The sequence below is a fragment of the Leptospira ryugenii genome, assembly GCF_003114855.1.
Taxonomy (GTDB): domain Bacteria; phylum Spirochaetota; class Leptospiria; order Leptospirales; family Leptospiraceae; genus Leptospira_A; species Leptospira_A ryugenii.
Genome location: NZ_BFBB01000008.1, coordinates 288,358 through 403,700, shown reverse-complemented (window position 1 = coordinate 403,700; position 115,343 = coordinate 288,358). Strand labels below are relative to the sequence as shown.

Below are 115,343 nucleotides of genomic sequence, written 5' to 3'. Positions count from 1 at the left end.
CGGATCTAAAAGAACATGACCGTACTCTGCGTTCGGAAATGTTTAAACACTATTCCATGGTTTATGACATACCAATGTCTAACGAACTTTTATCCTGGTTAGCCGACCATTCCAGTGGTGACTCTCGCGCATTATTAGGAATTATGAACGATCTTGTTTTGTATAAGAAAGCTTATAATCTGTTTTTACTATCCGAAGAAACAATCAAAGAAATCGCGAATACTCGCCTTCAGCTTAATCGTAAACGAATTGGTTATGACCCAGACCAAGTCATTGAGCTGGTCTGTCAAAAAATGTCCATTGGGCGCTCTGATCTATTGGGCAAAAGTCGAAAGGCTGATTTTATCATTCCTAGACACCTTTGCATGCTCTTACTCTTTGAGGTCTTTTCCCTAAAAAAGGCCCACATTGGAAGAATCTTCAATGCGCAACATACAACCGTCATCCATGGGATTCAAAATATTTCAGAGAAACTAAAAACGGATGCTTCCCTGAATGAGGTTTACCAGGCATTGCGTTTGCAGATCGGTTTCCAATAAACTGTTCAAAACTACGTAAATAAACTGTTTATAAACTTTAAATAGGACATAAAACAGAAACTAATGTCGGAAAGTTTGAGAAAACTGCATAAAAGAGACATAAATATAAACAGGCAAAAAAGGTAAAAAATAAGACATAATCCAATAAAAATTGAAATCTTTAGGCTTTGTGAACATACTGACAGAAACAACAGAAACGACATAATATATATAATCTATATAAATATACATTAGGAGAGTCCCAGATGAAATTTACTGTCAATACCCATGAGTTTTTAAAAGCAATAACTGCAGTAGATGGAGTCATCACCGTTAGAGAAATCAAGTCCGCTCTATCTAACTTAAAAATTCAAGCGACTGACAATGCAGTCTATCTTTCGGCTACTGACTTAGAAATCGCTATTAAAACTTCTGTTAGTGCAGTGGTAGGTCAAAAAGGATCCGCTAGTCTTCCAGCAAAACAGTTATCCAATATTTTTAAGAATCTAAACTTTGATTCTACAAGTTTAGCAACGAACGACAACCAAGAGTCTTCCGAGACACTCATCACGGATGCTACTGGAAAAATGGATACTAAGTTTAAAGTCAACGGTATTGATTCAGATGATATAAAAACAATCCCTTCTGTTTCTGAATCCAGTGTCGTAGAATTTCCTTGCCAAACCATTCGTGAGATGTTCCGAAAAACGTCTTATGCCATGGCAATTGAAGAGACTCGTTTTGTATTCAACGGACTATTTTTAAAGCCGAATGATACGGACTTGATCGTTGTAGGAACTGACGGTAGGAGATTATCAAAAGTCGTAAGAAAATTTCCAAAACAGTTTCCTTTCAAAAATGGAGTCATTATTCCACATAAAGCCGTACGTGAAATGCTAAAAATGATGGAAGGAAAGGATACAGCAAAGATAGGGTTTATAGATGAGCAGATTTATGTATCAAGTGGAAATGTAGAATTGTTGTTCAAACTGATTGATGGAAACTTTCCTGATTATGAACAAGTCATTCCAAAACAAACATCGCAAAGTGTTAGATTTCAAAAAGCAGATTTTTTAACTTTTTTAAAACAAGCTCTTATATCGGCAGAAGAACCTTCAAAACAGATCCGATTGAGTTTTTCATCAGGAAATGTAAATATTAGCTCATCTAACCCCGGAACAATGATGTTTGATCATAATATGCCAACAGAGTATTCAGGAGATTCTATCACGATAGCATTTAAGGGAGACTATTTGAGTGATGTTGTAAAAGCTATTGATGATCCTGAAGTTATACTTGAATTTACTTCTTCTAGTGCGCCTGTTTTATTTAAGGATCCGTCTGATAGTGATTTTGTATCTGTCATTATGCCTATGAAGTTATAATGTTTCTTAGGCGTTTAACGCTCCAAAATTTCCGTAACCACACGGAAACTGATTTAACATTTAAATCAAAGTTAATCTTCTTTATAGGCAATAATGGAGAAGGAAAGACAAATATTCTAGAATCGATTTCTATACTCTCTTTGCTTAAGAGCTTTCGTGAGTCTGATGAAGACCAAGTATTGAAATGGGATAGCGATTTCACATTTCTTCGCGCAGAGTTCGAATCAAGAGGGGAAGATTTTTTATTCGAATATGGAATTCAAAAGCAAGGAATCAAAAGAAAACGAATAAAGATCAATGGTGAAGTGATCAAAAAAGTAGCTGATTCAATTGGATTTTTTAAATCTGTCATCCTCTGTCCACCTGACTTGGCTATCATCGAAGCAGGTAACCAGGAACGTCGAAAATTTATCGATTCATTTATTTCTTCACATAACCAAACTTACCTACAAAACATTATAGAATACCAAAGACTTTTAAAACAAAGAAACTCTGCTCTCAAAAAAGAAAATCCAAGCGTTCAAGAAATAGAAATATGGAATGAACCATTGGTGGAGCGGGATGCCCAAATAAGAAAGGAAAGGCAGAAGATAATTTCAGAGTTATCCATTTATTTTTCTAAAAATCTATCAACCTTAAGCAATGGAAAGGATAACTTCGATATATTCTATAAACCTAATGTATCCTCTGAACAAGAGCATCGCGAAAAATTAATTAAAAACCTAAAAAAAGACATGGCCATTGGTTACACGAGTTGTGGCTCTCATAGAGATGATATACCCATTGGAACTCAGGAGCGCGACTTATCACACTTTGGATCTCAGGGACAAAAACGAAGTGCTGTCATCGCAATGAAAACCGCAAGTTTCCAATGGACCAAAGAAAATACTGGTGAGGCGCCGGTTCTTTTGATAGATGACATCATCCGTGAACTGGATGTAAAAAGAAGAGAATATTTTGTAGAACTTATATCCGGTTGTGACCAAGCATTTTTTACCACAACAGACTTAGAGGGGATTAAGGATTACATAGGATCTCTTGATTTTGAAAGAGAAATCTATGAAATTGAATCTGGTTCTGTAAAGAGAAGGATAGAGCTTTGAAAAAAGTAGATTTAGGAGATTTTTTAAGCTCACTTGATAAATTGGGGATTAACCAACAATCTCTCTTAATAGACCAAGATTTAAACAAAATCAAAGTAGTCTGGAAAGACCTCGTGGGTGCAGTTCTGGGTGACCATTCTGAACCTGTAAAATTAACAGAGATTATATGTGTTATTCAATGTAATCATTCTTTAGTAAGCCAGGAATTGAAATTTTCAGAGCTAGAAATCTTAAAAAAAATCAACAAAATTATACACCCAAGAAGGGTTCAAAAATTGCAGTTCAAAGTTGGAAAGGTCTAGTTTATAGAGGTCCGCCTAGGCGAAGTCCACCCTGTTTTCACTTGCCGTAGTGAGCCTTTTTGGGGATACTTCCTTATAGGACATCTAAAAAACCATGACCAACGAGACTTCCTCCTCCACGTATTCAGCTTCCAAAATTAAGATTCTAGAGGGTTTAGAAGCCGTCCGAAAGCGTCCCGGGATGTACATAGGGACTCAGGACGAGACCGGTTTACACAAAATGGTCTATGAAGTCGTCGACAACTCAGTGGATGAGGCGATGGCCGGTCACTGTACAGAGATCGATGTAAAGATCCTTCCTGGAAATATCATTGAGGTTAAAGACAATGGTCGTGGAATCCCAACAGGCATCCATCCAGACAAAGGTAAGTCTACCATAGAGGTTGTTCTCACCATTCTCCACGCAGGTGGAAAGTTTGAAAATGATGCCTATAAGGTTTCAGGAGGATTGCATGGCGTTGGAGTATCCGTCGTTAATGCTCTCTCAACCTGGCTTGAAGTAGAAGTACACCAATCTGGCAAAGTCCATTACCAAAAATACCAAGCTGGAATTCCAATTGAAGATGTAAAGGTCATAGGCGATTCCGATCGGAATGGAACAACCGTACGATTCTTACCAGATAACTCCATATTTACCACCACGGAATTTGTTTTTGAAACTTTGAGTTCGAGGTTTCGTGAAATCGCATTCTTAAACAAGGGTCTCTTCATTCGCATTGAAGACCATAGAAAATCAGACATTGCTAAACATGAATTTAAATTTGATGGAGGAATCGTTTCCTTCGTTGAATACATCACCGAATCAAAGCATCCTTTGCATAAGGTTTTACACTTCCATGGAGAAAAAGAAAATGTCTGGGCAGAAATTGCGGTTCAATATTGTGATACTTATACAGAAAATATCTTTTGTTTTACAAACGCAATTAACAACAATTTAGGTGGGACTCATTTAGAAGGGTTCAGGGCTGCACTTACAAGAACACTAAACGACCAATTAAAAAAGGATCAAATTCTTTTTAAAAAACAACCTAACGGCTTAACTGGTGATGACGTCAAAGAAGGACTTTGTGCAGTTATATCGATCAAAATTCCTCAACCTCAATTCAATAGCCAAACCAAAGAGAAATTAGTAAATGCTGAAGTCAAAGGCTTGATGCAAACAATTTCAAGTGAAGGATTAAATCTATTCTTTGAAGAAAACCCAACCATCATTAAAAAAATATTAGAAAAGGCAATCTTAGCATCAAAAGCAAGAGAAGCCGCTCGTAAGGCAAGAGATCTTACCAGAAGAAAGACAGTACTAGAAGGTGGAGGTTTGCCAGGTAAACTTGCTGATTGCTCTGAAAGAGATCCTGAAAAATGTGAACTCTTTTTGGTCGAGGGTGATTCTGCTGGTGGATCAGCAAAACAAGGAAGAGATAGAAATATCCAAGCGATTCTGCCTTTGAAAGGAAAAATTTTAAACGTCGAAAAATCCAGACTGGATAAAGTGCTATCGAATGAAGAGATTCGTACCTTAATCTCCGCTATGGGTACAGGTATAGGTGATGATGAATTTAATATAGAAAAACTTCGCTACAGAAAGATCATTATCATGACCGACGCGGATGTAGACGGTTCGCACATTCGTACTCTTCTCTTAACATTCTTCTTTAGGCATATGAAAGCAATCATTGAAAACGGAAATTTATACGTTGCTCAACCACCTTTGTACCAATTGAAGTTCGGAAGAGAGGCACTTTATGTTTATAGTGATAGAGAGAAAGAAGAAATTCTAAAAGGCCGACCCAATGATAAAGTAGTGATACAACGATACAAAGGATTGGGAGAGATGAATCCAGAGCAACTTTGGGAAACTACAATGGATCCCAAAGCAAGGGTTATGCTCCAGGTAAAACTAAAAGACTTCGTGGAAGCAGAAGATACATTTAATATCCTTATGGGTGATGAAGTTTCACCCAGACGCCGTTTTATCGAAGAAAACTCTTACAAAGTAGCAAACCTAGATCTATAAAATTAAAATATGACTGAAATCAATAATCCAGAAAATGAATCTTCTAAAACTTTATCTCTAAATGTATCTGGTAGACCGGACATTGCAGGAGCCTTAAAATCCGGCGTGAGGGTCATACCTGTAGAGATTGAAGACCAAATGAAAGAGGCCTACCTCGATTATGCGATGAGCGTAATAGTTGGTAGGGCGCTTCCAGATGTTCGAGATGGTCTCAAGCCTGTTCATAGGCGTATTTTACATGCAATGAATGAACGGGCATGGAGAAGTGACCGTCCATATGTCAAATCGGCAAAGATTGTTGGAGAGGTGATAGGTAACTATCACCCACATGGTGATACGGCTGTCTATGATACGATGGTGCGTATGGTCCAAACATTTTCAATGAGGGAACCTCTCATTGATGGTCAGGGAAATTTTGGATCAGTAGATGGTGATTTTGCTGCTGCTTATCGATACACGGAAGCGAGGCTCACTAAATTAGCAGAAGAGCTTTTGAAAGACATTGAAAAAGATACTGTCTCCTTCTCGCCAAACTTTGATGATACGAGACAACAACCTGACGTTCTCCCTGCTAATTTTCCAAACATCTTAGTCAACGGATCATCAGGCATTGCTGTAGGTATGGCGACAAATATCCCGCCACATAATTTATCGGAAACGATAGAAGCTGTAGTGGCGTTGATACGCAATCCCGACATTACTCTTCGAGAGTTGATGAAAATCATTCCAGGGCCCGACTTTCCGACAGGTGGAACAATCATTGGTGGAGAAGGTCTTTACCAAGCATATTCCACAGGTAGGGGTTCCATTAGGATTCGCTCAAAGGTAGAGATCATTGAAAACCAAAAGGGACGAGAGATCATCGTTATCCATGAGATCCCTTATCAAGTAAATAAGAGAAATCTACTAGAGAAAATCGGAGATCTAGTTAATGAAAAAATTATCGAGGGGATAACAGAAATTTTAGATCTCTCAGATCGAAAAGGAATCCGAGTAGAAATTCATGTAAAAAAAGATTTTAATGCGCAGGTAATTTTAAATCAACTTTTTAAACTAACCCAATTGCAGGTGAGCTACGGTATCACAATGCTTGCAATTCTTGATAACAAACCTCAAATCTTTTCCTTAAAACAAATTTTGGAAGCCTATGCAAAACATAGGAACGAAGTTGTTGTCAAAAGAACAGAGTTTGATCTAGAGAAAGCCAAAAAGAGAGCTCATATCTTAGAAGGGCTCAAAATAGCATTAGATAACATCGATGAAGTCATACGCATCATTCGCTCTTCTAAAGATCCTAAAGAAGCTCAAGCAAAATTAATCAGCACATTCTCTCTGACGGAAGTACAAGCAGATGCAATTTTGGAGATGAGACTCCAGAGATTAACTTCATTAGAAGTTCAAAAAATCATAGAAGAATTGGAACAATTAAGATTACACATCCAAGATTTAGAAGATATCTTAGCGAAACCAGAAAGAGTCAAAAACATCATATGCGATGAGTTAAAGGGTGTATCAGAATCATTTGGTGGGAAGAGAACAACGGAAATTAGTTTAGAGTCAGTAGAATCTTCTTCATTCAACGCAGAAGATTTAATCGCAGATGAAGAAGTTGTTGTTCAAATTTCTGAAGATATGTTCATTAAACGTCTTCCTATGGATACCTTTAAACGCCAAAAACGAGGTGGTAAAGGTGTACAAGGTATTTCAACCAAACGGGAAGATTTTATTAAAAAACTTTGTGTCGCATTTACGCATGATAACTTAATGTTATTTTCCAACAAAGGAAGGGCATTCTTGATGAAAGTTTACGAACTTCCTATTGGAACAAAGGAAGCAAGAGGGAAATCTCTCAAAGCCATCATCAATCTAACAGAAGATGAAACGATAACATCTCTTTTTAACTTCCGAAATTTTGATAACTCGTATCTATTGATGGTCACAAAAGAAGGATTCGTCAAAAAGATCCAGTTAGATGAATTTTCCAACACGAAAAAATCAGGTATTATTGCGATAGGATTGCGTGAAGGAGATGAATTGATCGAGGTTCTATCGAATCCCGAAAATTTTGATGTCTTCATAGCCAGTCAGCAGGGACTCGCGATTCGTATGAATCTCAATGAATTGAGATCGCAAGGTAGAACCGCTTCAGGGGTGACTGCGATGCGACTTGAGGACGATGATCAAATTGTAGGTTTAACAAAAGTTGAACCCAATACATCTCTATTTTGTATCTCAGAAAATGGTATCGGAAAGAGAACAGATTTTGAAGAATTCTCTACAAAAGGACGAGCCGGAAAGGGAATGACCTACTTAAAAGTAGGAGAAAAAAACGGAAAGTCAGTCGGTATTTGCACAATTCGAGAAGAAGACGAACTTCTTGTCATTACTCAATCAGGAATGGCGATACGAGTCAGCGCAAAGGAAATTTCCTTACTTGGTCGCTCGGCAATGGGTGTAAAAGTCGTAGATATCAAAGATGATGACTTTGTGAAAGATTTTGCCATTGTGAAGGATACCGAATAACATGATTCAAATAGGTAACGTTTGCATCTACGGAAACGTTGCCTTGTCCCCTATGGCGGGCATATCAGATAGCCCCTATAGGCAGATCACTCGAAAATTAGGGTCTGCCTTTTCTTATTCTGAATTTGTTTCTACCGAACAGATCGTACAAGGAAACCAAAGATCCATCGACATGTTCCGTTTCAAAGAGATGGAACGTCCGATTTTCTTTCAAATTTTTGGTTCCGAAGCTGATACAGTCATTGAGGCTGCAAAAATCATAGAAACGCTGCAACCAGATGTGATAGATCTCAACATGGGTTGCTCTGTATCCAAAGTAGCTCACCACGGTTCAGGTGCTGGCTTGCTTAAAAATTTGAAGGTAGCTTCCCACATGATAGAAGGAATGCGGAAATCATTGTCTGTACCTGTCACGGCGAAAATCAGAATCGGTTGGGATGAAAATAATTTAAATTACAAAGAAACAGTTCATGTTTTACAAGAATCTGGTGTGCAGGCTATTTCTGTCCACGGTCGAACAAAGGCCATGGCCTATACTGGTAGAGCAAATTGGGATGTTATCGGTGAGATAAAATCATTGGCAAAGGTACCCATCTTTGGAAACGGAGATGTATCCACTTACCAAGAAGCATTATCGCTTCAGGATAGATATAAAGTTGATCTTGTATTGATTGGAAGAAAAGCCATCGGGAATCCTTGGGTATTTCATAATTTTTCAAAATCAAACCAGGACCGAAGGGAGATATTCCGAACTATGAAAGAACATCTCGAATCTATGTTAGATTTTTACAGATCTGAGGATGAGTATGCATTGATCTTATTTCGAAAGCACTTTGTTAAGTACTTGGATTCATTGTCATTTCCCACCGATCTCAAGACAAAAATGTTACAGATGACTTCTGTTAATGAGTTTTTGGAAAATTTATACTTTGGCTTGTTGCACCCAGACGAGAGACAAGGAGAATTAAAAACGGAAAGCCTATCTCTAAACTGCGAATCGTATGTATAAAAAAAAACCTCCGCTCAACGGAGGTTTTTTATCTTTAGAGTAAGGTTAACTTACTGAGATACGGATTGTGCTTTTGACTCGAGAGCTTTTTGGCCACCCGCATACTTCATATAACCAACGCATTGGCACTCTTCCCAAGTCTCAGGCTCACCTTCGTTTGCACAAATACCAGTTTCATTGTTAAGAGAACAGCAGTCATAGACTCCGATGCCTTTAATCAATCCTTTTGATTCAGAAACGATTACGGAACCTGTAGATTGACCGTCGGAAACACCAGAAGCTTGTTCTAAGTATTCACCTAAGATTTTCTTCAATCCATCACCAGCTACTTGCAATCTAGCAGCTTCGCGGCATGTAGATTGTTTCATGGCTACAGAGTTTTGCTTAATAGCTTTGTCTGATGCCCTAGCGGAAAATTTCATGTATAGATAATCAAATTCTTTTTCCTTTCCTTTACAGTATTCAGCCGGGCTTTCGCCTCTTTTGGCTGCTGCAGCGTCAGGGGCACATGCCCAACCTTCAAAAATCCAACCGTTTTTTCCAACAGTCGTTGCATCTCTTCGCGCATCCTTGGATCCACAGGAAACGACAAACGCGATCATGGAGATGCTAATGATAAGTGATTTCTTCATAAAGAATCTACTCCTTTCCGTAAGATTTGTATTCGAAGAAATCAGGTTGTCAATCCTTTCTCTGACATTTTATCGTGCTCGGAGATGGAGAAAATAGTCTCATTACAGAAGTTTTCTTTTTTGGTTTGCCTTGGCTCGGTGGGAAGTTCCAGATCTTTTTACACTCTACTCCTATCACTCGTGCTACTCAACCCTGTTTTGCTTTCGGCAAAGGAAGTGACTGTTCTCAACTCCTACATTTCTGGGGAAGTACCACAAATTTTGGGAACCAAAGAACTGGCATCCCAAGAGATCTCAAGGCTTAGCCGTCATTATCTAAGGAGAAATTTTTATACCGACATAACAGAAGGGGGTATTGTAGAAAAATTTTTAATAAAAGAAAACTTCACAATTCAATCTCGGTTAAGCCCTGATCAATTTGATCGATTTTGTTTAGAGTTTGAAAGTAATTTTGTCTCATATGATATCGTGGATTTCGGACAACCAACGTTAATCGAAACACAAATTTACAACTGCAGAACAAAGCAGTACAAATCGATCAATTCAAAATTGAATACAAATTTCCTTTTGTCTATAGAGAAACATGTTGAGAAATGTTTTCGGTTTCTTTCTCCGAAATACTACCAGACAAGAGGTAGTGAAACTGATAAAGTGAGTGAAATCCATTTTTTCTTTGATGTGAATGGTGCGTATGCCTATTACCGTAAGGATTTCACCAAACTGATCAATGTACTTTTGAATAATCAATCCATTCTATTAGGTGCTACCTTTGTCAGAAAAAATAAATCACTTACTATCACTGGCTCTACGGACCATGATGAATTAAAAAAAATATATGAAGAAGTGAATTGGAATGGATCGAACCAAGCGGATTCCGTCCTCCAAGCCATCCAGCAACTTCGATTAAAACTTACTTCAGGGAAAAAGAGCTCACGAAAAATTTTTCTACTCCTTTCCTCCTCTATAAAGAGTAAGATGTCAGAATTTAAACTAGCATTAAATGAATTAAAGCAGATGGATGTTCAGACGTACATCATTGTTCCAAATCATAGTGAATACGATTTTATTCGGGATCTACAAAAACTAGGAAGAATTACATCATCAAAACTATTGGGAATTACGGAATTCCAACGATTGGGTTTTGATGATGAGTACAAGTATATATATTTAAATCAATTTGATTTGTATTCAACAAATGAAGAATTTTCACCACCCTTCGATTTATCCAACCAAAGTTTTAAAAAATGGGATGCCTCCATCGTAAGAGCGGCTGTAGATGTAGTGACTAGCTATAATATGGCCGAAGCCTATGAAAAAATATCAGAGAAAAGGGTACTAGAAAAAAGTGAAGTAAAGACAGACATAGAAACTCTTGTTGGTGCACATTTATATGAAGAGATGAATCCTTCCTCAAATCATCAACTAGTCCTATTTAAGACTTACGGAGAAACGCTTTGGTTAAAAGTACCAATCGAAAAAAAATTGCAAGTTGGTAAAGAATATATCGTGTCTACCTCCGTTTATCTAGATTCACTTTCCACAAACGGGTTTTCAAATAGCGAAGCAGAAACAGATTTTTTAAGACCTAACATTTCTTATCCTAAAAGTCTCACGATTCTCCCATCGAAAGCAAAAAGATTTATGGAAGAAAACAAAATTAAACAATTTTCAGGGTATCTGCAAGGTATCGTCACAGATGTCAAAAAAAGGCAATGAATCTGACTGGATCGCTGAGGATTCACATTCTAAAATCGCAAAACTAAATCTAATAGAGCTCTCCAAATCTCAGGTTCCTATCGTGATGGTCGGAAGAAGTGGTTGTGGGAAATCGTATTGGATTGATAAGTCCTTAGAGCTCAAAGGTTTTCTTGCGAACAAAGCAAAATATATTTTTGATGGGAAAGAATCTTTTGATCTCTCTTTAAAAGAATTTAAAGAGATAAAACCAAAAAATCCATCCACCGTTATTTTTAGAAACTTTCACCTTGCGGATACATGGATTGCTGACTTTTGGATCCGTTGGTGGGAAGAAACAAAATATGATTTGCCAGAGAACTTTCATTTTTATTGGGAATTACCTGGAGAGCGAATTGAAAACCAAAATGAAAATTCCAAGGAGAAACAATTGTATTCACAATTGCAAGCCTTTCAAATTAAGATTCCAAGTCTATCGGAAAGGCCAGCAGACCTTCCTCTATTCCTAAATGTATTTTTGGAGGAAGCCAATAGAAAGTTAAAAAAATCAATTTTAGGATTCGATGAAGATTGTTTATATTTCTTTACATCCAATGCAAAGCATTTCAATCTCCATGACTTGAAGGAATTGGTTTATTCCCTCGTTGCATTTTGTACATCTAAACGGATTCAATTGCAAAAGTTTCCAATTCATCTATTCAAAAGAGAAAAACTTAAAGTACCTATTCAATCAGGTATCAAATTAGATCTCTATGAAAAGTTAATCATCCAAGAAAATCTAAAAGTGTTAAATGGTAATCGAGCAAAAGTGGCAGAGATACTCGGGATATCAGAAAGAAATTTGTATAGAAAGATAAAGGAATATCATTTAGAAGATGAATGAATCAATTGAAACATAGCTAAAGATTTTTGAATAAAGTATACTCTTCCTTCTTCGTCTCGTAATCCTGATTTAAATTTCATATTCATTTCAATTAATAAATCATACAGTTGGTTGATTGATTTATCGGTGAAATGTTTTGCCTCTGCGAGTAATTGTTTTCTCATAAAGCCCTTTCTTGCTTCAGAGAAAGATCCAGTTTTTAAGATTTCATCCATGATAGGGATAGGCACCTCGCCATTGTGTTTGGATTTGATGATACGTATTTTTCGGATTTCATCAAGTTTATATAAGCAACGTGTCAAGAATTGTAAAATTTCACTATTGTCATCATTGAATTTGGTAAACTCCTTGAAGTAGTCTGCTTTTTTACCTTGCAAGAGACTCTCTACCAAAGCAGTCGCATTCATTTCTTTTTGTGTGAACAAAGCAGAATGAATGTCTGCTAGAGTAAACTTTGTCTTTTTGAAGATAGCTTTTAGTTTTCTGATATTCTTTAAGTAAGCGCCTAAGTTAGCAGGGATTCTATGTAAAAATTCATGGAAGGCTTCTTCTTCCATTTGTACCTTTTCTTGGTCTAAAACTTCTCGAATTACTTTTGGCGCATCCTGCGGGTAAATCGGTTTTGGTTTATAATAAACGTATTCGCCTTTAAAAAGAGTCTGGAATGAGGAAGGTAAATCCTTTTGGTCATAATGAATCAATAAATGTACATTATCTCCCAATTGCGAGATATTCTTTTGGAAACCAACTATATAGTCTTTGAATTCTGAATTTGATTTGGTTTCGAGAAGAGGTTTAAAAAAAAGTGAACCATTCTTAAGAATAATGAGTTTGTCCGGATAGAACATGTCAGGGGTAAACAAGTCAGCAAAGAATTGTTCATATTCTCCCCCTTCGGCAACGATGACAATGATGTCTAATTGATTACCTAAAGATTCTAATTTTTCTTTGTAGTGGTCTACCGCAATCTCGTACTCGAAGGAATCCTCTCCTACATACACAAATACTGGAGGCAAATCGATTGCGGTCAGTTTGAGAAGTTCAAAAAGAGAGGGAAATTCTTTCGGATTTTTTTTTGTTTCCATTTTCTCTGATTTATGTAAACTTTTCCTTATTCAGGAGCGATAATCACAATATGGATATAGCGAGTGCAGTGGCAAGAGTTTCAGGTCTTGGTGAGCCCCTTACTTATGTCGCCCCCACATTTTCAAATCGTCCCGTCGAGAAGGTTGAGTCCATCCAAGCAAACGACTACAGACCCAAATATCCAGATTCTCAAACCAAACAAAAAGCGGATTCTATTCAATCTACATTGGACAATAGTGCAAACTATCGACCAGGAGATTTGGTGAATCTATACGCTTAGTCCTATAAATAGCCTTTCCATACATCGATTTGTGACAAAAATTTCCGCATAGGAAATCCAAGAATATTCAGATAAGAGCCTTCAAAAGACTTAACAGGGCCACCCACATCTTGGATCCCATAACTACCTGCCTTATCGAATGGTTTATACTCTTGTATGTAGCGTTCACATTCTTTCCGACCCCAATCATGGAACAAAACACGACTTTCCTCAAAATGAAAACTTGACCCAAAAGGACCCTCCATATAGCAGCTGGAAAAAACTGAGTGTTGGGTATTCGAAAGCATCATTAAAGTTTCTATCGCATCTATCTCATTTTTTGGTTTGTGGAGTATTTTATTTTCAAAAACAACAATTGTGTCACTAGCCAAACGTAGATCGTCGAAAGAAAATTGAGTCAGTGCTTGGATCTTACTTTTGGAAATGCGTTCCAGGTAAGTTAGATACTGTTCATTTTCAATTTCTGATTCGTCGATATCGGTGGGTCGAATTTCGAACGAAAGGTCTAATGATTTCAAAATTTCTCTTCTTCTTGGTGAACGACTACAAAGTATAAACAAGTTCTTGCCTTTGAAACTGAAAGTCCGAAACTATTACCATAATGTCCTGGCTTGTCCGATTCGTCTTTCTTCTTTCACTATTCAATTTAGTCTCTTGTAAAAACAAAGTGATCCAATTGAGTGAGTGCAATTCATTCGGAGATTTTATGAAAAATCGTGAAATTACCTACGGAAAATTTTTCATCCGTGTTAGTTGCCGAGAAAAGAATGATATCGACGAGTGTAACCCTATCGCTGATTATTATGAAAATGGATCTCATTATATTAGAAGAGATCTCGTGACAGATGACGGAAATTTAGATTATAAAAAACTTTTAGAGGAGACACAACCGGAAAATAGCAATTGTTATCCGGCCAATCACGAAATTAAATGAATCTATTCGATGTAAAAGGAAAAACAGTTTTAATTACCGGCGCAAGCAGGGGTATAGGCAAGTCACTTGCATTAGGTCTATTGGAAGCAGGCGCAATCGTTTATGGTACGGGATCAAGACCTGAGTCCATTACTTGGATGAGCCAATCTGGCATTTCGGGTGAAGTAATGGATGTTCGCTCTGAGACAGATGCATTTCGCATTATCGGAATGATTCGAGAAAAACACGGCAAACTAGATTGTTTGATAAACAATGCAGGCATTGCCACCAATACGCCGGCCTCAGGCTTTAAAGAGGTCGAGTTGCAGGATATTGTCCAAACAAATTATGTAGGAGTCTTTAGGACCTGCCAGGCCTATTACAAACACCATAAAAAAGATGGTGGCAATATTATCAATGTTTCATCAGTACTTGGGATGATAGGCTCAAAATTGGCTTCTGTATATTCGGGCGCGAAGGGCGGTGTGATAGCTTTATCAAAAGCATTGGCCATTGAATGGTGTAATTCAGGATACAGAGTGAACGTTATTTGCCCTGGTCTGATCGATACCGACATGACAGATATGATAAAAAGTAAGGATCACATTATATCTCAAGTATTGGCTGGGATTCCCATGGCAAGATTGGGCAAACCAGAGGAGCTTTTAGGAGCTACTTTATTTTTAGTATCCGATGCTTCATCCTATATGACAGGGCAAACTCTTGTGATAGATGGTGGGCTAAGTGCTCAATAGATGATCGATTATCTTCATCCTGTAAATCCTGAAATAAGGAAACTAAAACAGATCTCAGAAAATCTCAGGAAGGGAAGTGTTTACATATTTCCCACTGATACCGTTTACGCAATCATCGCTGATTCTAGATCTAAAGAGGGCGTCGAATCCCTCTATAGATTGCGAAAACTTCCCAAAGATAAACCTATGTCGCTGCTTTGTAAAGATATTTCAATGGCTTCACAAATGATTGAATATTTACCCAATCCAACATATCGATTGATGAAAAAAATCATACCTGGTCCCTATACGTTTATCTTAAAAGCAAACAAAAATTTACCCAAATACTCCGTTAACCATCACAAAGATAGACACATTGGCATACGGTTTCCTAAACATATCTATCTACAAACTTTGCTGGACATACACGAGGCTCCCTTAACCTCTACTTCTGCCATGACGGATGATGAGTTCATTATAGATATCGATGATTTAGAGAATATCTATGGAAAAGAGGTAGAAGCAATCATTGATGGTGGTATTGTTAAAATAGAACTTTCCACCATTCTAGACTGTACACTGGATACAATGTCCGTCGTAAGGGAAGGTTTAGGAATCGAAAAGATTTTGAATGAACTCTAAAGTCTATTTCTTTCCATAATTTGCTTCCACTTCTGATGGTATTGTTTCAGCTTTAGAACATTTTGCCGAGTCAAATCAATCGGTACTTTCCCATCTAAAAAATCATGAATAGGAATGATTTCATAAGACCCAGGCTTTACCCAAACAGGTATCAAATCTATAGATACAATTTTTTTTTGCTCGCCCGTAATTTCTATGGCTAAGTCTAGGATCACACCTCCATCTGTATAAGGATGATTTTGTGCTGAAAGAAAATTACCTAACGAATAGGCAATGAACTTATGATCTTGCCTCTCGAATCTTTGCACGACATGGGGATGTCCTCCCAATACGATATCCGCTCCATTTTCTAGCGCCAAAGTCACCCATCGTTTTTGTTCATCGTTTGGCTCCTCGGAATACTCCTTTCCAAAGTGGTACCAGACTATGATTAAATGAGATCTATCTTTTTTTGCTTCTGCAAGGTCACTTACAATAAGTTGCTCATCTAATAGACGAACTATTCTTCCTTTTGGAACCTTTATACCATTCGTTGAATAAGTGTAGTTGAAAATGGAAATTTGAAGGTCATTTTTATTGATTTTAACATGCCTACGTTTCGTATAATCGCTCTCCGAGGAAAAAGTGCCTAGAGGAATCATATTTAATTTAAAAATCGATTCTATTGTAAAATCGATACCGATCTCTCCTTTGTCCGCAGAATGATTATTAGCTGTAGACAATAAATGAAATCCTGCCTTCTGAACGGATTCTAAGAATCCAATCGGTGCTCCGAACCGAGGATATCCAGAATAATCGGCGGACTTTGGAACAATTGTGGTTTCTAAATTTCCTAAAAGTAAATCGAAAGATTGTAATCGTTCGGACACATATTTGAAACTTTGGTCGGCTGAAAAAGAATTTGTCTTTTTGTTATGATAAACATTTAGTTGAGAACTGTGGCACATAATATCTCCCACCACTCCTAATCGTATAAACCGAGAAGGATTTCGAAAGGAGAAAGTACCGCATTGTAGGAAAAGGATAAGTACACCTATGAGCCATAGTCGATTTTTATATTTCATAGTAATTTTCCTCACTATCAATCTACACTTAAACTGCCTGTGGGAGAGAGAATACAAAGAGGCAGCCAAGTATTCCATACAAAAAGATACAGATCTGATTTTAGTTCCCTTTCCAAATTACATTTTTGATAATCATAGTAGAGAATCCTTCCAAGTTTCCAATTATAATATTGATGATCTAAAAGATATGTTAATAGAGCATGAAATTTCCTTGGACGACCTAAAACAATCTTGGGGAATCAATGAGGATACCAAAGATTTTTCCAAAGAAGTCAATTATACTTCACATTATACACATTATCCTTATGATTATAAAATTCCAATCTGGATTTATGGACCGAATTGGGTGCGAAGGGGTGTGTATCCTGATGAAATCTACCAACAACATATCCCTGGAATCGCATCAAAATTCCTTGGTTTCAAATTCTCGAATTCCTTGGATCTCAAAAACTATGAAAAAATATTCATAAAAACAAATGAGAAACCACAAATCATTGTGACTATAGTGATTGACCAAGCCGGTACTCAACTTTATCGAACACATAAACATTCCTATCCATTTTTGAAAGAGCTTAGCCTGCAATCTGCCTATTTTCCAAATGCTAAAGTTATGCACTTAGAAGCACACACGGCAGTAGGACATGCCGCAATCGGTACTGGCAGCTTCCCTAAAGATATGGGCATTCATTCAAATGAAGTCTACTTTTTCCAAGAGGGACAAGTGAAGGCTCGCAAGGCTTATGAGGCCAATGAGGATCGTTTGAACTTATCTGACATGCGCGTGAATACTTTAGCTGATGAATGGGATGTGTTCCAAAACAATAAACCAGTTATCATTAGTCAATGTTATGCGGCTAGAGCAAGTATTGGTATGGCTGGTCATGGATCCTTAGCTGGCGGTTCCACTCAAGATGGCATCCAAAGGGATAAAGATATCGTTCTTTGGCAGGATGGAAAATCATTGCAGTGGGCTACTTTCCAAGATGCTTATCAGTTGCCAAAAGTGGTAGAATCCTTTCAACTCTATGAATACTACCTTAAAAATTCCAATCGTATCAACAGCCAATTTCGCGCAAAGAACAGATCTGAGTTTCAACAGAAACTCTCTTACTTTCAAGCATCCGAATACCAAGTAAAAATGGATGGGGAACTTTTTCGAGCAATGATCGAAACGGAAATCATTGATAAAAATTTAGCTAATGATGGTATCACCGATTTAGTTTATCTGACCTTGAAGGCGACGGATGCAGTTGGACATCGAAACGGCTGGGAATCTAAAGAAGCAAAAAAAATATTAGAAGAAACAGACCTAGAAGTCAGGCGCATTTTTGATTTTCTTCGTTCTCATTATGGTGATTCGTTCTTACTATTTGTTACGGCAGACCATGGAGCAGCTCCTATGCCAGAGGTTTCTGGAGCGAGCGTACTTACCCACAAAGAATTTTTCACTCATCTTTCCGATCTTTTACCCAAGGAAGAAAGAAACAGGAGCTCCGTAATAAAATGGGTAACCCATTCGCAAGTTAGCCTAAATAGGGATGTTTTATCAAAATTTAATCTTTCAGAGGGAGAAGTGATCCAAAAAATAAAGGAGATTAAAGTGAATGGAAAGCCTTTCTTTCGAAAGGTTTGGAAGATATCTGAGCTAGACTAGTTTCATTTTTTAAAGGACTTCAATTTTAAGAATACTTTCAATTCTTCATAATCAATTTTATCCAAGGAGACTTTGACTTCATCACCTATAAAAAATATTTTTGAATATTTCTTTGAATAAAAAGAAAAATCATTTTTGATCAATACTTCAAATTCGTCCGTAAATTCTGATTTATCTAAAACACCTTCTAAATTGGAATCAGAGAGTTCTATGAAAATTTGTGATGGTCTGATTCCTATGATATAGCCAGAAAATTCCTGTACGCCTGTTGATTCCAAATAACGAAAGGACTTAATCTTTAAAATATCTCTCTCTGCGTCTGCGGCTCTTCGCTCTTCATCGGAACAGTGTAGTCCCAAAGCATCTATCTCTGTAGGAGAGTAAGGAGGTTTCTCCTCTTTTAAAATTGCATCGAGTACACGATGCACGACTAGGTCCGGATAACGACGAATCGGTGAAGTAAAATGACAATAATCCTTAAAACCGAGACCCCAATGTCCTAAAGATTCACCCCCGTAGTAGGCCTGCATAAAACTTCTCAATAATAAATAATTAAATATTTTTGCTGTTTGACCTTCACCAATAGATTGTAAGGCTTTCATCAATTCTGGATAGGAAGTATCCTTAATTCGGAAATTAAAAGAATTCAATTGTAAAAACTGATTTAGCATTTCCAATTTCTCTTCATCCATTGCCTCATGAATCCTATGGAGTGTAGGGGCACTCTTTTTTCTGAGAAATTCGTCTACTTTAAAGTTTGCTGATAACATTAACTCTTCTATTAAAAGATGGCTTGTTAATCTTTCTCGAATTTCGATTCCCGTTGTTTTATTTTCTTTATTCCATGAAAGGGAAGCTTCTTTTAAATTTAAATCTATTCTACCGGATTGTTTCCTTTTCTCTCTCAATGCATTCGTAAATTTAGAAATTTGATACATCCAATTTTCTGGATTCGCTTCCAAAATTTCTTTTTCAGCCATCTCATACGTATAGCGTTGATTCACTTTAATAATTGATTTGTAAAATTTTGCATTGTAGATATCGCCTGCATGGCTAGCTTCCATTTCGACAGTAAAGGCACATCTATTTACCCCAGAGACTAAACTACAAAGATTTTCTGAGAGAATAGGTGGAAGCATAGGAACAACCCGATTTGCGAGATAGACGGATGTGGCTCGTTCAAATGCCTCCAAATCCAGAGAAGAATTCATTTTTACATAATGGGATACATCTGCTATGTGTACCCAAATTCTGACTTTATTCCCTTCATCAACGAAACTAATTGCATCATCAAAATCTTTCGCAGTTTCACCATCGATAGTCACTGTATATAGGTCTCGTAAATCTGTTCTATGATTCCAATCTTGAATTGTCTTTTCACTAACTTCTTCTTCGAAATGTAAAGGAATATCATCAGGGTATTGTATTTGGTAATCATATTTCATCAAGATTCGCATTAAATCTGGATCTTCTTTGGTGTCCGATTCGAATCGAACAAAAGAAACATCGTAAACATTGTTCTCTGAAGACGCACCATCCTTTAATTTCACAATCAGGACATCATCTAATTGAATAGAATCTATAATATCTTTAAGTAGTGATTTTGAATGAATCACACCTTCTTTAGCTTCACCTAACATATCGAGGAAATAACCGAAAATAAATTTACCAGTTTTTTCTTTCACTTTCAATCGATAGAGCTCTCGTCCTCTCTGGACGATCTGGGTGATTTCACCTTCAAATCGATCTTTTTTGCCTATTCCTAATGGTAAAATTTCAACTTTGTCTCCGCTGATCGCAGTATTGATGAATGGAGGTGGAATGAAGACTTCACTTTTTGATGCAAGACGTACGAATCCCTCGCCGCGTTTGGAAATAGAAATCCGACCAAAAAAACGAAACGGATTTTTCACTAGGATGGATTTTTTGTGCGATTCTAAGAGACCTTCTTTTTCCAAAGAGAAAATCAATTGATTAAAGATATCGGAGAGTTCTTGTCTTGAGGATTTTGGTTTTTCTTTTGTTTTCTTTTTCGAGGAAAGATTTTTTTTGTCTTTGGCTTTTCGTTCAACTAAATCCAAAAATTTATTTTTTAATTCCTGACGGCTTACTTCTTTTCCCGATTTAGATTCAAGATAGGCGATGATATTTTTTTGAAATTTATAAATGTCCATTTGTTTTATTGGTAATCACGTAGCTTGGTCGAATGTAATTTGCATTCAATGCTTTGTAATTATATGTTTCTATATTGGCGTTGGCCAAATCGTTTTTAATCTGTTCTAGCCAAGGTAGAAGATTCGGTAAATTTTCTTCGATTCGGATGGTCTTCTGTTTGAGGTCTGTAGGTATTTTTCCTGAATAATAGATTTCATGTATACCTGTATTCTTGTTTTGTGAGAGAACTTCTTTGATTTCTTCTATATTAATATCTAAAGTTGACGAAAATTGCGTTTCTGTCTTAGTCGAGAAATAATAGCGACTTTGTTTCCCATCGATGAGTATCGCAATGGGCGATTTTGATCTTGCGAAATAGAAACTAGCATAACATTCAAGGGAATTCACACCCATAACAGGAATCTCCCATAACTGGGAGAGATTCTTTCCTGTGCTAACGGTTATCCGAATTCCCGTAAAGGATCCTGGACCGATCGTACAAATCAAAAGGTCTGGTTTGGTTATTTTATTTTTTTGCAGGATAGTTTGGATTTCTAAAATGAGCCGGTGAGATGATTCCTTGGGACAATATTCTTGGAACGTATCTATCTCTTGTATCCTTACTTCTCCAGTCGATATTGTGTGGACTTGGTATAGGGAGACAAGTATCCATTCTTGGCATGCATCAAAACAAAGAACCTTCATAGCTTCTTCTCCCGAAAGATGTACTCTCGCACTTCTGGATGGTTCGAGTATATCAGTATCTCATAACAATGTTCTTTCGGAAGCAAATGGGATGCGCGATCCCACCATTCTATAAAAGAGATACCTTCCTTCCCCCAAAGCTCTTCAAATCCTAGTTGGAAGATTTCTTCCTCTTCATGGATACGATACAAATCGAAATGATGTATGATTGTGTTTTTAGCCTCGTAGGTCTGGTGTAAATTGAAGGTTGGAGAATTGACCTGGTCTTTGGAACCCATCGACTTTAAAATCTCTCGCACAAAAGTAGTTTTGCCTGCGCCCATGTGGCCACTCAATAAAAAACAAACAGTGTCGGTAACTTTCAAAATGTTATCAAGGTAATTTTGAAATGCAGAACTTACCTTTTGAAAATCAGCTTCGGATGCGAGAATATGAACCTCATTCATCTTGAAATAGATTGGATACATCCTCCGTATTAAATTGGTAAGCCTTCTTACAAAACTCGCATGTAATTTCGATTTCGCCCACATCCTCAATGATAGAATCTGCCTCTTTTCTTCCTAAGGATAAAATGATTTCGGAAACTTTAAACCGAGAACAATCGCAATGAAAACCTGGTTCTTCTGTCGATAGTACGACTAGTTCAGCGCTCAATTGTATGGAAATCTCTGATATCATTTCCTCTAAACTAAATTTCCAGAAATGTTCCTTCTTAAACAATTCATCCAATCTATTTTTGACAAAGGCGATATCTTCTTCACTAGCCTCTGGCAAAGATTCAAACATAACACCCAGCACTTGGTTCACTTTGTTAGAATTTGCTAGCCTATCAACTTCCATCCCAAAAACAAATTTGATTTGCTCTGATTCATTCAAATACTTAGCGAAATTATGTTCGAAAGTATCCTCTTCCAAGTTAGTGAAAGATTGGTAAAAGTCAGAATCAACCTGCCAACGGATAACTTTCATGATCCCTTTGCCCAGAATAAACTGATTCCGAATATCTCCTTCTTCAAATAGTTCGCCATAGGCAACCGCCTTGATGTGGCCGTAGCGATCGCTGTAGGCAAGAGCTGATTTATTGTATTCATCTTTCCATTGGATGCTAACTCTTTGTTGGTTTTTGGTCATCTCGGCGAGGAACAAAGCTCCTAAAATCGTCTTTGATAAAAATACAGACATCTCAGGATTTAATTGGTGTAAATTGATGATTTCCTGACAGGTATCGGTGAGGTTTGCTAGAGAAAATCTAAAATGTTTATGGGGTACTATTCCCAAAATCACTTGGTCGTTCATTATTTGATTGAAACAAAGGTTTTCATAAGCAATCTGACCTGGAAGTTCGATTAGGCAATCGTAAAAAGGAAATTTATGATCTTTGGTGTAGATTATTATCCAGAACAATGGACCGAAAAGGATTGGGACGAGGATTTGGATCTCATGCAAGAGATGGGTTTAAGTTCAGTGCGCCTTGCTGAATTTGCTTGGGCATTGATGGAACCCAAAGAAGGTAAATTTGATTTCCGGTTTTTTGATCGTATCATAAAAAAAATTGAAAGTCGGAAGATGACTTTTATATTAGGGACCCCCACCGCTACCTTCCCGCCTTGGTTGTTTGAGAAATACCCTGAAATTGTCCAAGTTTCCAAATCCGGGATTCGGAGGATTATTGGAACGAGACGCCAGGCATCTTTTTCTTCCCCCGCATACAGAAAGGCAAGTGAACGGATTGTGAGTGCCATGGCTAAACACTATGGAAAGCATCCTTCTCTTTTGGCCTGGCAGATCGACAATGAACCTGGTCATGAAGGATCAGACCAAGATTACTCTCTCCTTGCTGAAAAGAATTTCAGAATTTGGTTAAAACAAAAATATAAGACATTAGACTCGCTTAACAAGAGTTGGGGGTCCGTATTCTGGGGGATTATGTATTCCCATTGGAATCAAATCCCAATCCCTGGAAATCACCTAGCTAGCAATTTCAACCCGGCTATGATCCAAGACTATTTTAGATTCCAATCGGATGAATTGATCTCCTACATCCATATGCAAGCGGATATATTGAAACAATATTCAAAATCGCCCATCACTACCAATTTGTTTCCTTCTCCTTTTTTAGCCGTGACTGATATGCATAAATTATTCCAGAAATTGGATTTTGTGTCTTGGGACAATTATCCTGTTTGGGGAAACCAACTCGAACCTTACCCACACCCTTTGGTTACCTCGACACTCCAGTATGCGCGCGGTTTAAAAAACAAATCCTTTACTGTGATGGAACAGTTTTCAGGCGTTCAAGGCCATGATACTTTGGGCTACCTTCCACCACCAGGGCAGATTGGCTTATGGTTAACCCAAGCTGTGGTACAAGGAGCAGACCAGGTATATTTCTTTCGGTATCGGACAGCAAGGTTTGGACAAGAACAACTTTGTTACGGAATTCTTGACCATGGAAAACATAAGACAAAGAAATTTTTTGAATTAAAGAAAACGATACAAGAAATCAGAGAATTTGCAGAGGATGTGGCTGGAGTTCCCTTTCCTGCGCCTGTCGCGATTTTACACGACATCGAAAATGTTCGCAATTACAAACACCAACCTCTATCCGATGGATTAAAATTCGAACCCGTTCCCTTTGCAAAAGTAGGCTACGATATCGAATACGCAACTTGGTTTGCCGCATCCAATCTACTCAATGTAAACACTCATTCCTTGCCTATACGGACTGATGCAGATTTATCCCAATACAAAGTCATTAGCTTGCCGCTATATACGATGTTTGAAGAGGAGCAAGTAGAGAGAATAAAGGCCTATGTCCGAAACGGAGGCATCCTTGTTTTAGGTTACCGCGCTGGGATCAAAGACAAAGAACATTGGATGGTTGAGGAACCAGTTCCAGGAGTATTTCGTGAATTAGCTGGACTGGAGGTACATCAATTTGAGGCTATTGGCAATAACAAAGTTAAATTGAGAATGGGATTGTTTCCTATGAAAGGAAATAAATTTTGTGAATTGTTGGAGCCAAAGACAGCAAAGGTAATTGCAACATATTCCGATGCGAAAAAATTTTACAAAGGTACTCCAGCAATCTGTGCCAATCAATTTGGAAAGGGAAAGGTCTATTATATAGGAACTTCTCTAAGTCCGGAGAGTTTTATCTTGTTATACCGAAGAATTTTAAAAGATGCAAAAGTTCCCTTTTCATTTTTGGGTCGGTCTGTGGAAAGACAGACAAGGCAGGGAAAACGCTTTGATTACCAAATTACCATGAACCACTCGATGAAGAGAACTTGGTTTCCCTTTCCTGGTCTAAAACCTTTTGAATATAGGATCAAAAAAATAGAGAAACGATGATTCCGAAAGAATTTCTACAAATCAATAAAAAACTCTCTGACTTGGACGGTAAGAATAAGGATGGGGAAATTTATGTAGACAATTTACACTCACCTTACATTCAATTTACGGAGACATTTACAGTTCCTTCTTCGTCTTTGAATCGTCCGGAAATGTCCGCTGTACATCAGTTTATCGAAATTTTGAGCCATTATATCCCCGAGGCCATCGAAGGTACGAGTTTACTTCCAGAGCCAAGGCCAAAAAAGGAAACAGGAAAGTTATTTTTCGCAAGGCCAATTATGTTTGCGAACAAACAATTTATCTATATTTTCTCAACCGACATGCAATACTTAGGTGGAGCTTTACCTAATGAGATCAAAAAGCCTGCCCAACAAAACCAAGCGCCTAGTTTCGAGACTGACCGCATCTATTTTAATGCAAAGATTTTCCCCGTAGAGTCAATACTGATCAATAGTGATTATGTAGAAGATTTCAATTCTCATCGTTTTCGAGGTGGAGTCTTCCGAATGGAGGCTGATCGTTCTGCTGATTCAAAACCACAACGATTTGCGGAAATCTTTGATGAGTTGGATTTTAGCGATTTGGAGGCCAAAATTCGAGTAGAACTTGGAATCACTTCTGAAATTTGGCCAATGGGCCGTGTCTTTAGTCCGGTTGGCATTGACTACCTCGCGCTATCTTTGCGTTTTCTAAAGCCTTCTCTTTCAAAAATCATTCGCGAATTTCGTTCCTATTATTCAATCTTGGACCCGGGCCAAGAGGGAGTAGATGAAAAGGTAGTCAACGCCTTTCATAAATATCTATTTGCACATGAAACGACTAGGCTCTCTTCGCGTTCCGGAAATGTAAGATGGAAAATCCACTTTACCGATTTTGTATCTCTAACGGAATAAGGGAATCCATGAGTATCTCCTCACCGACAATCAATTTCCCTCTTGATGAAACTCTAAAACGGATAGAGTTTATTAAGGCGAATGCAACTGGTATTATTTTGGAAGCGAAACGTATCCAAAAGGAAATGTCAGGAATCCGATCCAAAACTGATGCGGATGAATTGGAGCGTATACACGCGGCTGACCGAGTTTTAGGTGATATCTTTATCAAGTTTTTACAAAAAGCATTTCCCAAGGATGGTATTATCTGTGAAGACAGGGAGAGCATCGATTCCCAAAACGACTTCCGTTGGGTATTGGATCCAGTCGATGGATCTATGAACTTTGTGAGAGGTCTACCTCTCTATGCAATCTCTTTCGGCCTTGAACATAGAGAGACCCCAGTAGGTGGGGTAGTATTGGTTCCTGCACAAGATTCTGTCTATTCAGCCGTTTTGGGAGAAGGTGCGCAGAAAAATGGTGAAACGATCTTTACCTCAAGTATCTCCGAATTGAATCGCGCTATCTTTAGCCCAAATTTGCCGACAAAACGTGCGCATATGATCCAAGAGATCATGGCAGACCTTTCAGGGTTCTTAACGTACGCTAGATCCTTTCGTAGGACTGGATCCTTTATCCTGGATGCTTGCTGGATAGCGGAAGGACTTATGGATGCGATTTGGGAGAAGAATGTGAAACATTGGGATGTTTCGGCCATTTCCATAATTTTATCAGAAGCTGGCGGTAAATTAACAGATCTTAGTGGTAAGCACTATTATGTAGGTTTACCTGAGCTTGTAGCCTCCAATGGAATCATACACAATGAAATTTTGAACCTTTTAAAAACTGTTCGGGCTAGTGTCAGTCGAAACTAAATTTTTTGTTTTTGATTTATCTTAGTCAAGCGACTGTCATTTTGGTCATGGAAGGCAGATTTTGAACCAAAATGACATTACCAAAGTTTAAAATTCCTAAAAAACCAACTTATACCAGTGTTCCTTTGCCTTCTTCTATAGAATTCTGGGAAATATTTCGCATTTTTGAATCAAAATTCTCTGTTTGTTTTTTACTAGAATCCGCCGGAGAGAACCAGTATGACTCTAGATATTCCGTAATCGGATTTGACCCGTCACATATCATACAAGGAACCAAAAATACTCTCATCATCGACGGAAAAGAATATTCCGTAAAGAATCCATATGAATCCCTAAGAGATATCCTAGATTATGATTCATTAAGCATAAGTTATGCGGGAGGATTGGTAGGTTATTTAGGCTATAACTCTATGGAGTTTTTTGAACCAAGCCTGAGCATTAAGAGCCATCCCGATTTTCCTGCCATGGAATTCGGACTTTATTTGGATGGTTTGATCTATGATAAATTCACAGATGAGCTCATTTATTTTACAAATGCAGATGATCGTTCTGGACTCATAGAAAATCTACTCAAAGAATCCCTCACAAATGTAAAACCACCAACAGTTTCCATATCTTTGAGTCATGCAGGTTTGGACTCCGAAACTCACAAATCGATGGTCAATGAAACATTAGAAGAAGTGAAGGCAGGCAATACTTTTCAATGCCAAATTGGATTTGAAGAACAATATACAGTATCTGGAAATCCATTGGCTATTTATGAAACACTACGAAAAATCAATCCATCTCCACATATGTTCTATGTAAAAAATGGAGAAAGAGTCATCCTAGGTGCGAGCCCAGAACTTTTATTCCGTCTCCGTCAGGGAGAAATGGAGTCCTTTCCTTTGGCAGGAACGATCCGAAGAGGCAAAGATGCAGATGAGGATACAAAATTAGCAAAACAATTACTCACCGATCCCAAAGAAATCGCTGAGCATAATATGCTAATCGACTTACATAGAAATGATATCGGTCGCGTGGCAAAATTTGGAACCGTTAAAGTTAGGCGAAGATTCGACATTAAACGTTTTAGCCACGTACAACATATTTCAAGTGAAGTCGTAGGTATTTTAAAATCCAAAGAGGATATGTTCTCTGGTTTGGCTGCGTCTTTTCCAGCGGGGACTCTTTCGGGAGCACCAAAAATCGAATCCATGAAAATCATTGAACGGATCGAAAAATCTCCTAGAGGTCCATATGGTGGAGCCGTTGGAACATTTGGTTTAAATGGAGATTGTACATTTGCCATTCCCATCAGAAGTTTTTTTGTAAATGGAAATCGGGGCTTTCTTCGAGCCTCGGGAGGCATAGTCTATGACTCTGTTGCCGAAAGTGAATATCAGGAAATTTTAAACAAGATGGCTTCCGTAAAAAAGGCACTCGAATTGCATAAAAAAGGTACTTAAATGATGAGAGTTTTATTGTTGGATAACTATGATTCTTTTACGTACAATTTGTATCAATATATGGGTGAAATATTAGAAGATTCTGAAATTTCTTTTCAACTCGATGTCGTTCGAAATGATGAACTTTCTTTTTCCGATATTGAAAAGCGAAACTATAATAGAATTGTAATTTCTCCTGGTCCAGGTCATCCAGCAGATCCTGCTTATTTTGGTGTATCCGATGCAATCTTAAAACAATTGGGTAACAAGACAAAAATTCTAGGTATTTGTTTGGGTATGCAAGGAATGGCAACTACTTTTGGCGGACAAGTTGTACGTGCAAAGATACCAATGCATGGAAAGTTGTCAAAAATTGAACATGATGGAAAAGGTGTATTTGCTAACCTAACACAAGGTATTGAAATCATGCGATATCACTCCTTAATTGCCGAGGAATCTTCATTGCCTTCAGAGCTAACAATAACGGCAAGAGTGATGGGAGAAGAGGGAAAAGGGGAAATTATGGGATTGAGGCACACTCGTCTTAACATTGAAGGTGTCCAATTTCATCCCGAGTCCTTCGGTTCAGAAGAAGGGAAAATTCTTTTACAAAACTTTCTTTTAGATCAATGACGATTCAAATCTAATAGAAGAGTATTTTCCCATTGTAGGAAAAAATCATTTTCTGGTCTTACCACTTTGTTTGTGTCAGCACCAAATAAAGAAAATTTGGAAAACATAATTTCAGTGTGAGAACTAATTTGATTCACCTGGAGATTCCCTTTTTTCTCATATACTGCAGATAGATGTGAACCTCCTTTCCCGGAGGACCCATATACAAGCAAATGTAAAGACTGACCTAAATACTCATCCAAATTGCCTGGTATGAAAAAATCAATAATCCCAGTTGGAATGAAATATAAAAAATTACCCTGTAATTTACGTTCTTTGTATTTAGTAAATTTTCCATACAACTGATCGATATTTTTATCTAGTTTCACTGATAATTCGTATTGAAGACCTTTGATGTCATATTGAACTCCATAAGCATTGATTTTGATATCAAATTCAAAGTGAATATGCTTTGGCTGTTTGAAATTTGCATCGGTATTTTTTGGAAAATGAAAGATGATAGATTTTGGTGAGTTAAAAATTTCCAAAGTATCATTTTGGTGTTTATCGATAGTGATTTTTAATTTAAATTTAGATTTTTCCAAACGATTTGCAAACCTTTGGTAAAAATCTGGAAATCTTGACTTTGTCTTTTCTGTGAATTGAAATTCCAATTCAGAGTAACCTTCATTTGTAGCAAAATAGCATTCAAAAGTTTGGCAGAGAAACTCAATACTCGGCGACAATGTATAAATATTTTCTATTTTTTCCTCCTTTTGAACAAGGCTTATAAAAGAATCTAACCATAGAAAAAAATCCTTTGGATAGAATCCATTCCAATTGGATTTTATATTTCTGTCGACTAGGAGTATTTGATTTCCTTTCCACTCTTTTTGTTCAAAGGTTTGTAAAAAAAGATAATCATGTTGCTTCGAAGTATCTGGATACCATTCTAAGTTCCATTGCCCTAACTTTCTATCACCTGCTAAAGAAAGAAAGGATACCGCAGTTTCATTCTTTTGTAATTTTGCAAAATCATCCTTTGCATAATTTCCCGATAAGACTTTGGAATAGGATAGATTGGAATCTAATTTCCTAATTTCCACTTGGAGATTATAATAATCTTTCCAAAAAGAATAGTGTGTCTTTTGAGGCTTAATGCAAGAGAGAGATAGAAAAAGGAGGAAAATTCCTGAGAAATTATTGAATATCACTCTTAAGAATTTTATAAATTGATTGTATGCTTTCATTTTCAATGGATTTGAAATGCTCTGCGTTTAATATATCTCCCTTTTTTCCAAATATGCGGAAAAAAACAAAATCCTTTTTTAGTCCCTCTTTGAGTTCACCTTTTCGATCGAAATAGATAGGTTCGAATTGTTTCTCACGCGATTCTAGGATATAACGTTCTATCATTGAATTGGAATCGGTTAGGTTCAGATAAGCAATAAAATGTACCCTTTGGCTGTCTTTCCAGAGTAAATTTTGTAATTTCCAATAGATCTTCCTTCCAATTTTCCTGCAAAGTTCTATATCTTCTTTTTCGCAGCCCATGAGAACAACGGTTTGGTTCTTTAGATTTTTGGATTGGATGGATTTTTGATATTGATCTTCCAAAGAAAAGTTTGGTAATCTTGATTGTGAGTAGAGAGAAACCTTTGGAAAGATTGTTAAGAAAAGGGCAGCGAATATCCAGGATTTATTCATTTCCGATCCAAATTACCTTCTTTGTAAGTATCGGCCTTTTTTCTGATTCCTGTACTACCGGAACTAGCTTTCAGAAAGACCAAACTTTAGTTGTTGCAGCATCCGATCTTGCAATCTTTACAATCAAAAAATCACAACTTGCAAACATTCTACCCACAAACATCCAAAAATCATTGGTCTCCTTAGATGAGTACCCGAACGTATATGATACACTTCCAATGATTCAAATCAAGAAGAGTATATTTTCATCAGATAATTGGGAGGCTCTGTTTTCCAATACTGTCATAAAAGAAATCGATTCTCTCTTGCGAGAAGCAAAGTTAGGGATTCCTTCTGAAGGTCTACTTGTTCTATACAAAAAGGAAGATCCGCTTTCGCCTTTAACTAAAATATTGCGAACAAGTTTGATCATCTTAAAAACTAATAATGGTTTTATCTTTGTTTTACCTGATATCAACCAGAATATTACTTTTCCATCTCAATACAATTTTGAAGATTGGACCCTTTATAAAATTCCGAAAGTGTTTCCAAGCAATAAAGAGTTACTTAAAATCAAAATCAACCAAATCCCAATGAGTTTCTATGTGGAACAAAAAGGAGATAAACTCTCTCAATACGATAGAATCATGATCATAAAGGATACAGAATTGATATCCAATCCGCCATTCTATCGATTTGTTGATGAAGATGAAACCAATACCATCCTTCCTAAAAAGGATATCCGAGATCGATTTCAATCATTAGAAAAATTGAAAGAGGACGGATTGATTACGCAGGAAGAATATGAAAAAAAGAGATTGGAACTACTTAAGGATCTTTAAATACCATCTCCGTGGATGAATTCTTGGATGATCCTTTCATCCTCTGGTTTTGTTTTGGGAGTGTCTGGGGCAGTGGATTGATTTTCCTCCCATTTTCTTTGTTTTTCAAAGAGTTGGTTGATCAAGTGTTGTTGCGTTTCGACTTTCTCTAGTAGCACAGAAAATACCTTTGCGATCGGGTCTGGCATTTGGTTATGGTCTAACATCTGTTCTTCCATCAGTGCTTGGTCGCTTGCTTTTACAACTTTCCCAGGTATGCCGACCACCGTGCATCCTTTTGGAACATTGCGCATTACCACGGAGCCAGCACCCACTCTTACGTGATCTTCAATCAGAATATTTCCTAATACCTTTGCTCCTGCGCCAATGACTACATTCTTGCCAATCGTAGGGTGCCTTTTGCCAGATTCTTTACCTGTACCGCCAAGTGTGACTCCTTGGAAAATAAGTGTGCCTGAACCGACAATGGAAGTTTCTCCGATCACTACGCCAGTTCCATGGTCTATAAACACTCCACTTTCTATTTGGGCTCCAGGATGAATATCTATGCCAGTGAGAAAACGGGTGAAATAATTGATCATTCTTGGTAGAATCGGTATCTTGCAAAGGTAGAGTATGTGAGAGACTTTATGCAACCAAAGCGCATGCAGTCCTGGGTAACACAAAATGATTTCAAGAATCGACTTGGCAGCAGGATCGTATTTCTTTATGATTTTGATGTTATCGAACATAGACTAAAACTCAACTTTGTCTGGTAAAAATTCTCGACTAATACAGATTAAAGAATCAATTTTTACAAAACTATCTGTGAAAATTGAATTGATTCCATGCTTATAATGTGGCATCGTAGGAATAGCAATTTTCTTTCAATTTGATTCCATTGAAAAAGCAATATTTCCTACACATATTTTTATTCCTTTTCACCTTTCTATCCCTTACCTACAGAGAGTACTTATTCATTGGAATCCTTTCATTAGACTGGAACTTACTTGCATCCGTTTTCTGGATAGAATGGCCTTATTCTGTCTCCTTGCTTCTGGTCCTACTCGCCCACGAGATGGGACACTATGTAATGGCAAGGATTCATCGAGTGGAAGCCAGTCTGCCTTATTTCATCCCCTTCCCATTGGGTCCGATAGGAACAATGGGGGCAGTCATTCAGATTAGAGAAAGGATACCGAATAAACGTGCTTTGTTCGATATCGGAATCGGCGGCCCTATTGCTAGTTTGATTCTCTCTATGATACTATGGATCATTGGAATCTCTCTTTCCGAATTAGTTCCTCTTAACCAACAAAGCAATTTAGAAAGTGTTACTTTTTTTGGAGAGAGCGCCTTTACTTACTTAAGCAATCAATTTTACTTTGGAGGATTTGATTCCAGCCAAATGGATGTAAATATCCACCCATTCGCAAGAGCTGCTTGGGTGGGATTGCTCATCACCGCTATCAATCTTCTTCCTTTTGGTCAACTCGATGGAGGCCACATCATTTATTCCATTTTTGGTGAAAGCTACCGAAAATGGATCTATTGGCTTTACATTGCTTTTTTGTTTTTAGCACTGGTGAATTTCACTTGGTTGATTTGGGGATTCATAATTTTTTATTTCATAAAAATTGAGCATCCTTACATACCTGACCACAAGGACGGCATAGGAAATATACGCAAATTCTTAGGTTTAGGCATTCTACTTTCTTTGTTGATCATTTTTGTGCCAAAGCCTATTATGATAGGCTCACAGTTAAACCAACCGAGCCTACTAGAATACATTTGGAACCAGATTCAATTCTTTTGAGGAAAACATGAGGATACTTCTTTTTACGTTTCTACTCGCTTTCAGTTCGCATCTCTATTCCCAAGAGACAAAGGATTATAAGTTAACTGACAAAGCTTATGGACTTGCCTGGGATGGCATCAATTTCTGGTTTATCGATACGAATCGACGAGCCCTCATAAAAATTAATGAGATTGGTGAGCAGGAAATTTATAACTTAGGATTAGCAAACCTCAGAGGGATCAGTTACGACCAAAGGGAAGGACGGCTTCTCGTTGTAGCACCAAAGATGATCATGAAAGTGGATCCCAACACGGGTGGGATTACCGACCGTATTAGCATTCCTGTTCAGAATGTAGCCGGAGTCGCGAGTGTAGGAAATTTTTATTACATATTAGATTTAGAAAATGCTAAGGTTCAAATTTTTGATAAAGTCAGCTCTATTATGGTGGGTGGCTTTTTTACAGATCGAACTCGACCGCGTGATATCTGTTATGGTCGTGATTCATTGTGGATATCTGATTCAGCGGACAATAGTATCTATAGATACGATACAAAATCAGGTAAGATTACAGGTTCAATCAAAACCAGTTTACGGTCAATCCGAGGGATTTTACTGAGTGGTTCGAAAATTTGGGTTGTGGACCGAGAAAGCCATGAAATAAAAAATATCCCATTCATAGAAACAGAACGATTCATCGCATCTGGTGATGAAGAGTATACATTGGAGGTAAGTTTAAAATTCAAAATTGATACGGTTTCGATTTCAAAAGCTCAGATTGCAATTGCCCATCCACCTTCCAATGAAGGCCAAAGAATTCGCTCGGTTAAATTCACAGACGCAACTTACAAACCAGCTTTTATTCAGAGAAATCGTGTACACCTAAAGAAAATGACAATTGAAGATTCACCAGGTGAACAAGTCGTAAAGTACAAGTTTACTTCGAGAAACCAATTTATCAAATACTACGTAGGCGATGAATACCTAAACAGAGAAGCATCATATCCACCAGACACTTCTTATTTTTTTGATAAAACGAAAGAAAATCCGAAATTGTTTCTGAGTGATTACTTAAATACAATCAAAAATGAAAGGACCACTTCTCAGTCTCTAGACCAATTCCGCGATAGGATGAATGAACTTGCTATTCCTTCTATTCCCTACAGAATGATACGATTTGAAAATAAAAAACCCAAATCGATAGAAGATGCTGTCATGCTATTTCTTCTCGGTTATGGATGGGTTCCTGTTGGAGACCTGTCAATTGCTGCTTCAGCCGACCATCGGTATTTTGAAAAAAAAGAAACTGATTTGATTTTGTACCAAAGTTTTTCCAAGACTCCTGCAGTTTCTCCAGTGTATTTCAAAAAAGATCCTAGCTCAGAATGGGAGAATTTACCGGCTGAAATTACTTATAAGATTAAGTAGTACCCTTTGTCTGGCAATTGCGTTGTTTGCGTGCTTACCAGAGCTAAAAAAGGAATGGAATCGTGTACAGGTTGAACCTGTTCCTTTAGGAGATGAAAATAGACTCAAGTTGATTTCCGAATCGATTTGGTTGGATTTCCCAAAATCAAAACATCAGTGTTCTCGGATTTCGATCGGAGCCTGGAATGATTTTGGTGTCCAAGGTCTCTTTTGTCATTTTCTTCAGTATTTACAACCAAAGAGTTTACGTGAACTTTTGCATGTGCCCATTTATGTAGATGGACCACACTCTGAAAATCTGCTAAATCTCACAAACAAAAAGGATTTTGGGCGGTATCATCCTGAATTTCCTAAGCGTTTACTTAAGTACTTCCTTCCAGCAAAGGAAAACACAAAATTTAGGCTCATTACACAGTTAAATTATGATACCTATCTACGAAGATTTGCGAGAACCTTTTATGTAGTTCACCGAAAGTTCCATTCTGATTTGAATTTTTTCGAAAAAGAAGTCAATCGATATGAAGAGTTATTAAGTGAAAATCGATTAGAGCCATTTTATCTAGAAAAATTTAGGTACTTTATGTACCCTGATTTCACGGACAGTGAAGATATAGAAGAGTCTGCTAAATTCTTTATAAAAAAGGGCGATGAGCTTTACGATAGTAAATTGGTTATGGAAAGTGTAGGGTTTTGGATTCGCCGAACTATCGACGGAACCGACCAAGGATTTTATCAATTTCTCTTAGAAATCCTCCAGACATATGACTCTGAGTTTCTAAGAGACTATCAATAAATGGTTTATTTGACCTGAAAAATGTCCAAGACAGCATCAATCACATCTTGCTCATCTTGTTTTGTCATTCCTGCAAATAGTGGTAAGGATAGAGTTCTTGCGTACATCGTGTTTGCGTTTGGAAATAAATTTCTATCAAATTGAAATTTCTTTTTGTAATATGGATGTTCGAAAATGGGAATGAAATGTAAGCTTGATCCGATATTTCTTTCTTTCAGCTCCTCTGCTAAGGTATCTCTACCAACAAATGCTTTTTCTGGATCGATTTCCACTCGATACAAATGCCAACTATGGATGCCTAACAGATCTTCATTTGGTAATTTGAGGCCTTTGATTTTGGAGAATGTTTCGTTGTAGCGCTTTGCAATTTGAGTACGTCTTTCCCAAAAGGCGTGTGATTCTTTAAGTTGCACGATACCAAGAGCGGCTTGGATATCGCTGAGATTGTACTTATAACCAGCCTCTACCACTTCATAGTACCATCCAGGTCGATTGAAAGCATCTCTGTTAATCCCATGCAGTCTCATCTTACGTATGTGATCCGCGCGACTCGAGTCTTTCATTGTTATCATCCCACCTTCGCCGGTAGTAATGCCTTTTGTCGCATAAAAACTAAATACTGTAAAATCACCCCAATTCCCTATCATTTTGTCTTTATGTACGGCTGGGAATGCATGCGCTGCGTCTTCAATCACATAGAGCCTATACTTTTTTGCAATGGTAAGGATTCTCTCCATGTCGCAAGTGTAGCCAGCTAAATGAACAGGCATGATAGCGCGAACCACTTTGCCTGATTTTTTGGTGATGAGTTCTGAGCCATTCCAGGTACATTCTCGTTCAATGGTTGCCAAGAGAGTTTCTGGAGTTAATAGGTGGTTGATGGGGTCAACATCAGTTAAAATCGGTTCTGCTTTAAAATAACAAATTACTTCTGTCGTTGCGGTAAACGTAACGGCACTCGTTATCACTGCATCTTTTTCAGTGAGTCCGATGGATTCCAGCGCAAGGTGTAGACCAGCTGTGGCCGAGTTTACGGCAATGGCAATAGGAGCACCCACAAAGTCTGCAAATTCCATTTCGAATTGTTTCACCTTAGGACCAGAGGTTACCCAACCAGAACGGAGTACATTTGCGACCTCTTCAATGGCATCCTCTGAAATGCTAGGTAGAGCGAATGGCAAAAAGGTTTTGCGAGTTGTGAGCATATTCATTTATACGACATAATTCGGAAAATTTTCCAGTCTTTTCCGCTCCTAAAGCTTCCATCGGCGGTATTTTTATTCACTGTAGGTTGAAAATGGCCATTTTGAAAAAATTTTCTTGTAGGTAAGGATCGAATTCTAAAAAATTTCCTGGAACATGGAAGTTCCTTTTTCCGAAATCCTCCAAAGGATCTCTGTCATCGACAGAGATATTTCCGAGTTAAACAGACTCAAGAGCCGTCTACCAGCGGATCGGCCTTATTCGCCTTCCATTCAGCTAACCTTTGATAAACAAATCAATACACTTTTGAACGAGCGGGTCTCTTTGATGGATTTGCCCATCTTACAGGCCCCCCATTGGCTCTTTCCAAAAGAGTCAGAAGGACGTCCCGATGAAGTGTCGCTTCTGGCCAGAGAAAGAAATGCACTCTTAGCGGGGGATCTATCATTAGCACATCCTAATGAGCAAGATGTCATCAATTTCATTCGCGAGATACCTAAGACCGAGATTCATCTTCACTTGGAAGCTTGCGTGAACCGAGAGACCCTAAAATATCTCTATAAGAAAAACGGTATTGAGGTCACAGACCAAGAATTCGAAGAGAAATATAACTTTAAGGATTTAAATGGATTTATCCAAGTATTCTTCTTTGTCCAAGGTGCTGTAAAGGAAGCCTCCGATTTAGGTTATTTTATCGATAGTCTGGCGGACTATCTTAGATCAAACAATATTGTATACTGCGAAGCCTTCTTTGCACCGTCCAAATTCATTCAAAATGGTTTAGATTTTGATGAGATGATCGAAGTCATGGTGAATCGTATTCGCCAAATTGAAGTTAAGGATAAAATCACGATACGATTATTGGTGGACGTATCAAGGTCATTTGGCCCTGCAAATGCAATGAACAACCTTAACCGTGTATTAAACTTAAAACAGAAAGAAGTGATTGGTATCGGCTTAGGTGGAGCTGAGCTTATGGGTCCAGCGAAGGATTATGCCGAAGTTTTCAAGAAAGCTAGAGAGGCAGGCTTGCGCTGTGTGGCTCACTCCGGTGAAGATGACGGTCCCTGGGCTATCTGGGATGCAGTTAGTCTTTGTAAGGCGGAGAGGATTGGCCATGGGACATCTGCAATCCAAGACCCTGAGTTGATGAAGTATATGAAGGAAAACAAAATTCCTATCGAGATCTGTGTTACTTCCAATGTCTTTACTGGTAAGTATGTTCGTAAAGAGCAAAACCACCCTGTGCGATATTACTATGACCAAGGTATGGCACTTTGTATCAACACGGATGATCCTGAAATTTTCAATGTTAACCTAACCTATGAATATTTCAAATTGTATCGATTTTTGGATTTTTCTTTAGAAGAATTGATAGATTTGGTGCGACAAGGCGTTTATTGCACCTTTCATCCCCAAAAGGATAGCTTGTGGAATGAAATGGAAGAAAAGATCAATCAGATCAAAATAAAATACAATCTGATACAAAACGCTGCGATAGCTGTTTAACAGATTGAACGATCCAGTGCGCATGCCGGTGATTTTCTTTGGACATGGAAGTCCAATGAATGCGATAGAAGAAAATGAGTTCGTAGATGGTTTTCGAATCATCTCTAAACAAATCCCCAAACCTAAGGCCATTCTCTGCGTCTCTGCTCATTGGCTTACCCGAGGAACATTTGTCACTGCGATGGAATATCCTCCGACGATTCATGATTTCGGCGGATTTCCGAAAGCCTTATTTGAAGTCCAATACCCAGCTCCAGGTGCACCTGAACTCGCTAAGGAAATTTGCGAAAGGGTTCAGTCTTTTCCGATTCATCTCGACTTTGACTGGGGTCTGGATCATGGAACGTGGAGTGTCTTAAAACATACATATCCAAATGCGGAAATACCAGTACTGCAAATGAGTATCGATGTCAATCTTAGCCCAGACGAGCATTTTCGTTTAGGCAAAGAATTAGCAAAATTTAGGGAAGAAGGCGTTCTCGTAATTGGGAGTGGCAATATCGTACATAATCTAGGTTTGGTGGATTGGTCTCGGCTACGTGATTCATTTGCTTTCGCTTGGGCCAAAGAAATGAATGACCAAGTTAAGGATTGGATCCAAAGTAATGATTTTTCTCCTCTAATCCACTTTTATGAACAGAGTGAAATCTTTCGAAAGGGCATTCCAACTCCAGAACATTTTTTACCATTGTTGTATATACTCGGTGCCAAGCTCGAGTCGGATCAGATTGTTTTTTTTAATGATGCCCCTGTGGGCGGTGCCTTGACGATGACCTCAGTTTTATTTACGACCCATTATGCCTAAGGCTCTATATCACAAAATCATACATCCTGAAAATTCCCATCCAAACAATCCAATGTTGGTTCTAATGCACGGCATTGGGAGCAACGAAGAAGATCTTTTGAGTCTGGCAAATGACATACCAAATGAATTTCGAATCATTTCGCTACGTGGACCGCTGTCATTTTCTCCAAGTCAATTTGCATGGTATGAGCTGAGACAAGAAATGGGAAAAACGATCATCAATGTGGAACAGCAAGAAAAGAGTTTAGACGCGATACATTCAAGTATTCTGAATTTCCAGAAAGAATATAATACGAGTGCAAAATATACGTTTGTTGGTGGCTTTAGCCAAGGTGCAGTAATGACCTATTCCTATACAATAGAACATCCGACTCACATAGGAGGTTTTTTGGCATTCTCAGGTCGTTTGTTAGATGAATCAAAAAAGAAATTCGAAACTCCAGACTCATTAAAAAAGATAAACGCCTTAATTTCACATGGAACAAAAGACAAAGTAATTTCCGTAGAAAATGCTAAGATGGCTAAGGCCTTTTTTGAAGATAAGCTTAAATCCTTGCTTTACAAAGAGTACCAGATTGACCATCGTATTAGTGAAGCGATGGCCAAAGATATGAATACCTGGCTTAAAAACCGGATTGAATCTTAAGTGATGCCTAGTCTTTCAAATATCAAAGGTATCCTCTCCAGATAAGGCTCGACGCGGAAAATTTCATTTAGGTCAGTTTCTTTCAAGATTGCAGAGCACCTGGGATCCACCTTCAATTTGTCTCTTAAGTTAGCTTTGGGATCAGCCCAAACTGCCATTGCATTTTCTTGGACGATGAGGTAGGCATCTTCTCTGGAAATCCCACCTTTCTCAATAAGCCAAAGTAGTACTTTTTGGGAAAAGATGAGTCCTCTAGTAACATTAAGAGTTCGATCGATTGCATCAGGATAAACATGCAAACCTTTTAAGACAAAATTCATTTTTTCTAATATGTAATCAAGTGCGATCGTTGAATCAGGTAAAACAATTCTCTCTGCGGAAGAATGGGAAATATCTCGCTCATGCCACAAAGCTACATTTTGAAGTCCGACATTTACATTGGCGCGTATTACGCGAGATATACCAGAGATCCTTTCACAAACGACAGGATTTCGTTTGTGTGGCATTGCAGAGGAGCCTTTCTGACCTTTTGCGAAGGGTTCTTCCACTTCTCTGCCTTCTGTTTTTTGTAGAAGACGTATTTCTGTTGCCATTCTATCCAAACTTGCTGCAACCACACCTAAGACTGAAAGATAATGTGCATGTCTATCTCTTGGAATAATTTGAGTTGCAATAGGATCTACTTTCAGGCCAAGCTTTTCCAAAACAAATGCTTCTACTTCTAGATCAATATTGGAATAGGTGCCGACAGCCCCAGATAATTTGCCAACGGCAATTTGTTCTTTGGCATCTTTCATCCTTTCAAGGTTTCTTTGCATTTCCGCGTAGAATAGAGCGAATTTCAATCCGAGAGTCATTGGCTCCGCGTGAATCCCATGAGAGCGCCCGATACAAGGAAGGTCTTTGTACTCTTTTGCTTTTTGTTTTGTCGTTTCCAAAAGAGTTTCTGTTCTTTGGATCAAAAGATCCATTGCCTGCACCATTTGTACACAGAGCGCTGTATCGCCCACATCAGATGATGTAAGACCAAAATGTACATGGCGACCAGCCGGTCCGATGTAGGAATTTAAATTGGTTAGGTAGGCGATCACATCATGGTGGACTTTGGATTCTATTTCGAGGATTTCTTCTACTTTGAATTTTGCCTTGGATTTAATGGTCTCAAAATCTTCTGCGGGAATTTCCCCTCGATTCTTTCGGATTTCACAGGCATAAATTTCGATATCTGTCCAAATCTTAAATTTGTTCTCTAATTCCCAAATTGCGGAAATTTCTGGATGGCTGTAGCGATCAATCATATAGACAGGGTTTCCTTCCAAAGCTCTGGTTCAATTTGAAATTTAAAGTTGCCGAACGGTGTTCTGTGCTCTTTCTTTGTCGCTAAGATCGAAAGAAAATAGAGGAAATTATGTCCAAAGAATTTGAAGGTAAAGTTGCACTTGTCACAGGTGCCGCATCCCCCATCGGACTGGGTCGTGCAATAGCCAACCGTATCGCTTCCCATGGAGCAAGTTTAGTATTGGTAGACCTAAACCAAGAAAAAATAGAAGAGGCAGCCAAGGAAGTTGAAGCTAAATTCGGTGTGAAGGCAATCGGTGTCGCTTGCAACGTAACCAAACCAGAGGATTGTGATGCTGCGATCAACAAAACAAAAGATGTTTATGGAAAATTGGATTTTTTAGTCAATAACGCAGGAGTATTAAAAGACAATTTGTTCATTCGAATGAGCGAACAAGAATTTGACTTTGTTATGGATGTAAATTGTAAGGGTGTTTTTCTTATGATAAAATCAGCCAGCAAACTATTGTTAAAGTCAACTTCAGGTAGAATTGTAAATATCTCTTCCGTTTCTGGACTCACAGGACAACCAGGACAGGCAAATTATTCCACTTCAAAAGCGGGAGTGATTGCACTCACAAAGGTAGCAGCTCGTGAATTTTCAGGACGAAATGTTTTAGTGAATGCTGTATGTCCAGGATATGTCCAAACAGAAATGACAGGCGGACTCTCTGAGGAAGTTCAAAAGAAACTCACGGATCCTGCTTTTATTCCATTAAAGAGACCTGGAAAACAAGAAGAGATAGCATCTGCTGTAAAATTCTTTTTAAGTGATGATGCATCGTATATCACAGGAACATTTCTAAGAGTAGACGGAGGAGCAGCTATCGGGATGTAGGTGGCGTGACTTTTGTCTGGGACCGAGTAGATTTCTTTTTTGAGACCTTCGGTCCCTTATTTTCTTTTTTCGGAGATTCTGTCTTTTGCGTCTTTTCACTTAGCTCTTTTGTCGTTTCTGTTTTGATTGGGATTTCGACAGCTTGCACAGGGGGACTTTCGATTTCATAATCATATCGCACAGTAGAACTCCAATTTCCAGCGAAGTCTCGAACACTTGCAAGGACAGTATGTTTGCCAGGAAGGTAAAGCGATTCCGGTTCAAAAATTTCAACTCGTCCATCCTTAGGAAAATACTCCGCCTTTCCTCTAATTCCATCCACAGTAATATCAAATCCCTCTGGCATAATTCCCGAACCAACATCCTTTGCCTTCAAAAGTAGTGCAAAGTCTTCTCTTGGATAAATTGTTTTTACCATAGATTCATGCAAATAAATGTTAGGAGGAGTTTGATCGGATAGAACTACAAACATCCCAGTTTTTCTTAACCTAACTTTAAAAAATTGCCCCCAAGAGCTGAATGAAGATCCTTTGATTTTTTTTACAGAGCCATCAGGAAGAACTTCATAAAGATCCGCAGAATTTATGTCTTGAGTTTTGGGTACCTTCACATACAAATCATAACCTAAATTAAAATCCTTATACTCTGGTCCAATTTCATAAACAGAGGAGAGTTGGTTTAATCCGTTCGTTTTGATCTTTATCTCTTCTTTTGCATGGATTTCAAAATAGGCCTTAGAATAAACCGCATTTACAGGAAAGAAGAGTTCAACTCTTGTATCTTTTGATTTGAATGTTGTATATCGATCATAGAAAACATTATAAATCCATTCCTTAGTAATGATGTGTTTATAATCTCCTTGGTCTTTTGCAATTTTGAAATACGCGAAGGCTTCTTGGTTACCCTGTCCTGTCGCTTTGATGGAAACTTCTTTTCCATCCTCAGATTTGAAACGTTCACTATCAATTAATCCTTGTTCTCTTTCGAGTCTTAAAAAACCTAAGAGATCATTTCCGTCCTTCGCATGTAAAAAATAAGAGAAAGGATTTCCATCGGGTCTACTCAATCGAGTATCGTATAGTAATACATTTTTACGGGAATGATCCTTCAATATCCTAGATAAATCAAACCCCTGTAAGGTTTGGTTATCGAAGCTGAGATTAAGTGACCTAATACCCAATCGACTATTATTCGATCTTTGGTGGATTGAAACTTGGATTCCAACTTTTCCCTGGATCAATATAGTTTGTGAATCATTCAGATAATATCGATTATTGCCGGAGTGAACAAATGGAATATCGAGGGGTTCATTCTTTCCATTGATAAAGGTGCGTGAAGTTTCTGGTGTCAGTCGCAGTGCTTCAAAGATAATTTCTTCGGCTTCGCGATATCCCAATCCGAAATGAACTGGGTTGTAATATACATTGTCTTTGAAGAGTTCGAGATGCAAGTGAGGAGGTCCGACTCCAGTATCACCAGATAAAGCAATCATTTCACTTTTTTTAACATCGATGGCTTCAGGCAGAACAATATCAAAATCAACCCTGTCTTTGAATCGTCTCGCTTGTTTAGATTTTAAAATTTGTTTGATAATTTTGGGTGCAAATTTATGTAAATGCCCATATCGGGATGTGATCCCATCATCGTGTTGAACAAAAACAGCATATCCAATCGAATTCCATTTTCTTTGCACTCGTGTCACTTTTCCATCGGCGACAGCTAGAATGGGTATTCCAATCCTTCCTCCCGTGGAAAAATCTTGACCCATGTGAAAATGGCCGGTTCGAAATTCACCAAAGGTACCGGTGATTTGAGAGTAGCCTTTGACTGGCCAAGCATAGGCTTCTCTTAGTACAAATCCTGGTGGGAGATCATTTCCGAAAAGTTGCGCACTTAGAAGAATTGTAAAAAGATATAGAAAAAAAACCAGTCCCCGCATCCGATCTCATGATTTTTATCCTGGGCTTACGCGCAAGACTATTCGTTTCTTATTTAAAAACAGGTCTTCGTTTTTCTTTCAATGCAGTCATTGCTTCTAATAAATTTTCTGTGACCCCTGGTTGTTTAAACGCATCAGTCGTTTCTTTTGCATAGGTATCAAGTTTTGCAATCAAAGCACCGTTTAACACGTTTTTTGTGCTTCGATAAGCAGTAGAAGGAATCTTGGATAATGTATCCAATTTTTTGAGAGATAATTTTCGAATCTCTTCTCTATTTGCAGCAATTTCATCAATCAAGCCGATCTGTTTTGCTTCTTGTCCTTTGTAAGTTTTTCCTTCGAGGCAAACTTCAGACCAATAGCTCCCGCTGACACACATTTTGATTTTGTCTATGAAACTTCCGGGTAGAGGCAATCCGACATTCACTTCTGTAAAACCGATTCTACCTTTTCCATCTAACATATATTTAAAATCGCAAGCTACTGTGATCACAGCACCACCACCCATGGCATGTCCTGTTACTTCTGCGATCAAAGGTTTGTCAAAAGAAACTAACTCCCCAAAAAGAATAACAATACCACCAACTTCATCTAATAATTTGTCTTTGGGGGTGTTTAATAGATTGTCTGCATCCAGTCCATTACAAAAGAATTTTTCATTTTCTGAAGAAATGATCACACCTTTTTTACTTGGGTCATTCTGTATCTCTCGAAGAATAGCTCCCAACTCTTTCATATTACTTCCAGTTAGGGAGTTTTGATCGTTCAACTGAAGGTTGATAATCTCTCCCTTTCCACCACTTAGGTCTATGATTTCTCGTTTATAGTTCATGTTTCTTGGTTCTCTTCTAATGCTTCTGCTGCTGGTTCAACTTCTTGGGAAGAAGGTTCTGTTGCCATTGCCTCGGAAGGAGGCGTTTCCTCGCCTGGCGCTGTGGTCGCAGCTACAGGAGCTTTTTCTTCAAACTTTTCTTTTTTCTCTTTTTTACGAGCATCTTCTTTTTTATGCTCTTCTACTTTTACATATTCATCAAATTCGTTCGGCGCCATGAACACAATGATTCTTTCGTCCTCTTGTGCATGTTCGACAAAAGCACCCATATGCCTTCCCGAGACAATAGAAATCTTGTCTTTACCGATAAAGATCTTTACGATTCGTTCAAATACTTCTACTTCTTCTTTTCCAACATCAGGAACAGCGCGTATATCAAAACAGATGTATTCTCCAACGATGGATTTGAGAAAATTAGGTGTAAAAATACGTTTGAACTCTGGGAAAACATAACGTTTGAGATTGGCCCTGCATTGGAAAAAAACTTTTCCATGGCTTCGATCAACAATTACAAAAGAAACATTATCTCTAGTCTTACTATTTTCACCAAATTTATACTCTTCTATCAAGTTATGGATTTTGTCGAGTAACGGCTGTTTGAATAATGGCTTCACCATAAAATCTGTAAAACCTAAAGGTTTCATATTTTGTTTGAACGTGTCATCATCCTTCGGAATCAAAGCTAAGATTGGAATGGACTGTGTGATCACATCTTTTCGCAACTCCAAGACAAACTCTAATTCCTTTTTATCCTTAAAAGAAAGGCCCATCAAAATAATATCGGGATTGGAAGACTTTACGTATTCTTTTACTGTTTGAGTGAATTTTGTGATGACTACCCGCTGTCTCAGCCCTTGAAAAATCAGTTCAAGCTCCGAAGAAGCAATCGGGTCATTTTCGATAGCCATTATGAAATGCATAATTTGTATAAGTTTAGATCAGTCCCGCTTCCAATGCAACGCGGAAAACATTTCCATGTTGTTTTTGTTTTTCTGATAAAATTTTGTCGTTTAGTACTTCTTTCACTACATCCTCAGGAATAGTTTGTAAAAGTTCAAAATCTCGTCTATAATCACTGACCGGCATTTTTCCAAAAAGTATATTTGCTTGGAACTGATAGATTTGGTGTTCCATTAAAAATCTCAAAGTGTCAAAATCCTCCACCGCCTCCGCGGTAATGACTGCTTCTCGGTTATCTGCAAGTCTTTTGCAATAATCAATAAATGCTAAATTATCTAAAAATTTGATCTGATCTTCTTCAATTTTAAATTTAAAACTGATCGGATCTAACTTAAATTCTTTAATCATTATACCTAAATCCAGAACGATTTGGTGGGATTGACTTTTGACTCCAAAGTCATCTGCTGCAAAACTCATTCCATGGTCATAAAATGCCTGGCACACATCTTTCAGCGAGTGTTGCGAATCATCATAGGGCTTTTCAACTAGTTCAAAACGTACGTTTTCAGTGAGGAGATTTTTGTTTCTGATTAATTTGTTTAGTTTGTCTACTTTCTCTTTGCTAGAGAATGTATCTATTAATGACTGAGGAGATATATTAAACTTTAAGAGACCAGGTGCTCCATCGCAAGCTATGATTAACTTTTCTAGGATCAACAATTCTATACGATTGATATCTTGGTCATTGGGTATATCATTGATTAAATCTTTATATCCAAAGTAAGCACCTCCACCAACAAAGACCTCGCCACCTTTTACCGAATAGATCTTTGTTTTTGGATTGTAAATGACAGTCGGTTGTATCATCGCCTCATGAACTGAGCCAGAGATATATGTATTTGCTTTGTTGTAGTAAGTCCAGCTCCAGCGGACTAGGTTATCATTTAAATTCTTTTCTGAGGATTTAAATAGTTCTTCAAAGATTTCGTCACTTGTTGATATAAAGTTGGATTGCGTGCGTGAGACACCAAAATGAAAGACAGCGATTTTTGTGCGGATGCACTCTTGTTGGAACTTACCAACTGAATTTTCTATGTTCGGAAACTTTTCAATGTTCCATTCAAAGAGGGGTGCAATGCCCATCAAAAGAATGCCTTTTTTTTCATAGTAATGAAAACCAAAAGAAATATCCTCCAAATCAAGACAGGAATAAAACTCACCTCTTAAAAGATCTAAAAATGGATTGATCTCGATATGGCTTATGTTTTCGAAACGGATTAGGAACAATGGTTTCCCACGATTTTCATCTATGAATGTTTTTTTAAATACATCCAAATCTTTCATACCGTAGTAATAGGGACCTGTGAAGATTTGATTTTTCAAAACTCGCCTTCAGAATTGATTTACTTCGCAATGCGACTTAGATATGATAGAGCACATTCAAGGAGAAAACAACTCGGATACCATGGATGTAAAAAGTTTTATTCTATTTTTATTGGTGGGTGCCATCGCTGGCTGGCTAACTGGAAAAATACTCAGAGGAAAAGGATTTGGTCTCATTGCAAATCTCGTCATCGGAGTGATTGGGTCTTTTTTGGGCGGTCTTTTGGCTCAATTTATAGGCTTAAGTGGCAGTGGGGTTATAGCCGATATCGCAATCGCCTTGGGAGGCTCTATCGTGCTAGTGTATCTACTCGGTCTGGTTAAGAAATAATGATTTTAGGCCGGCAAAGCACTGCCGGCTGTAATTTTATAATTCAATCCCTTCCCCGAGCTCAAAATTTGCACTCACACTCTGGACATCATCATTCGCTTCCAAATTCTCGATTAGCTTGATGATTTTCTCTGCAGTTTCCTTGTCATTGACTTCCACGGTTGTCATTGGAATGTATTTTATTTCAGATTCTTCCATTGTTAGACCTTTTGTGGTCAATGCGGATTGCACAGCTTCATACTCGTTTGGTGGCGTAAGAATGGTATAGATGCCATCACTTCCTTGGATATCTTCTGCTCCTGCTCCTAAAGCAAGGTCGAAGAGAGCCTCTTCGGAGATTTGTTCCACTTTCAGAGTGATTTGGCCTTTGCGTTCAAATAGGCGAGAAACGGCACCTGAGTTTGCCAAGGATCCACCCATTTTTGTGAGGATGCTCTTAATTTCTGGCGTTGTGCGAGATTTTTTATCGGTGAGAGCATCGACCATGAGAGCAACTCCACCAGGAGCGTAACATTCATAAAGGCATTCTTCATAAACCATGCCTTCCAAGCCGCCGGTTCCTTTTTTAATGGCTCGCTCGATATTGTCCTTTGGCATGTTGGCAGCTTTTGCCTTTGTGACCGCCAACCGGAGTCTTGGATTGCCTTCTACATCTCCTCCACCCTCTTTTGCTGCGACCGATATCTCCTTTGCAATCCGAGTGAAGATAGCTCCCCTCTTTGCATCAAGTGCGCCTTTTTTTCTGCGTATCGTAGCCCATTTCGAGTGTCCTGACATAAGTAAGCTCCCTTTGCACATTTTTTTGAAAGATAGGATTTTTCAACAGATTTACCAACAGATCGAGTTTCTTGACGTTAGGACAATTGAACGAAGTACTGTAAAAAAAACAAGTTAGGGCACCCCATGATCGAATTTTCCATTACCGATGAACAAAAAGCGCTCCGAGATTTAGCGAGAGATTTTGCAAAAAATGAAATGGCTCCCAAAGCAGAATATCATGATCACACGGGAGAATTCCCGAAAGAGATTTTGAAAAAAGCACATGCAGTTGGATTGATGAATATGCACATTCCGGTCGAATATGGTGGGTCCGGTTTGGGAGTTTTGGATGAACTCATAGCCTCGGAAGAGCTTTTCTATGCTTGTTCCGGAATGGCTACAGCTATTTTGGCAAACAATTTAGCCTTAGCACCGGTTCTTTTAGGCGCAAGTGATGAAATCATGAAAAAATTCATCCAGCCTATGAATGATACCTTTACTCTGGCAGCATATGCTGTGACTGAACCAGGTGCTGGATCAGATGTGGCTAGTATTAGAACGACGGCGAAACGTGTTGGTGATGACTATGTAATCAATGGATCCAAGATGTGGATTACTAACGCAGGTCATGCGGATTGGTTTTTTGTATTAGCAAAAACTGATCCGACAGCAGGTCATAAAGGTATGACTGGCTTTATCGTAGATGCAAAAACTCCAGGCATCATTCTTGGAAAAAAAGAAAAGAATATGGGCCAACGTTGTTCTGATACAAGGGGTTTAACCTTTGAGGATGTAAAGGTTCACAAATCTCAGCTTATAGGCAAAGAAGGTGATGGATTTAAGATTGCAATGGGTGCTTTTGACCAAACAAGACCTGCCGTGGCCATCGGTGCCGTTGGCGTTGCAAAGGCTGCCCTCGACCACTCGATTCGATATGCCAATACTAGAAATGCTTTCGGAAAACCCATTTCTGTAAACCAAGGTATTTCTTTCATGATTGCCGATATGGCAAGAGATATTGAAGCCGGTCGTTTGTTGTGCTGGCAAGCCGCATGGTTGATTGATAACAAAATGCGTAACACTTACCAAGCTTCGATTGCAAAAGTCTTTTGCGCTGATATGGCAATGAGAGTGGCTACGGATGCAGTGCAAATCTTTGGTGGGTATGGATTTAACGAGGAATATCCTGTTGAAAAACTAATGAGAGATGCAAAAATCTTCCAAATTTATGAAGGAACATCCCAAATCCAAAGGGTGATCATTTCTAAATTTTTAAATGATGGAGTAGGTATCGAAAGTCCAAATTTGTAATCAGGAAATAACCAATCAATTTGTGATTCTACTCATTGATAATTATGACTCATTCACTTATATACTTTATCAATATATAAGTGAATTTATCCAGGTTCAAGTCATCAAAAATGATGATCCTCTTCCTCCTCTCGAAACGGTCTCGGCAGTGGTACTCTCTCCGGGACCTGGATTGCCTAAAAGCTCTGGATTGTTGATGCAACACATACAGGCTTTGCTAGGCAAAAAACCATTATTGGGAGTATGTTTAGGCCACCAGGCGATTGCCGAAGCCTTTGGCGCACACCTTGAACAATCCAGGGAAATTTTTCATGGCCGAGTATCAAAAATACAACACGCAGGAAATGAAATCTTTAAAGGCATTCCGAATCCTATCCAGGTAAATCGTTACCATTCTTGGATTGTATCAAAAAATAATTTTCCAAAAGAGCTTAAAATAACTGCAGAGACAGAAGATGGATTTATAATGGGTTTTTCTTCGATGAATCTTGAAAATGTGTATGGTATTCAATTTCATCCCGAATCTATCTTAACAGAATACGGTAAAGAGATGATCGGTAACTTTTGTGAGTTGGTATCCAAATGAAGTATTTTTTGCGACTCATGTCATATTCATTGCATTATCGCAATCGATTCCTTCTTGGTTTGGTATTTGCTTTATTAACTGCTATTTTAAATGGTATTTCACTCACATCATTAGTACCTCTGTTTGACTCCTTGGGAGGAGATTCAACAAAAAGGTTACATTTTGAACTTACTAATCAGGAAAAAACTATCTTAGTAGAAGAAATCTATATGGGAGAAGAATTCCTTGATGGTCTTGATCGCATCAAAAGAGTGATTATCTCGATTAAACTACGATTGAACTTTCTTACCAAAGACATGAATCCACGTGAGATTGTTTGGGCTGTATGTATAGCGGTATTTCCATTATATCTGCTAAAGATGCTTACCTATCTAATTTCAGTTTTTTGTATAGCAACGGCAGGATATAGGGCGGTTAGAGATATTCGGCAAGAGCTGTTTGAAAAAGTCCAAAGATTACCATTAACATATTTTTACAAAGAAAAAACAGGCTTAATCATGAGCCGTGTAATCAATGATGCGGAAATCGTTGCAGCAGTAATTTCTAGTAACTTTCGCGATGCAACGATCAATTTCTTTTATGTCATAACCCATCTTCTAATACTAATTTACATGAATACCGAGCTACTAGTGCTAGCCTGCATTACAATACCTCTCGTTATACTCCCTGTTACTTTGTTCACTCGAAAAATTTCGACCTCAACAACTAGGTTACAAGAAAAGTTAGCTGATCTAAATGGACACATCCAAGAATTTATCTCTGGCATTAAAGTGATTCGCACATTCAGGCAAGAAGTATCTGAAATAAAAAAATTCACCCATATAAACGATAGAGTTTTTAAACGGAATTTTAAAGGACAGTTTTATCTACAATTAGCGCCGAGTTTAGTAGAGTTAACTTCCTCTATTGTAGTTCTTGGATATTTTGCACTTGGAGCAAAATTTATATATTCTGGAAAGTTTTCTCAAGGTGAGTTCATGACTTTCCTTTTAATTATACTCTTTCTATTGCGACCATTGACACAGTTGTCACAAATGGTTGGTAAGATTACACAAGCGAATGCGGCTGGAAAGAGAATTTTTGAATTGATAGATCGAGAGTCTGATATCGAAGAAGAAACAAATAAAATCGATCTTACAGAAATAAAACAAGGCATACTATTTGAGAATTTGCATTTTTCATACCCAGGCACTAACCAAGAAATTTTAAAAGGTATCAACTTAGATATAAAATTAGGAGATTCTTACGCCTTCGTAGGTACAAGTGGAAGTGGGAAGTCTACATTGATGGATATGATTCCTCGATTTTTTGATCCCTCTCAAGGAAAAATTGCAATCGATGGTAAGGATATCCGAGAGATATCTTTAAAATCATTGCGTTCCAAAATTGGAATCGTTACCCAAGAAATATTTTTATTCCATGGAACTGTAGCAGATAACATTGCCTATGGGACTAAAGCTTCTTCCAGAAAAGATATCATCAGAGCTGCAAGATTAGCAAATGCTCATGATTTCATTATGAAGTTAGAAAAAGGATATGATACTATGATTGGGGTTAGAGGTCTCGATCTAAGTGGCGGGCAAAGGCAAAGATTGGTAATTGCGAGAGCCCTGTTGCGAAACCCAGAAATCATGATCTTGGATGAAGCAACTAGTGCCCTCGATGCTGAATCCGAAAGATTGGTTACCCGTGCTTTGGAAAGATTGTTTAAAAATCGGACTACTTTTATCATCGCTCATAGACTATCAACTATTCGCCGGGTAAAAAATATCGTTGTCATAGAAGACGGTGAAGTGAAAGAAATGGGAGATCATGATTCTCTACTAGAAAAAAATGGTATATATAGAAAGTTATACGATAGCCAATTTTTGGATGCCGAGGTTCAAATTTGATGAGAGTTCTGATCGTTGATGATAACGATAAATATGCAAATAATTTAAAGCTCTTTTTTGATACTAAAGGTATACAATCTGTGAGAGCACGTGACGCTAGAGAAGGTTGGACCGTTTTTCAGTCAGATCCAAATTTTGATGTCGTGATCTCCGATGTAACGATGGAAACTCAAACCTCAGGATTATGGATGATGCGAAAAATTTATAAAAGCAAATTCCCTGGAGTTATGATCATAGCATCTACTGGCTTCGATGTGGCAGGAGTGATGTTCTTTTCAAAATTCATTTTACCCTTTTTTTGTGGTCTGCATTGGATGATCCCAAAGGTACCACTAAAAAAAGGGGAAGTTCAACTATTTCCGACGACATTAGCTAATAACCTAACAAAGCCTTTTTAGTTTTTGTTTTCGATCGGGTTGAATATATTTTGATGCTTTTTCTTTTTATTAAGATTGGTATACTTTGCTTCTTTATTTGCACCCAAACTTTTCACTTCAATGAGTTCGAGTTTAGATCCGAATATCCAACCATTCACATATTGTCCGCGAGTTCCGGGTGTTGAAGATTCCATTTTGAGTTGGTAGTATTTATCCGTAACAATTTCTTCATTGATCCGGATTGAATATTCTTTTGGAGATTCTTTCAATACGACCGCAATGTCCTTTTCTTTTACATATGAGATTGCTTTGGATCTCTCGTTTGGTTCCAAACGAAGATAATCATCAGAAATTGTAATAAAGGCATATTTTCCAAACGCCTTACGTTTTAAAAGTAACTCACCGATGTAGCCTGTTAACTTGGGATCTTCTGTACTTTCGTTTAATCGAATCAGAGCAAAAGTTGCTGAGAGACTTTTATTTTTTCCAATAGATTCGAGAATTCTTTCAGAAAAATTTGGCTGTTCTTTAAATTCCGTTTCTAATACTCTCAGTGCTTCTCTGCTACCATGGATTGCCAATGCATCAATGGCAGTTTCACGCAACTCATTCTCTTCAGCGGATTTGAGAAATCTTTCAAAGACTGGAATATCACTATTGAGTTGATGATACCCTAGTCCGCGAAGGGAACTGGCAACTACTACAACATATTCTGAAGAGATACCATTTGTTAACAGTAGTTCTCTACCACTTGGATCTTTTGTTTTGCCTAGTCCTTCGAAACTAGCTGCAATCACTTCAATGTCTTCAGCTCGAGTGCCCTCGAAAAAATATGAAATCGACCTTTTGTCACCTATCTCAGATAAGGCTTTGTAAGCAGAGGGACGAACTTGGTATCCATCTTTGTCTATAGCTTTCTGTAAGCTCAACCTACCTGTCTTTAATCGACCCAAAGCAAGTGCTGCAGCCGAACGTACCCTAGGGATGGGATGTGTTAATAGGATTTTTTCCAGATTTCGACCGTTCTTATAATATTCCCATTTAAACACTTCAACGAGGCCAGATCGAATCTTTTCAGTGTATTCATTCTCTCTTTTCTCTTCTTCTGATAATTCATCTTCTACTTGTTTTATTTCTTCTTTGAAGAGTTCTTTGGTGGTTCCAACTACTTTACCATTCTTCTTCAATTTGCTGATTCGAATCTTTGATTTGTTATCTGGTTTATCTTTCTTGTCTTCAGGTAACTTTTCCTCTTGTAGAACAACTGGCTGGTCAACTACTATAGGATCCTGTTTGGTACTTTGGATTTTATCATTTTTAGCTTCTGTTAGATCTCTGTTCTTTGTATAATTGGAACTATCTGATCTTAAATTCTTTAAAGATTGTACGATTCTATCTGATTTTTGTGAAAGCGATTTCAGTTTTGTTTCTATTTGTGTGAGTTCATTTGTAACAGCACCCAAACTAGGCCCTTCAAAATCATTCGGAGCTACCTTAATTAGTTCTCTGCATTTGGACAACAAATCAGGTAATTCTTCCACAGTTTGTGGTAACGATTCAGTAAGGTAACCTGCTGCCGTCATTTCGAGTTTTATATCTTCTCCGAATGACTTTTTGTTCTCGCCTTGTAGTGCTACATTTTCACCAAATTCTAGTTCGCTGATAGCCTTGTTCGCTTTTAGAATAAAGCTATCATACACTTGATTTTTTGACGTATATAGCTGTTGAAGTTTTCCTTGGTTTGGGTCTAGGTCAGTATTTTGAAATTCGGCATATTTTGGCGAAACATCTGATAGTTGAAAAGGTCGAGTACTAGTACAGTCGATGAGGAACAGAAAAAAAGGCACAAGACAAAGAGACCAAATTATGTCTTGACCAAGTTTCGTTTTATGAGATGCTACTTCCATACTCTTTATATCGGTAACGTACTATAAGTAAAATTAGCGGTAACCTGATTGGGCTCAAGCCGAATCAGATAAAAAAGTTAAAATCTCTCTCTGAAAGGCGTTTGCGCTCCGATTCTGTCATCACACACGATTTCGCTCGTGCCTGTGGAGAGGTATCTGTAGAAATTAAACGACAAATAGGCGTATTAATTGACAGATCAGGTTATGTCACCCATTTAATCGTTGGCAATGATCAGTCTATTGAAATCCCACATCTCGACCGAGTTCGGGTAGCACAGTCTCGTCTTCGTGGTCTTAGGCTATTTCACATCCACCTGAAAGAAGATCCCTTGAATCAGGAAGACCTTATGGATTTGGTCTTAAATCGATTTGATTCCATTACCGCTGCGATAGTCGATTCTTCTGGCATTCCGAAGTATTATTATACTGCTTTTATCAATCCAGACCCCGAGTCCGAGACACCTTGGTTATTAGGTGAAAAGGTCTTTCCTGGACAACTGAAAGAAGGCTATTCGGAAGAACTCTTTTCTTTGGAATCTGAATTCACGAAAAAAAATTCAAATTTTAAAAATGCACAATTAACTAACAGAGCATTTTTAGTGGGAGTTTACGAACCACGCAAGATGAAGCGTTCCCCCGAACATTCTATGTCAGAACTCAAAGAACTTTGTAAAACTGCAGGAATTCATGTAGTGGATACCTATATCCAGAAGAAATCAGCAGACCCAAGTACAGTGGTAGGAAAGGGAAAATTGCAAGAGATCATTTTAAAGTCAGTACATAAAGACATTGAACTTTTGATTTTTGATCTAGAGCTTGCACCTGCCCAAGCCAAAAAGATCTCTGATGCAAGTGATCTAAAGATAATTGATCGTACTCAGTTGATCCTAGATATTTTTTCCAAAAATGCAAAGTCTCGAGATGGAAAGCTTCAAGTAGAATTAGCTCAATTAAAATATTTGAAAAATCGACTTTCAGAACTAGATGACAACATGTCTCGACTAACGGGTGGTATAGGAGGAAGAGGCCCCGGAGAAACAAAATTAGAAATAGGTAAAAGGCGAGTGGAAGATAAAATCACCCGATTAGAGAATGAATTAGATGCATTGCGAAAAAGACGAGAGTTGAATCGTAAGGCCAGGGCCAAAAATGAAGTTCCAATCGTTGCTATCGTCGGGTATACAAATGCTGGTAAATCTACGCTATTAAATGCTTTAACCAATTCTACTGTAATTGCCGAAGACAAATTGTTTGCAACTCTTGATCCGACCACAAGAAGGATTCGGTTTCCGAAAGAAAGGGAAATTATTATTTCAGATACCGTTGGTTTTATACATGATTTGCCACCAGATCTATCTCTTGCCTTCAAAGCAACTTTAGAAGAGTTAGGCGATGCCGATCTGCTTCTCCATGTAGTAGACATTTCGAACCAAAACTATAAAGAGCAAATGGAAGCCGTAGATGGCATACTGAATAGTTTAAATCTTAATGAAATCCCAAGGCTCGTGATCTACAACAAAGTTGATTCGATATCCGAAGAATTCAAAGAATCACTCCGAGAGAATGAAGAAATTTTAGTTTCTGCTGCTACGAAAGAGGGTTTGCTAGAATTGCTCGAAATGATTGAACATGAAATTTGGCTAGAGAAAGGCAGTGAAATATTAAACCCAATTGGCTAAGGCTGCATCTCTAGAAGGATAAATTCGGATATGTTTTGGAAGTTCCATCAAACGAATGACATTATCCAAAAAGTGGTTAAGACCACCGATGTACATCTTTCCATTCTTTTGTTCGACCGTCTTGATCATTCCTAAAAGAGTTGCGACACCAATGCTGTTGATGTATTGGAGTTTTGAAAGATCTAAAATGATGTTATAAACACTTTCTTCAAATATCCCGCTAATTTTCCCGTTGATATCATAGGCGTTCATATTTGTGATTTGCCCATCGAAAGAAACAAGAAGTACTTTCTCCTTGGAAATTTCAGTGTTCTCTATATGTATTTTTAGCGAAGAAAATTCTACTGTTCTCATTCGATTTGCTTTGATTATAAATGTTCTAGTAGACGAATGGCTACCGTTTTTTCTTTGATCAGGCTTTTAAGATCATCAATTTCTTGGATAGATTTTTGAAAATCTCCTTCTTTAGCTTCATGAGTCACAACAATGACATTCACAGGCTCACTTTCTGATTCTTTTTGCTGAACAGATGCGATCGATATATTGTTTTTGCCTAAAATTCGAGCAATCTCTGATAACACCCCCGGTCTATCGATAGTCGAAAAACGAAGATAATAGCGCACACGATTGTTTTCAGGAGTTGGGACTTGGGCAGGAGGAAAAAAATTCCTTTCTATTTTGGTGGATCCTTCGCTGATTTTAGAGCCGTAGTAAATGATATCAGAGAGAACTGCGCTTGCTGTGGGAGTTCCGCCCGCTCCTTTGCCAGTCATCATACCTGCATCGGCTTCCTGAGATTTGTAAAACACAGCATTGGATTCATTCATCACATTAGCTAGAGGATGTTTTAAAGGAATCAGTGTCGGGTGGACTTTTGCAAGAATCCCATTCTCGTATTTTTTAGCGATTCCAAGAAGTTTGATTCTGTAGCCTAAAGATTTACAGGCTGTTATATCGATGTATTTTAATTTACTTATCCCTTCTACACTAAGTTGGCGGAAAGAAATTTTGTTTCTAAAAGCAAGGCTTGCCAAAAGGGAAATTTTATGTGCCGCGTCTATGCCTTCCACATCAAAGGTAGGATCGGCTTCGGCAAAGCCCAATTCTTGTGCTTTCTTTAATGCGATTTCATAATCCCAATTTTCTTCTTCCATTTTTGTGAGAATAAAATTGGTAGTTCCATTCAATATTCCGCAGACCACTTCGAAATCACAAGCAGCGAGTCCATTCCGCAATGACCGAATGATCGGTATGGAACCTGCGACTGCAGCTTCAAAGCCAATAAATTTTCCTTTCTCTTCTGCTAATTGGAAGATTTGATCACCGTAATCGGAGAGTAAGGCTTTATTTGCAGTGATCACTGATTTGCCATTTTTTAGTGCAGTTTGCACCACTTCCAGCGCTGAGGTTGTTCCACCCATTAGTTCAATGAGGATATCTACATTCGGATCGTTTGCAACGGCGAGTGGATCAGTGCCTATGCTTAGCTTGGTGAGGCCTGCAATTTTTGAGGGTGTTCTCGTAGCAATCGCATGCATCTGAAGCTGTATTTGGTGCAGACGTTCAATCTCTGCTTTTTTCTTGTCCAATAAATTGAGCAAGTTGGATCCTACGACCCCCGCTCCAACCAATCCAAGGCGAATTTGTTTCATCTCTGTGCTAATTTTCGAAGAGAAAGGCAGAGCACACATAAAAAAAAGAAAAAAAAAGTAAAATTGAGAAGAACTTCTTAAGCAATTTCTGGAAAATTGAGATAACTAATATATACATTGTTTCGGCAATAAGGATATTCTATATGGCAACTAAAAAATCATCTTCTGCCGCTAAGAAAAAGGCTGCTCCTAAAAAACAAGCAGCTAAGAAGAAAACAACGAACGCTCGTACATCCAATGCAAAGGAGAGCCAAGCATCTCTATTTGCTCATGATGAATCCGCTCAAGTTTCTTTGCAGGCGGCAACAACATCAGAAGCATCGACATCTGACAAAAGTAATGAATCGAGTGGTGGATTGTATCTATTTCTTGTATTAGCAGGAATTGCAGTACTCTTTTACGTAGGTTATGCGAAATACAAAAGCAAACCATCTGAAGCAAATGTAGCACCAGCCGCTCTGGAAACACCAGCTCCGAAGGTGGAAGAAACTAAACCTCCGGAAACCAATGTGGAAGGCACAACCCCTCCAGAAGAGGCAGCAAAAGCGAGTGATTCAAAATTCCTAACCGATAAAATCCAATCTGGTAAAAAATGGGATGAGGCTACTACCTATTGCCAATCGCTTGGAGCGAACCTTCCCTCAAAACTAGAGCTAGCAGATTTTTCGAAAAGTGCGGATAAGGAATTGAAGACCGATGATCAGTATTGGACAAAAAATTTCGCAAATGCAACTAAAGCATATGCCTTTAGTTTTAAGTCCGGGAAGTCAACTTCGGCTCTGAAAACGGCAAAACTGAAAGTACTCTGCAAAAATTAATCAAATCGTTTGCATAGGTGCTAAGATTTGTGCTCGTATCCTCTCTGCTAATGGGGAGGATGCGAACATCCCTCCTTGGACATTTGTGAGAAAGAAACTGTCTCTTGCCCTTCCCGTTTTCGGGTCTGTCTCAATCGTTGCTGATACAATATTGATTTGGTTCTCCATAAGGATTCTAGAAACGTAGTAAAGAAGTCCTCGTCCAGCACTCGTTTCTAAATAGAGGCAGGTTTGGTTTTTATCTAACAGGTCAGTAAAGATAAACTCCGGACTTTCGCGGAAAAAAGTACTCACTGCTGGTTCCTGGATTTGCAATTTTGATAGAATTTCCTCAAATTTCGCATTCTTTGAAAAGAGAGAATCCATCATCACTCCCAATTGGAAGGCCGCCTGGCCAAGGGCACCTTCATCTGCCTGCAAAAGGAATGAATCTACTGTATATTCATGGCCGTTTTCAATTAGGGTTTTAAGCTCTCCAGAAAGAATGTCTAATTTTAAAGCATAAATAATCGTCGCTATGCGGTGAAAGGTACCAAATTGAGTCGCATCAGTTTTTAGCGAAATTAAGATATTTTGTTTCTCTCTTTTGTACTCGAATTCTAACAATTTGATATCTTCCTTTCGGGAAAGATTCTACTAGGCTCCCAAAAAAATTCAATCAAAAGGTTTTTGAATAATGGACGATAATAAAGAAAGTGATGCTTAGAAAAACAGCGCTATTGCTATTTTTATTCTTTTTTTTGTTCGGGATTCTGTCCTCTCAGGAAACAGAAACCTTGGACGAGGAATCTCCATTTTCAAAGACAAAGAAAAAAGTGCAAAATTGGAAAGGGGAAATCACGGCTGTATACAAAAATCGACTTTGGATAAAAATCAAAATCATTCGAAACAAAAAACTTTCCCAGCTTAGTTTAGATGAGTGGAAGGAGCGATTGAAAGAGAAAAAGGAATACATCGTTTACCAAAAAGACACAAAGCTGCCCATTGGAACATTCGTTGTGAGAGACACCATCTTCCAGGAAACCTCAATCCCAAAAACGAAAGGCTATTTTGATGTCATTTTTGAAGGAGACTTTCGTTCTGATCCAAATTCAAAAATTAAAAGCATAACTACAGATTCCTATATAGAAGATACTCGAGAAGAAGATTTCTATGTGGAACCAGATCAGTTCTATAAAGGACGTTATACAAAACCTAGGGAATCCATTTTACATCCAAAAGACAAAAAAGAAATGGTCTTTGTTCCCAGAGGCTTGATGATATTTGGACAGGGTAACGATGCAAGCCAGGATAATTTTAATCCTTCCTTCCTTGGCCCTAAGGAATCCAATCTAAAAGAGATTCCTTCTTTCTATATCGATAAGTATGAAGTGACGAATTCCGAATATGAATATTTTCTCCTCCAGACAAATACGAAACCACCTAAACATTGGATTGGCGGCCGTTTCCCGGTCGGAGAAGAAGATCACCCAGTTATTCACCTAACGTATAGGGAAGTGGAAGCTTATGCCAAATGGGTGGGAAAAAGATTGCCTACTGAATTTGAATGGGAAAAAGCAGCGAGGGGAACCAGTTTAACGAAAGTTACAAGAAGAGATGAAACAATAGAGTTCAAAATTAATTTCACTCGTTATCCTTTCGGGGATGAATATGATTCACTTCTTTGCAATACTCGTGAGTCCAATATAAACAAAACTGTATCGGTATATGAACTTTCAAAAGAAGGTGCTAGTCCTTATGGTGTTCTAGGTATGTGCGGAAATGCAGCTGAATGGACCTCTAGCTGGTACGAAGTGTATCCCGGACATGAAATCAAAGGGTTCGCTTTTGGAAAACTGTATAAGGTCATCAGAGGAGGTTCTTATTCGGAATCTGCAAAGAGTGCAATGTCTCACCATAGGTCATATGGTGGCATTCCGAATTTGAGTGAGGATAGAAAAGCAGGCTTTCGCTTAGTTATGGACTACAGAGAGTAATTTATTCTTCTTTTTTCCCTAACTTTTTGCAAATTCTTCCCAAGGCCTCATGCTCTTCAGCACTCAATATAGAGAATTCGTTTGTGATACGCTTTACGTGGTCTGGAAAGATTTCCTCGATCAGTTTTTTGCCTGCATCTGTAAGATGGACAGTGATGAATCTACGATCCGCAGTGTCTCGAACCCGTTCGACAAGGCTTCGTTTCTCCAAATTATCTATCACCAAGGTGATGTTTCCCGTACTCTTCAATATCTTATCACCCAGGGACTTTTGGCAAAGTGGGCCCAAGTGGTAGAGTGACTCTAAAACTCCGAATTGGCTCTCCGAAATGTTTAGCTTATTGAATTCGGAGCTAACACGGGAAGAAATGGTCTCAGTTGCTCTCTTCAACTTTATAAAGGAGTCTAGAGCCTGGATTTCTCGCTTCGAACCTTTGAATTTTGTGCCCATTCGTTTAATATCAAACTAATTAAGTTAAAATTATTTGTCAAGCATTCTCTAATATTTCGTTTCAACCGTGTATTCTAAATTAACGGTTTCACCCGCTTTGATGGGGATGTCCACAAAGGCCTTAGTGGACGATTCTTTTTGGAATTTGTGATTTGACTTTGTGATATTCCATTCTCCATAGAAAGATGCATAGAATCTAATTTCGATATCTTCTTTTTTACGATTCCGGAATTGTGCTGCATAACTCGCCTTATAGCCTTCTGAAAATTTAAATGCTTCGTAAGAGGTCCTTTTGCCGTTTGCAACAACATCAAAAGCCTGGCCCGTTTTAATTTTTACATCTTCATTTTCGGGTGTATGGTCAATGGTATCTTCGCCTAATAATTGTTGTCTACCTTTCGAATCAGCTTTGAATACTCGGACAGTACCTGCAGGGAGAGGTCTACCCAATCGATTGGTTTTGGAATTTTTGAAGATATACCGAACAGTTGCATTATTGAAATTTTTCTCATTCCCTTCATACATAGGTAAGTTTTCAAATACGAAATATTTTTTAATTTCTAATCCTTCTGATTGGAATAGTTGAACTTGTTTTGTCTGGTTGTATCCTATCGTGGTCGGTTGGTCCAAAGTATATAGATAATATTCGGATAGATTTTCTTGGTTAAATTCAGGTGTTGCTACATCCGACATTGTTTCCACACCAGAATTCTTTCGATACACTTTCGGACTCGGTCTGTATTGGTTTTCATTGGATAACAATTGGATTTTTCCTGCTACTAGCTGTAATGTAGCGTTTGCGTATGCTGTTCCGGAATGATTGGTAAGTGTTACCCAAGAGTTTAAGTCACAAGATTTTTCGGATTGGTTTAGGATGAGTATATAGTCCGCAGACCAATTGATTCCTTGGGTTTGGTAGGAAACCTCAAGCTCTTGTTCCTTTTCCGTTTCGTTCTTTAATTTCCAAACAAGAGTCGGCTTCGAAAATAAATTATCTGGTATTGTGGGGATTGTAACTCTTCCAAAGTAACCAAGAGAGATTTCATTGCCAATTTTATAGACGGGGGAACCATTATTTGATACCAGTGTAGCTTTGGTACCTTGGTCCTTATCGTTGTTGTCTCGGTAGATGGTGACTTCTTTGCCTATGTATTTGTCCATCAACCTTTCGTGAGATATCAAATCAAATTCATAGTTCTGTTCAAACACTCTCAATAGGTCTGCATTTTCCGCTTTAACGCGAACGGTTTGAGGTATGATCTGAGAGGCAACATCTTCAAACCGCAAAGTCCGAATGCCTTTTTTCAAACTAATCTTTCGTGTTTCTCTGACTAAACCCATTCCACCATTGTATATTGTTATACTAATATTTTTTCGATCTTGTTCTGTTGATGTGCTATAGGAAGGATCTGCGAACAACTGCGCGGTAAAGAAAATAGGGATTAGGAGTAGGTGCTTGTTAAATTTTTTCATGGTAGATCACAACTTTGAATTTAGAAGTCTAGGCTAAATTGTAAAAAAACGAATGCAACTAAAAAGAGTTTTTTCATTCTGCAAATAGAGAGAGGATTGTATGGACAAAAGTGTTAAGATCGGAGTGATTGGAGGGACAGGACTTTATTCTTTGGACGGGATGGAAATCAAAGGAGAAGTAAATCCTGAAACACCATGGGGTAAACCTTCCGATCTGATTACGATTGGAGTTTACAAAGGGAAAGAAATCGCATTTTTACCCAGACACGGAAAAGGACACTTTCTTAATCCATCGGAGGTTCCCGCGAGAGCCAATATTGCCGCGCTCAAAGGTTTAGGAGTAGAAGAGATCATAGCATTTAGTTCTGTCGGAAGTTTAAGAGAAGAGATCCATCCACGTGATTTTGTTTTGCCTTCCCAAGTGATTGATAGAACCAAATCTAGACCAGCAACTTTTTTTGAAAACGGCGTCGTAGCCCATGCTCCTTTTGCAGATCCTTTCTCCCCAAGCCTTAGCCAAAAGACAATAGATGCTGCCAAAAAAATCGGACTCAAAATACATGAAAACAAAACACTCGTTTGTATGGAAGGCCCTCTATTTTCGACGAGAGCTGAATCGCATATGTACAGGTCTTGGGGTGCTGATGTAATTAACATGACTGTTTTACCAGAAGCAAAACTCGCAAGAGAGGCAGAAATTCTATACCAGATGATCTGTATGTCGACAGATTATGACTGCTGGAAAGAAGATGAAGAGCATGTCACACTTGAGATGGTATTGGGAAATTTGAGCCAAAATGCAGAGACAGCCAAACGTTTGCTATCCTCTTTGATTGATTTCATTGGTCTAGGTGATGACACTTCTCTAAAGGGAAGTACAAAGTTTTCTGTTGTGACATCAAACGAAAAGAGAAATCCAGAACAAGTAAAACGACTAAAGTATTTATTTCCTGAATATTTTTAGAAGCGACTAAAATGACTTTGCTGCATCTTCTACTGAATCAAAGATTTGCAGCAGATTTTTTAATTTTGTGAGTTCTAGAACATAACGCACTTTCTCTGACGGAGAAATCAAACGCAAGAATCCTTGTGTTTTTGAGAGTTTGGAATGCACTCCCAAAAATACACCAAGGCCGGAAGAATCAATATAGCGAACCTCTTCTAGAACCAGAAAAAAATGGACACGACCCTGGGATAACAATCTCTCCAAGGTTTCGCGAATTGCTTGGGAATTGTACAGATTAATTTCGCCTGTTATATTAAAAACGATCGCTGAGTTGGGCATAGTAGACATGTAGGATTCTATCACCTCCATCTTAAACTCTCCCGATTCAACTGTGTACTCATCCCATTGTTCACTCATTCGCTTAGATTTCCCTGACACCGTCTGATATTTTAAATTGATAAAAGTCTACAGGATACCCAAACTTTTGTATGTATTTTTTTTGAAATTCTTCCTGATTCTGAGAAAAATTTCCAATTTTATCCAATACCAGAATGCAACCTCCAAATCCTCCACCGATCATCCTTGCTCCTTCTACTCCCATTCGTTCCAATTCGGAAACTATAAAGTCTGTTTCCTCACAAGATACTTCGAATAGTTTTGAAAGTGACCAATGGGTTTCAAACAATGCCTTTCCGACTGATGTTAGATCTCCATTCTCAAGACCTCGGACCACGGCTTGTGTTCTGTTTTTTTCACCAATTACGTGTCTCACTCGTTTTTCTTCCGCAGTACTGAGGCCAGCAAGTTTGAGATCATCTTCTTTTGCCTCATATAGTTGGCTTATATTTAAGTTTGCACTTTTAATTTTTTTTAAAGCAGACTCACATTCTAATCTTCTCTGGTTATAATCACTATCCTTTAAACTATGTTTAACGTTTGAATTGATCAAAGAAAACTCATAGCCTTTCAGATCAAAAGTATGGTAAGAATATTCAAGTGTCTCGGTATTTAATGAGATGCAATGATCCTCTTTTCCGGTGGCGATGATAAATTGATCCATAATACCACATTTTGTTCCTACAAAATGATTTTCTGCCGCCTGTCCAAGTAAGGCGATTTTTTCCCTACTGAACTTAAAACCAAACAAGGAGGAAATAGCAAAACCTGTAACAACCTCTACGGAAGCCGATGAGGAAAGGCCTGCCCCTTGTGGAATGTTGCCAGTAAGGAAAGCATCAAATCCAGGAACATGAAAACCTTCCTTCTCTATCTCAACGATAACTCCAATCAGATAATCTGACCATATTTGAGAACTCTGAAATGGACGTTTGATTTTCACTAAACTGTCAAAATCGAGAGAATACAAATTGAATTGATCACTTTTGTTTGGAGAAATCCAAAGGTGAACTGAAAAATCAATGGCTGCGGGTAGAACGATGCCCCCAAGATAATCTACGTGCTCGCCAATGATGTTGATCCTACCGGGTGCGGAGAAATGGCGAAACTCTTCCATTGGTTTGCCGAATCGAAGCAAAAACTGTTTTGACTCAATGTTAAGATCAACCATAAGCAGACAAAATTCCTTTACATAAATTGGATCAGCAAAGCAAAATACGAATTCACACCAACGGAAGAGCTGGTATCCAAAATGAACCTAACTTTAAATGACCGATTTGTCAAAGACTTTGTTACCGCAAACGAGATGGAGAATTTTCTCAAGAAAGCAGAAGATGCCAAACAGACAGTTCTCAATCGAAATGGCAAAGGAAATGAGTTTCTAGGATGGTTGGATTTGCCTGAGACTATCTCAGCGGAATCTTTAAAAGAAATTCGAGACACCGCAGAACAAATCCAAAGCCTTGGCAGTTACCTCGTAGTCGTCGGAATTGGGGGTTCCTATCTAGGTGCACGTGCGGTCATCGAAGGACTTTCCTCACCATTTCATTTGCTAGAACCAAATCGTAAAGGTGTAACGATACTCTATGCGGGTCATCATTTGGACTCAGACTACCATAGCAAACTCTTGGCTTTCTTGGAGAATAAAGATTTTTGTGTAAATGTTATCTCAAAGTCAGGTACCACAACGGAGCCTGCGATCGCATTTAGGCTATTGCTTTCCTTACTCGAAAGAAAATACGGAAAGGACGGAGTTAAAAAAAGAGTCTTCTCTACCACTGATAAATCAAAAGGCGCCTTAAAGAAGTTATCTGATGAATCAGGATTTAAAACATTCGAAATTCCTGATGACGTAGGTGGACGTTATTCATTTTTAACACCAGTTGGATTGTTACCCATTGCATGTTCAGGATTCCAGATCCATCAACTAGTAGAGGGAGCTAAATCAATATCCAAAGAATTAAAGGAGAATAAAGATCCGAAATCCAATTTAGCTATACGTTATGCGGCGGCCAGAAATGCTTTATATTCAAAGAATAAGAAAATTGAGGTTTTGGTATCCTATCATCCAAATCTGTTTTATACTTTAGAATGGTGGAAACAATTATTCGGTGAAAGTGAGGGCAAAGAAGGAAAGGGAATTTTTCCTGCATCTGTTCAATTTACAACAGATCTACATTCTATGGGCCAATACTTGCAGGATGGAGAACGAAATTTATTTGAAACTGTTATCCAAATTGAATCTGCAAAATCGGATATTTATCTTACAGAAAAATCTGACAATGGTGATGGATTAAACTATTTAGCAGGAAAAACACTTACAGAGGTAAACCACCAAGCAACCCTTGGCACATTGATAGCTCACCATTCTGGAAATGTACCATGCTTAGAATTAAATCTAAAATCCTTATCCGAAAGCACGATGGGAGAACTTATGTACTTCTTTGAGTTTTCCTGTGCAATTTCTGGTTATATGTTAGGCGTAAATCCCTTTGACCAACCTGGAGTTGAGGATTATAAAAACAATATGTTCGCTTTGCTCGGGAAAAAGGGATTCGAGGAAAAAAGAAAGGAATTACTTTCAAAGCTTATCTAGTCAATTGCATAATCAGCGACAAATTGAGAAATTTTTTCTTTGCTATGTCCAAATACGTTTTGATTTAGATAACGATCGAATAACTCTTTCGTGCCAAGATCCAATGTAGAACCTTTGAATTGTTCGCCAGTCAATTGGCCTTTTTCTGAAAATTCTTTTATCATTGGAGACAAATCGAAATATTTTCCGAGTTCAAGGGACTGTAAGACACTTGGATCTAGCAATGCTAAACCAATATAAAAAAAATTACCTTCATCGATCTTTAAATAGCCAGTCTCACTGATTGAAAATGTAGTATAATTGCTGTTTTCTGGAGTGGGCATTAGGTACAAATGCATTTTGGAATTTTCTGGCAATGACGTTCGCAAAGTAAATTCATCTGTAGGGAAAAGAAGAGTATCGGGATTAAATAATACCAAATGCGAAGATAACGAAGTATTTCTCAATGCAAATCGTATACCACCTGCCGTACCTAATATTTCATCCTCCTCATTAGAAATCTCTAAAGGAAAATATCGAAATTTTTTTAAATGTTGCTCAATTTTATGACCAAGATAGTGTACATTGATCCAAGAATCTTTCGCACCCCATTGATTTGCTAGAAATAAAGAATAATCTAAAAAACTGATGCCATCGATTTTGAGTAATGGTTTGGGTGTATATTTTGTCAGATCACCCATACGCTTTCCGAATCCCGCCGCCAAAAAAAAGAAATGATGTTTCATTCTATATTCTTTTGAAATTTATCATTTTTGGTGATCTCATTTCTTAATCCTCTCACAAAAATATAGAGAGCATCTGAAAATAATCCTATTTGAATGATTTCTTCCAATTGTTCTAAACAAGATAATATGGAAGGTTTAAACTTATACTTTTTCTCGTCCACGACCATTCGAAAGTATGTTCCTAAAGCCTTAAAAGATCTTTGTAATGCTTGCAGATAAAATGTTTCTTTAAATCGATTTGAACCACCTATGGTCTTTTTTTGAAAATAAGTTAGCAATTCCTTTCTTATTTCAACTGAAAGTGGATAGTAAGCATCGTAAAGAATGCTTGCCAAATCATATTGAGGAACTCCCATACGTGCGTCTTGGAAATCGATCAACACCATTTCCTGCTTATCATTAATTAATATGTTGCGACTATGAAAATCTCTATGTGTAAATACATTTACCGGATGTTGATCCAAATATGCTATCGTGGATTGCAGAAAAGCTTTGCATTCAGTATTGAATTCAGTTTGTATACCGTAAATCTGCCTAAATACGTTGAATTTATCTTCAGTTAATTGAATTTCAAAACCAAGTTTATCAAGATCAAACCTTCGTGTTTTGACAAATGAGGGAGGATCAAGTTTTTGCAGTTTTAAAATCAAATCAATAACATGGGGAAGAGTCTTAATGTAGTCTTGGAGTGTGAATGTTCCCAAATCTCTTTCGCCTTCCCAAGATTGTATGATAAAATTTAAATCACCATTTGAATACAATACTCTTGGAACTCTGACATTGTTTAGGGAAAGAAATTCTGAAAGTTGTATAAAGTCATGATTTAAACTTTGGTCAGTACATAGGACTTGCCTATCGCCGTTCACAACGAAGGAATAGTATCGTCTTGTGGATGCTTCTTCTTGCAAAGGTATCAATTCTATCTTTGTTTGATACATTGCTTCTATAGATGATTGGATTTTTTCTATGATTAAAGTCATTAATTTGCCAATTTAAATCTCAATTCGAAAGTTGTTCCAACATTCTCTACGGAATCAATTTTAAAATCAATATTGTGTTCATCGATAATTTGTTTTACTACAAAAAGACCTAATCCTGTTCCTTTACCTAATTCTTTTGTGGTAAAGTACGGCTCAAAAATTTTTGCTTTTATCTCATCATTCATTCCTATTCCATCATCTTTGATCTGAAGCAAAACAAAATGAATTTGAGGTTCAACAAGAATTTGTATCGTTCCAGCGTTTTCAGTCGCGTCAGCAGCATTAAGCAAAAGATTTGTAAGTAAAACATTGAATTGATCAAAATTCATATGAATGTTCAACTCATCTGTTGGTTCTTGCCAAATAATCTGGCAATATTTCAATCTTGCTGTCTCTTTAAAAACATCTAAAATAGAAGTTATGGATTTATTTAAATTTATAAATTCACTTTCCTTTGAGGTGATAGATTTTGATTTTCCCAATAAAAGTAAATTTGCAGTTAGAGCCTGTAATTTTTGCATTTGGTTCATTGTAACCTGAAGAGCTCTATTTTTTAGTTGGATATCCGCATTCTCTTTAATGGCCATCTCGGTAAATCCTTGGATGGCAGTGAGCGAATTGTTAATTTCATGGCCGATACTTGCTGCAACAGTAGATAAAAAAGCTCTACGCTCAGAATCAATCAATTGTTGCACCATAATTTTCTTTTGTGTAACATCTCTTATAACTCCGGTGAAGTAAATATCTCCATCAATTTCGTAACTACAAATTGCGATGTCTGTGAGAAATGAATTGCCGTCCGATCTTATTAAACTCACATCTGTTAAATTAATTGTTTTCTTCTCTTTTTTTTCCTTTACCACAAGTTTTATTTGATGAAGATATTTTTCTCTCTTTTGCTCTGAAAATAACACTTCTACTTTTTGACCGATAATTGCATTGTAATCTGGATACTTAAATAACTCCAGGGTAGAATTGTTGATCGAAATGATTTCCAAATTAGAATTGATGGTGATTACAGAGTCGCTGGTCGCATTGATAATCGCTGCATTCTGGCGATTGAGATCTAGATTTTGGGATCTCAGAACCTTTTCCATGAGTTCTGATTGGTGGTACCTTTCAAATTCTACATCTTTCTTGATTTTAGAATCGATCGCACTTTTAACCACATTAATCAATTGGAGTCTATCTACAGGCTTTGAAAGATAATCAAATGCTTTGTAACGAACTGCAGATTCTGCTGAACTTAAATTAGGATTGCCAGTCATCAAAATAACCGGTAAATTTTGTTGCGATTCAGATATATGTTTGATCAAATCAATCCCACTTAAACCACTCATGAGAATATCAGAAATTACCAATGAAAAGTTATCTTCTTTATTGATTAAATTGAGACCTTCTTCCACATTGCTACAATGTTCTATCTCATAGCCTTCGCGTGAAAGGATTCGTTTCAAGGCAATGCGAATCTCTTCTTCATCATCAATGATCAGTATTTTACTCATAGGTATCTAGTTGAACTGGTAAATATATTTCGATTTTAGTTCCAAGACCATCTCTTGATTTGATGACGATATCTCCATCATGGTCATTGATTATTTTTTTGGATATGGAGAGTCCTAAACCAGTTCCTTGTTTTTCACGTCTGGTTGTAAACAATGGTAAGAATGCCTTATCTAAAACCTCTTCGCTCATGCCTGGACCATTGTCTTCGATGGAGAAGACTACCCAATCTTTTTTATTATTTTTAACAAGATCGATTCCGATTTCAATCTTAGGCGATTGCCTAGGTGGATTCATTTCTGAGAGTGCATTGATTGCATTTACAACGCAGTTAATGAGCACCTGCTCTATTTCTTGCCATCGAACGACAATGCCAGGAAGGTTTGGACCGGCATGTCTTTTGAATTCAATACCCTTTTTTTTGCAACTTACCTCCAAGAGCTCACTTGATCTCACGAGAATATAGTACGGGGATACCAAATCTCTAGTTCTACTTTCTACTCTCCCTAAATCTAATAGCGCGAGAACCAAATCGCGAATTCTTAAATTGGCTGCTTCGATTTTTTTTAGAATTTCCTTTTGTTCACTCGGATCCTCGATGCCGACAACTATTAATTCATCTAAATTGAGAAGTGCACTTTGTAAGGGATTGTTAATTTCGTGCGCAAGGCCTGCAGCTATCTCTCCTATACTTGCAAATTTCATTGATTCAACTAGTTGACGATCTAAACGATTAGCTTCCGTTTTGTCGGTATATATTAACATTATTAATTTTTGTAAGTTTTCGGATCGTCTGATGGGAATAAAGCGAATATCGAAATCATAATCATTCTCAAAAATCCGATATGTGAAATGTTTCGTTTTTACTTGCATATGAGAGAGGCATTCTTTCAAAGTATTTTTATATTCTGTGATTAAATCTTTATCCAAAAATTCAAAGATAAAGTCTCCTTTTTCAATCGGGATGAATTGAAACAGTAGAAATTTAAAGATCGGTGCTATGTCTTGAACGATTCCTTCTTCATTCACAATCACAATGCCATTGTTCATTGTTCCAATGATTCTTCGCAAAGATTCATTTTCTTTGGAGATAATCTTAACTTGGTCATCTGAATTGGTTAAGAATTGATCAGATATTTGGAAGAAGAGATACGATAAGTTATCTTCCGGATCAGATAGTTGGCTGAGCTTAAAATTAAATCTTATTAAGCTTCTGTCACTCCTAAGAAATTCCCAATCGCAAAGAATACTCTCATTGTTAAGAGCAAAATTTAATTCTGCAAGATACTCATCTTTTGGTTTTGGTAAGAGATCAAATATACTGATCGATTCTGATCTTGATCGCTCCAAATGCAGGATGGAGACTAGTTTTGGACTGATAAAATGCAAATGGAATGTTTTAGAATCGACGAGTAAGAAAGCATTATCAGATGATGAAAATAACTGTTCAAGAAATGCTTTTAACTTCGGTTTCATTTTTTACTAAAGACTGATTTTATTTATGAAAAGTTTTCTCTATCGTTTACTTTACAAAGTTTACCAATTCCAAAGATGTAAGGCAATGAAAAATATGGGCGCTGAACCTCATTTCATTGATTTGGATGGGATTTCTCTCTTTTATTGGAAATTTCCTGGCAACCCTAAAGATCCTTTGGTCTTTCTCCATGGTCTCTTGGACGAAGGGTTTAGTATGCGCCGCATCATAAAAGAAGTGTTAAGCGAAAAAAGAGAAATATACGTTTTTGATCTTCCTGGATATGGCAAAAGCCAACTTCCAAAAATTAAATATTTGTTTCAGATAGACGTTTGGGCTGATTTACTTTTAGAAGCAATTACAAAGTTGCATTTGACTCAAATAACTTTGGTTGGTCATTCCATGGGAGGGCTGATTTCACAACATATTGTACTCAAATCGGAAAGAGACTTAATTCGGAAATTAGTACTTTTGGCTCCTGGAGGCATTCCTCACCCAGATAGAGAAAGAATGCAAAGAATTCTCTTTCCAAAATCCGAACGAGATGTAACCGATTTGTTAAAATTTTTGTATGGTGCAGAGAGCCCAGAGCCTGGTTTGGTTCTGCGTAAGACACTAGTTAGTATCTGGAATGGCTGGGAAAATCTCTTTTTGCAGGAAAATACAATTAGGCGGGAGACTTCCATTTTCCATGGTGCAGCCATGAAAGGGATTCAGATTCCGACACTAATACTGGCTGGTGACCAAGACGAAATTACCCCACCGGACACAATGAAATTGATCCATCGTTATATTAAAAAAAGTAAGTTAATTTGGATTTTGGGAGCCAAACATGCGATACACCTTGAGCGACCGAAAGAAATTGCAAATGCTCTAATTAAATTTTAAGAAGAGAATATTTTACTTCTTTCAAAAGCGACCCTAAGAAAATACTGTCTGTATGCCGAAAATAAACGTCCTCGTAGTAGAAGACGAACCGTTTCTTGGTTTAAATATTAAGCAAAAAATAGAATCATTTGGTCATCATGTCATCGCTGTTGTTCCGTCAGGTGATGAGGCCTTTCAAATCGTTGCAGAAAAGGTACCTGATTTGATTTTGATGGATATAAATCTAGAAGGTTCTCTGGATGGTATGGAAACAGCGGATTCTTTGAAAGAACGATTCTCAGTCCCCATCCTTTTCCTGACTGGAAATTTAGATGAATCTCACCAAAAAAAAATAAAAGACGTTCCGTCTTATCGGTTTTTACCGAAACCTTTTACTACAGAGCAACTCAGAGATTCCATTTCTTTTTTTCTTACTAAGCCTTCCAGCACCATCTAAGCAAAAATTCTCGATTTCCGTCCATTCCCGTAATTGGTGATTCGCATAATCCCATAAATACGAAACCTGGGTTTGTCCATTTTACTTTCCGCCAAACATTCCGAACTGTCCTAAGTTGCATACGCCTATCTGTCAAAATACCAGATTCGAGATGATGTCCGGCCACTTCAAATTGAGGTTTAACCAAACTCACTCCCTGCCAATCGTCGGAATTTGATTCTCGGATGAGACGCTCAATTTGTGGGAATACTTGGGTGAGTGAAATAAAGCTCAGGTCCATCGTCACAAAATATCGCTTTGCGATTGGGTCTAGTGACTTCCATTGCAAGTCTTTGATATGAGTTCTATCCATTACTCTTACCTTTTCATCATTTGCCAATCGCTGAGCAAGTTGCCCATACCCTACATCAATCGCATAGACTAAAGGAGCACCTTTTTCCAATAAGACTTGGGTGAATCCACCAGTTGATGCTCCCAAATCCAAACAAATCGAATCGGAACAACTTAAATTTGGAAAATATTCGAATGCTTTTAAAAGCTTAAACGCCCCTCTGGAAACATATTCTTTGATCGCTGGCCTAAGCCTTACATGGTCACCCTTATGAATTAGTGTTCCCTTCTTCGTAACCACTCTATCGTTCACTAATATGGATCCTGAAAGAATCAGAGAGTCAATCTTATTCTTATCTTGAATCAAATCAGAGAGTTTTAAAAATTCATCGAGTCTAGTTTTTTCTTTTGGCAATGTATTCTGGAAATCCAAGAAAGAAAGGGCTAGCTGTTTCACCTAATTGTTTTCCTAGGTTGATGGCCTTTTCCTTTGATTCATCTCTCAATTGTTTTGCTTTTTCTAATCCAAAAACAGATGGGTATGTTAATTTCCCGTTCTTAGCATCCTTTCCGGATGTCTTTCCTATGACAGTAGATTCACCTTCCACATCTAAGATATCATCTGTGATTTGGAAGAGCAAACCTATTTCCTTCGCATAACTTTTGACAGTTTCTTGTCTAATTTCAAAATCAGTACGCAATCTATTTCCAAGTAAGAAACTGGAAACAATGAGGGCACCTGTCTTTTTTGCATGAATCGATAATAGTTTATCTACAGGATCTGTATTCTCAGCTAACAGAGAGCGTTTAGCCTTTCCTTCCTCTTGAAGGTCTTCCATTTGCCCAGAAATCATTCCCGGTAAACCCACACCATCATGCAAAATTTGGAAACAATCCTTTACAGTCCTTAAATCTTGTTTGAGCAGACTCAGTAGATAAAATCCTAAACTATTGAGAGCATCTCCAGCAAGGATTGCCGTCGCTTCATCATACTGAATGTGATTGGTTTTTTTCCCGCGTCTCAGATCGTCATTGTCCATACTTGGTAAATCATCATGGATTAAAGAATAAGTATGCAAACATTCAAGACTCGCTCCAATCAAAAGAATATCTTCGTAATTTTTATCTTTTATTAATTCTTCAACTGAATGTAAATAAGGCGCATAACTGTTTATAGCTATGGAAGGTCTGATTCGTTTACCGCCAGCCTCCAAACTATAGAGGCAAGCCTCACTAACTCTTGAGTCGCCAAATGTAGAGAATAGGGACTGTAGTTTAGGTAAAAAATAACCGTCGAAAGCCTTTCGGGAAATCTCAATCGACCGGTGAAACTCTTCCATATAGTTCATATTAGCCGACCCAAAGTCTAGGGTCGGCCATAAAGGTGCTAGTTAAGTTCGTAACCTTTGAAGAAAAATGCAATTTCCTGGAGTCCGTTTTCCACCGAGTCAGATCCATGAACTGCGTTTGCTTCTTTGCTCTCAGCAAATAATGCTCGAATGGTACCTGCTTTTGCCTCTTTTGGGTCAGTGGCCCCGATCACCTCTCTCCAGTGAGCCACGGCATTGTCACGTTCCAATGCTGCAGCAACGATAGGACCAGAAGCCATATAATTGCAAAGGTCTGAATAAAATGGCCTTGCAGCATGTACTTTGTAAAACTGTTTTGCATCTTCCAAACTCAAAGTTAGGAATTTTAGTCCTAGGATTTTAAATCCTTCTTTTTCAATTCTTTGTAAGATATCTCCGACGTGTTTGTTTTTAACAGCGTCCGGTTTTAGCATAATAAAAGTTCTTTCCATTCTTCCAGGACTTCTTTTCTAACCAAAAAAGCAATCCAATCTTTATGTATGTAAGAAGCGAACGAGTAGGAATGAGGTAGGAAGTAAATCAAGCTTTTCAAACTCATTTTCTTCCCAAAGTCTGATATCTATGATCACGAGGGAGAAAGGCCTTAATTTTGCAATGGAGATCGTATCAGGATTTAAGTCAGTTTCTGGCTGGATCAAATCCGACATCCGGATTTGGGTAGATTTGAGTCCTTTTAAACTCCGAATCTTTTCTGAAAAACGTAGAATTTCATCGGAAGGATCATTATAAATAATGGCCACTCGATCATAATTTTCTAAGCCCTGATCTATCAAAACACCAACCGTGGCAGTCGAGTAGCTTAGGATGCTTTTGATGCGTCCACCGGTATAACTTCGTGAAAAAAGAGGTTTCGCAGCACCAATCAAAAGAATTTGAGAATCGATTTGTTTGGTAAAATTTACAATTTCATAGGTGATATTATCTGTAATGCGATATTCTAAGCGTACGTTGAGTCCGATTTCTTTTGCAGTATCCGTTATACTTTCGAAACTCGTCTCTTTGTATTTTTGCAATTCATCGGAGGATAATGTATCATTCGGAGAAATATGCAGAGCTGTTAAATTTAATGATTTTTTTTGGTTTCCCGAAAGGGCATAGGCAAGCCGAACCAAAACTTTGCCCATGCGGTCCTGGGCAAAAGCTACGACGATACCTAGTTTATTTTCCGTTTTTTGAGGTGAAGATAAAGTATTTCGCGTAAAAACATTTTGAATGAGGTCGAGTACTGGGCCAGTGGACAATGTGGTGATCAATGCCATCAATACAAAGATAGAAAAAATCTCTGGGCCAAGGATCCCCAACTCATAACCGATATTGAGTACTACAAGCTCCATTAAACCTCTCGTGTTCATCAAAGCGCCAATCGAGAGAGACTCCTCCCAAGAGGCACCGGAATAACGAGCGGCAATGGCACTACCAAAGAACTTTCCAATTACGGCGATGAGAACAACAAGACCTAAGGTATACCAAAGATGACCATCATTTAACAAGGTGATTTGCGTTCGAAGTCCAGTGATGACGAAAAAGACAGGAAGAAATAAAATCACGGCAACATCTTCTATTTTTTCTGCGACAAGTTTCTTTAGGTTGCCTTCAGAAGGCATAACAACTCCGGCAAGGAAGGCACCAAAGAGAGCGTGTATACCTATCACCTCTGTGGTAAAAGAAGAACCTAATAGGATCAAAAGAATCATCGCGACAGCAGTTTTGGTGAGATTTTCGCGAGAGATATAGATAGTACCGAGCCTTGCAAGAAAGGGAGCTACCACAAAAATCATCGTAAGTATATATACAATGGAAAGGCCTATTGTGAAGAGTGCAATTCCAAGGCTACCTGCCTTTGCGATAGTGACAATGATTGCCAAAAGAATCCAGGCTGTTATATCATCGGCTGCCGCACATGTAAGTACCATCGCACCCAATGGAGTACGAGTCAAATTTCTCTCTTGCAGTATCCTTGCCAAAACAGGAAAAGCAGTAATGCTCATTGAGATTCCAATGAATAAAGAAAAGGACAAAAAACTTATGTTTTGCGGTGCAAATTCTTGGTAAATAAAATATGAGAGAGCCATGCCCAAACCAAATGGGAAAATGATACTAGCATGGCTGATCAAAATTGCAGAATGTACTTTTGACTTTAATACCTTTAGATCCAACTCCATCCCAATGATGAACATAAATAAAATGAGACCAACTTGGCTAAATGTTGAAAGATTTCCCAAACTAGAAGGTGGAAAAATCTCATTCATCATTTCTGGGAAATAATAGCCGAGAAGAGAAGGCCCAAGCATAATGCCAGCAACGATCTCTCCCATAACATTTGGTTGCTTTAATTTACGTGAAAAAACATATCCCAAGATTCTAGCAAACGCTGCCACAATCAAAATTTGAAGGAACAATAAAGCAATGGGATGTTTGACTTTCTTTAAAATTTCAGGAAGTAATCCATCTTGGTTTGGGTTCAGACTCAAAATAGTAGATGGCTCGAGAGTTTTACCTAGTTGTAAAATGAAATACGCAACTAGCAAAAATAGTAACAAAGTTGCTAAGTAGGCTATAGTATTCATTGAACGCATATTTTTACTCAACTATTCTCGAATTTTTTCAAAAGTGCTTCATTTACTATATCGGGAACCTGGTTTGAAACAGCTTTTCCATGTCTTGCTACTTCTTTGACTATCGTAGATGAGACAAAAGAGTACTCATTGTCTGCCATAAGGAAAAAAGTCTCAATTTCTGGTGCTAATTTTTTGTTCATTAGCGATATCGCATATTCATAGTCAAAATCGGTAACGGCTCTCAATCCTCTAAGGATGACACGTGCTCCTCTAGACTTACAATAGTCCACTGTTAGTCCTTGAAATGTATCAAATTCTATCTTATCCCAGCCTTTGAATACTTCTTTGATGAGAGCTAATCTCTCTTCGGGAGTGAAGAGAGATGATTTTCGAGAGTTAATGGCAACAGCAATGATGATCTTTTCAAAGAGAGGATAAGCTCTGCGAATGATGTCTAGGTGACCATTTGTTAAAGGATCAAAAGAACCAGGATAAACTGCAATCGATTTCATTTATTGTCTAACTCTTGCCCATTCTTTCATGGGAAGTCCAAATAGATTTATGAAACCTTCGGCATCCTTTTGGTTATAAAGCTCCTCTTTTTCAAAAGTAGATAAACCCGCATTGTATAAGGAGGCTGATGACTTCCTACCAACAACGGTACAAGTCCCCTTGTAAAGTTTAACTTTCACTGTTCCACTCACAAATTTTTGAGTATAATCAATATAAGCACGCAAAGCATTCATTTGGTTAGAATACCATTGTCCATTATATATGTAGCGAGCAAATTCATGAGAAAGCTCATCTTTCTTGTGTTGTGTATCACGATCTAAAGTGATAGATTCGAGATCTCTATGGGCTATATGTAAAATTGTTCCACCTGGAGTTTCGTAAACACCTCTGGATTTGATTCCAACTAATCGGTTTTCGACGATGTCTACTCGACCGATTCCATTTTTGCCTCCGACATCATTGAGTTTTTCCATCACTTGGAGAGGATTCATTTTTTGCCCGTCGATTGCGACACAATCGCCTGCTTCAAAATCTAGTTCCAAATAGGTGGGTTTATCAGGTGCTTTTTCGGGCGAAGTTGTTAAGAGAAACATATCCTCATTTGGTTCATTAAAGGGATCTTCGAGAATTCCTCCTTCAAATGAGAGGTGCATTAAGTTCCGATCCATGGAATATGGTTTAGCAGCTGTTACCGGGACTGGAATTCCTTTTTTCTTTGCATATTCAATTAAATCAGCTCTACCTCCAAATTCCCAAATCCGCCATGGAGCAATGATTTGTAGGTTTGGGGAAAGAGCTTTGAATGTGAGTTCAAAGCGAACTTGGTCATTCCCTTTTCCGGTGGCTCCATGTGAGAAGGCATCTGCATTTTCTTTTTTAGCAACTTCAACCATTGCTTTGGCGATGAGCGGCCGCGCCAAAGAAGTGCCAAGCAGATAACGCATTTCGTAGATGGCAGAACCTCGAATTGCAGGGTAAATAAAATCTCGCGCAAATTCTAATCGTAGATCTTCGATGTATACTTTCGAGGCTCCGGTTTTTTTTCCCTTTTCTTCGAGACCAGTGAGCTCTTCTTTTTGGCCAATATCTGCACAAAAAGCGATTACCTCACATCCGTAAGTATCTTTTAACCATGCTAAGATCACAGAGGTGTCTAAACCTCCAGAATACGCTAAAACTATTTTTTGGGGAGATTTTTTTGCATTCATACTTTCAGAGTCAAAGTAAAAGAAAAATTGTGGAAGACAATTAAATAATCAGAGAGAATGAAACTCTTTGTAAGTTCACTATGCATTTGATCTATCTGATTTTCACTATAACGGCATTTTTTGGCTGCTCAAAGACTGAGCATTTGCCAGTTGAGTATCAAAATGCGAGCGAAAGCCTAGAGATTGAATTTTTGCAGACCAATAGATCGCAAAAGGGTTATTTCTTGGGAATGGAACCATACTTAGACCAAAGATCTTACCAAAGCGAAGAATCTTTCTACCAAATTCTGAGAAGCTACTTTCTCTACGCGAAGAAACAAGAAGTTTTGCTCACTGAAAAAACTATCGTAGTTCTTCCGGAATATATAGGAACTTGGTTAGTTGCCGCTGAGGAGGATTCAGCAGTTTTTCTCGCTCCTAGTGTTTCGGATGCAATGCAATCTTTAATTTTTGAACATCCCTTGCAATTTCTTTGGACATACATATATTACAAAAGTTATGCGAATGAAAAATTGAAAGAAACTCTCTTTCGAATGAAAGCCATTCAAATGGCAAGTATCTACCAGAGCGTATTCTCTAGACTTTCTTCTGAGTTTAAAGTTGGGATAGTTGCAGGAAGTATTGTACTTCCGGAACCGAAAGTTATCGAGGGAAAGATCGTGACCTCTGATGGTCCTCTTCAAAATGTAAGTTTTTACTTTAGATCAAATGGAGAACTAGATCCCTCGATCGTCCGAAAGAAATACTTATTAGAAGAAGAGAAAACTTTCCTTTCTCAAAATAGTGAGAATCAATTTGCATTCGCAACGGAAATTGGAAAATTACAAGTTTTGATATGTGCAGATTCATGGTATCCTGATGTTTATCTTTCACAAAAGGATTCTGCAATTTCGTTTATCGCAGTTCCATCTTTTGTATCCCCACAAGATTCATGGAAAAAACCATGGAATGGTTACAATGGATTCCAGGCTCCGAATGATGTGAAGCAATCAGATATGAAAAGGATTTCTGAACTGCACGCATGGCGAAAGTATGGGATGTTAGGAAGAGCAAAACAAAAGACAGTCAATGCTTCTATTAATGTCTTCTTTCGGGGAAGGCTCTGGGACCTGGATGCTGGAGGTTCTGCTTTTTTGATGAAGAATGGAAAAGAAGTAGATTCCAAATGGAAATCTGAATCATACAAAGGTCGGATCTATGCGATTGGGATTTAATTTCCGAGTTTGATTAGCTTCTCGTTTTTTTCTTCGTAAAAACTGCTACTGCTTCCATATGATCGGTTCGCGGGAACATATCTACAGCTTGGAGAGACTGAAGGTAGTATCCTTTCGTAATAAAATTTGAATCAAACCTAAGAGTTTTTGGGTCGCAAGACACATATACGATCTTCTCAAAATTGGATTCGGAAAGTAAGTCTGATAATTCTTCCCCCAAACCGACCCTAGGTGGGTCAAGGACTAAGACATTGAAAGGTTTGTGTAAGAGGCTTGGGAGAATTTCGTGTACCCTTCCCCTCCTGTAACGAACGTTTTTGATCCGATTTACTTTTAAGGACTCAATGGCAGCCTTATATGAATTCGGATTGTCTTCGATGCCAATTACTTCCTTTGCGACTGAAGAAAGCCATAAGGAGATTGTCCCAATGCCTGAAAAGGCATCGATTACACTGTCTCCTTTTTGAATTTCATCTAAGATTAAATTATAAAGGCTAACCGTTTGGGACGGATTTGTTTGTAAAAATGTAGATAATCCAACTCTAAATTTATATGCGCCGATTTGTTCGTGAATGTAAGGTCTTCCCCATAAAAGGTTTTCTTCCTTTCCCAAAGCCATGTTTGATTGTTTTGTGTTGATGTTTTGAATGATTCCGACTAATTTTCCGAATTTACCTGATTTTCCAATTCGATCCGTGATAGCGCTATGCAATCGCTTTGAAGCATCTTTAGCATGAGGAAGATGGTCTTGGTTTGTGACGATACCAACTAAGATTTCATTGCTCGAGAATGACTTTCTTGCGACTAAGTATTTTAAAATACCCTTTTTGGATTTTTCATTGTAGGGGGGCAAGTCTTCTCTTTTTGCCCATGCCTTTACAGCTTGTAATATTTCTGAGAGTCCGGGGTCTTGTATCTTACATTCCTGTTGATCAACAATAAAACTAGAGTCACGATTGAACAAACCCAAGATGGTTATCGTTTTATTCCCAATATTTCGCCGACCAAATGGTACTTGGAGTTTAAATCGATAGTACTCTTTGTCCGGACTCGCTAAAATGGGGCGAAAGTTAACATGGCGAAAATCTTTAAATAAACTTTGGAGAAAGTTCTCCTTCTTTTTTAACTCCTTTCCGTATTCTTGGTCCAGATGAGCACATCCACCACAGAGACCAAAATGTTTGCAAGTAGATGGATTCATTTTTCTTGTTTTCCGATGATCTCTGAAATATGGGAATGCCCATGTTTGATTAAATAGTGATCAATTTCTGAACATATCTGACTTGGTAGCATTGGACCTTCATAAATATAACCTGTATACACTTGGATTAAATTTGCACCAGACAGGATCATTTGTAAAGCTCTCTCACCATTATGAATGCCACCGACTCCAATGATCGGTATTCTTCCTTTTAAAAACCTATATGCGATTTTTACCATATGCAAAGATTTTTCGAAAAGAGGGTCACCTGATAATCCACCTTCTGGAATATTGTCTTCCTCTAGACTGGATTTATCAAGAGTTGTATTTGTTAAAATGACCCCATCAATTTTTTTATCTAAACATACTTGGAGATTTACTAGAAGATCTTCATCAGTTAAGTCAGGAGCAAATTTAAGAAAAAGGGGAATGGGAAACTTTGGTCCAAATTCTTTTTGGATCCCATCGATTAGACTAACTAATGATTCCTTGCTCTGTAAGGACCTCAGACCAGGTGTATTCGGAGAGCTTACATTGATAACCGCATAATCCGCATAAGGCGAAAGTTTTTTTAAAGTGAAATTGTAGTCCTCAGCTGATTCTTCTAAGGGGGTAACCTTTGACTTACCGGCATTGATCCCCCTTACGGTTATTTTTCTCTGGTTGAGCAATGTCTTCTCAGCTTTGATAGCTCCAGGGTTGTTAAAACCCATTCGGTTTACCAAGGCTAATTTTTTTGGAAAACGAAAGAGCCTCGGTTGTTCATTGCCAGGTTGCTCCTTGGCAGTGATTGTCCCAATTTCTACAAATCCAAATCCCATATTTGCTAGGAAGGGATAGAGTTCTCCCGTTTTATCGAATCCTGCCGCCATTCCGATTGGGTTTCTGAATTCTATCCCCCAAATGGATTGTTTTAGGCGGTCCGACCGGTATTCTAGAGCAACACGTAATGCCGTAGAAAAGAAAGGTATAGTCCTCGACAATTGTAACATTGAGGCGGCGAAATGATGAGCCGACTCTGGATCCAACAAAAAGAGAATAGGTTTGATCAGATTTTGGTAGAGCACGATATCGATCTTCCAATTTGGCTCTTTTCTTGCCAGAAACTTACAAATTCTTTACGAAAAAGGATAAACTTAGATTGATTGTGCACAAAACTGGTAGATAAAGAAATAGAGGCAAATCTTGGAGCGAATTTGGCAAAATCCTAGCTTATTCTCAAAAGAAGAAATTCTCAGAGAATTAGAAAGTATCCTTCGTTCCAATCCAGACTACTGGATTAAATTCACAACTGACGGAACCATCGTTGACCATAAGCCTTCTCGTTATCTCCGACAAAATTCTTTATCAGAGGATATGATTGGCAAACAGTTATGGGAGGGTTTGCCAGAGTATTTGAGTCGTATCGCAGAAGAAGCGATTGGATATCTAAGCGCAAGAAAAAACCAAGTATTTTGGAAGGAGTACGAATTTAAAAATGAACATGAAACAAGATATGCTGAAGTTCGTTTTGTAACTCTTTACGATGGTTTCATCGTTTCTACACATCGAGATATTACAGAGCGAAAAAGGTTAGAGGCTGCCTTCTTAGAAAGTGAATCTAGATTCTTATCTATGGCCCAAAATGCGGCCGACTCAATCGTCATATTTAATGAAAACGGAAAGATTCAATTTTTTAATAAAACCGCCGAAACCACATTTGGGTATAGCCAAGAAGAGATGTTGGGCCAATCGATTTATAAAATATTACCTGAACACTTAGATTTGATAGGTGATCATCTTCCTCAGTTTTTTAATTTATCGACAATCGACCAAATTGGCAAGGGCCAAGAGTTCGTCGGACAAACAAAATCAGGACAATGTTTTCCTTGTGAAGTGTCTTTAGGGATGTTTAAGACAAGTGCAGGTAAAATGTACAATGCCATCATACGTGACATCTCGTTTCGAAAATTACAAGAAGCAGAAATCTTTCAGTATCGAAATCATTTAGAAGATTTGGTAGAGAAACAAACTTTAGATCTCAAAAATGCTAAGGAAGTTGCTGAAGAAGCTTCGAATATGAAATCTCTCTTTTTAGCAAATATTTCCCATGAATTGAAAACGCCTATTCATGCTATATTAAGTTATGCGGAATTGGGGATAGAGAGAGCGCCGAATGCAAATCCAGAAAAAATAAAAGAGTACTTCCAAATCATAGATTCATCTGGAAAACGACTATTGGATCTATTGGAAAACCTTCTCGATCTATCCAAATTGGAAGCAGGGAAAATGAAATATGTCTTTGAGACAAATTGTCTTAAAGACACAATTCGAAACGTCCTCCAAGAATTGAATGCAATATTGGAAAAAAAGCAGGTTAGTATAGAGCTAGAAGATGATGGGCATAGATGGGAAGCTGAATTTGACCTGGAAAGAATTCAGCAGGTCATTAGAAATATCATTTCAAATGCCCTCAAATTTGTACCTGAAAAAACCAAAATCGAAATTAAAAAAATCAAAAGGGAGTATATTCCAGTAAAAAAGGATATTTTCATCCAAGGAATTGGTGTTCAAATAAGAGATTACGGACCAGGGATTCCTGCTGAGGACTTGGACAAAATTTTCGAAAAATTTATTCAATCAAAACAAGTGAAGGCAGGAACAAAAGGTACGGGTTTAGGTTTGTCCATCTCAAGAGAAATAGTAAATCATCACCAAGGCCTTTTGTATGCCGACAATCATGAAGAGGGCGGTGCGATTTTTACTTTGATATTACCGATTTCTTCGGGAGAAAATGTATGACAATGAACTTGCTGGCAGTAGATGATGAGTCCATCAACTTAATGATCATTGAAGAATCTCTTTCAGAGAAAGGATTCAATATAATTAAGGCAAGAGATGGTGAAGAAGCCTTAGCTATTCTGAATCGAAATGAGCATAATTTTTTTGCAATTATTCTGGATCGATTGATGCCAAAGATGGATGGAATCGAGTTGCTTAGGAAAATAAAACATGCAGAAAAATGGAAAGATATCCCTGTTATATTCCAAACTGCCATGAGTGGTGTTAGTGATATGACAGATGGTTTAGATGCTGGTGCATTCTACTATCTCACGAAACCATATTCTAGGGCTCTTCTAGTCACAATTGTCCAAACTGCAGTAGAGCATTATATAAAATTACAGAGAGCAAAAGAAGACCTTCACAAAGGTATGGGTGCCCTTCGTCATTTGGTGAAAGGTGAATTTTGGATACAATCTATAAAAGAATCCCATGAACTCGCACCTATTCTAGCAAATGCATGTCCAAATCCGGAGAGAGTACTGACTGGGATTATGGAAATTTTAAACAATGCAATAGAACATGGAAATCTCGGAATTAGTTACCAGGAAAAAACAGAACTTCATGATAATGATAAACTCATGGAAGAGATCATGTTGCGATTGAATTTACCGGAATATAACAAAAAATATGTGAAAGTGTTATTTGAAAAGAAGGAAGATAAAATTCAAATTACTATAAAAGACGAGGGAAAGGGATTTGATTGGAAACGATTTTTATCCATCCAGGCTATGACCAAAAATGCATTTAAAACCCACGGAAGGGGAATCTTTATGGCGCGCAGATTATCATTTGATGATCTCACTTACGAAGATGATGGATCAAAGGCAATCATAACGATAGATTTGAAAGCCAAAGAATCAGATCCTCTCATTGATAATTGATATTCATACAAAATAAAAAAATGAAAAAAACAGCAATCTATACAACACTATTCATATTTTATGCCCTTGTTCTCGAGTTTGTCTTAACTTTATTTGATCCAGAAGTCGTTTTTGTAAAATCATTTGATCGCAATCTTTTGTTTTCTATGTATCCAAACCGAACGGGTATCGTTGTCTCTGAAGAGTATAAAGTTAAGGTAACAACAAATCAATATGGTAGCAGACAAACAAATCCGAGTTCACGGCCAAATGTAATTCTCTTTGGTGATTCTTTTTCTGAGGGCTGGGGTGTAGAAGAGAATGAAATGTTTTCACAGATTGCTAACCAAATTCTTGGACCGGAAAATCAAATTTTAAACTTAGGTGTCCATGGTTCAAATCCAGCATTAATGTATCTTCATTTAAAACATTATCTCTCCCTCTTTCAACCAAAGATCGTTTACATCCAAATATTCGATAATGATCTCGATGATTTAGGAAAGTTCGAAACTTTTTTAGAAAGAATCGAAAATGAAATTCAGCCAAAAGTCCCCTTGGCGGTTAGAATCTTTGGCGAAACTGTTTACAATGTGTTCAAAGAAAGTAGCACGTTTCGATTGGCTCGAAGGATCATAAAAAAGTCAAAAGGGCAAATAGATCCTATCCTATATTACAAAGAGAACAAAGTACCTGACTTAGCTTTGTTAAGCCACGAAGACTCCCTTAGAAAATTTGGCCGTCTTTCGCCACTTCAAAACGAGATTGAAACCAAATACAATGGTCAGTTTGCATTTTATCGGGATGCAGAACATTGGCAGAACCTTTTAAAAACAGAAACTGATTACCTGGAAAAAATGTTTGCACTCCTAAATCAAAAAAATATCAAAATGGGAATCATTTATATACCAGCTAAAGAATTTTTTGCAGAAGGTGGGATACTGGGAAACCAAAAGAAGAGAGAGCTAAATCGATTTGTACTAGCGAACCCACATCATATGAACCTTAAAAGTTTCTGTGATACTAAAAAAGTGGATTGTATGTTTGTCTCAGAACTTTTCTGGGATCAAAACCCAGAAAACCTTTATTTCCCTTTTGACGCCCATTGGAATCGCCAGGGAAATAAAGTATTCGGAGAAATATTGGCAAAGCAGCTAGAAAAGCTCCCGTAATCTCCGCAATTCAGAAAAGTGTGTAGATGAAAGGTGCAATTGCGGATCCTTGAGTGAGGACCAAAAGAGCACCTAACAACAGAAGGATAATGATAATTGGGGCAAGCCAAAACTTCTTTCTGATCTTTAGAAAATCCCACAAATCTTTGATTAAATCTAACATATCTTTCCTCTAAAAAGGTCTCTCCATGTGTTCCGGGCTTCGTTCGGAACTTAAGACACGATACGAAACCGAATTGGTTTCTAATCTTCTATTCATGGAGTCTTTACCTAGCAATCTCCTTAAGAGTCCGATCGGAGTAAATAAAAAGAAAAAAATGACAGAAAGAAGAATCCTTGTGTTTATGAAACCCAATACTAATCCAATTAACATCCATGCCTTATAGGGATATAGAAGTAATTTTGGAAGGAGAAGCCCAAACATCAATATCACAACACCGATTCCTATCAAATAGGTGTTGAATGAGCCACGGTTAATATAAGGAAAAATAATTCCGAATACAATCGATGTAACTCCACCTACAATCCAGGAGAAAGATCTTAAATCTGAAATGGTAGGTTCAGCAGTTTCTTTTTGTATCATAATCAATCCAATTCAAATTCATTTTTCCAAGAATCATCTTTTTCAACTTCAGGCTGGTCTTTCTTAGATAGCAAACAGTCTTCTAAGACGAGATAATCCATTTCAGTTCTCATAAAACAACGGTAAGCGTCTTCAGGTGTGGATACGATTGGCTCTCCGCGAACATTAAAGGATGTGTTCACTAAAACAGGGCATCCAGTCAATTGATGAAACTTTGTTAAGAGAGAATAGAACTTAGGGTTTGTCTCTTTGTGCACTGTTTGGATGCGGGCTGAATAATCCACATGAGTAATTGCGGGTAGGGAAGATCTAGGTACATTGAGTTTTTCAATGCCAAATAGTTTTTGTTGCTCTTCAGTCATTTGAATGCGGTGTTTTTCTAAAACATCTGCAACGATAAGCATATATGGACTTTTTGATTTGATATCAAAATAATCCGATACATGCTCAGCCAAAACTGCCGGAGCAAAAGGCCTAAAACTTTCTCTGTATTTAATTTTGAGATTCATGACTGACTGCATCTTTTGGTTTCGAGGGTCACCTATGATGGAGCGACCTCCGAGAGCTCTAGGTCCAAATTCCATTCTTCCCTGAAAATAACCTACAACGTTACCTTCGGCAAGGATTTTGGAAAGTTGATCGTGCAATGTGTCAGAGTCGTATAATGTATATTTTGCGCCTGCAGAATCTAATCTCTTTTTAATCTCGTCATTTGAATATTTTGGACCAAGATAGGAACCCTTCATTGCATCCAATGGATTTACCTTTCTTGGCTTATTTTTATATTCATAATAAGCAGCCAAAGCAGCTCCTAATGCTCCGCCAGCATCCCCTGCGGCTGGTTGGATAAAGACCTCATTAAAAATACCGGCCTTTAATATCTTTCCGTTGGCAACACAATTGAGTGCAACACCACCTGACAAACATATGTTGTTTATACCTGTTTCTTTTTTGGCGGTCTTAGCTAATCGTAACATCACTTCTTCAGTGACTTCTTGGACAGAACGAGCCAAATCCATCTCTTTTTGAGTTAAGGTAGATTCACTTTTTCTTGGAGGGCCACCAAACAGCTTATGGAACTTCTCATTTGTCATGGTTAGTCCCTGAGCATAGTTGAAGTAATCCATATTCAATCGAAAGGTTCCGTCTTCTTTTAGATCGATTAAGTGTTTGTAAATAAGATCTACATACTTTGGCTCACCATAAGGGGCAAGTCCCATAACTTTGTATTCACCAGAATTTACCTTGAATCCCGTATAGTATGTGAAGGCCGAGTACAACAAACCAATAGAATGAGGAAAGTCAATCTCCCACAATGGTTTTAACCGATTGCCATCTCCAATCCAAGCTGATGTAGTCGCCCATTCACCTACGCCATCCAGACAAAGTACGATAGCCTTTTCGTATGGGCTCACAAAAAAAGTGGAGGCAGCGTGTGCTTGGTGGTGTTCGGTGAATAGTAGTTTAGGGGATTTTTTATGAGCAGAGAGTGCAGAGAATTCTTTTTTGAGCGTACTCTTAAGAAAGAGTTTCTCTTTCAGCCAGACTGGCATAGCAGCAAAAAATGAAAGTAAACCCTTCGGGGCATAGGAGAGATAGGTCTCCAATAGCCTTTCAAATTTTACGAGAGGTTTGTCATAAAAAACGACGCAGTCTAGATCATCTACGGATATATTTGCTTCGCTGAGACAGTATAAGATAGCATTTTTAGGAAACCGAGAATCATGTTTTTTTCTGGTAAATCGTTCTTCCTGGGCGGCTGCAAGAATTTCTCCATCCTTGATCAGACAGGCGGCACTGTCATGGTAATAGGCGGATATGCCTAATATATATTCACTTTGCATCTATCTGAAATACTTCCATAAAAGCCATTTTTGTCAATGAGATTCAGGCCTAGTCTTTATTCCGAAATATAACGGATATTTGGTGGTAAATTTGACATAATTTTCCAAATCTGCCGTTTTTGTCTTTTAGAAAAGGCTTTTTTGAGACCTATAAGATCGACTGTAGGTTGTAAATCATAACAATACTCAGTACTACAAGCCAACTTGGGAATTTAAGTTGTTCCAGAAATACAAACCCCAAGGTAGCAATCGAAATATCCAAGTTTGATTCTATTGTTTGTTTCCAGATTGGATCGTAAAGTGCAGCAATTAGAAATCCCAAGACGGATGCATTGATCCAATATAGCATTCTCTTCACCGAATCAATTGATTTGATTTTTTCCCAATTTGGCAAAGTCCCCCAAATGAGAAGAAAGGATGGGATGAATAGGAAGACTGTGCAGAGCGTTGCAGAGAGCCAGGAATTGATTTTGGTTGGTACCAAGAACCCCACAAATGCACTGAAAGAAAATAAAGGACCTGGGACGATATTTGCTAAACCGTAGCCCGCGAGAAAAAGGTCTTTTGTCAGCAATCCGTTTGAGACCAATTCATCCTGGAGTAAAGGTAGGACAACATGACCACCACCAAAAACTAAAAAACCAGTTCGATAAAACAAACTTAAGACGGATAGCAGTGGATCACCATTTCCAATCGCCATTAGGAGAAAGAAAATCGCAGTTAATATGAGAAAAAAGAAAAGACTATTTTGCTTAAAAGAGATCGATTCTGTTTTATTCGACTCTGAAGAAGTCTGCGGACCAAAATAGTATCCACAAAAACCCGAGAGAAAAATTAAAAGCATAGGGAGGAAGGGAATCTGCACAAGCCAGAGTAAAATTGAAGAACACAAAGCGATTATTATGCGAATATGATCACCGAATGTTTGTTTGGACATGTTCACAATTGCTTGTAGTATGACTGCAACAGACCCGACTTTAAGACTGTGGATGAATAATGGCGGTAAAAAAGAGGCAAAGGAATTGATTCCCATAGCACAGAGACACAAGAACAGAGCAGAGGGAAGGGTAAATCCTATCCAAGCTAAGATAGATCCCAAGTAACCTCCTCTGATAAACCCAATGGCTAAGCCCACCTGAGAGCTTGCAGGACCAGGCAACACTTGGCAGAGAGATATTAGATCCAAATAATCTGATTCTGAAATCCACTTTTTTCTTTGGACATAAACCTCTCGGAAGTATGCTAAATGTGCGATCGGACCTCCAAAAGAAGTGAGTCCTAGTCTTAGTGCTGTGAATAAAATTTCTGTATACTTCATAAACAATACATCCACACAAAAAAAAGAAGGAATTTTATCCCACTATAGACTGTTCGCATTGTGGGATAAAATAATAGAGTTAGAAAGATTTCATATATCCTAAAGAAACATTGAAAAATAAACCTTGGTCATGTGCTTTATGAATTCCTAATAAACCAAATTGGCTCTCAAAGGCAACTTTTTCTGGGGAATCTGCCCATACATTTGGCCAAAATCGAATCGATGGTTCTAACATAAGTCCTTCCTTGCCTCCCATTGGAAAGTATCGGTAGTACAGACCTAGTCCTACCGATCGAGTGCGGTATCTATGAGTGCTTCCTGGAGTTATATATTTTGCTCCATAAATTAGTTCTGAAGCAATTGCTTTTTCGACTGTAGCTTCCACAAAATCTTTGTTAGGATTTTGTCTGGGTAGCCAAACCTCTGCTTCATTTCCTAGAAGAGGAACATCAGTTCGCAATCCTATTGATTGAGATAAAAATAAATCATCTAAACCATTTTCAGACTGCACTCTATAAAAATGTTCTTTAAACTCCAGCCTCAAATCTAAGTTAGGTGTAAAAAGGTAACCAAAACTGAATCCAGTTGTGTAGGGAAGGTTGATTTTTAGTTTCTGTGCTTTTTCATCGGGAGTAAGTGCAGCCCCGTTTCTCGCGTCAAAATTCAGATTGGAGCCGTGGGAATAACCGAATAAAAACTTTTCTCCATAATATGTCCCAGCAATATTCCATCCTCCTATCAACGGTTGGCTTAAACCACTCTGGACCGAAATCGAATCGGAAAAGAGAGATTGAGTTTGTGCCACAAGCAATAGTGAGAAAAGCGAAAGTGTAAAGATTCTTGACATAGATTCTCCTTGTTATAGCCTCCAGTTTAGCCCAAACAAGAATCGCTGTCGCACCACCCGATCGGATGGAACCAATTAATTCATGATACCTCCTCTATTTATTTCTATATTTCTCGGATTTGGCTTATTCCAATCTTTGCTTCTATTTGTTTATTACCTTCGTTTGAGTGATTGGAAGGTAGGTTCGGTTCCAATGGCAATTTCGTTTCTGATCCTATCTTTGGTGTTCGGCTTCTCGATACTATATTTGAATGGGCTGGCTTTAGAGTTTCCTCATATGGCAAGATTAGGTTTTTTATTGGGTGCTCTGATTGGACCGACATTCGGGATAGCGATTCGCGCACACCTTGGTTACCCAAAAGACTTTTGGGGAGAATTGATACCTTTTTTGGTTCCGGTAGGCATTCTTATCTATTCATTTCCATTTTTCCTACAAAGTTCAGCCGATAAATTAGCCTTTATCCGAGCGGATCTGATTGCTCCTCATCCTGAATGCACATTTATGAGTTTGTTTGCCGTTTTTTCAAATGCCATCTCCTTTGGCCGCGTTTATTTCAGATTGAAAGACTTTGAAGATGAATTTCCCAAGGAATCTTTGCAAGAGGTAAAATTATTTCAGAACTATCTTCGAACCTCTTCCATTGTCTTCTTATTTGTTTGTATCTTTTATGTATTCGTAGAAGACAGGAGAGTTGATACTGTTACAAACATAGCCATCGCGATTTGGGTGCTAGGCTTTGCTTGGTTTCGATTTTATTCTGAATCGAATCTGGATCGGCCTGTTGCAAATGTTGATTTGTCAGAACCAAACAAAGAACTAAAATACAAAAAATCATTTTTGTCCCAGAATCAATTGGATGAAATGGGAAAACAGATTGTAAGTCTGTTAGACGATAAAGAAATGTACAAGGACGCTGATCTTAGTTTGGACTTGATCGCCAAATACCTAAAAACAAATCACCAAACGGTATCCCAAGTTATCAATCGTTACTTCCATAAAAGTTTTTTAGAGCTTATTAGAGAGTATCGAATCCAAAATTCAAAGGAGTTACTCATTCAAACGGATCATCCGATCCTACGCATCGGTCTTGATGCTGGATTCAATTCAAAAACAAGTTTTCTCCGTGCCTTCCGAGAAGAGGTAGGTTGCACTCCCAGTGAATTCAGAGAACGACACTCTGTCCCAAACCAAAAGCGTACTTGAACCTCGCCTAAAACCGAAATTTCTAGAGAAAATTCCTATTGACAAAAAAGTCCATTAGTTAGTAAATACTTACTAACTAATGGAGGCTACTAAAATGAAATCTTACTCTATCTTTATTCTAAGTCTGATTTTGATCTTTCCCCTTACCATCTTTGCATCAGCAGAGGATAATATTGTAGAGATCAAAGTACCGTTTCAAATCAAAACCAAGAAACAGGTCGCTTTTGAAAGGATCGTTCCCATAGAACTTTCGAAAATTTTTAGACCATACGGTCGATTGCCTGGTATCAAGAGCACAAATGAAACTGAAAAATGGATTAAGGCTGGTCTCACAAGGAAAGTTGAATTTGAAGACGGGGATACAGCAATTGAAACACTAGATCAGGTGAATCCTTCACATGATTTTTCCTATCATATCGAATCATTTACATCTCCCTTACGATTTTTAGCCAATCGTATCGAAGGTGAATGGATTTTTTCTGATACAGAATCGGGAGCAACAGCGGTGCATTGGACGTATCGCGTTTATTTAAAAAACACATTCGCTCGTGGGATCTTTAATCTATTTGTTAAAAAGGATTTGGAAGGGATGTTGAGACAAGCCTCTGAGATCATTACGCAAGACCTGGAAGGGTAGTCTTTCACTTCGAGATTTTTTTTCCGAAGTGCTTGTGGAGGATTGCATCTTTGAATCCAATGCCTCGCAAAACAAACAATAATGTATCCTGTTTTAATTTTGATTTGGATACTTTGTACAGGCTAAGAGATGGTGAGGAAAAATTAAAAATGGAAAAGGCGATCAACAGATGGTGAACAATCCAGCCATTTTGCCTTTTTGCATCCATATGCTTCTCTTCTAGCTCACCATTTTTCCATGCAATTTCATAAGATTCGCTGATGATCTCTTCCAAGGCTGACATCTTTTCTGTAAAATATCGTTTTGCAAATTTGCCATCGGTTGTTAAACTTTTTAGAACCAATTTATGCGCATATTCTAAGTCTGGATTTCTATTTGTGCTTAAACACTCACTGAGAAAGAGATCTATCAAACTTGCCAGGAAATTAAATCCCTTTTTATTTTCTGCTATTTCATTCCAGCCGGATTCTTTGATGGCCAAGGTATATTCGAGTACGCCTTGAAACAGCAATTCTTTGGTTGGGAAAATTTTGTATATGAGCGCATCTGTTACTTTTGCTGCTTTCGCCAATTCTCTTGTTTTAGTTCCATCCAATCCTTTTTCCGCAAATAAGGGAAGGGCAGCTTGAATGATGGAAAGTTTTCTCTCTTCGTATGTAAGTCTTTTATTCAAGATCTATTCCTTTCTTTCGTACTACCGAATTCTAAACAAAAGATAGTTTCTCCTTATGATCTGTAAATTAGGAATCATTCGTTATGAAAGTTTTGATTAAGAAAAATGAATCTGAATCAAACGATCAAATGCAAAGTCGATGGTTTTTGAAATTGCCGCATCATTGAATTTTTTAGGATCGGATAGATGTTGTAACATCAATCCTTCACCTAAAGACAGTAACATGACAGTGATCTCATATGAACTTAAAGCAGGTTTTTCTTTGCTATCATTGAAAATATGATCCACGATAGAGGCAAGTTTTTGATTGTACACTCGATTGATCTTTCTTATTTTTTCTTTGATTTCGTGAGAACGAATAGCGAGCTGGAAAAATTCACTCATGATCAGAGCAAACTTTGGGTTCTGAGCATTTTTTCGGTAATAGGTGCGGATATGGTCTAGTTTTTGATTTGGTGGAAGCTCTGTAGTTAAGATCAAATCAAGTTCCATTAAGATTTGATCCATCCGGCTTTCCACCAATTTCAAAAAAAGATCCTCTTTGCTCTCAAAATTTGAATAAAACGCGCCTCTGGAGTATCCTGCTTCCATGGTGATCGTTTCTACACTTGCAGCATGGAATCCGTAGTCTGCGAAATTTTTTTCCGCTGATTCTAAGATTCGGGAAACAGTAAGTTGCTGGCTTTCTTTTCTTTTCATAAAATCCTTTTTTTACTTGAGATACATTGGTGTATCTGAAATATTTGGATAAAATTCGGATACATCCATGTATCTGAAATAGAATAGAAAGGTAGGTACTTATGTCAAAGGAAAAATGGGCATTGATAACGGGAGCATCTTCAGGGATCGGTAAATCTTATGTGTTAGAATTTTCAAAAAGAGGGTACAATGTGGTCCTGGTTTCTAGAAATCTCTCATCTTTAAACAAGGTTAAGGAAAGTTTGGGTACAGAGACAAAAAGCTTGGTTTTGGCAATAGATCTTTCAAAGCTTGATTCTGCAAAGACTGTATTTGAAGCCGTTCAAAAGAGCGGAATTGAAATCCATACTTTAGTCAATAACGCAGGCTTTGGCTCGTATGGTCCTTTCCACTTAAGTTCCTATAACGAAAACCAAGACCAAATGATACTGAATATCGTTAGTCTTGCCAATTTGACGCATCTATTCCTCCCCGGAATGGTGGAAAGAAAGACAGGTACGGTAATCAATATCGCGAGTACAGCAAGCTACCAACCCGTACCTTATATGGCAATCTATTCGGCTTCCAAAGCATTTGTTCGGTTTTTCACGAAAGCGCTCTGGGCTGAATATTCAGAAACTGGTGTTCAATTTTTAAATGTAAGCCCTGGGCCCGTAGAAACCAATTTTTTTGAAGTTGTCAATGCGAAAGAGGCATCGGTAGGAAAGCGAGACACTCCAGAAAATACAGTCAAACAGTCGCTAGATGCTTTGTCGAAACGAAAAGCCTCTATCATCACAGGACCTATCGGGAACTTTATACTTTCCAATCTCTCGAGAATTGTGCCAACTCAGATAGGGCTAAAGATTACGAAGAAAGTAATGAGCCCCAAAAACTAAAATTTTGGGTAATGGATGCCATTGAACCAATGGCATTGCGAACTAAATCGAGCGACTTTGGAGTTTTTGTTTATATTCCTTGGGTGATACAGATTTGATTTGGCGAAATGCTCTGAGAAAAGCTGATTTTGATTCGTAACCAACTTCCATGCCGATTCTAAGTACAGTCCAATCAGTAGTCGAGAGATACTCCAATGCTTTCTCGATCCTTTTTTCGCGCAGATATTCATAGAATGTTTTTTGGAAATAGCGATTGAAGACTTGCGAGAGGTCATGGTTAGAATGTCCGAGAGCAATTGATAATTCCTCAAATGAAAAATCTGAATCAAAAATTCGGTCAGACTCGGAAAAGAAGGCCTCTATCTTCATACCTGCCTTTTGGAGTTTATCATCTACCAGTAGAGATTTTTTATATTTATCCTCAGATTTTTTCTGCTGCTTCAGTTTGAATTCTCTTTGGTCCGTAATCAGTCGAAAATAAGAAAGACCGATGGTCCAAAAACAGAATCCAATATTGATTATGGCTTCTTCTGTGCGACTAGGGTGCAATGCATAGATGCAAATTCCGATCAAATGCCAAACTACCAAAATCCAAAGAGAAATCTGCAGAGACTGCTTTGCGCCAGGCTCATCAAACGATGATTTAACACGGAATAAGCGGTATGAAAAAAAGCTAAGGAAAATAAAATTCGATACCAAGACATAAAGCATGAGTTGAAATGGTTCTCCCTGAACGAGATCAGCTTGGTTTGCATTCAAAAAATGAAGTTTGGTTTCCGTATCTGAAAAAAAGAAAGGAAGTTGGTAGATCCCCAAAGCTATGCTCGGCAAAAAAGCAGAGATTGCGAACTGAGGAGAAAATAAATGCAAACGATAATAATTGCTGATACCCAAGAGAAACAGAGGAGGGGCTAGCACTCCCAATAAATAACCTAATTGGGAGAAATGTATGAATACTTTGATCCAACCGGATATATACAAAAAGTTACAAAAGAAGGTAAAGGCTAAGAAGATGAAAAAGAAAACGAATCCAGCTTTATCTTGCATGGGTCTGTCTTTCAAAAGAAAATAAAAGGCAAGGTGTAGGGACTGCAAAAAGGCAAAGCCTAGGATTATACTGCCTATTTCCATTACTCCTTTGACGTTTCCCTGTCCTCAAAGGGAATATCTTTTCTTTTTTGGTCTCACCCCATTGGGAGAAACGACAAGCGAGTAAAAATAGCAGAAACTAGAGAATGTGAAACATATCAGAGCAAGTTTTTTCATCTCTCTTTTCTTCTTATTCGGAGAGTCAGCTCTATTCGCGAATGAGACGAAGGGTGGCTTTTCAAAGGAAGAAATCGGATTCAATTTCTTTAGAGCGCCCTCCATAGGTGGTGAATATCGGTACGAACAGTTTTCTATTCATGCCGGCTATTACCCGACTAATTTCGAATCAGGTGTCACCACACAGTTTTATAAACTTGGGGTCGGCTATTGGTTTTTACCGAGCGAGCTTTCGAGCGATGCCTATCATCCCTCCTCCTTTTATACTTACCTATCCTATGGAAGGGGTATCAATCGCGATTATGAAAACAAAGATACTTTGATGTATGAGCTTGGCTATCGATGGATGGTATGGCGGGGATTGAGCTTTCGATTCGGTGCGATCGGTCTATTTGCAGAAGGAGAGTCTGCAAAATTAAATCCAACCCCATCCATTGGGTATTCTATATTTTTTTGAACAAACAGGAGACAATATGAACCAGAGAATTTTAGCAGGTTGGGGATTTATTTTTGCAGCCGTGGCAATCCAAATACCATATACATATTTAATTTTGAACTTTGATTATCCAGATATCTTAAGGAAGGATACAGGTGAGATCCTGAGCAAATTCCACCAAGCCGGAGAACCATTGGTGTGGGCTTGGTTTGCATTTGCACTGTTGGGATTGCCCTTGTTCTACTCATACACGTATCTGAATGAAATTTTTAAAAAAGACAATTCTCTTCTTAGCAATGTCGGAACATTTTTCGGCCTTAGCGCTTTGCTCTTTCAAATGATAGGTCTTTTGCGCTGGGTTTTTGTTGTACCTTTTCTTGCAAAATTGTATGTTCAGAATTCAACGATCGAAACTACGCGAGTAGCTATCGAGATTTCCTTCCAAACTCAACACCAACTATTTGGAGTATTATTGGGAGAGCATATCGGACAACTATTCACCGTTATCTGGATGTTTTGCTTTTCTTATCTATTCTTCCAACAAAAGCAAAGAAGTTTTCTTATTTCGACTTTTGGATTTTTATCCGCATTTGTATATCTGTGTGGTCAGACAGAATTACTGACACTAGTTACCAATATTCCAGAAATTCCACTAACAGGATTTTTGGGTAGTTTGGGTTGGCTTGTGTGGATGATTGTTGTCGGTGTGGTCTTAATCCGACAGGATGGAAAAAACAAAGGGATATAGCTGTAGTAGGAGTACATGACAACCAAGAAGAATCCTCGGTTGTCATGTTACATTATGTACTTTGGTTCTTTCCTAGGAGAATGCCTTTTATATTCCCAGAATTTTGAAAGCTCAGCCAGATGAGGTAGGGTGCAAAGAATAAAATCCCGAGGACACTTGCAACAAGGCCTAAGGCGATACTTTGCGGGCTAAATTGATTTCTCCACATGATCCAAAGCCCTGAAAGCAAAAGATAACAGCTAAAATCAAAGTGGAACTGGCCTGGCCAAGTCAATGAGATTAATCCTTGGAAAAATGGAGTCAACAGATCCCATCCATAGCTTTGAGAAGCGATTGCGGTATACGCAGTAATGCCAAGGAACATACCAGTTAATAAAATACGGAAAAAAATCATAACCAACCTCAAATAGAAGAATACTTGATAGTGTAACAAAGACCAACCTGCTTTGTCGATTACCAGAGAGGTAATAAGGTAGCTTTTTAATCGGAAACTTCTTTTTTTGTTCTAAATTCTGTCTATTTCCTAGAGAGATTGAGGAACTATGATCGTTAAAGAGAAAGAAGAAGTCTCCCTTTTGAAATTGCAATCCTTTGGGGATTCGCTTAAATTTTGGAGGGAGTTGCATCGAAAAACTCAATTGGATTTGGCTATGGATTTGGATGTTTCAGCCAAACACCTAAGCTTTTTGGAAAATAACCGATCCACTCCGAGCCGACAAATGGTTCTGAAAATAGCGGAAGTCTTACGATTGCCACTCCGCCAAAGAAATTCACTTCTACTTGCTGCGGGCTACGCTCCCGAGTTTAAAGAATCTGCCTTGTCAGACCAACAAATCCAGTCTGTTGCGGAAGCCTTACAAAGATTGATCGATAAACAAGAGCCATTTCCTGCCTTCGTAGTAAATACAGAATATAAAATTTTAAATTATAACCAGGGTTTCCGAAAACTAATCTCTAAGTTTGTGGGAGATAAGGCACTGCAGATCCATGAGAATGCGATCGAGATTTTGTGCTCAGAAACTGGTCTGAAGCCATATGTTGAACATTATGAAATCGTAGAAAATTTTTTGAAGAGAAGACTTTTTGATGAGATACTAATCTCACAAAATCCCAAATTATTGGATTTGTATCAGAAACTTTTTTCAAACAATCCTATGAATGAACTTTTGCCTTTAGTGGATATGCAAATACCTATCTTAAGTCTGCGCCTACGGAAAGAGAATCTTTGTGCAAATTTTTTTTCAACCATTACAACTTTGGGCACTCCTCTTGATGTAACTCTACAAGAATTGAAGATAGAGTGTTTTTTTCCCATGGATGAGGAAACAAAATGTGTACTAAGCGAACCTTAATGAAAAATCCATAGGATGTTTGGAGCCAATCAATTTAAGATCGACCATTGGTTTGTTTCTATGCTCTCTTTGCATTTTTTCAGAAAATCCTGCCTTGATTGAAAATCAGGTCCTTGGGAATAAATTTCTGCCGCTTTTCGAACTGTCCTTGAGGCCATTAGAAGTGGCTTTGGTTTCCAGGTGCCTTTTTCTTTCATGTGCTCAGAGAGTTTTAAATAGGCATCTATTCGTTTTGATTTTTGTGAATAGGCAATACGATTTTCACACCGACAGGCGTTAGATTCTTTTGCTAATCCACAATGTTTGCCTAAGAACTGGTCCATCTTTATCCGAGCTCTAGATAACCTTTTTCTAAAATTTGCCTCCGAGATATTCATGATCCAGGCGCCTTCTTCGCTACTCACTTGAAAAACTTCACCTAACAAAAAAGCAATTCTATAACTTCTTTTTAAGCAAAGTAAAATTGCATGAGTACATGCAGCTTGCACATGCAATGCAAGATTTTTGGTTGATTCATTGGTCTCTGAGGGGATAATATTTCCTTTCGATAGCTCTTGTTCGACTTGGCGAAAGCGAATTGATTTTTGTTCTAAAAGACTTCTTTTCGAATTGATTAAATGATTACTAGCGATGCGGTATACCCAGGTACTCAATTTACTTTCTTTTCGGAAGCTCCCTAAGTTTGTAATTACCTTGATGAGGATCTCCTGAGTAGCATCTTCTGCATCCTCAGGATTCCAAAGAAATTTGAGTGAGAGAGCAAATACTTTTGGCTGGAAAAATCGTACTAAGTCCTCAAAAGCCTTACGGTTACCTTGGATACATTTTTCCCAGATATGTAAATGCGGATCTTCCATTTATTTTCGATTTGCAAGTATCGTCATACCTAAGGCTAGTAATGCGGGTGCCCCTTGGGTGAATAGGATGGAAAACTTAGCAGTCGCTGATCCATATATTCCCGCTATGACAATGCAAACCAAAAAGAATACAAGAGTTTGGTATTTCGAGTTTTGGTCTTTGATAAAGAAGAGGGCCCAAAACAAACCGGCTGCTAGAAATCCATTGTACAATCCTTGGTTCTTCGCAAGAGTCGCGGTCGTGGCAGCTGTTTCTGGTGTGAGTTTAAATGTCCGCATGCCAAACTCTGTTTGCCATAAGAACATTTCCAGAACAAGGATAAATACGTGTTCCACTGCAACAAATCCGCTTAGAATGAGTGATGCTATTTTCATAAAATCTCCTATTGCTTCTTGTGACAAAGTGGTTTTCGAATTGTGACACTTTTTCCAATTTTTTGCTCCTATTTTTAAAAAAATTCATTTTTTCTTATGCCTTTTTGGAATCAATTCCAGGGAAATGTTTGGAACTTGTCTAATCAACAGGCCAAACCATGACAAAAGTGCAAAATGCCAGCTATCTGAGTCTACCCAAACTTTTTTATAAGACCAAAGGTAAGAGTCAATTTCCGTCTCCAAAAATGATTTTCTGGAATGAAGACTTGGCTCAATTTCTACAGCTTGAAGAGGAAAACCAAGATAAGGATTTAAGTGCACAGTATCTCTGTGGGAATTTGGTCTATGAAAATACGGAATCAATTGCATTAGCTTATGCAGGGCATCAATTCGGCCACTTTACTATGTTAGGTGACGGTAGGGCGGTTTTATTAGGAGAGGTAGAGGCAAAAGATAAGATCAGCTATGATTTACAGTTGAAGGGATCAGGAAGAACTGCATTTTCCCGAAATGGAGATGGGCGAGCTACTCTAACAGCAATGCTTAGAGAGTATTTGATCAGTGAATCTATGTTTTATCTAAAAATACCAACAACACGAAGTTTGGCGGTTGTGGAAACAGGTGAATTTGTTACAAGAGAGATGACGCAACCGGGTGCGGTATTGACACGCGTCGCGAAAAGCCATCTTCGAGTTGGAACATTTGAATACGTGTACCAATTTGGAAATGAAGAGGATCTGTCTGCACTTTTAGCTTATGCGACCGAAAGACATTTCCCTTATTTAGAAAAGACCGACCGGTATGCTTTGCAATTTTTGAGAGAAGTAATGAATCTACAGTCATCATTGATTGTGGATTGGATGAGAGTTGGTTTCATTCACGGTGTCATGAATACTGATAATATGAGTATTAGTGGTGAAACCATTGATTACGGTCCTTGTGCATTTATGAATGTTTATGATCCTTCCACTGTTTTTAGCTCAATTGATAGTCAGGGTAGATATGCATTTGGAAACCAAGCATCAATCGCACACTGGAATCTTGCATGTTTGGCGAATGCACTACTTCCCCTCATACATAAAGAAGAAAAAAAATCAATAGAACTTGCACAATCAACTCTGGATGAATTTGCAAAAATATTTATGGACAAGTATTGGTCCATGATGGCAAAGAAGATTGGATTTCCAAAAGCAGATGAAGATGTTCTCCAATTGGCAAAAAGTTTGTTGAACATTATGCAAACATACAAATTGGATTATACAAATACATTTATCAATTTAGAAAGATCGGATTTTGATCAAAACAAAATAGACCCAAATCTTAAGACTTGGATTGAGGATTGGAGACTAGTCCTCAATCAAAAGAATCTAGATTGGAACCAAAGTTTAGCATTGATGGAAGAAATGAACCCAAGTTTCATACCGAGAAACCATTTAGTGGAAGAAGCATTGGAAAGTGCGCGTATGGGAGAGGGGGAAAAAATAATGTCTCTTCTCCAAAGGCAGAAGTTTCCTTACGAAAGAAAGGACATCCTGCTGCTAGAAAATGAAATTCCAAAAGGGGGTGACGCTGGCTATGTTACCTTTTGTGGGACTTAAATGATTAGCATTTCTACAAATCTTTTAAATTCTCCTTTGATGCCCCATTTGTATAACGTTTTATTCTACTTTTCTAAAAGAATCTGATTCTTTGTTTCTCGAGGAATCTCAATCTTAATTGCGAGTGTAGACTCTGATTTGGTTATCTAAGAAATAAGAAATAACAAGAAATCTATTGTCTCTAGAGACATCTAAACCAGTTGTCTGATTCCCTCTTTCTCAAGAATCTACCTTGAGAAAAAGTCCTCTTGGTAAACCAATCTTTGGCTGTTTACTTTGGTATACTCTTTTGGCTATTATCAGAGTTGCAATCGTTATCCTCATATCCTTTGGAAAACCAAAACCTTATATGAATTAACATATTAAATGATACGAGGTTCTCAAAAGCGATATTATGTGAGGTCTTAATGAAAAAAATTCGAGACAAAGCAGAAAAGAAGTTTGCTTGCATGGACGAACTAGTAAAAAAATTGCTGGATGATCTGCTTTCAAAATCTGTATACATATTTCGCGATAGTCTACCTATCTTTTTTTGTTTGCTTCTGTCGTACATCACAGCCAGAGCACTTGCGAAAGGTAGTTTTAAAAGCTGACTTCAAGGCCTCAAACCAAGCAGTCGTTTTTGTTCCTGGAATCAAAGGAAGCATCTTAGAAGATTCTAACGGAAACGTTCAATGGTTGGATGCTACCCAAGCACTTGGGTTCTCTACTCCTGACTTACGCTTGCTTGGGAATTCCATATCTTTGAGACCCCAGGGAGCTTTATATCGAATCTCGGCCATTCCATATTTAATCGAGGTGAACGTATATGCCCCTTGGATAGAGAAAATGTCGAAAGAAGATGCTTTGGATTTTTATGTTTTCTCTTATGATTGGAGAAAGAAAAATCTTAGCACCAGAGATCAGCTAATCCTATTTTTAGAAGAGCTAGGCAAACAATATAAAAGTAAACCTATCCTCATTGGCCATTCAATGGGTGGGATGATCTCCATGTCCGCAATCAATCTCAAGCCTACTTTGGTAGATAAAGTAGTGTATGTAGGAGTTCCATTTCGGGGAGGGATTGGTTATATGAAAGATCTTCATGTAGGAGTTTCTACAGGTCTGAATCAAAAAATACAAAGCCCTTGCATGATAGCACGTTATGAAACTGTATATGGTTTTTTTCCAAGGCTAAATACTTGGGATTCTAAGGATGTGGTAGTCGATTCCAAGGGACAAACTTTACATTTGGATTTATACAATGCAAAGACTTGGAAAGAGAATCGACTTGGATTTTATGCAAACGAATGTAAAACAGAAGACATTCCTTTAGAAGAGGAATTTCAAAACATTTTAGATGCATCCAGAAAATTTAGAGAAAGCCTTACTCCAACCAAAAAATTACTGGAAGTATCAATGCCAACTCTAGTGGTTCATGGAAACAATTTACCGGTCCGCAAAGCAATGACAAAAATAGAAACCAATGTCGGGACAACTTCAAATAAAAGTACTCCACAGTGGGACCTCGAAAAAGCTCCGAAAGAGCTGGGGGATGGATCAGTGTCTTATGCCAATTCAATTCCTCCTGAACCTATCATTTTTGAATCTTTCGTGAGCACATATGAACATAGTGTACTCTTAAACGATCCTAAAGTTCAAGAGGTCATAATTTCGTTTATTACTAAGAAGAAGGTTAAGTAAATATGATATTGGCTTTTTTACTTTCGTAGCCTATTGATATGCCTTGTTTTCATGGGCATCAATTGAAGAGACTGTCTTGGTTAAACATCAATTTTCTCTTGAACATTTGAAAATAATATAGGTTGCCAAAAATGCCTCAAATAAACTCAAAGGAATAGCAATGGGTAAAATTCCGAAAGGTAATACACCCAAATTCCCGATTACCAACCACATAAGAGCAAAAGCTACAAACCAAGAAAGTAAAGTAGTCTGAAGAAACGTGTATTTTTTGCTGAAGATAAAAATGAGATTGGCAAAGCAGAAGGACCAGATACCCCAGACAACCCCGTTGATAGGTGCTTCGGGGAATGTTAATTTTAAATTTTGGTAGTGTTAAATCCAAAGTTCTCTCAATAAATATGTGTTACGAGCAATTTCGGAAATACTAATCCAGACTGTTGCCAATACAATCGATACAGTTGTTTTTTTAATCCTTGTCATTTTTCTAAACCAGAACTATTTCCTTTTTATAAATCTATCTCTATATTCACCGGGACTCATTCCTACTGTTTTTTTGAAAACTTTTTGAAAATGAGATTGATCCTCGTAGCGACAATGATAACACAAATCCGAAATTCTCAAATTTTCTTTTGATAACATTTGCTTTTTGGATACGTAACGTCTCTAGATATTTTTTTGGACTTAGGTTCAATTCTTGCTTCATCTTTCGAAACAAGGTTCTAGGATTCATATTGGTAATTTCTGCTAAATCATCAAAGTGCAAAGGGTAACTTAAATCACTTAATAATTTCCGATCCAACTTCAAAATCCTAGTGGCCTGAGAATTATGAAGCCATTGCTTATAAGGAGATTGAAGTTCTCTCTTAGGATCCACAGCTAATATATTCGCAACCGATTTTGATAGGATCTCTTTGGATGTATCCGTAAGCGAACGCAATGCAAAGTCAATCGAGCTAAACGCTCCACCTGAAGTCGCAATCAAAAAATCTCCTGAAACAAATTGTCCCAACTTTGATACATTAATTGAAGAAGTACCATTCCTGGATTAAAGTACTAACTGAACACATTAGAAAAGTGTTTTATCTATTGTTTTTCCTAAGATTTGGTTAGTATGTATGGCCTAGGCATTTAATTTTTTTGCCAAAGAAAATAGGAGGCAAAAATGGCCGATAGTGGGAGAATCATAAACAATACTCTTGGATCAAAGTGGCCAGCCATCAATGCTGAGTAAATCGCTCCTACTATGTCGTAAACGAGGCCAGCATAGGCCCATTCCTTTAATCGCTTTAGGTTTGGCATTAAGATCACTATGCAACCTAAAATTTTAGCAATGCCTAAAAATGGCAATAAATATGAAGGGTATCCAAGTTGTTTAAATACTTCAAGCCAATCCTCCGTTTGCAATATATTCATAACAGATCCTGGTAATAAAAAAAATAAGACCAGACCAGTTGTGATCCAATAATAGAATTTTAAGTTTTTCATTTATTTTACCCAATTATCTTAAGTTTTTTTAAAAGAAATCCAATCTTCAGAATTAATACCAGAAGGAATTTCTGCTCTCAAAACTTTCGTTGAAAGTTATAACTTGCAAGAACAATTTGCACTCATATTGCCAGATATGACTTGGGTTTTCGATTCAGTTTGTTTCTTTATGTTCCTTATGCGAAAGCTATATAAATTCTTTGCAAGATTCCATGGAGATGTGAGATGAAATGTCGCTTTAAAATTTGAGAATTGTATCTTCAATGATTTGAAGTGCTCCAGACAATGCTTTTCTATGCTTACATAACTGAATTTCTTTTTTGAGGCAAGTCGTATACTTCTCTAACCAAATAATTTCTTCATAAATGAACTTCTGGGTAATCCTCAATATAACTTTCGCCATTTGCCCCAAAGTAGCTTACTTTACGCTCTAAAAAGTTAACATCATAGCCTACTACACCGGCTTCCCATGTTTCCTTCAAAAATTCAAGAAAAGTACTTTCACCATTTTGGTCTTTGCGAATCGCTTTAATCAATTTCTCTTTCTGAAATATTGGAATTTCATGAATACCGGTTAAAATAGGAGTCCCTTGTTGGATAACACAACCACCTTGCATCCGATAAATGGATTGGCAAGAAGGTAAATTCCAGCGATTCATGATAACCCCGGCTTGACTTAATACTTCGGCGAGGACCGGAAATCCACCGACCTTTGGTCTGATGGACATTGCATGTTTTTGTGCTTCTGTAAGCCTTGTTACTAGGTTTGACATCCTTTGTTTCCTCTTTCGATTGGGTTTGTATTTAAATTGTGAAAGTCTTTTAGTTTGATCAAAATTCTTCTCAGTTCAGTTTGCACTGGTACGGATAGATTTGATACGAAAGTTATTATTTATGGCATATATCGAATGATCAGAGCGCCTGAGGAAAGTGAAAGGGTTTCGATTCTTTTTAGCGGAAGGCTAGGTATTCCTGTTTTGAAAAGTTTTCTTCCTCTACCTAGAAAAAGAGGAGCGATACAGAGTCGATATTCATCAAATAGTCCCGCTTTCATTAACGATGCTGATAAAATCCCGCTACCAAACACAAAGATATTTCCAGTTCCGCTGGTTTTCAATTTGGTAATCTCATTTTCTGCCTCACTAGTGATAGTAGAGTTTTTCCAATTGGCCTCTTTGATAGTGGTAGAACAGACAAGTTTTGGAAGATTGTTCATGAACTTGGAAATTTCTCCCTCATCCTCGGAAGCGTTCGTCCAATACTCGGCCATTCCTTTGTAAGTATTCGCACCAAAGACGAGATAATCAGCAGTTTTTAATTGACTAAGGCTAAAATCTTCCAATTCCTTACCCCATACATTTCCATGAAAGCTTAGGTCCCAAGGTTTTTCACCTTCGAAGTAACCATCCAATGTAAGCAAATTCCACATGATTAACTTTCTCATATTTTCCTCTCACGGTACGTAAAAATATAAACAACCGTTTTGATTTTGCAGCCTATCGGAGAATGATAAATAAACTTTTATTGGATTCGAAATTTTTTTCAACTCTACCATACTCATTTGTAAGCATAATGATAGTGGGAGATTTTCATTGACTCTAAGACTTACTTGTTGAAGTGAAAGAAGACTAAGCACAAAGAGCGCCATTCTGTCATCGTTTTCGCGTTCAAAAAAAGGGAAGATCTCCATTTCGAAAATACTCCCGAAATCATTTCTTCCTCCTTCCCTATATCTAAAAATACGAGTAGGATTAACCTTCTTCAAAAAAATCCTTTCCTTTCTTTGGAGCTATAGTAGAAAGAATACGAGTCCAAAGAACGTGAAACACCAAACCAGCTTTTCGATTGAATCTAGAATCCAACTTGCATCCGCACTTGCGGAAGCATCCGAAATCGAACACAATTTAATGTGTTTGTATTTGTATGCCATGTTCAGTTTAAAACGATCTTTGGACGAAGGTGTCTCGGAGAAGGAACTTATGGCCATCAATCGTTGGCGCAAAGTGATTTTAGGAATCGCTTTGGAAGAAATGAACCACTTGACACTAGTTTCAAATTTAATGTCTTCCATCGGTGGATCGCCAAATTTTATGCGTCCAAACTTTCCGACTTCACCTGGTCCTTATCCTGCGGGGATTGTTATCGAGCTTGCTCCATTTAACATGAGTACTATCGAACATTTTATCTACTTAGAAAGACCGAAAGATCTGAATTTAGCTGATGGCTCAGAATTCCTTCAAAAGTACAATTATACACGCGTATCTGAACGTGGTAGACTTATGCCAACTTCCGGTGATTATGATACAGTAGGAGCTCTTTACGAAAGCATCCGCTTAGGATTTGAGGATTTATCCAACTCTTTGGGCGAAAAGAACCTCTTTTGTGGCTCAAAGGACTTACAAATTGGTCCTTTGGACACAAGTTTGCCTGGTTTGACCTTGGTAACCTCCAAAGAAGAGGCTCTAAAGGCAATCGATACCATCATAACACAAGGAGAAGGCGCAACAGATGTTGAGGACTCTCATTTCCAGAAATTCATGGGTATTAAAACTGAGTATCTGGAATTGTTAAAAGAGAATCCTAAATTCGAACCAAGTCGGTCTGTTGCGAGAAATCCAGTGATGCGTAAGCCTATGGATCTAGAACCTAGGGTCTGGATAACGGATCCTTTGGCAGCGAAATTTTTAGATTTAGCGAACACATTGTATGTTTTGATGTTACGTGTTTTGGTTCAGGTTTATTCAATACCAGATCGAAACAAAAAAGCAAAGAAAATTCTATTGCAAGCATCTTATACTTTAATGAAAGGTATGACAAATACCGCCGAAGCCTTAACCTATTTAAAAGTTAGTGAGGAACGAAAAGAGCTCCTCGCCGGAATGAGTTTTGCAATGGTTCGGTCCTTGGCTCCTTTGGAAAGAGATACAGAAAAAATCTTACTCTTAGAAAGAGTACAAGAAATACTCTCTGGCGTTGAGAAGATGCAAATAGACCTCAGCCAAGAAACACTTCCCTCACATTTATTAGAAATTTGTTCCAAATCTCTACAAATCACCCAAAGAGATCTCGCCAATCTCAGAAATAGCCTTGAAGAGTTGCCAACGGACTTTGTGAATATTGCTGAGAAGGATAGATCATCTGCTATATCGACTCCAAAGATTGATCTTTTGCCAAGTAATGGAGCCCAGCCATCGCTCAGTACTCCAGTTTCTGAGTCGTCTGGAATCGAAATTTCTGAGACCGAATCTATCCGTTTGGAATTTGAAGGTAAAAAATGTATCCATTCAAGGCATTGTGTGACAGAACTTCCTTTGGTTTTTAAAGCAAATACTCCTGGGAAGTGGATCTTTGCTGAGAATGCTGACCCAAATGTATTGGCAATGGTAGCGAGAGAATGTCCCTCAGGTGCTATTCGATTTACTCGAAAAGATGGCGGAACTGAGGAGCCCTTGCCGGATGTAAATGTTATGCGGATCCGCGAAAATGGACCTTATGCCTTTTTAGGGGAATTGCAGATTGATGGTAAGCCCATGGGATACCGAGCCACTCTTTGTCGATGTGGTTTATCAAAGAACAAACCTTTTTGCGATGGAACGCATGCGGAAGAAAAGTTTGCCGCGACTGGTGAGCCAAATACCGTAGACAATACCGCTTTAGAGTCAAGAGCTGGTGTTTTAAAAATAGATAGGATACCAGATGGACCACTTTCGATCAAAGGAAACGTGGAGATTTGTTCAGGAACAGGACGAATTGTACTCAGAACAGAGGAAGTAAAACTTTGTCGCTGCGGACAATCTAAATCGAAGCCTATCTGTGATGGATCTCATATATCCTATGGTTTCCAAGACCATTGATTGCATTCCTAACATCGCATAAATATTTGATGTTAGGAAATCATTGTCTTGTTATTTTAAAGTTCCGGTTCTCTTTCTACGCATTAAATACCATTCATATAAATTTTGTCCGGTTTCCACCCAGACGAATTCCGCATAATGGTAGTAAGCTCCATCGGCAGCGTTGAACGTTAACGCAGAATAATTTTTGGGATTCTCGTATACACCCTTTGCAATCTCAGCTGACATTTCGGTCACGGCTCCAGTAGCAATGTGTTTATATTTCGTTAATATTTTACCATCCGTTGCTTTCGCATTTGCATCCGTAATTTCGAGCTTTTTCATTCCTTTAGATTGAAGGTATGAAAAAAATTCGGGCTTTCCTTGCGATTTTTTTGCTTCGGCGGACTCCCAAATGGCATTTTTCCCGGAACTATTGTAAACGTTCACCTTGGCACCTGCCTCTACCAAAACCTTTACCAAATCAAAATCCGATTTACGGACTGCATTCAATAGAGCCACGTCAAAGTCTGGCGCAAAAGTATATTCACGGTAACCCGCGATGTTTGGATTGGCTCCTTTCGCTAAAAGTAATTTAGCAATGGTTGCATTGGCTACGCGGTCAAGAGCAGTTCTTGCACCCCAACGAAATCTCATTCGGAAAGGTCCAATTTGATCCGTGTAATCACATTCCTTGGATCGGTTCTCGACTTTAGCTCCTTTTTCTAGAAGAAGTTGCACAAGGCCTTCATCACCTGCCATTGCTGCAATGGTGAGAGGGTGAAAACAGTCTGAACTATGGTTAACATCTGCACCATCTGCGATCATTTGTTTAGCTTTATCAAATTTTCGATCTTCAATGGTATAGGGCAAACTAGAGCAAGAGAAATGAGCTCCAAGCAAAATGAGAAGGATGAGTTTTTTCATTGTTTTATCATATAACAGAAGATAAAAAGACAAGAATTAATTTTTATATTGGGAAACTTCGTGAGAGTTTTTCAACAAATGTAACTTAATACTCTGGAGAGGATATTAGAGTTTCTAGATAACTTGTTCATACGAGAGGGCAAATTAGCAAACTAATATGTAGATTTACAACTGTTTGCTGGATTCCATATCTGCAAGACGTGCGTCGCGTACATTTTTTTGAACGGCTACAGCTGCATACATACTTAGAACAAATGAAATACCAAAGAATCCTTTTTCACTCATAGAAAGTTCCGCATTCCAAAGTCCAATTAAAAGAAGCAAGAGAGAGAGTATCACTGAAAACCAGCAAAGTCCAAAATAGATTCCAGTTACAAATAGCCCCTCAAGTTGGTCTCGGACTGTCTTCTGTAAAGATACAGAAGAAAAAAGTCCATACATCAGGATTGTAAGGTAAAATCCTTTTTCGCTGAGCATCATCTCAGAATTCCAAATGCCAATCATGAAAGTTCCCATACCGATGAGAAGGGAAAGCCAGGAAGCTCCTACGAATGCGACAGAAGGTTTGGAAACAGGAGTGGACATGCTGTCGGTTCTCTCTTGGAAAGCGTTTGTTGTCAACTCATTCTAAATTTTGTTAACGTTTCCTTTCTTTCTTGTGATTTTTTTTTGTTTTCTTGAGAATTTAAGAGTGAAAAGATTTATGATAATCTATTTGTTTAATTTGCTTTTACAAACATCTTTGATCTTTACTCAATGTTCAAGGATCTCAAGTTGGAAACAAGTTCTGAAAATCTCTCAAAAGTAGAATGTGATCTTCCAAAGTAGGATCGTTTTTGGAAGTCGATACCAAGTAAGGATGCTGGTTTTGATTCCGAGGCTCACTGTTGGTTGCTTAATCGTTCAAATTTAGAAATCGAGAACTTACATTCTTTGCTGATTGTAAAAAATGGAAATATTGTTGCTGAAATTTATGGTTTAGGATGTCGTAGACCACATAACAAGCGATATGGTTGACGTTTCACCTATGAAGAATAAAAAAAATTTTAGGCTAAAACTTACCATGGTGTCAGATCCGTTTCGAAAAATATAACCTCTCTTATTTTTGGAATTGCAAACGAAAAAATTCTCCTGCCATCTATCGATTCTACTGTTTGTTCCTTTCATCCAGAACTTTCTATCAATAAGGAAGTTCCACAAAATACAATAGCATGGAAGCAAAACTCCTCTTGGAATTTGGGAAGGAAATCAATGTCCAGACTGCTAGCTAGTCATTTTTTTAAACCTCCACCTCTTAAGAATTTGAAAGGAATTTTTAAAAGACAAAGCCTTCAGATCCAGAAGGAAAGCTTAATATTTGCGCACAATGTCCGGTAAAGGTGGGTATAGTTAAATTTTGTTATATGAGTTCCATACAAATCTGTCCCCAGAAACTCACCGTATGGTTTGTAAGTGGTGTGACTCTTTCCGCATCTTTTCCAGCAGTCTATGTTTAATAAGGAAAAAATAGATATCAACCTAAATTAAATAGATCAACTAAATGATTAGAGCTAATATCTATTAACCTACGAGAGTTAGATTTTGCTTTTGTGAAAAATTCTGCACACTATCGATACTTTTATAAATAACTGATATTTAACTGCAAGGTACAAAGCATCTATAGCATGCTTACACATATCTAGATAACGAAATTCTCTCTTATTGTTGGTTCAATTCCTTTTTTTATGGTTTATTTATGCATTTACGATAATCATTGATTTCTACTAAACAGATTTCAATAGCAAAAACTGGAGTAGCTCTTGACCCATCGGTTCTTTGAAGAAGACAAGCTTGCAATACTGATCCTTCTGCATCTTTAATACATGATGCTTCTCTCTGACTCTTACAATTCATTAACAAAAAGATATTTAATAATAGGAGCAATTTAGTCATCGTTTTAGAAAGTTTGCTGATAATCTTTATAATTTTCCGTTTCATTGATATTTCTACCGAGATACTACTAGGTAGCGAAGCGGCTTATAGCGTCACAAAAGAATCGACTAATGTTTTAAGAGAAACTAAATTTAACCTGTAGAATATTATTCTTACTTTTTTATTTTTATTTTACTTAAAGAGAATCTATTCAGTTAACCTACAATAACCCGACTTATCTAAATTTTTGGAAAACTAATTTATTTTGTGGCGACAATGGTGACGAGATCTTAGGGAGAATCAATAGCTGTCTTTTTTCCGGTCATGGATTTTCTAGAGATACTAAGAATCTTTAACGTAAAATAAAAATTCGGCTGTACTCCGCAAAGGGATAAAAGAAGAATTTCTATTGAAGGTAAATAAAAAATTTATGAACCAGTTGATACATAGTCTACTAATCCTTTTTGTCTTTTATTCCTCGCTTTCGGCTCAAGACAAACAAACTCCAGATTTGCAATCTGGAATTCCTGAAGACAATCCGAAGAATCTTCCGAAGGCAAACGATAAAAAACCAGAATTCGGTTTTAGTCAATCAGTGGCTAATGATGTGTACGTTTTGGGAAATAGTCTTTTCGGCGAGAAACTAAGCAGAAGAAACAACGAGTCATATAATTCTTTTTCACAGGGTCTGGTATTAGGTACCTTTGTAAATTTTTTCACTCCAATTCCTGGGTTTAGACTGAATCTCATAATGGCGAATCCCTTGATAGGACGTTCAAATACCGATAACGATTTTTTTTATCAATCTAGTTCTGGTGGCACCGATGAAACAAACAAGGTTTTGCAATCTATTCAATCTGGTCAGTTGACGTTTGATCCAAACCAGATTAAACCAAGAAAGGAAAAGAATGGACTCAGAGATTATTTCATAGGACAGATTCTTTATGAATGGAACACATCAATCGGGCAATTCTTCACCGGCTTCTTGATTGTGAATAGTGCGAATTATCCAACCAACGCAAGCCTATTCAATTATACTGTTGGATGGAAGCCTGGTTTTTTGGAGTATCTAAGGCCAGAATTAGTATCCAATTATAGAATCTCATCCGAGTCCAACGGACTCAATCAAGGAAACAGTCACCATAGAGCCACGCTAAGTCACGAATATGAATTGAACAAGGACTTCAAATTTATTCCAAGCATACAAGTTGGTTATCAATATTTTAATAACAATACCGATCGAAGATCTGGAGTAACAGATATCACCGCAAAACTACAGCTCAATTTTAGAGAAATGAATGTTAGCGTTAGCGACGTATATCGTCCAGATATATACCTCTTCGACAACGATCGAGTGTATCCGAAACCAAGTGGAATACAAGCGGATACTAATGCAGATGATGGAAAAGTAACAGATCCGTCTAAGATACATGGAACAGCAAATCAGACCGTCGCTTCAGCGATTCAATCTTTACCGTGGGATACCAATTCAAAGAATTATCTTCTCAATACCTATCAGCAACAACATATTACAAAACATCACTTCGTGATCAATCTCGGTTACGTTACTAAATTTTAAAAAATCTTCATTAACCGAGTTCTCAGGCATGTGCGCGGGTGTTTTTGACGAGTAACTTACCGGGAAATACCAATCCATCATTAGAAATAAATCTTCCAAAACCTGCATCATAAAATCTTGCCTTATAATAATAAAGTCCAGTTTCTAGATCTTCTTCCTGTCCCGTTTACTTAAATTTTATTATATCAGGACCATAAGAATCAGATCTCAATTTCTCAAAGTATGGTTTTTATGTTATATGACTCTTTCCGCATCTTTTCCAGCACTCTATGTTTCTTCTGAAACAGGAGTAGACTATTTTTGAAAAAAGGTAGTTAGATTTAATTTGAGACTTATAGAATGGAGGCCATTATATAAGGAGATAAAGCGACCATACTGAATGAATTTTTTACTAGATTTGAAATTAATTAAAATAATCTTGGAAATCGAATTGTTGCAGTCCTAGTTTTTAAGTCAACCGTTTCACAATCGTTATATAAAGAGTCTAAGGAATTGCCTCCGCATAATAAAAACTGTCCATCCGAAGTTAAATCTACTGTAGAGTAAATTCGAGGCTTAGTTAAATTAGTGAAATGAGAGAATCTTTTAGTTTCGATGTTAAAAAGTAAACAATCACTAAAGTGTTTCTTGGGTGAAATATTTCCGTTCACACCACCGCAAATTAATATTTCACTATTTGTTATTTTTTTTGCATTCACGTGTGCTCTTGGTTCCTCAAAATTTGCAACAATCTCCGACTCGTTCCGAGACTTATCAAAACGCTCAATAGAACGAAGGTATCGATCTTTATTTTTATCTCTATTTATTCCTCCTATAATGAATATATTATTATCATCAAAGTAGACGATAGAATGGTACGACCTAGATTCTTTAAGCTTTCCATTGCTGGAAATTGTTCGAAGACGTGCATTAAATAATTCAAGATCTTCAATTGTATCCGAAAAATTTTCACCTCCAATTCGTAAAACATCTCCATTACTCAACAATTGAGCTTTATGCCTATATCTTGCATAATTCAAAGTTCCTTTTTGTAGATTGATTCCCGATTGGGTATTAACCACTTGCCAAGAGTCACTGATTCTTTCTCTGACTCCTATGTTACCTCCAGCTAAAAAGACTTCGTTATTTTTCAATAGAGTTGCGGTGTGCCGACTTCTTTCTTCTACCATTGGAACAAAAATTGAAGATTTATTCTCTTTTGTATCATAAATTTCCGTTGTTGACATAGTATTATAGTCGGCTTTATCTCCCCCTGCAATGTAAATCAATCTATCGTCTATTGCAGTCATGCTAAAGCTTCCGCTCCTAGGCACAGATAAATTTGATTTTCGTTTTCCTTCGTCGTAAGAAAAACATGCCAAGTCAACATTCAAAAAGTTCGATGCTGAACCACCGCAAAGAAAGATATCACCGTTTGGCATCTGGGCGGAACCCATACGGCTAAAGCCGAGGTAGCTCTCTCTAATAATGACAAGTGAAAGAATGTCAATCGCTTCGCTCTGGTTTTTTGATTGGCTTTGTGAGTAATCGTAAATGAAGAAAGCAGGTATTACAATGAACAATTGGAATAATCTTTTCATTTTTTTATCATTTTGCCTTAACAAAATGTAATACCATGCAAAAGGATAAATGCCAAGCAATTATTTAAATATCAAAAATTTTCACAATTCTTGATCTCTTTATTAGTTTCCAGAAGCTTATAGAAACAAATTCCATATGCTAAGTTTCGAATGTCTCTAGCTTCAACTTCTGTCAATCCTACCGTGTTATTCGATACTTCTATATTTTTAATGCAAAGTTCTTCCACCGAATTTCTTAAATTATTTTTACAACCAGGATATCTGGAACAATTTTGTAAAAATACAATTGATGCTATCAGAATAAAATTAATTAGCCTTTTCATGTGTACTCTCGATTCATAACCCATTGCCAATGTTTCTAGGCATTTCAACCGTTGGCGTATTTTGAGGATTAGCGCACGGTTTTGGTGTAACATTATCATAATCTCCACCTCCGCATGTACTGAACACAATATGAAAATATTATAAAGTATCTATTGCTCAATCAATTTTTGCAGATTGCATAAGTCAAATACTACTTTGTGATCTTAATTACCATAATCAGCAATAAGTCTATCTATGAGTTGGTTAAGGATACTTTCCCTACAATGATCACCATAATCAAATCTTTCCCCTTCTTTATTATACTCTTTTATTGGCTTAGGTTGATATATATTATATTCCGTTTCGCAATAAAGTGTAAACAATCTTCTTTCAGAAATCAGCATTTCTGATGTTTCCCAAGTTGTATCGATTTTTTCCTTAACAATCTTTCCACCCAATATTAGAAAAACTCCTCCAGTCAGAAGCGACACTAAAAAATAATGAGGAATTACTTGTAATTTATGATCATATCTATTTAGTTTCAATTGAATATTCTTCTGTCGAATATTCTCTTTACTGATAGCTTTATAATTTATTCTTTTATTTGTTTCATATAGTAGTTTATTGCTTTCACTTTGTATGTCTTTTACTTCAAATTCAAATAATGTTTTATCGATCGTAATTATATTTGAAGTAGTTAATTGTCTAGAATCACCACTAAAGTGGTCAGGTTTAGATATTATTAAATCATATTCTAGGCTTCGGCACGAAGAGAACGTCAAAAAACAAGCTAAAAGAAATGCTTTTGATAAATTAACTGGCTCAGGATTTATGTCCATTATCACTTTCCTCATCTACTCCAAAATCACCTCCTACAGCGGAACTTGTAAATGTCATCGTCCCACTAACTATAAAAGAAACACCGATATGGATAAAAGGAGTGAATAAAAGAACAATTCCAATAGCAACTAACGTGACGCCAATAATCATACCTTGAACCTGTCCTGCAGTTAATTTCCCCATTTTATAACGATTTTCTTCAACATAGAACCTATTTGACCTGACAAATTTCCATCTATCCAATGTATTCGGTAAATTTTTAATATTGTTCTTAATTCTCGAAACAGCTCGATTTATAGCCATTGGAATAGCTCTCTTAAAAAATTTATCCACTGCATTGATTAATGGCTTGGGAAATCGAGAAATCAAGCCTCGCGATAGGTTATGACCCGATTTATCAGTAAAAAGCATCGGATTCCCTTCAACATACATTTTACGGTTCATCCGTTGTACTTTTCTATGGGAACACCATTCCATCATTAGAAATATATCTTCCAAGACCTGCATCATAAAATCTCGCCTTATAATAAAAGAGTCCAGTTTCTCGATCTTCTTCCTGTCCCGTATACTTAAATTTCGTAATATCTGGTCCATACGAATCTGTCCTCAGAATCTCACCGTAGGGTTTATAAGTGATGTGACTCTTTCCACCACGTTCACCACCAGCCAAAACATTTCCATTGCCATCCGTTATCATCGTTATGCTACCTAAATGGTCTGGATGATAAAAATACATACCTGTTATCCTTGTGCTACCAGACGAGGAAGAGCCTCCTCCCCCACCACTCGATGTCTCATTTGAAACGGAAGGCGTATTTGCAGGAACCCCATTTCCAATACCGAGAAGCCAAACAGGAGTTCCAGACTCACCTTCTCCAGCACCCATTAGCAATGGAAAACAACCTGCTGTTGTGGTGAAGGTGAAAATAACGATAATTAAACTTGTGCCATATCTCGGTAAAGATAATGCGTTAAACTTTTATTTATATAGATTCTGATAATGTTTCAATTCTATTTCACATTCAAGAATCATCTCTGAAAATTTGTCATCTAAAATAGGTTCATTACAATTATCTTTTCTAAATAATTGGCTTGAGAAGAACAAACATTGACCTGAATCTTTCACAAT

112 protein-coding genes and 2 pseudogenes (1 of these 114 running past the window's edge) are annotated in these 115,343 nt (G+C 37.8%); 53 read left to right on the top strand and 61 right to left on the bottom strand.

The annotated features are described in order from the left end of the window. From dnaA to DI060_RS14545, 7 genes are all read left to right on the top strand, one after another. Window positions 1-539, top strand: the final stretch of a protein-coding gene (gene dnaA / locus DI060_RS14575) for a chromosomal replication initiator protein DnaA (RefSeq protein WP_108977682.1). Its footprint begins 787 nt before the window's first position; the window shows 539 of its 1,326 coding nt (coding positions 788-1,326); its start codon lies off the left edge, out of view; it ends in the stop codon at window positions 537-539. A gap of 245 nt (window positions 540-784) precedes the next feature. Next, window positions 785-1,903, top strand: a complete 1,119-nt coding sequence (gene dnaN, locus DI060_RS14570) for a DNA polymerase III subunit beta (protein ID WP_108977681.1) — start codon at window positions 785-787, stop codon at window positions 1,901-1,903. After that, window positions 1,903-3,006 (top strand): DNA replication/repair protein RecF, encoded by a 1,104-nt coding sequence (recF, locus tag DI060_RS14565; protein WP_108977680.1) that lies wholly within the window; start codon window positions 1,903-1,905, stop codon window positions 3,004-3,006. Before dnaN ends, recF begins: the two co-directional genes overlap by 1 nt. After that, window positions 3,003-3,308, top strand: coding sequence for a DciA family protein (locus DI060_RS14560; RefSeq protein ID WP_167837019.1), 306 nt, complete (start codon window positions 3,003-3,005; stop codon window positions 3,306-3,308). The genes recF and DI060_RS14560 overlap by 4 nt, the downstream gene beginning before the upstream one ends. 94 nt (window positions 3,309-3,402) lie before the next feature. Further along, a complete protein-coding gene (gene gyrB, locus DI060_RS14555; RefSeq protein ID WP_108977678.1) occupies window positions 3,403-5,322 on the top strand; it encodes a DNA topoisomerase (ATP-hydrolyzing) subunit B in 1,920 nt (639 codons plus the stop codon). A 9-nt stretch (window positions 5,323-5,331) separates the two neighbouring features. Then, window positions 5,332-7,845, top strand: a complete 2,514-nt coding sequence (gene gyrA / locus DI060_RS14550; protein WP_108977677.1) for a DNA gyrase subunit A — start codon at window positions 5,332-5,334, stop codon at window positions 7,843-7,845. Between the two features lies 1 nt (window position 7,846). Beyond that, window positions 7,847-8,854, top strand: a complete 1,008-nt coding sequence (locus tag DI060_RS14545) for a tRNA dihydrouridine synthase (RefSeq protein WP_108977676.1) — start codon at window positions 7,847-7,849, stop codon at window positions 8,852-8,854. A 50-nt stretch (window positions 8,855-8,904) separates the two neighbouring features. On the opposite strand, the gene DI060_RS14540 is transcribed toward DI060_RS14545, so the two are convergent. After that, window positions 8,905-9,486 (bottom strand): lipoprotein LipL21, encoded by a 582-nt coding sequence (locus DI060_RS14540; RefSeq protein ID WP_108977675.1) that lies wholly within the window; start codon window positions 9,484-9,486, stop codon window positions 8,905-8,907. A gap of 84 nt (window positions 9,487-9,570) precedes the next feature. On the opposite strand from DI060_RS14540, the gene DI060_RS14535 reads away from it, so the two are divergent. After that, the gene (locus DI060_RS14535; RefSeq protein ID WP_108977674.1) at window positions 9,571-11,202 is read left to right on the top strand and encodes an LIC10012 family protein; all 1,632 of its coding nucleotides are present in this window, start codon (window positions 9,571-9,573) and stop codon (window positions 11,200-11,202) included. Further along, entirely contained in the window at window positions 11,183-12,064 is an 882-nt protein-coding gene (locus DI060_RS14530; protein WP_108977673.1) for a helix-turn-helix domain-containing protein, read from the top strand. Before DI060_RS14535 ends, DI060_RS14530 begins: the two co-directional genes overlap by 20 nt. Here the strand turns inward: DI060_RS14530 and holA are convergent. Then, window positions 12,046-13,149, bottom strand: coding sequence for a DNA polymerase III subunit delta (holA, locus tag DI060_RS14525; protein ID WP_108977672.1), 1,104 nt, complete (start codon window positions 13,147-13,149; stop codon window positions 12,046-12,048). The genes DI060_RS14530 and holA overlap by 19 nt on opposite strands. A 50-nt stretch (window positions 13,150-13,199) precedes the next feature. Here holA and DI060_RS14520 point away from each other — a divergent pair, with 50 nt between their 5' ends. After that, complete coding sequence (locus tag DI060_RS14520) at window positions 13,200-13,430, top strand: hypothetical protein (RefSeq protein WP_108978151.1); 231 nt, start codon at window positions 13,200-13,202, stop codon at window positions 13,428-13,430. Window positions 13,431-13,432: 2 nt separating this feature from the next. On the opposite strand, the gene DI060_RS14515 is transcribed toward DI060_RS14520, so the two are convergent. Further along, complete coding sequence (locus DI060_RS14515; protein WP_108977671.1) at window positions 13,433-13,990, bottom strand: Maf family protein; 558 nt, start codon at window positions 13,988-13,990, stop codon at window positions 13,433-13,435. A gap of 146 nt (window positions 13,991-14,136) precedes the next feature. Between DI060_RS14515 and DI060_RS14510 the strand changes: the two genes are divergently transcribed. Genes DI060_RS14510 through DI060_RS14500 form a run of 3 tightly spaced genes read left to right on the top strand, consistent with a single transcriptional unit; the run spans window position 14,137 to window position 15,719 of the window. Next, the gene (locus tag DI060_RS14510) at window positions 14,137-14,364 is read left to right on the top strand and encodes a hypothetical protein (RefSeq protein WP_244594427.1); all 228 of its coding nucleotides are present in this window, start codon (window positions 14,137-14,139) and stop codon (window positions 14,362-14,364) included. Further along, complete coding sequence (locus DI060_RS14505; protein WP_108977670.1) at window positions 14,361-15,098, top strand: SDR family NAD(P)-dependent oxidoreductase; 738 nt, start codon at window positions 14,361-14,363, stop codon at window positions 15,096-15,098. Before DI060_RS14510 ends, DI060_RS14505 begins: the two co-directional genes overlap by 4 nt. After that, the gene (locus tag DI060_RS14500; RefSeq protein ID WP_108977669.1) at window positions 15,099-15,719 is read left to right on the top strand and encodes an L-threonylcarbamoyladenylate synthase; all 621 of its coding nucleotides are present in this window, start codon (window positions 15,099-15,101) and stop codon (window positions 15,717-15,719) included. Here DI060_RS14500 and DI060_RS14495 read toward each other — a convergent pair. Further along, window positions 15,716-16,783, bottom strand: a complete 1,068-nt coding sequence (locus DI060_RS14495; RefSeq protein ID WP_108977668.1) for a CapA family protein — start codon at window positions 16,781-16,783, stop codon at window positions 15,716-15,718. The genes DI060_RS14500 and DI060_RS14495 overlap by 4 nt on opposite strands. On the opposite strand from DI060_RS14495, the gene DI060_RS14490 reads away from it, so the two are divergent. Further along, complete coding sequence (locus tag DI060_RS14490; RefSeq protein ID WP_108977667.1) at window positions 16,755-18,437, top strand: alkaline phosphatase family protein; 1,683 nt, start codon at window positions 16,755-16,757, stop codon at window positions 18,435-18,437. The genes DI060_RS14495 and DI060_RS14490 overlap by 29 nt on opposite strands. 2 nt (window positions 18,438-18,439) lie before the next feature. Here the strand turns inward: DI060_RS14490 and DI060_RS14485 are convergent, their stop codons facing one another. From DI060_RS14485 to DI060_RS14470, 4 genes are read right to left on the bottom strand one after another with little or no spacing between them, the layout of a single operon-like run. Then, the gene (locus DI060_RS14485) at window positions 18,440-20,611 is read right to left on the bottom strand and encodes a ribonuclease R family protein (RefSeq protein WP_108977666.1); all 2,172 of its coding nucleotides are present in this window, start codon (window positions 20,609-20,611) and stop codon (window positions 18,440-18,442) included. After that, entirely contained in the window at window positions 20,598-21,296 is a 699-nt protein-coding gene (tsaB, locus tag DI060_RS14480; protein ID WP_108977665.1) for a tRNA (adenosine(37)-N6)-threonylcarbamoyltransferase complex dimerization subunit type 1 TsaB, read from the bottom strand. The genes DI060_RS14485 and tsaB overlap by 14 nt, the downstream gene beginning before the upstream one ends. Continuing rightward, entirely contained in the window at window positions 21,293-21,763 is a 471-nt protein-coding gene (gene tsaE / locus DI060_RS14475; protein WP_209452053.1) for a tRNA (adenosine(37)-N6)-threonylcarbamoyltransferase complex ATPase subunit type 1 TsaE, read from the bottom strand. Before tsaE ends, tsaB begins: the two co-directional genes overlap by 4 nt. Beyond that, complete coding sequence (locus DI060_RS14470; RefSeq protein WP_108977663.1) at window positions 21,735-22,592, bottom strand: Hsp33 family molecular chaperone HslO; 858 nt, start codon at window positions 22,590-22,592, stop codon at window positions 21,735-21,737. The genes tsaE and DI060_RS14470 overlap by 29 nt, the downstream gene beginning before the upstream one ends. A gap of 75 nt (window positions 22,593-22,667) precedes the next feature. Here DI060_RS14470 and DI060_RS14465 point away from each other — a divergent pair, with 75 nt between their 5' ends. The 5 genes from DI060_RS14465 (at window position 22,668) to DI060_RS14445 (ending at window position 28,460) form a co-directional block, all read left to right on the top strand. Further along, window positions 22,668-24,650 (top strand): beta-galactosidase, encoded by a 1,983-nt coding sequence (locus DI060_RS14465; RefSeq protein ID WP_108977662.1) that lies wholly within the window; start codon window positions 22,668-22,670, stop codon window positions 24,648-24,650. Beyond that, entirely contained in the window at window positions 24,647-25,546 is a 900-nt protein-coding gene (locus DI060_RS14460; protein ID WP_108977661.1) for an LIC_10030 family protein, read from the top strand. The genes DI060_RS14465 and DI060_RS14460 overlap by 4 nt, the downstream gene beginning before the upstream one ends. An 8-nt stretch (window positions 25,547-25,554) precedes the next feature. Further along, on the top strand, window positions 25,555-26,400 hold the full coding sequence (locus DI060_RS14455; protein WP_108978149.1) for an inositol monophosphatase family protein: 846 nt from the start codon (window positions 25,555-25,557) through the stop codon (window positions 26,398-26,400). Between the two features lie 71 nt (window positions 26,401-26,471). Continuing rightward, window positions 26,472-27,848, top strand: coding sequence for an anthranilate synthase component I family protein (locus DI060_RS14450; protein ID WP_108977660.1), 1,377 nt, complete (start codon window positions 26,472-26,474; stop codon window positions 27,846-27,848). Window positions 27,849-27,851: 3 nt separating this feature from the next. Next, window positions 27,852-28,460, top strand: coding sequence for an anthranilate synthase component II (locus DI060_RS14445; RefSeq protein ID WP_108978148.1), 609 nt, complete (start codon window positions 27,852-27,854; stop codon window positions 28,458-28,460). Here DI060_RS14445 and DI060_RS14440 read toward each other — a convergent pair. Both DI060_RS14440 and DI060_RS14435 read right to left on the bottom strand, forming a co-directional pair. Continuing rightward, window positions 28,454-29,689: an LIC10025 family lipoprotein gene (locus DI060_RS14440; RefSeq protein ID WP_108977659.1), complete on the bottom strand. Its 1,236-nt coding sequence runs from the start codon at window positions 29,687-29,689 to the stop codon at window positions 28,454-28,456. The genes DI060_RS14445 and DI060_RS14440 overlap by 7 nt on opposite strands. Then, window positions 29,640-30,056, bottom strand: a complete 417-nt coding sequence (locus DI060_RS14435) for a hypothetical protein (protein ID WP_135355065.1) — start codon at window positions 30,054-30,056, stop codon at window positions 29,640-29,642. The genes DI060_RS14440 and DI060_RS14435 overlap by 50 nt, the downstream gene beginning before the upstream one ends. A gap of 23 nt (window positions 30,057-30,079) precedes the next feature. Between DI060_RS14435 and DI060_RS14430 the strand changes: the two genes are divergently transcribed. Further along, on the top strand, window positions 30,080-30,967 hold the full coding sequence (locus DI060_RS14430; RefSeq protein WP_135355064.1) for an LA_1326/LA_4305 family lipoprotein: 888 nt from the start codon (window positions 30,080-30,082) through the stop codon (window positions 30,965-30,967). On the opposite strand, the gene cysE is transcribed toward DI060_RS14430, so the two are convergent. Continuing rightward, window positions 30,964-31,698, bottom strand: a complete 735-nt coding sequence (gene cysE / locus DI060_RS14425) for a serine O-acetyltransferase (RefSeq protein WP_108977656.1) — start codon at window positions 31,696-31,698, stop codon at window positions 30,964-30,966. The two genes, DI060_RS14430 and cysE, sit on opposite strands and share 4 nt — an antisense overlap. Before the next feature lie 149 nt (window positions 31,699-31,847). Between cysE and DI060_RS14420 the strand changes: the two genes are divergently transcribed. Genes DI060_RS14420 through DI060_RS14410 form a run of 3 tightly spaced genes read left to right on the top strand, consistent with a single transcriptional unit; the run spans window position 31,848 to window position 34,963 of the window. Beyond that, a complete protein-coding gene (locus DI060_RS14420; RefSeq protein WP_108978147.1) occupies window positions 31,848-32,762 on the top strand; it encodes a site-2 protease family protein in 915 nt (304 codons plus the stop codon). Between the two features lie 7 nt (window positions 32,763-32,769). After that, the gene (locus tag DI060_RS14415; RefSeq protein WP_108977655.1) at window positions 32,770-34,170 is read left to right on the top strand and encodes an NHL repeat-containing protein; all 1,401 of its coding nucleotides are present in this window, start codon (window positions 32,770-32,772) and stop codon (window positions 34,168-34,170) included. Window positions 34,171-34,192: 22 nt separating this feature from the next. Beyond that, on the top strand, window positions 34,193-34,963 hold the full coding sequence (locus tag DI060_RS14410) for a hypothetical protein (RefSeq protein WP_108977654.1): 771 nt from the start codon (window positions 34,193-34,195) through the stop codon (window positions 34,961-34,963). 5 nt (window positions 34,964-34,968) lie between these two features. Here the strand turns inward: DI060_RS14410 and DI060_RS14405 are convergent, their stop codons facing one another. After that, window positions 34,969-36,168 (bottom strand): DegT/DnrJ/EryC1/StrS family aminotransferase, encoded by a 1,200-nt coding sequence (locus tag DI060_RS14405; protein ID WP_108977653.1) that lies wholly within the window; start codon window positions 36,166-36,168, stop codon window positions 34,969-34,971. A gap of 154 nt (window positions 36,169-36,322) precedes the next feature. Between DI060_RS14405 and add the strand changes: the two genes are divergently transcribed. Genes add through DI060_RS14390 form a run of 3 tightly spaced genes read left to right on the top strand, consistent with a single transcriptional unit; the run spans window position 36,323 to window position 39,126 of the window. After that, the gene (add, locus tag DI060_RS14400) at window positions 36,323-37,675 is read left to right on the top strand and encodes an adenosine deaminase (RefSeq protein ID WP_108977652.1); all 1,353 of its coding nucleotides are present in this window, start codon (window positions 36,323-36,325) and stop codon (window positions 37,673-37,675) included. Window positions 37,676-37,697: 22 nt separating this feature from the next. Beyond that, a complete protein-coding gene (ygiD, locus tag DI060_RS14395; protein ID WP_108977651.1) occupies window positions 37,698-38,480 on the top strand; it encodes a 4,5-DOPA-extradiol-dioxygenase in 783 nt (260 codons plus the stop codon). Beyond that, the gene (locus DI060_RS14390; protein WP_108977650.1) at window positions 38,473-39,126 is read left to right on the top strand and encodes an alpha/beta hydrolase; all 654 of its coding nucleotides are present in this window, start codon (window positions 38,473-38,475) and stop codon (window positions 39,124-39,126) included. The genes ygiD and DI060_RS14390 overlap by 8 nt, the downstream gene beginning before the upstream one ends. On the opposite strand, the gene purB is transcribed toward DI060_RS14390, so the two are convergent. Continuing rightward, window positions 39,123-40,424, bottom strand: a complete 1,302-nt coding sequence (gene purB / locus DI060_RS14385; RefSeq protein ID WP_108977649.1) for an adenylosuccinate lyase — start codon at window positions 40,422-40,424, stop codon at window positions 39,123-39,125. The two genes, DI060_RS14390 and purB, sit on opposite strands and share 4 nt — an antisense overlap. Before the next feature lie 110 nt (window positions 40,425-40,534). Between purB and DI060_RS14380 the strand changes: the two genes are divergently transcribed. After that, the gene (locus tag DI060_RS14380; RefSeq protein ID WP_108977648.1) at window positions 40,535-41,302 is read left to right on the top strand and encodes a glucose 1-dehydrogenase; all 768 of its coding nucleotides are present in this window, start codon (window positions 40,535-40,537) and stop codon (window positions 41,300-41,302) included. Here the strand turns inward: DI060_RS14380 and DI060_RS14375 are convergent. Genes DI060_RS14375 through DI060_RS14360 form a run of 4 tightly spaced genes read right to left on the bottom strand, consistent with a single transcriptional unit; the run spans window position 41,289 to window position 46,317 of the window. Then, window positions 41,289-43,241 carry a M23 family metallopeptidase gene (locus DI060_RS14375; RefSeq protein WP_108977647.1) on the bottom strand — a complete coding sequence of 651 codons (1,953 nt, stop codon included), beginning with the start codon at window positions 43,239-43,241 and terminating at the stop codon, window positions 41,289-41,291. The two genes, DI060_RS14380 and DI060_RS14375, sit on opposite strands and share 14 nt — an antisense overlap. Window positions 43,242-43,290: 49 nt before the next feature. Then, entirely contained in the window at window positions 43,291-44,073 is a 783-nt protein-coding gene (locus DI060_RS14370; protein ID WP_108977646.1) for an enoyl-CoA hydratase/isomerase family protein, read from the bottom strand. Further along, a complete protein-coding gene (locus DI060_RS14365) occupies window positions 44,070-44,981 on the bottom strand; it encodes a response regulator (protein WP_108978146.1) in 912 nt (303 codons plus the stop codon). The genes DI060_RS14370 and DI060_RS14365 overlap by 4 nt, the downstream gene beginning before the upstream one ends. A gap of 25 nt (window positions 44,982-45,006) precedes the next feature. Next, window positions 45,007-46,317: an EAL domain-containing protein gene (locus tag DI060_RS14360; protein ID WP_209452069.1), complete on the bottom strand. Its 1,311-nt coding sequence runs from the start codon at window positions 46,315-46,317 to the stop codon at window positions 45,007-45,009. An 82-nt stretch (window positions 46,318-46,399) separates the two neighbouring features. On the opposite strand from DI060_RS14360, the gene DI060_RS14355 reads away from it, so the two are divergent. Then, entirely contained in the window at window positions 46,400-46,687 is a 288-nt protein-coding gene (locus DI060_RS14355) for a GlsB/YeaQ/YmgE family stress response membrane protein (protein WP_244594426.1), read from the top strand. A gap of 36 nt (window positions 46,688-46,723) precedes the next feature. On the opposite strand, the gene DI060_RS14350 is transcribed toward DI060_RS14355, so the two are convergent. Beyond that, window positions 46,724-47,464 carry a YebC/PmpR family DNA-binding transcriptional regulator gene (locus DI060_RS14350; protein WP_108977644.1) on the bottom strand — a complete coding sequence of 247 codons (741 nt, stop codon included), beginning with the start codon at window positions 47,462-47,464 and terminating at the stop codon, window positions 46,724-46,726. 126 nt (window positions 47,465-47,590) lie between these two features. Here DI060_RS14350 and DI060_RS14345 point away from each other — a divergent pair, with 126 nt between their 5' ends. From DI060_RS14345 to DI060_RS14330, 4 genes are read left to right on the top strand one after another with little or no spacing between them, the layout of a single operon-like run. After that, entirely contained in the window at window positions 47,591-48,757 is a 1,167-nt protein-coding gene (locus DI060_RS14345) for an acyl-CoA dehydrogenase family protein (RefSeq protein WP_108977643.1), read from the top strand. 22 nt (window positions 48,758-48,779) lie between these two features. Further along, a complete protein-coding gene (locus tag DI060_RS14340; protein ID WP_108977642.1) occupies window positions 48,780-49,343 on the top strand; it encodes an anthranilate synthase component II in 564 nt (187 codons plus the stop codon). Next, window positions 49,340-51,235, top strand: coding sequence for an ABC transporter ATP-binding protein (locus DI060_RS14335; RefSeq protein WP_108977641.1), 1,896 nt, complete (start codon window positions 49,340-49,342; stop codon window positions 51,233-51,235). The genes DI060_RS14340 and DI060_RS14335 overlap by 4 nt, the downstream gene beginning before the upstream one ends. Then, on the top strand, window positions 51,235-51,633 hold the full coding sequence (locus DI060_RS14330) for a response regulator (RefSeq protein WP_167837042.1): 399 nt from the start codon (window positions 51,235-51,237) through the stop codon (window positions 51,631-51,633). The genes DI060_RS14335 and DI060_RS14330 overlap by 1 nt, the downstream gene beginning before the upstream one ends. Here DI060_RS14330 and DI060_RS14325 read toward each other — a convergent pair. After that, the gene (locus tag DI060_RS14325; protein ID WP_244594425.1) at window positions 51,630-53,519 is read right to left on the bottom strand and encodes a HEAT repeat domain-containing protein; all 1,890 of its coding nucleotides are present in this window, start codon (window positions 53,517-53,519) and stop codon (window positions 51,630-51,632) included. The two genes, DI060_RS14330 and DI060_RS14325, sit on opposite strands and share 4 nt — an antisense overlap. A gap of 68 nt (window positions 53,520-53,587) precedes the next feature. Between DI060_RS14325 and hflX the strand changes: the two genes are divergently transcribed. Beyond that, window positions 53,588-55,198 (top strand): GTPase HflX, encoded by a 1,611-nt coding sequence (hflX, locus tag DI060_RS14320; protein WP_167837041.1) that lies wholly within the window; start codon window positions 53,588-53,590, stop codon window positions 55,196-55,198. On the opposite strand, the gene DI060_RS14315 is transcribed toward hflX, so the two are convergent. Beyond that, a complete protein-coding gene (locus DI060_RS14315; protein WP_108977639.1) occupies window positions 55,181-55,552 on the bottom strand; it encodes an STAS domain-containing protein in 372 nt (123 codons plus the stop codon). The two genes, hflX and DI060_RS14315, sit on opposite strands and share 18 nt — an antisense overlap. 14 nt (window positions 55,553-55,566) lie before the next feature. Continuing rightward, window positions 55,567-56,850: a homoserine dehydrogenase gene (locus DI060_RS14310; RefSeq protein ID WP_108978142.1), complete on the bottom strand. Its 1,284-nt coding sequence runs from the start codon at window positions 56,848-56,850 to the stop codon at window positions 55,567-55,569. Window positions 56,851-56,993: 143 nt separating this feature from the next. Here DI060_RS14310 and DI060_RS14305 point away from each other — a divergent pair, with 143 nt between their 5' ends. After that, window positions 56,994-57,668, top strand: coding sequence for a hypothetical protein (locus DI060_RS14305; protein WP_108977638.1), 675 nt, complete (start codon window positions 56,994-56,996; stop codon window positions 57,666-57,668). On the opposite strand, the gene DI060_RS14300 is transcribed toward DI060_RS14305, so the two are convergent. Then, the gene (locus DI060_RS14300) at window positions 57,669-58,274 is read right to left on the bottom strand and encodes a hypothetical protein (RefSeq protein WP_108977637.1); all 606 of its coding nucleotides are present in this window, start codon (window positions 58,272-58,274) and stop codon (window positions 57,669-57,671) included. It abuts the gene before it with no gap. Between the two features lie 92 nt (window positions 58,275-58,366). On the opposite strand from DI060_RS14300, the gene DI060_RS14295 reads away from it, so the two are divergent. After that, the gene (locus DI060_RS14295; protein ID WP_108977636.1) at window positions 58,367-59,644 is read left to right on the top strand and encodes a formylglycine-generating enzyme family protein; all 1,278 of its coding nucleotides are present in this window, start codon (window positions 58,367-58,369) and stop codon (window positions 59,642-59,644) included. 1 nt (window position 59,645) lies between these two features. Here the strand turns inward: DI060_RS14295 and DI060_RS14290 are convergent, their stop codons facing one another. Both DI060_RS14290 and DI060_RS14285 read right to left on the bottom strand, forming a co-directional pair. Continuing rightward, entirely contained in the window at window positions 59,646-60,095 is a 450-nt protein-coding gene (locus tag DI060_RS14290; protein WP_108977635.1) for a MarR family winged helix-turn-helix transcriptional regulator, read from the bottom strand. A gap of 48 nt (window positions 60,096-60,143) precedes the next feature. Further along, window positions 60,144-61,568, bottom strand: a complete 1,425-nt coding sequence (locus tag DI060_RS14285) for a DUF4139 domain-containing protein (protein WP_108977634.1) — start codon at window positions 61,566-61,568, stop codon at window positions 60,144-60,146. Window positions 61,569-61,668: 100 nt separating this feature from the next. Here DI060_RS14285 and mtnP point away from each other — a divergent pair, with 100 nt between their 5' ends. Then, complete coding sequence (mtnP, locus tag DI060_RS14280; protein WP_108977633.1) at window positions 61,669-62,532, top strand: S-methyl-5'-thioadenosine phosphorylase; 864 nt, start codon at window positions 61,669-61,671, stop codon at window positions 62,530-62,532. A gap of 6 nt (window positions 62,533-62,538) precedes the next feature. On the opposite strand, the gene DI060_RS14275 is transcribed toward mtnP, so the two are convergent. Together DI060_RS14275 and galK are read right to left on the bottom strand one after the other, a co-directional pair. Beyond that, a complete protein-coding gene (locus DI060_RS14275) occupies window positions 62,539-62,931 on the bottom strand; it encodes an STAS domain-containing protein (protein ID WP_108977632.1) in 393 nt (130 codons plus the stop codon). Window positions 62,932-62,935: 4 nt separating this feature from the next. Continuing rightward, window positions 62,936-64,081: a galactokinase gene (galK, locus tag DI060_RS14270; RefSeq protein ID WP_108977631.1), complete on the bottom strand. Its 1,146-nt coding sequence runs from the start codon at window positions 64,079-64,081 to the stop codon at window positions 62,936-62,938. 81 nt (window positions 64,082-64,162) lie between these two features. Between galK and DI060_RS14265 the strand changes: the two genes are divergently transcribed. After that, entirely contained in the window at window positions 64,163-65,506 is a 1,344-nt protein-coding gene (locus DI060_RS14265) for a glucose-6-phosphate isomerase (protein WP_108977630.1), read from the top strand. Here the strand turns inward: DI060_RS14265 and DI060_RS14260 are convergent. The 4 genes from DI060_RS14260 to DI060_RS14245 are packed head-to-tail and all read right to left on the bottom strand — an operon-like array spanning window position 65,503 to window position 70,190. Next, entirely contained in the window at window positions 65,503-66,231 is a 729-nt protein-coding gene (locus DI060_RS14260; protein ID WP_108977629.1) for an NTP transferase domain-containing protein, read from the bottom strand. The genes DI060_RS14265 and DI060_RS14260 overlap by 4 nt on opposite strands. Then, entirely contained in the window at window positions 66,228-67,211 is a 984-nt protein-coding gene (locus tag DI060_RS14255) for a phosphotransferase (protein WP_244594424.1), read from the bottom strand. The genes DI060_RS14260 and DI060_RS14255 overlap by 4 nt, the downstream gene beginning before the upstream one ends. Next, on the bottom strand, window positions 67,211-68,716 hold the full coding sequence (locus DI060_RS14250; protein ID WP_108977628.1) for a hybrid sensor histidine kinase/response regulator: 1,506 nt from the start codon (window positions 68,714-68,716) through the stop codon (window positions 67,211-67,213). Before DI060_RS14250 ends, DI060_RS14255 begins: the two co-directional genes overlap by 1 nt. Further along, a complete protein-coding gene (locus DI060_RS14245; protein WP_108977627.1) occupies window positions 68,709-70,190 on the bottom strand; it encodes a two-component system sensor histidine kinase NtrB in 1,482 nt (493 codons plus the stop codon). The genes DI060_RS14250 and DI060_RS14245 overlap by 8 nt, the downstream gene beginning before the upstream one ends. Window positions 70,191-70,215: 25 nt before the next feature. On the opposite strand from DI060_RS14245, the gene DI060_RS14240 reads away from it, so the two are divergent. Continuing rightward, a complete protein-coding gene (locus DI060_RS14240) occupies window positions 70,216-71,076 on the top strand; it encodes an alpha/beta fold hydrolase (RefSeq protein WP_244594423.1) in 861 nt (286 codons plus the stop codon). A gap of 52 nt (window positions 71,077-71,128) precedes the next feature. Further along, the gene (locus tag DI060_RS14235) at window positions 71,129-71,512 is read left to right on the top strand and encodes a response regulator (protein ID WP_108977626.1); all 384 of its coding nucleotides are present in this window, start codon (window positions 71,129-71,131) and stop codon (window positions 71,510-71,512) included. On the opposite strand, the gene DI060_RS14230 is transcribed toward DI060_RS14235, so the two are convergent. The 6 genes from DI060_RS14230 to DI060_RS14205 are packed head-to-tail and all read right to left on the bottom strand — an operon-like array spanning window position 71,490 to window position 77,491. Further along, window positions 71,490-72,257, bottom strand: coding sequence for a TlyA family RNA methyltransferase (locus tag DI060_RS14230; protein WP_108978139.1), 768 nt, complete (start codon window positions 72,255-72,257; stop codon window positions 71,490-71,492). The genes DI060_RS14235 and DI060_RS14230 overlap by 23 nt on opposite strands. Further along, on the bottom strand, window positions 72,238-73,182 hold the full coding sequence (locus tag DI060_RS14225) for a polyprenyl synthetase family protein (RefSeq protein WP_108978138.1): 945 nt from the start codon (window positions 73,180-73,182) through the stop codon (window positions 72,238-72,240). The genes DI060_RS14230 and DI060_RS14225 overlap by 20 nt, the downstream gene beginning before the upstream one ends. 47 nt (window positions 73,183-73,229) lie before the next feature. Continuing rightward, the gene (locus DI060_RS14220) at window positions 73,230-73,643 is read right to left on the bottom strand and encodes a nucleoside-diphosphate kinase (protein ID WP_108977625.1); all 414 of its coding nucleotides are present in this window, start codon (window positions 73,641-73,643) and stop codon (window positions 73,230-73,232) included. Window positions 73,644-73,685: 42 nt separating this feature from the next. After that, entirely contained in the window at window positions 73,686-75,779 is a 2,094-nt protein-coding gene (locus tag DI060_RS14215) for a cation:proton antiporter (protein ID WP_244594421.1), read from the bottom strand. Between the two features lie 17 nt (window positions 75,780-75,796). After that, window positions 75,797-76,282 (bottom strand): pantetheine-phosphate adenylyltransferase, encoded by a 486-nt coding sequence (gene coaD / locus DI060_RS14210; RefSeq protein ID WP_108977623.1) that lies wholly within the window; start codon window positions 76,280-76,282, stop codon window positions 75,797-75,799. Next, window positions 76,283-77,491 (bottom strand): argininosuccinate synthase, encoded by a 1,209-nt coding sequence (locus tag DI060_RS14205; protein ID WP_108977622.1) that lies wholly within the window; start codon window positions 77,489-77,491, stop codon window positions 76,283-76,285. A 230-nt stretch (window positions 77,492-77,721) separates the two neighbouring features. Here DI060_RS14205 and DI060_RS14200 point away from each other — a divergent pair, with 230 nt between their 5' ends. Next, window positions 77,722-78,705: a carbon-nitrogen hydrolase family protein gene (locus tag DI060_RS14200; protein WP_135355063.1), complete on the top strand. Its 984-nt coding sequence runs from the start codon at window positions 77,722-77,724 to the stop codon at window positions 78,703-78,705. Between the two features lie 13 nt (window positions 78,706-78,718). Here the strand turns inward: DI060_RS14200 and rlmD are convergent, their stop codons facing one another. Then, complete coding sequence (rlmD, locus tag DI060_RS14195; RefSeq protein ID WP_108977620.1) at window positions 78,719-79,906, bottom strand: 23S rRNA (uracil(1939)-C(5))-methyltransferase RlmD; 1,188 nt, start codon at window positions 79,904-79,906, stop codon at window positions 78,719-78,721. After that, on the bottom strand, window positions 79,903-80,973 hold the full coding sequence (locus tag DI060_RS14190; protein ID WP_108977619.1) for a quinone-dependent dihydroorotate dehydrogenase: 1,071 nt from the start codon (window positions 80,971-80,973) through the stop codon (window positions 79,903-79,905). Before DI060_RS14190 ends, rlmD begins: the two co-directional genes overlap by 4 nt. A gap of 118 nt (window positions 80,974-81,091) precedes the next feature. Here DI060_RS14190 and DI060_RS14185 point away from each other — a divergent pair, with 118 nt between their 5' ends. From DI060_RS14185 to DI060_RS14175, 3 genes are read left to right on the top strand one after another with little or no spacing between them, the layout of a single operon-like run. Then, entirely contained in the window at window positions 81,092-82,687 is a 1,596-nt protein-coding gene (locus DI060_RS14185; protein ID WP_244594420.1) for a sensor histidine kinase, read from the top strand. Between the two features lie 2 nt (window positions 82,688-82,689). Further along, window positions 82,690-83,610, top strand: coding sequence for a response regulator (locus DI060_RS14180; RefSeq protein WP_108977617.1), 921 nt, complete (start codon window positions 82,690-82,692; stop codon window positions 83,608-83,610). A gap of 20 nt (window positions 83,611-83,630) precedes the next feature. After that, window positions 83,631-84,758 carry an SGNH/GDSL hydrolase family protein gene (locus tag DI060_RS14175; protein WP_135355062.1) on the top strand — a complete coding sequence of 376 codons (1,128 nt, stop codon included), beginning with the start codon at window positions 83,631-83,633 and terminating at the stop codon, window positions 84,756-84,758. 10 nt (window positions 84,759-84,768) lie between these two features. Here DI060_RS14175 and DI060_RS19015 read toward each other — a convergent pair whose 3' ends face one another. The 5 genes from DI060_RS19015 to DI060_RS14155 form a co-directional block, all read right to left on the bottom strand. Then, window positions 84,769-84,921, bottom strand: a complete 153-nt coding sequence (locus DI060_RS19015) for a DUF5989 family protein (RefSeq protein WP_167837016.1) — start codon at window positions 84,919-84,921, stop codon at window positions 84,769-84,771. A gap of 9 nt (window positions 84,922-84,930) precedes the next feature. After that, entirely contained in the window at window positions 84,931-85,341 is a 411-nt protein-coding gene (locus DI060_RS19220; RefSeq protein ID WP_108977615.1) for an SxtJ family membrane protein, read from the bottom strand. 2 nt (window positions 85,342-85,343) lie between these two features. Next, on the bottom strand, window positions 85,344-87,185 hold the full coding sequence (locus tag DI060_RS14165; protein WP_108977614.1) for a carbamoyltransferase family protein: 1,842 nt from the start codon (window positions 87,183-87,185) through the stop codon (window positions 85,344-85,346). A 148-nt stretch (window positions 87,186-87,333) separates the two neighbouring features. Further along, entirely contained in the window at window positions 87,334-88,503 is a 1,170-nt protein-coding gene (gene chrA, locus DI060_RS14160) for a chromate efflux transporter (RefSeq protein WP_108977613.1), read from the bottom strand. A gap of 79 nt (window positions 88,504-88,582) precedes the next feature. Further along, on the bottom strand, window positions 88,583-89,350 hold the full coding sequence (locus DI060_RS14155; protein WP_108977612.1) for a hypothetical protein: 768 nt from the start codon (window positions 89,348-89,350) through the stop codon (window positions 88,583-88,585). A gap of 82 nt (window positions 89,351-89,432) precedes the next feature. Here DI060_RS14155 and DI060_RS14150 point away from each other — a divergent pair, with 82 nt between their 5' ends. Both DI060_RS14150 and DI060_RS14145 read left to right on the top strand, forming a co-directional pair. Further along, on the top strand, window positions 89,433-90,554 hold the full coding sequence (locus DI060_RS14150; protein WP_108977611.1) for an AraC family transcriptional regulator: 1,122 nt from the start codon (window positions 89,433-89,435) through the stop codon (window positions 90,552-90,554). Between the two features lie 94 nt (window positions 90,555-90,648). Then, window positions 90,649-91,191 carry an SRPBCC family protein gene (locus DI060_RS14145; RefSeq protein WP_108977610.1) on the top strand — a complete coding sequence of 181 codons (543 nt, stop codon included), beginning with the start codon at window positions 90,649-90,651 and terminating at the stop codon, window positions 91,189-91,191. Between the two features lie 4 nt (window positions 91,192-91,195). On the opposite strand, the gene DI060_RS14140 is transcribed toward DI060_RS14145, so the two are convergent. Both DI060_RS14140 and DI060_RS14135 read right to left on the bottom strand, forming a co-directional pair. After that, on the bottom strand, window positions 91,196-91,864 hold the full coding sequence (locus DI060_RS14140; RefSeq protein WP_167837015.1) for a TetR/AcrR family transcriptional regulator: 669 nt from the start codon (window positions 91,862-91,864) through the stop codon (window positions 91,196-91,198). A gap of 96 nt (window positions 91,865-91,960) precedes the next feature. Continuing rightward, window positions 91,961-92,563 (bottom strand): TetR/AcrR family transcriptional regulator, encoded by a 603-nt coding sequence (locus DI060_RS14135; RefSeq protein WP_108977608.1) that lies wholly within the window; start codon window positions 92,561-92,563, stop codon window positions 91,961-91,963. Between the two features lie 101 nt (window positions 92,564-92,664). On the opposite strand from DI060_RS14135, the gene DI060_RS14130 reads away from it, so the two are divergent. After that, window positions 92,665-93,441: an SDR family NAD(P)-dependent oxidoreductase gene (locus DI060_RS14130; protein ID WP_108977607.1), complete on the top strand. Its 777-nt coding sequence runs from the start codon at window positions 92,665-92,667 to the stop codon at window positions 93,439-93,441. Window positions 93,442-93,483: 42 nt separating this feature from the next. On the opposite strand, the gene DI060_RS14125 is transcribed toward DI060_RS14130, so the two are convergent. Further along, window positions 93,484-94,572 (bottom strand): helix-turn-helix domain-containing protein, encoded by a 1,089-nt coding sequence (locus DI060_RS14125; RefSeq protein ID WP_108977606.1) that lies wholly within the window; start codon window positions 94,570-94,572, stop codon window positions 93,484-93,486. Between the two features lie 106 nt (window positions 94,573-94,678). Between DI060_RS14125 and DI060_RS14120 the strand changes: the two genes are divergently transcribed. Both DI060_RS14120 and DI060_RS14115 read left to right on the top strand, forming a co-directional pair. Next, window positions 94,679-95,164, top strand: coding sequence for a hypothetical protein (locus DI060_RS14120; protein WP_244594419.1), 486 nt, complete (start codon window positions 94,679-94,681; stop codon window positions 95,162-95,164). 16 nt (window positions 95,165-95,180) lie between these two features. After that, on the top strand, window positions 95,181-95,891 hold the full coding sequence (locus DI060_RS14115; protein ID WP_135355061.1) for a DUF4386 domain-containing protein: 711 nt from the start codon (window positions 95,181-95,183) through the stop codon (window positions 95,889-95,891). A 52-nt stretch (window positions 95,892-95,943) separates the two neighbouring features. Here the strand turns inward: DI060_RS14115 and DI060_RS14110 are convergent, their stop codons facing one another. Next, window positions 95,944-96,285, bottom strand: a complete 342-nt coding sequence (locus DI060_RS14110) for a hypothetical protein (RefSeq protein WP_108977604.1) — start codon at window positions 96,283-96,285, stop codon at window positions 95,944-95,946. A gap of 148 nt (window positions 96,286-96,433) precedes the next feature. Between DI060_RS14110 and DI060_RS14105 the strand changes: the two genes are divergently transcribed. Continuing rightward, a complete protein-coding gene (locus tag DI060_RS14105) occupies window positions 96,434-97,243 on the top strand; it encodes a helix-turn-helix domain-containing protein (RefSeq protein WP_108977603.1) in 810 nt (269 codons plus the stop codon). Between the two features lie 29 nt (window positions 97,244-97,272). Here DI060_RS14105 and DI060_RS14100 read toward each other — a convergent pair whose 3' ends face one another. Both DI060_RS14100 and DI060_RS14095 read right to left on the bottom strand, forming a co-directional pair. Continuing rightward, entirely contained in the window at window positions 97,273-98,100 is an 828-nt protein-coding gene (locus tag DI060_RS14100; RefSeq protein ID WP_108977602.1) for an RNA polymerase sigma factor, read from the bottom strand. After that, window positions 98,101-98,475 (bottom strand): DUF1304 domain-containing protein, encoded by a 375-nt coding sequence (locus DI060_RS14095; RefSeq protein WP_108977601.1) that lies wholly within the window; start codon window positions 98,473-98,475, stop codon window positions 98,101-98,103. 158 nt (window positions 98,476-98,633) lie between these two features. Between DI060_RS14095 and DI060_RS14090 the strand changes: the two genes are divergently transcribed. Further along, complete coding sequence (locus DI060_RS14090) at window positions 98,634-100,073, top strand: protein adenylyltransferase SelO (RefSeq protein WP_108977600.1); 1,440 nt, start codon at window positions 98,634-98,636, stop codon at window positions 100,071-100,073. Window positions 100,074-100,187: 114 nt separating this feature from the next. Here the strand turns inward: DI060_RS14090 and DI060_RS14085 are convergent. Beyond that, window positions 100,188-100,292 (bottom strand): annotated as a pseudogene (locus tag DI060_RS14085) (YncE family protein); the annotation flags it as partial. Between the two features lie 348 nt (window positions 100,293-100,640). Here DI060_RS14085 and DI060_RS14080 point away from each other — a divergent pair. Beyond that, the gene (locus DI060_RS14080; RefSeq protein WP_167837014.1) at window positions 100,641-101,756 is read left to right on the top strand and encodes an esterase/lipase family protein; all 1,116 of its coding nucleotides are present in this window, start codon (window positions 100,641-100,643) and stop codon (window positions 101,754-101,756) included. A 495-nt stretch (window positions 101,757-102,251) separates the two neighbouring features. Here the strand turns inward: DI060_RS14080 and DI060_RS19335 are convergent, their stop codons facing one another. The 4 genes from DI060_RS19335 to DI060_RS14055 all read right to left on the bottom strand — a co-directional run bounded on the left by DI060_RS19335 (window position 102,252) and on the right by DI060_RS14055 (window position 104,685). Then, complete coding sequence (locus DI060_RS19335; RefSeq protein ID WP_108977598.1) at window positions 102,252-102,395, bottom strand: helix-turn-helix domain-containing protein; 144 nt, start codon at window positions 102,393-102,395, stop codon at window positions 102,252-102,254. 489 nt (window positions 102,396-102,884) lie between these two features. Next, window positions 102,885-103,241 carry a DoxX family protein gene (locus DI060_RS14065; protein ID WP_108977597.1) on the bottom strand — a complete coding sequence of 119 codons (357 nt, stop codon included), beginning with the start codon at window positions 103,239-103,241 and terminating at the stop codon, window positions 102,885-102,887. A gap of 359 nt (window positions 103,242-103,600) precedes the next feature. Further along, window positions 103,601-104,014, bottom strand: a complete 414-nt coding sequence (locus tag DI060_RS14060; RefSeq protein WP_108977596.1) for a DUF1398 family protein — start codon at window positions 104,012-104,014, stop codon at window positions 103,601-103,603. 119 nt (window positions 104,015-104,133) lie between these two features. After that, window positions 104,134-104,685 carry a dihydrofolate reductase family protein gene (locus tag DI060_RS14055; protein ID WP_108977595.1) on the bottom strand — a complete coding sequence of 184 codons (552 nt, stop codon included), beginning with the start codon at window positions 104,683-104,685 and terminating at the stop codon, window positions 104,134-104,136. A 376-nt stretch (window positions 104,686-105,061) separates the two neighbouring features. On the opposite strand from DI060_RS14055, the gene DI060_RS14045 reads away from it, so the two are divergent. Further along, on the top strand, window positions 105,062-107,095 hold the full coding sequence (locus tag DI060_RS14045; protein WP_108977593.1) for a ferritin-like domain-containing protein: 2,034 nt from the start codon (window positions 105,062-105,064) through the stop codon (window positions 107,093-107,095). Window positions 107,096-107,146: 51 nt separating this feature from the next. On the opposite strand, the gene DI060_RS14040 is transcribed toward DI060_RS14045, so the two are convergent. Beyond that, window positions 107,147-108,001 (bottom strand): ankyrin repeat domain-containing protein, encoded by an 855-nt coding sequence (locus DI060_RS14040; protein ID WP_108977592.1) that lies wholly within the window; start codon window positions 107,999-108,001, stop codon window positions 107,147-107,149. 165 nt (window positions 108,002-108,166) lie between these two features. Beyond that, a complete protein-coding gene (gene yiaA / locus DI060_RS14035) occupies window positions 108,167-108,586 on the bottom strand; it encodes an inner membrane protein YiaA (RefSeq protein ID WP_108977591.1) in 420 nt (139 codons plus the stop codon). Window positions 108,587-110,342: 1,756 nt separating this feature from the next. On the opposite strand from yiaA, the gene DI060_RS14020 reads away from it, so the two are divergent. After that, window positions 110,343-111,491, top strand: coding sequence for a hypothetical protein (locus DI060_RS14020; RefSeq protein WP_135355060.1), 1,149 nt, complete (start codon window positions 110,343-110,345; stop codon window positions 111,489-111,491). Window positions 111,492-111,558: 67 nt separating this feature from the next. Here the strand turns inward: DI060_RS14020 and DI060_RS19370 are convergent. The 5 genes and pseudogenes from DI060_RS19370 to DI060_RS19200 form a co-directional block, all read right to left on the bottom strand. Further along, window positions 111,559-111,720 (bottom strand): annotated as a pseudogene (locus DI060_RS19370) (RHS repeat-associated core domain-containing protein); the annotation flags it as partial. Window positions 111,721-111,898: 178 nt separating this feature from the next. After that, on the bottom strand, window positions 111,899-113,071 hold the full coding sequence (locus tag DI060_RS14010) for a Kelch repeat-containing protein (protein ID WP_135355059.1): 1,173 nt from the start codon (window positions 113,069-113,071) through the stop codon (window positions 111,899-111,901). A gap of 527 nt (window positions 113,072-113,598) precedes the next feature. Further along, window positions 113,599-114,213: a hypothetical protein gene (locus DI060_RS14000; protein ID WP_108977585.1), complete on the bottom strand. Its 615-nt coding sequence runs from the start codon at window positions 114,211-114,213 to the stop codon at window positions 113,599-113,601. Continuing rightward, window positions 114,197-114,658: a hypothetical protein gene (locus DI060_RS19205; RefSeq protein ID WP_244594417.1), complete on the bottom strand. Its 462-nt coding sequence runs from the start codon at window positions 114,656-114,658 to the stop codon at window positions 114,197-114,199. The genes DI060_RS14000 and DI060_RS19205 overlap by 17 nt, the downstream gene beginning before the upstream one ends. Window positions 114,659-114,671: 13 nt before the next feature. Continuing rightward, the gene (locus DI060_RS19200; RefSeq protein ID WP_244594416.1) at window positions 114,672-115,100 is read right to left on the bottom strand and encodes an RHS repeat-associated core domain-containing protein; all 429 of its coding nucleotides are present in this window, start codon (window positions 115,098-115,100) and stop codon (window positions 114,672-114,674) included. Between the last annotated feature and the right edge of the window lie 243 nt (window positions 115,101-115,343).

Coding starts and splice junctions, on each gene's coding strand:
- DI060_RS14510 (WP_244594427.1), top strand. CDS start 14,137: ATGAAAAATCGTGAAATTACCTACGGAAAATTTTTCATCCGTGTTAGT.
- DI060_RS14260 (WP_108977629.1), bottom strand. CDS start 66,231: ATGAAACATCATTTCTTTTTTTTGGCGGCGGGATTCGGAAAGCGTATG.
- DI060_RS14215 (WP_244594421.1), bottom strand. CDS start 75,779: ATGAATACTATAGCCTACTTAGCAACTTTGTTACTATTTTTGCTAGTT.
- DI060_RS14375 (WP_108977647.1), bottom strand. CDS start 43,241: ATGCGGGGACTGGTTTTTTTTCTATATCTTTTTACAATTCTTCTAAGT.
- DI060_RS14330 (WP_167837042.1), top strand. CDS start 51,235: ATGAGAGTTCTGATCGTTGATGATAACGATAAATATGCAAATAATTTA.
- recF (WP_108977680.1), top strand. CDS start 1,903: ATGTTTCTTAGGCGTTTAACGCTCCAAAATTTCCGTAACCACACGGAA.
- DI060_RS14535 (WP_108977674.1), top strand. CDS start 9,571: ATGGAGAAAATAGTCTCATTACAGAAGTTTTCTTTTTTGGTTTGCCTT.
- DI060_RS14205 (WP_108977622.1), bottom strand. CDS start 77,491: ATGAATGCAAAAAAATCTCCCCAAAAAATAGTTTTAGCGTATTCTGGA.
- DI060_RS19015 (WP_167837016.1), bottom strand. CDS start 84,921: ATGTTAGATTTAATCAAAGATTTGTGGGATTTTCTAAAGATCAGAAAG.
- DI060_RS14040 (WP_108977592.1), bottom strand. CDS start 108,001: ATGAAAAAACTCATCCTTCTCATTTTGCTTGGAGCTCATTTCTCTTGC.
- DI060_RS14275 (WP_108977632.1), bottom strand. CDS start 62,931: ATGAGTGAACAATGGGATGAGTACACAGTTGAATCGGGAGAGTTTAAG.
- DI060_RS14530 (WP_108977673.1), top strand. CDS start 11,183: ATGTCAAAAAAAGGCAATGAATCTGACTGGATCGCTGAGGATTCACAT.
- gyrB (WP_108977678.1), top strand. CDS start 3,403: ATGACCAACGAGACTTCCTCCTCCACGTATTCAGCTTCCAAAATTAAG.
- DI060_RS14155 (WP_108977612.1), bottom strand. CDS start 89,350: ATGTCAAGAATCTTTACACTTTCGCTTTTCTCACTATTGCTTGTGGCA.
- DI060_RS19205 (WP_244594417.1), bottom strand. CDS start 114,658: ATGAACCGTAAAATGTATGTTGAAGGGAATCCGATGCTTTTTACTGAT.
- DI060_RS14505 (WP_108977670.1), top strand. CDS start 14,361: ATGAATCTATTCGATGTAAAAGGAAAAACAGTTTTAATTACCGGCGCA.
- DI060_RS14110 (WP_108977604.1), bottom strand. CDS start 96,285: ATGATTTTTTTCCGTATTTTATTAACTGGTATGTTCCTTGGCATTACT.
- DI060_RS14150 (WP_108977611.1), top strand. CDS start 89,433: ATGATACCTCCTCTATTTATTTCTATATTTCTCGGATTTGGCTTATTC.
- DI060_RS14255 (WP_244594424.1), bottom strand. CDS start 67,211: ATGACTTTAATCATAGAAAAAATCCAATCATCTATAGAAGCAATGTAT.
- DI060_RS14130 (WP_108977607.1), top strand. CDS start 92,665: ATGTCAAAGGAAAAATGGGCATTGATAACGGGAGCATCTTCAGGGATC.
- DI060_RS14290 (WP_108977635.1), bottom strand. CDS start 60,095: ATGGGCACAAAATTCAAAGGTTCGAAGCGAGAAATCCAGGCTCTAGAC.
- DI060_RS14545 (WP_108977676.1), top strand. CDS start 7,847: ATGATTCAAATAGGTAACGTTTGCATCTACGGAAACGTTGCCTTGTCC.
- DI060_RS14450 (WP_108977660.1), top strand. CDS start 26,472: ATGACATTACCAAAGTTTAAAATTCCTAAAAAACCAACTTATACCAGT.
- DI060_RS14495 (WP_108977668.1), bottom strand. CDS start 16,783: ATGAAATATAAAAATCGACTATGGCTCATAGGTGTACTTATCCTTTTC.
- DI060_RS14365 (WP_108978146.1), bottom strand. CDS start 44,981: ATGGCTATCGAAAATGACCCGATTGCTTCTTCGGAGCTTGAACTGATT.
- DI060_RS14285 (WP_108977634.1), bottom strand. CDS start 61,568: ATGAAAAAATTTAACAAGCACCTACTCCTAATCCCTATTTTCTTTACC.
- DI060_RS19335 (WP_108977598.1), bottom strand. CDS start 102,395: ATGTTATCAAAAGAAAATTTGAGAATTTCGGATTTGTGTTATCATTGT.
- DI060_RS19220 (WP_108977615.1), bottom strand. CDS start 85,341: ATGATACAAAAAGAAACTGCTGAACCTACCATTTCAGATTTAAGATCT.
- DI060_RS14010 (WP_135355059.1), bottom strand. CDS start 113,071: ATGAAAAGATTATTCCAATTGTTCATTGTAATACCTGCTTTCTTCATT.
- DI060_RS14380 (WP_108977648.1), top strand. CDS start 40,535: ATGTCCAAAGAATTTGAAGGTAAAGTTGCACTTGTCACAGGTGCCGCA.
- gyrA (WP_108977677.1), top strand. CDS start 5,332: ATGACTGAAATCAATAATCCAGAAAATGAATCTTCTAAAACTTTATCT.
- DI060_RS14125 (WP_108977606.1), bottom strand. CDS start 94,572: ATGGAAATAGGCAGTATAATCCTAGGCTTTGCCTTTTTGCAGTCCCTA.
- DI060_RS14445 (WP_108978148.1), top strand. CDS start 27,852: ATGAGAGTTTTATTGTTGGATAACTATGATTCTTTTACGTACAATTTG.
- DI060_RS14325 (WP_244594425.1), bottom strand. CDS start 53,519: ATGGAAGTAGCATCTCATAAAACGAAACTTGGTCAAGACATAATTTGG.
- DI060_RS14060 (WP_108977596.1), bottom strand. CDS start 104,014: ATGTCAAACCTAGTAACAAGGCTTACAGAAGCACAAAAACATGCAATG.
- DI060_RS14135 (WP_108977608.1), bottom strand. CDS start 92,563: ATGAAAAGAAAAGAAAGCCAGCAACTTACTGTTTCCCGAATCTTAGAA.
- DI060_RS14105 (WP_108977603.1), top strand. CDS start 96,434: ATGATCGTTAAAGAGAAAGAAGAAGTCTCCCTTTTGAAATTGCAATCC.
- purB (WP_108977649.1), bottom strand. CDS start 40,424: ATGATTGATCGCTACAGCCATCCAGAAATTTCCGCAATTTGGGAATTA.
- DI060_RS14020 (WP_135355060.1), top strand. CDS start 110,343: ATGAACCAGTTGATACATAGTCTACTAATCCTTTTTGTCTTTTATTCC.
- DI060_RS14095 (WP_108977601.1), bottom strand. CDS start 98,475: ATGAAAATAGCATCACTCATTCTAAGCGGATTTGTTGCAGTGGAACAC.
- tsaB (WP_108977665.1), bottom strand. CDS start 21,296: ATGAAGGTTCTTTGTTTTGATGCATGCCAAGAATGGATACTTGTCTCC.
- DI060_RS14225 (WP_108978138.1), bottom strand. CDS start 73,182: ATGGAAGAGTTTCACCGGTCGATTGAGATTTCCCGAAAGGCTTTCGAC.
- DI060_RS14345 (WP_108977643.1), top strand. CDS start 47,591: ATGATCGAATTTTCCATTACCGATGAACAAAAAGCGCTCCGAGATTTA.
- DI060_RS14165 (WP_108977614.1), bottom strand. CDS start 87,185: ATGCAAAGTGAATATATATTAGGCATATCCGCCTATTACCATGACAGT.
- DI060_RS14200 (WP_135355063.1), top strand. CDS start 77,722: ATGGAACCATACTTAGACCAAAGATCTTACCAAAGCGAAGAATCTTTC.
- DI060_RS14310 (WP_108978142.1), bottom strand. CDS start 56,850: ATGAAACAAATTCGCCTTGGATTGGTTGGAGCGGGGGTCGTAGGATCC.
- rlmD (WP_108977620.1), bottom strand. CDS start 79,906: ATGAATCCATCTACTTGCAAACATTTTGGTCTCTGTGGTGGATGTGCT.
- DI060_RS14220 (WP_108977625.1), bottom strand. CDS start 73,643: ATGGAAAGAACTTTTATTATGCTAAAACCGGACGCTGTTAAAAACAAA.
- DI060_RS14315 (WP_108977639.1), bottom strand. CDS start 55,552: ATGAGAACAGTAGAATTTTCTTCGCTAAAAATACATATAGAGAACACT.
- DI060_RS14350 (WP_108977644.1), bottom strand. CDS start 47,464: ATGTCAGGACACTCGAAATGGGCTACGATACGCAGAAAAAAAGGCGCA.
- DI060_RS14295 (WP_108977636.1), top strand. CDS start 58,367: ATGCTTAGAAAAACAGCGCTATTGCTATTTTTATTCTTTTTTTTGTTC.
- DI060_RS14240 (WP_244594423.1), top strand. CDS start 70,216: ATGAAAAGTTTTCTCTATCGTTTACTTTACAAAGTTTACCAATTCCAA.
- DI060_RS14440 (WP_108977659.1), bottom strand. CDS start 29,689: ATGAAAGCATACAATCAATTTATAAAATTCTTAAGAGTGATATTCAAT.
- DI060_RS14460 (WP_108977661.1), top strand. CDS start 24,647: ATGATTCCGAAAGAATTTCTACAAATCAATAAAAAACTCTCTGACTTG.
- DI060_RS14175 (WP_135355062.1), top strand. CDS start 83,631: ATGAAAAAAACAGCAATCTATACAACACTATTCATATTTTATGCCCTT.
- DI060_RS14145 (WP_108977610.1), top strand. CDS start 90,649: ATGAAATCTTACTCTATCTTTATTCTAAGTCTGATTTTGATCTTTCCC.
- dnaN (WP_108977681.1), top strand. CDS start 785: ATGAAATTTACTGTCAATACCCATGAGTTTTTAAAAGCAATAACTGCA.
- mtnP (WP_108977633.1), top strand. CDS start 61,669: ATGGACAAAAGTGTTAAGATCGGAGTGATTGGAGGGACAGGACTTTAT.
- DI060_RS14055 (WP_108977595.1), bottom strand. CDS start 104,685: ATGAGAAAGTTAATCATGTGGAATTTGCTTACATTGGATGGTTACTTC.
- DI060_RS14540 (WP_108977675.1), bottom strand. CDS start 9,486: ATGAAGAAATCACTTATCATTAGCATCTCCATGATCGCGTTTGTCGTT.
- DI060_RS14500 (WP_108977669.1), top strand. CDS start 15,099: ATGATCGATTATCTTCATCCTGTAAATCCTGAAATAAGGAAACTAAAA.
- DI060_RS14470 (WP_108977663.1), bottom strand. CDS start 22,592: ATGAACGACCAAGTGATTTTGGGAATAGTACCCCATAAACATTTTAGA.
- add (WP_108977652.1), top strand. CDS start 36,323: ATGGAAGTTCCTTTTTCCGAAATCCTCCAAAGGATCTCTGTCATCGAC.
- DI060_RS14360 (WP_209452069.1), bottom strand. CDS start 46,317: ATGAAAGATTTGGATGTATTTAAAAAAACATTCATAGATGAAAATCGT.
- ygiD (WP_108977651.1), top strand. CDS start 37,698: ATGCCGGTGATTTTCTTTGGACATGGAAGTCCAATGAATGCGATAGAA.
- DI060_RS14370 (WP_108977646.1), bottom strand. CDS start 44,073: ATGAACTATAAACGAGAAATCATAGACCTAAGTGGTGGAAAGGGAGAG.
- DI060_RS14405 (WP_108977653.1), bottom strand. CDS start 36,168: ATGCTCACAACTCGCAAAACCTTTTTGCCATTCGCTCTACCTAGCATT.
- DI060_RS14245 (WP_108977627.1), bottom strand. CDS start 70,190: ATGAAACCGAAGTTAAAAGCATTTCTTGAACAGTTATTTTCATCATCT.
- DI060_RS14180 (WP_108977617.1), top strand. CDS start 82,690: ATGAACTTGCTGGCAGTAGATGATGAGTCCATCAACTTAATGATCATT.
- coaD (WP_108977623.1), bottom strand. CDS start 76,282: ATGAAATCGATTGCAGTTTATCCTGGTTCTTTTGATCCTTTAACAAAT.
- DI060_RS14235 (WP_108977626.1), top strand. CDS start 71,129: ATGCCGAAAATAAACGTCCTCGTAGTAGAAGACGAACCGTTTCTTGGT.
- DI060_RS14100 (WP_108977602.1), bottom strand. CDS start 98,100: ATGGAAGATCCGCATTTACATATCTGGGAAAAATGTATCCAAGGTAAC.
- DI060_RS14000 (WP_108977585.1), bottom strand. CDS start 114,213: ATGGACATAAATCCTGAGCCAGTTAATTTATCAAAAGCATTTCTTTTA.
- chrA (WP_108977613.1), bottom strand. CDS start 88,503: ATGAAGTATACAGAAATTTTATTCACAGCACTAAGACTAGGACTCACT.
- DI060_RS14265 (WP_108977630.1), top strand. CDS start 64,163: ATGAACCTAACTTTAAATGACCGATTTGTCAAAGACTTTGTTACCGCA.
- DI060_RS14390 (WP_108977650.1), top strand. CDS start 38,473: ATGCCTAAGGCTCTATATCACAAAATCATACATCCTGAAAATTCCCAT.
- DI060_RS14065 (WP_108977597.1), bottom strand. CDS start 103,241: ATGAAAAACTTAAAATTCTATTATTGGATCACAACTGGTCTGGTCTTA.
- DI060_RS14250 (WP_108977628.1), bottom strand. CDS start 68,716: ATGAGTAAAATACTGATCATTGATGATGAAGAAGAGATTCGCATTGCC.
- galK (WP_108977631.1), bottom strand. CDS start 64,081: ATGGTTGATCTTAACATTGAGTCAAAACAGTTTTTGCTTCGATTCGGC.
- DI060_RS19200 (WP_244594416.1), bottom strand. CDS start 115,100: ATGGGTGCTGGAGAAGGTGAGTCTGGAACTCCTGTTTGGCTTCTCGGT.
- DI060_RS14335 (WP_108977641.1), top strand. CDS start 49,340: ATGAAGTATTTTTTGCGACTCATGTCATATTCATTGCATTATCGCAAT.
- DI060_RS14465 (WP_108977662.1), top strand. CDS start 22,668: ATGATCTTTGGTGTAGATTATTATCCAGAACAATGGACCGAAAAGGAT.
- DI060_RS14485 (WP_108977666.1), bottom strand. CDS start 20,611: ATGGACATTTATAAATTTCAAAAAAATATCATCGCCTATCTTGAATCT.
- tsaE (WP_209452053.1), bottom strand. CDS start 21,763: ATGTATCCAATCTATTTCAAGATGAATGAGGTTCATATTCTCGCATCC.
- yiaA (WP_108977591.1), bottom strand. CDS start 108,586: ATGTCCACTCCTGTTTCCAAACCTTCTGTCGCATTCGTAGGAGCTTCC.
- DI060_RS14490 (WP_108977667.1), top strand. CDS start 16,755: ATGAGCCATAGTCGATTTTTATATTTCATAGTAATTTTCCTCACTATC.
- DI060_RS14520 (WP_108978151.1), top strand. CDS start 13,200: ATGGATATAGCGAGTGCAGTGGCAAGAGTTTCAGGTCTTGGTGAGCCC.
- DI060_RS14455 (WP_108978149.1), top strand. CDS start 25,555: ATGAGTATCTCCTCACCGACAATCAATTTCCCTCTTGATGAAACTCTA.
- DI060_RS14355 (WP_244594426.1), top strand. CDS start 46,400: ATGATAGAGCACATTCAAGGAGAAAACAACTCGGATACCATGGATGTA.
- holA (WP_108977672.1), bottom strand. CDS start 13,149: ATGGAAACAAAAAAAAATCCGAAAGAATTTCCCTCTCTTTTTGAACTT.
- DI060_RS14115 (WP_135355061.1), top strand. CDS start 95,181: ATGAACCAGAGAATTTTAGCAGGTTGGGGATTTATTTTTGCAGCCGTG.
- cysE (WP_108977656.1), bottom strand. CDS start 31,698: ATGTTCGATAACATCAAAATCATAAAGAAATACGATCCTGCTGCCAAG.
- DI060_RS14090 (WP_108977600.1), top strand. CDS start 98,634: ATGACAAAAGTGCAAAATGCCAGCTATCTGAGTCTACCCAAACTTTTT.
- DI060_RS14415 (WP_108977655.1), top strand. CDS start 32,770: ATGAGGATACTTCTTTTTACGTTTCTACTCGCTTTCAGTTCGCATCTC.
- DI060_RS14305 (WP_108977638.1), top strand. CDS start 56,994: ATGGCAACTAAAAAATCATCTTCTGCCGCTAAGAAAAAGGCTGCTCCT.